This is a genomic window from Flagellimonas amoyensis (assembly GCF_003058265.1).
In the GTDB taxonomy this organism is placed as follows: domain Bacteria; phylum Bacteroidota; class Bacteroidia; order Flavobacteriales; family Flavobacteriaceae; genus Flagellimonas; species Flagellimonas amoyensis.
The window spans coordinates 56,552-171,894 of record NZ_QBUK01000003.1 but is presented as its reverse complement, the minus strand read 5'-3'; the positions used below and the strand labels follow the sequence as shown (position 1 = coordinate 171,894).

The 115,343-nt window shown below is 45.9% G+C and carries 97 protein-coding genes and 2 tRNA genes (2 of these 99 running past the window's edge); 55 read left to right on the top strand and 44 right to left on the bottom strand.

Annotation, left to right across the window (positions count from 1 at the left end; genetic code table 11):
* Positions 1 to 3,217 carry the 5' portion of a methylmalonyl-CoA mutase family protein gene (locus tag DB398_RS05395; RefSeq protein WP_108423583.1) on the bottom strand. It extends 236 nt beyond the left edge of the window, so 3,217 of the gene's 3,453 nt are visible here — the first part of the coding sequence; it begins with the start codon at positions 3,215 to 3,217; its stop codon lies beyond the left edge, outside the window.
* 142 nt (positions 3,218 to 3,359) lie between these two features.
* Between DB398_RS05395 and purU the strand changes: the two genes are divergently transcribed.
* The 6 genes from purU to DB398_RS05365 all read left to right on the top strand — a co-directional run bounded on the left by purU (position 3,360) and on the right by DB398_RS05365 (position 8,218).
* Positions 3,360 to 4,208: a formyltetrahydrofolate deformylase gene (gene purU / locus DB398_RS05390; protein WP_108423582.1), complete on the top strand. Its 849-nt coding sequence runs from the start codon at positions 3,360 to 3,362 to the stop codon at positions 4,206 to 4,208.
* A 104-nt stretch (positions 4,209 to 4,312) separates the two neighbouring features.
* A complete protein-coding gene (locus DB398_RS05385; RefSeq protein ID WP_108423381.1) occupies positions 4,313 to 5,011 on the top strand; it encodes a response regulator transcription factor in 699 nt (232 codons plus the stop codon).
* Positions 5,008 to 6,381, top strand: coding sequence for a sensor histidine kinase (locus DB398_RS05380; RefSeq protein ID WP_108423380.1), 1,374 nt, complete (start codon positions 5,008 to 5,010; stop codon positions 6,379 to 6,381). The genes DB398_RS05385 and DB398_RS05380 overlap by 4 nt, the downstream gene beginning before the upstream one ends.
* 97 nt (positions 6,382 to 6,478) lie before the next feature.
* Positions 6,479 to 6,979 (top strand): hypothetical protein, encoded by a 501-nt coding sequence (locus DB398_RS05375; protein ID WP_108423379.1) that lies wholly within the window; start codon positions 6,479 to 6,481, stop codon positions 6,977 to 6,979.
* Positions 6,980 to 6,987: 8 nt separating this feature from the next.
* Positions 6,988 to 7,464 (top strand): lipocalin family protein, encoded by a 477-nt coding sequence (locus DB398_RS05370; protein WP_159076327.1) that lies wholly within the window; start codon positions 6,988 to 6,990, stop codon positions 7,462 to 7,464.
* On the top strand, positions 7,448 to 8,218 hold the full coding sequence (locus tag DB398_RS05365; protein WP_108423377.1) for a YoaK family protein: 771 nt from the start codon (positions 7,448 to 7,450) through the stop codon (positions 8,216 to 8,218). Before DB398_RS05370 ends, DB398_RS05365 begins: the two co-directional genes overlap by 17 nt.
* Positions 8,219 to 8,228: 10 nt before the next feature.
* On the opposite strand, the gene DB398_RS05360 is transcribed toward DB398_RS05365, so the two are convergent.
* From DB398_RS05360 to DB398_RS05350, 3 genes are all read right to left on the bottom strand, one after another.
* A complete protein-coding gene (locus DB398_RS05360; protein WP_108423376.1) occupies positions 8,229 to 10,292 on the bottom strand; it encodes a TonB-dependent receptor family protein in 2,064 nt (687 codons plus the stop codon).
* A gap of 309 nt (positions 10,293 to 10,601) precedes the next feature.
* Positions 10,602 to 13,151: an ABC transporter permease gene (locus tag DB398_RS05355; RefSeq protein WP_108423375.1), complete on the bottom strand. Its 2,550-nt coding sequence runs from the start codon at positions 13,149 to 13,151 to the stop codon at positions 10,602 to 10,604.
* Positions 13,148 to 13,828, bottom strand: a complete 681-nt coding sequence (locus DB398_RS05350; RefSeq protein ID WP_108423374.1) for an ABC transporter ATP-binding protein — start codon at positions 13,826 to 13,828, stop codon at positions 13,148 to 13,150. Before DB398_RS05350 ends, DB398_RS05355 begins: the two co-directional genes overlap by 4 nt.
* 42 nt (positions 13,829 to 13,870) lie before the next feature.
* On the opposite strand from DB398_RS05350, the gene DB398_RS05345 reads away from it, so the two are divergent.
* From DB398_RS05345 to DB398_RS05305, 8 genes are all read left to right on the top strand, one after another.
* The gene (locus DB398_RS05345) at positions 13,871 to 14,566 is read left to right on the top strand and encodes an arylesterase (RefSeq protein WP_108423373.1); all 696 of its coding nucleotides are present in this window, start codon (positions 13,871 to 13,873) and stop codon (positions 14,564 to 14,566) included.
* A 300-nt stretch (positions 14,567 to 14,866) separates the two neighbouring features.
* Positions 14,867 to 15,547, top strand: a complete 681-nt coding sequence (locus tag DB398_RS05340) for an Abi family protein (RefSeq protein ID WP_159076326.1) — start codon at positions 14,867 to 14,869, stop codon at positions 15,545 to 15,547.
* A gap of 139 nt (positions 15,548 to 15,686) precedes the next feature.
* Positions 15,687 to 16,424: a DUF6090 family protein gene (locus DB398_RS05335; protein WP_108423371.1), complete on the top strand. Its 738-nt coding sequence runs from the start codon at positions 15,687 to 15,689 to the stop codon at positions 16,422 to 16,424.
* Positions 16,425 to 16,553: 129 nt separating this feature from the next.
* Positions 16,554 to 17,585: a serine hydrolase domain-containing protein gene (locus DB398_RS05330; RefSeq protein ID WP_108423370.1), complete on the top strand. Its 1,032-nt coding sequence runs from the start codon at positions 16,554 to 16,556 to the stop codon at positions 17,583 to 17,585.
* A 133-nt stretch (positions 17,586 to 17,718) separates the two neighbouring features.
* Positions 17,719 to 18,525: a DUF5984 family protein gene (locus DB398_RS05325; protein WP_108423369.1), complete on the top strand. Its 807-nt coding sequence runs from the start codon at positions 17,719 to 17,721 to the stop codon at positions 18,523 to 18,525.
* Between the two features lie 21 nt (positions 18,526 to 18,546).
* Positions 18,547 to 18,846 carry a DUF1905 domain-containing protein gene (locus DB398_RS05320; RefSeq protein ID WP_234416077.1) on the top strand — a complete coding sequence of 100 codons (300 nt, stop codon included), beginning with the start codon at positions 18,547 to 18,549 and terminating at the stop codon, positions 18,844 to 18,846.
* A 116-nt stretch (positions 18,847 to 18,962) separates the two neighbouring features.
* Entirely contained in the window at positions 18,963 to 19,385 is a 423-nt protein-coding gene (locus tag DB398_RS05315; RefSeq protein WP_159076325.1) for a hypothetical protein, read from the top strand.
* 523 nt (positions 19,386 to 19,908) lie between these two features.
* A complete protein-coding gene (locus tag DB398_RS05305) occupies positions 19,909 to 20,367 on the top strand; it encodes an SRPBCC domain-containing protein (protein WP_108423366.1) in 459 nt (152 codons plus the stop codon).
* 28 nt (positions 20,368 to 20,395) lie between these two features.
* On the opposite strand, the gene DB398_RS05300 is transcribed toward DB398_RS05305, so the two are convergent.
* The 4 genes from DB398_RS05300 to DB398_RS05285 all read right to left on the bottom strand — a co-directional run bounded on the left by DB398_RS05300 (position 20,396) and on the right by DB398_RS05285 (position 22,950).
* Complete coding sequence (locus tag DB398_RS05300; protein ID WP_108423365.1) at positions 20,396 to 20,707, bottom strand: hypothetical protein; 312 nt, start codon at positions 20,705 to 20,707, stop codon at positions 20,396 to 20,398.
* Between the two features lie 87 nt (positions 20,708 to 20,794).
* Positions 20,795 to 21,295, bottom strand: a complete 501-nt coding sequence (locus DB398_RS05295) for a DUF4760 domain-containing protein (RefSeq protein WP_108423364.1) — start codon at positions 21,293 to 21,295, stop codon at positions 20,795 to 20,797.
* A 106-nt stretch (positions 21,296 to 21,401) separates the two neighbouring features.
* A complete protein-coding gene (locus DB398_RS05290; protein WP_108423363.1) occupies positions 21,402 to 22,343 on the bottom strand; it encodes a TerC family protein in 942 nt (313 codons plus the stop codon).
* Positions 22,344 to 22,431: 88 nt separating this feature from the next.
* Complete coding sequence (locus tag DB398_RS05285; protein WP_159076324.1) at positions 22,432 to 22,950, bottom strand: RNA polymerase sigma-70 factor; 519 nt, start codon at positions 22,948 to 22,950, stop codon at positions 22,432 to 22,434.
* A gap of 169 nt (positions 22,951 to 23,119) precedes the next feature.
* On the opposite strand from DB398_RS05285, the gene DB398_RS05280 reads away from it, so the two are divergent.
* The 7 genes from DB398_RS05280 (at position 23,120) to DB398_RS05250 (ending at position 35,780) form a co-directional block, all read left to right on the top strand.
* Positions 23,120 to 24,265 carry a FecR family protein gene (locus DB398_RS05280; protein WP_108423361.1) on the top strand — a complete coding sequence of 382 codons (1,146 nt, stop codon included), beginning with the start codon at positions 23,120 to 23,122 and terminating at the stop codon, positions 24,263 to 24,265.
* 147 nt (positions 24,266 to 24,412) lie between these two features.
* The gene (locus DB398_RS05275) at positions 24,413 to 27,973 is read left to right on the top strand and encodes a SusC/RagA family TonB-linked outer membrane protein (protein WP_108423360.1); all 3,561 of its coding nucleotides are present in this window, start codon (positions 24,413 to 24,415) and stop codon (positions 27,971 to 27,973) included.
* 18 nt (positions 27,974 to 27,991) lie between these two features.
* A complete protein-coding gene (locus DB398_RS05270; protein ID WP_108423359.1) occupies positions 27,992 to 29,413 on the top strand; it encodes a SusD/RagB family nutrient-binding outer membrane lipoprotein in 1,422 nt (473 codons plus the stop codon).
* A gap of 255 nt (positions 29,414 to 29,668) precedes the next feature.
* Positions 29,669 to 31,168: a S10 family peptidase gene (locus tag DB398_RS05265; protein ID WP_108423580.1), complete on the top strand. Its 1,500-nt coding sequence runs from the start codon at positions 29,669 to 29,671 to the stop codon at positions 31,166 to 31,168.
* A 7-nt stretch (positions 31,169 to 31,175) separates the two neighbouring features.
* Positions 31,176 to 32,675: a S10 family peptidase gene (locus tag DB398_RS05260; protein ID WP_108423358.1), complete on the top strand. Its 1,500-nt coding sequence runs from the start codon at positions 31,176 to 31,178 to the stop codon at positions 32,673 to 32,675.
* Between the two features lie 90 nt (positions 32,676 to 32,765).
* Complete coding sequence (locus DB398_RS05255) at positions 32,766 to 34,370, top strand: amidohydrolase family protein (RefSeq protein ID WP_108423579.1); 1,605 nt, start codon at positions 32,766 to 32,768, stop codon at positions 34,368 to 34,370.
* Positions 34,371 to 34,595: 225 nt separating this feature from the next.
* On the top strand, positions 34,596 to 35,780 hold the full coding sequence (locus tag DB398_RS05250) for a proline dehydrogenase family protein (protein WP_108423578.1): 1,185 nt from the start codon (positions 34,596 to 34,598) through the stop codon (positions 35,778 to 35,780).
* A 70-nt stretch (positions 35,781 to 35,850) separates the two neighbouring features.
* Here DB398_RS05250 and DB398_RS05245 read toward each other — a convergent pair whose 3' ends face one another.
* From DB398_RS05245 to DB398_RS05220, 6 genes are all read right to left on the bottom strand, one after another.
* Positions 35,851 to 37,176, bottom strand: coding sequence for a fibronectin type III domain-containing protein (locus DB398_RS05245; RefSeq protein WP_108423357.1), 1,326 nt, complete (start codon positions 37,174 to 37,176; stop codon positions 35,851 to 35,853).
* Position 37,177: 1 nt separating this feature from the next.
* Positions 37,178 to 38,728: an N-acyl-D-amino-acid deacylase family protein gene (locus DB398_RS05240; protein WP_108423356.1), complete on the bottom strand. Its 1,551-nt coding sequence runs from the start codon at positions 38,726 to 38,728 to the stop codon at positions 37,178 to 37,180.
* A 61-nt stretch (positions 38,729 to 38,789) separates the two neighbouring features.
* Complete coding sequence (locus DB398_RS05235; protein WP_159076323.1) at positions 38,790 to 39,950, bottom strand: hypothetical protein; 1,161 nt, start codon at positions 39,948 to 39,950, stop codon at positions 38,790 to 38,792.
* Between the two features lie 15 nt (positions 39,951 to 39,965).
* Positions 39,966 to 41,567, bottom strand: coding sequence for a SusD/RagB family nutrient-binding outer membrane lipoprotein (locus DB398_RS05230; protein ID WP_108423354.1), 1,602 nt, complete (start codon positions 41,565 to 41,567; stop codon positions 39,966 to 39,968).
* Between the two features lie 19 nt (positions 41,568 to 41,586).
* Positions 41,587 to 44,652 (bottom strand): SusC/RagA family TonB-linked outer membrane protein, encoded by a 3,066-nt coding sequence (locus tag DB398_RS05225; protein ID WP_159076322.1) that lies wholly within the window; start codon positions 44,650 to 44,652, stop codon positions 41,587 to 41,589.
* A gap of 22 nt (positions 44,653 to 44,674) precedes the next feature.
* Positions 44,675 to 45,928, bottom strand: a complete 1,254-nt coding sequence (locus DB398_RS05220; RefSeq protein WP_108423352.1) for a M14 family metallopeptidase — start codon at positions 45,926 to 45,928, stop codon at positions 44,675 to 44,677.
* Between the two features lie 132 nt (positions 45,929 to 46,060).
* Between DB398_RS05220 and pdxR the strand changes: the two genes are divergently transcribed.
* Complete coding sequence (gene pdxR / locus DB398_RS05215; RefSeq protein WP_159076321.1) at positions 46,061 to 47,503, top strand: MocR-like pyridoxine biosynthesis transcription factor PdxR; 1,443 nt, start codon at positions 46,061 to 46,063, stop codon at positions 47,501 to 47,503.
* Between the two features lie 5 nt (positions 47,504 to 47,508).
* On the opposite strand, the gene DB398_RS05210 is transcribed toward pdxR, so the two are convergent.
* The 6 genes from DB398_RS05210 to DB398_RS05185 all read right to left on the bottom strand — a co-directional run bounded on the left by DB398_RS05210 (position 47,509) and on the right by DB398_RS05185 (position 52,175).
* On the bottom strand, positions 47,509 to 48,105 hold the full coding sequence (locus DB398_RS05210; RefSeq protein ID WP_108423350.1) for a hypothetical protein: 597 nt from the start codon (positions 48,103 to 48,105) through the stop codon (positions 47,509 to 47,511).
* Between the two features lie 201 nt (positions 48,106 to 48,306).
* On the bottom strand, positions 48,307 to 48,582 hold the full coding sequence (locus tag DB398_RS05205; RefSeq protein ID WP_108423349.1) for an ATP-dependent Clp protease adaptor ClpS: 276 nt from the start codon (positions 48,580 to 48,582) through the stop codon (positions 48,307 to 48,309).
* A 22-nt stretch (positions 48,583 to 48,604) separates the two neighbouring features.
* Positions 48,605 to 49,438 (bottom strand): 50S ribosomal protein L11 methyltransferase, encoded by an 834-nt coding sequence (gene prmA / locus DB398_RS05200; RefSeq protein ID WP_108423348.1) that lies wholly within the window; start codon positions 49,436 to 49,438, stop codon positions 48,605 to 48,607.
* A 9-nt stretch (positions 49,439 to 49,447) separates the two neighbouring features.
* The gene (gene tpiA / locus DB398_RS05195; RefSeq protein WP_108423347.1) at positions 49,448 to 50,197 is read right to left on the bottom strand and encodes a triose-phosphate isomerase; all 750 of its coding nucleotides are present in this window, start codon (positions 50,195 to 50,197) and stop codon (positions 49,448 to 49,450) included.
* Positions 50,198 to 50,311: 114 nt separating this feature from the next.
* Complete coding sequence (locus tag DB398_RS05190) at positions 50,312 to 51,406, bottom strand: BT_3928 family protein (protein ID WP_108423346.1); 1,095 nt, start codon at positions 51,404 to 51,406, stop codon at positions 50,312 to 50,314.
* 193 nt (positions 51,407 to 51,599) lie between these two features.
* Positions 51,600 to 52,175 carry a DUF1599 domain-containing protein gene (locus tag DB398_RS05185; protein WP_108423345.1) on the bottom strand — a complete coding sequence of 192 codons (576 nt, stop codon included), beginning with the start codon at positions 52,173 to 52,175 and terminating at the stop codon, positions 51,600 to 51,602.
* Between the two features lie 212 nt (positions 52,176 to 52,387).
* On the opposite strand from DB398_RS05185, the gene folP reads away from it, so the two are divergent.
* From folP to DB398_RS05170, 3 genes are read left to right on the top strand one after another with little or no spacing between them, the layout of a single operon-like run.
* Positions 52,388 to 53,221, top strand: coding sequence for a dihydropteroate synthase (gene folP, locus DB398_RS05180; RefSeq protein ID WP_108423344.1), 834 nt, complete (start codon positions 52,388 to 52,390; stop codon positions 53,219 to 53,221).
* A gap of 44 nt (positions 53,222 to 53,265) precedes the next feature.
* A complete protein-coding gene (gene cdaA / locus DB398_RS05175) occupies positions 53,266 to 54,051 on the top strand; it encodes a diadenylate cyclase CdaA (RefSeq protein ID WP_108423343.1) in 786 nt (261 codons plus the stop codon).
* A 2-nt stretch (positions 54,052 to 54,053) separates the two neighbouring features.
* Positions 54,054 to 54,833, top strand: coding sequence for a DUF3667 domain-containing protein (locus DB398_RS05170; protein ID WP_108423342.1), 780 nt, complete (start codon positions 54,054 to 54,056; stop codon positions 54,831 to 54,833).
* Here DB398_RS05170 and DB398_RS05165 read toward each other — a convergent pair.
* Positions 54,830 to 56,602, bottom strand: coding sequence for an ABC transporter ATP-binding protein (locus DB398_RS05165; RefSeq protein WP_108423341.1), 1,773 nt, complete (start codon positions 56,600 to 56,602; stop codon positions 54,830 to 54,832). The two genes, DB398_RS05170 and DB398_RS05165, sit on opposite strands and share 4 nt — an antisense overlap.
* Positions 56,586 to 57,341, bottom strand: coding sequence for a tRNA pseudouridine(38-40) synthase TruA (gene truA, locus DB398_RS05160; RefSeq protein WP_108423340.1), 756 nt, complete (start codon positions 57,339 to 57,341; stop codon positions 56,586 to 56,588). The genes DB398_RS05165 and truA overlap by 17 nt, the downstream gene beginning before the upstream one ends.
* An 88-nt stretch (positions 57,342 to 57,429) precedes the next feature.
* Between truA and DB398_RS05155 the strand changes: the two genes are divergently transcribed.
* Positions 57,430 to 57,924 carry a metallophosphoesterase family protein gene (locus DB398_RS05155; protein WP_108423339.1) on the top strand — a complete coding sequence of 165 codons (495 nt, stop codon included), beginning with the start codon at positions 57,430 to 57,432 and terminating at the stop codon, positions 57,922 to 57,924.
* A gap of 66 nt (positions 57,925 to 57,990) precedes the next feature.
* Here DB398_RS05155 and DB398_RS05150 read toward each other — a convergent pair whose 3' ends face one another.
* Positions 57,991 to 58,401 (bottom strand): DUF4293 domain-containing protein, encoded by a 411-nt coding sequence (locus DB398_RS05150; RefSeq protein ID WP_108423338.1) that lies wholly within the window; start codon positions 58,399 to 58,401, stop codon positions 57,991 to 57,993.
* 192 nt (positions 58,402 to 58,593) lie between these two features.
* Here DB398_RS05150 and rho point away from each other — a divergent pair, with 192 nt between their 5' ends.
* The 4 genes from rho (at position 58,594) to DB398_RS05130 (ending at position 62,494) form a co-directional block, all read left to right on the top strand.
* Entirely contained in the window at positions 58,594 to 60,195 is a 1,602-nt protein-coding gene (gene rho, locus DB398_RS05145) for a transcription termination factor Rho (protein WP_108423337.1), read from the top strand.
* A gap of 136 nt (positions 60,196 to 60,331) precedes the next feature.
* On the top strand, positions 60,332 to 61,009 hold the full coding sequence (locus DB398_RS05140; RefSeq protein WP_108423336.1) for a hypothetical protein: 678 nt from the start codon (positions 60,332 to 60,334) through the stop codon (positions 61,007 to 61,009).
* A gap of 6 nt (positions 61,010 to 61,015) precedes the next feature.
* Complete coding sequence (locus DB398_RS05135) at positions 61,016 to 61,705, top strand: hypothetical protein (RefSeq protein WP_108423335.1); 690 nt, start codon at positions 61,016 to 61,018, stop codon at positions 61,703 to 61,705.
* 96 nt (positions 61,706 to 61,801) lie between these two features.
* On the top strand, positions 61,802 to 62,494 hold the full coding sequence (locus DB398_RS05130; protein ID WP_108423334.1) for a hypothetical protein: 693 nt from the start codon (positions 61,802 to 61,804) through the stop codon (positions 62,492 to 62,494).
* Positions 62,495 to 62,555: 61 nt separating this feature from the next.
* Here the strand turns inward: DB398_RS05130 and rpsT are convergent, their stop codons facing one another.
* The 4 genes from rpsT to proS form a co-directional block, all read right to left on the bottom strand.
* Entirely contained in the window at positions 62,556 to 62,807 is a 252-nt protein-coding gene (gene rpsT, locus DB398_RS05125) for a 30S ribosomal protein S20 (protein ID WP_108423333.1), read from the bottom strand.
* A 34-nt stretch (positions 62,808 to 62,841) separates the two neighbouring features.
* Positions 62,842 to 62,913: transfer RNA gene (locus DB398_RS05120), tRNA-Glu, on the bottom strand.
* Positions 62,914 to 62,972: 59 nt separating this feature from the next.
* Positions 62,973 to 63,044, bottom strand: a tRNA-Glu gene (locus DB398_RS05115).
* Between the two features lie 81 nt (positions 63,045 to 63,125).
* Positions 63,126 to 64,601: a proline--tRNA ligase gene (proS, locus tag DB398_RS05110; RefSeq protein ID WP_108423332.1), complete on the bottom strand. Its 1,476-nt coding sequence runs from the start codon at positions 64,599 to 64,601 to the stop codon at positions 63,126 to 63,128.
* Positions 64,602 to 64,695: 94 nt separating this feature from the next.
* Here proS and DB398_RS05105 point away from each other — a divergent pair, with 94 nt between their 5' ends.
* Positions 64,696 to 65,955, top strand: a complete 1,260-nt coding sequence (locus DB398_RS05105) for a hypothetical protein (RefSeq protein WP_159076320.1) — start codon at positions 64,696 to 64,698, stop codon at positions 65,953 to 65,955.
* Between the two features lie 37 nt (positions 65,956 to 65,992).
* A complete protein-coding gene (locus tag DB398_RS05100) occupies positions 65,993 to 67,492 on the top strand; it encodes an OmpP1/FadL family transporter (protein ID WP_108423330.1) in 1,500 nt (499 codons plus the stop codon).
* A 51-nt stretch (positions 67,493 to 67,543) separates the two neighbouring features.
* On the opposite strand, the gene DB398_RS05095 is transcribed toward DB398_RS05100, so the two are convergent.
* Complete coding sequence (locus tag DB398_RS05095) at positions 67,544 to 69,004, bottom strand: T9SS type B sorting domain-containing protein (protein WP_108423329.1); 1,461 nt, start codon at positions 69,002 to 69,004, stop codon at positions 67,544 to 67,546.
* A 115-nt stretch (positions 69,005 to 69,119) separates the two neighbouring features.
* Positions 69,120 to 70,922: a T9SS type B sorting domain-containing protein gene (locus DB398_RS05090; protein ID WP_108423328.1), complete on the bottom strand. Its 1,803-nt coding sequence runs from the start codon at positions 70,920 to 70,922 to the stop codon at positions 69,120 to 69,122.
* Between the two features lie 227 nt (positions 70,923 to 71,149).
* Between DB398_RS05090 and folE the strand changes: the two genes are divergently transcribed.
* Both folE and cysS read left to right on the top strand, forming a co-directional pair.
* Positions 71,150 to 71,830 (top strand): GTP cyclohydrolase I FolE, encoded by a 681-nt coding sequence (gene folE, locus DB398_RS05085; protein ID WP_072877101.1) that lies wholly within the window; start codon positions 71,150 to 71,152, stop codon positions 71,828 to 71,830.
* A 15-nt stretch (positions 71,831 to 71,845) separates the two neighbouring features.
* Complete coding sequence (cysS, locus tag DB398_RS05080) at positions 71,846 to 73,327, top strand: cysteine--tRNA ligase (RefSeq protein ID WP_108423327.1); 1,482 nt, start codon at positions 71,846 to 71,848, stop codon at positions 73,325 to 73,327.
* A gap of 2 nt (positions 73,328 to 73,329) precedes the next feature.
* Here the strand turns inward: cysS and DB398_RS05075 are convergent, their stop codons facing one another.
* Entirely contained in the window at positions 73,330 to 74,235 is a 906-nt protein-coding gene (locus tag DB398_RS05075; protein ID WP_108423326.1) for an AraC family transcriptional regulator, read from the bottom strand.
* A gap of 220 nt (positions 74,236 to 74,455) precedes the next feature.
* On the opposite strand from DB398_RS05075, the gene exaC reads away from it, so the two are divergent.
* The 8 genes from exaC (at position 74,456) to DB398_RS05040 (ending at position 80,029) form a co-directional block, all read left to right on the top strand.
* The gene (exaC, locus tag DB398_RS05070; protein WP_108423325.1) at positions 74,456 to 75,979 is read left to right on the top strand and encodes an acetaldehyde dehydrogenase ExaC; all 1,524 of its coding nucleotides are present in this window, start codon (positions 74,456 to 74,458) and stop codon (positions 75,977 to 75,979) included.
* A 1-nt stretch (position 75,980) separates the two neighbouring features.
* Complete coding sequence (locus DB398_RS05065; protein ID WP_108423324.1) at positions 75,981 to 76,370, top strand: DUF779 domain-containing protein; 390 nt, start codon at positions 75,981 to 75,983, stop codon at positions 76,368 to 76,370.
* Between the two features lie 57 nt (positions 76,371 to 76,427).
* Complete coding sequence (gene yidD / locus DB398_RS05060) at positions 76,428 to 76,649, top strand: membrane protein insertion efficiency factor YidD (RefSeq protein ID WP_072877091.1); 222 nt, start codon at positions 76,428 to 76,430, stop codon at positions 76,647 to 76,649.
* Between the two features lie 116 nt (positions 76,650 to 76,765).
* The gene (lgt, locus tag DB398_RS05055; protein ID WP_108423323.1) at positions 76,766 to 77,734 is read left to right on the top strand and encodes a prolipoprotein diacylglyceryl transferase; all 969 of its coding nucleotides are present in this window, start codon (positions 76,766 to 76,768) and stop codon (positions 77,732 to 77,734) included.
* Between the two features lie 46 nt (positions 77,735 to 77,780).
* Positions 77,781 to 78,221, top strand: coding sequence for a DUF192 domain-containing protein (locus DB398_RS05050; protein WP_234416075.1), 441 nt, complete (start codon positions 77,781 to 77,783; stop codon positions 78,219 to 78,221).
* Positions 78,221 to 78,565 carry a GNAT family N-acetyltransferase gene (locus tag DB398_RS05045; protein WP_313777782.1) on the top strand — a complete coding sequence of 115 codons (345 nt, stop codon included), beginning with the start codon at positions 78,221 to 78,223 and terminating at the stop codon, positions 78,563 to 78,565. The genes DB398_RS05050 and DB398_RS05045 overlap by 1 nt, the downstream gene beginning before the upstream one ends.
* Positions 78,501 to 78,746, top strand: a complete 246-nt coding sequence (locus DB398_RS18650; protein ID WP_313777781.1) for a GNAT family N-acetyltransferase — start codon at positions 78,501 to 78,503, stop codon at positions 78,744 to 78,746. The genes DB398_RS05045 and DB398_RS18650 overlap by 65 nt, the downstream gene beginning before the upstream one ends.
* A 92-nt stretch (positions 78,747 to 78,838) precedes the next feature.
* Positions 78,839 to 80,029 (top strand): ATP-binding cassette domain-containing protein, encoded by a 1,191-nt coding sequence (locus DB398_RS05040; RefSeq protein ID WP_234416073.1) that lies wholly within the window; start codon positions 78,839 to 78,841, stop codon positions 80,027 to 80,029.
* Positions 80,030 to 80,101: 72 nt separating this feature from the next.
* Here DB398_RS05040 and secDF read toward each other — a convergent pair whose 3' ends face one another.
* Both secDF and mdh read right to left on the bottom strand, forming a co-directional pair.
* Complete coding sequence (secDF, locus tag DB398_RS05035) at positions 80,102 to 83,068, bottom strand: protein translocase subunit SecDF (RefSeq protein WP_108423320.1); 2,967 nt, start codon at positions 83,066 to 83,068, stop codon at positions 80,102 to 80,104.
* A 222-nt stretch (positions 83,069 to 83,290) separates the two neighbouring features.
* A complete protein-coding gene (gene mdh / locus DB398_RS05030; protein ID WP_108423319.1) occupies positions 83,291 to 84,217 on the bottom strand; it encodes a malate dehydrogenase in 927 nt (308 codons plus the stop codon).
* Positions 84,218 to 84,459: 242 nt separating this feature from the next.
* Here mdh and DB398_RS05025 point away from each other — a divergent pair, with 242 nt between their 5' ends.
* On the top strand, positions 84,460 to 84,831 hold the full coding sequence (locus tag DB398_RS05025) for a hypothetical protein (RefSeq protein WP_108423318.1): 372 nt from the start codon (positions 84,460 to 84,462) through the stop codon (positions 84,829 to 84,831).
* Positions 84,832 to 84,913: 82 nt separating this feature from the next.
* Here DB398_RS05025 and DB398_RS05020 read toward each other — a convergent pair whose 3' ends face one another.
* The 3 genes from DB398_RS05020 to asnB form a co-directional block, all read right to left on the bottom strand.
* A complete protein-coding gene (locus tag DB398_RS05020; RefSeq protein ID WP_108423317.1) occupies positions 84,914 to 85,927 on the bottom strand; it encodes a DUF6588 family protein in 1,014 nt (337 codons plus the stop codon).
* Positions 85,928 to 86,000: 73 nt separating this feature from the next.
* Complete coding sequence (gyrB, locus tag DB398_RS05015) at positions 86,001 to 87,941, bottom strand: DNA topoisomerase (ATP-hydrolyzing) subunit B (RefSeq protein WP_108423316.1); 1,941 nt, start codon at positions 87,939 to 87,941, stop codon at positions 86,001 to 86,003.
* Positions 87,942 to 88,199: 258 nt separating this feature from the next.
* The gene (gene asnB / locus DB398_RS05010) at positions 88,200 to 89,870 is read right to left on the bottom strand and encodes an asparagine synthase B (RefSeq protein ID WP_108423315.1); all 1,671 of its coding nucleotides are present in this window, start codon (positions 89,868 to 89,870) and stop codon (positions 88,200 to 88,202) included.
* A gap of 241 nt (positions 89,871 to 90,111) precedes the next feature.
* On the opposite strand from asnB, the gene DB398_RS05005 reads away from it, so the two are divergent.
* Positions 90,112 to 90,642, top strand: coding sequence for a DUF2911 domain-containing protein (locus DB398_RS05005; protein WP_108423314.1), 531 nt, complete (start codon positions 90,112 to 90,114; stop codon positions 90,640 to 90,642).
* Between the two features lie 45 nt (positions 90,643 to 90,687).
* On the opposite strand, the gene DB398_RS05000 is transcribed toward DB398_RS05005, so the two are convergent.
* From DB398_RS05000 to DB398_RS04975, 5 genes are all read right to left on the bottom strand, one after another.
* A complete protein-coding gene (locus DB398_RS05000) occupies positions 90,688 to 92,307 on the bottom strand; it encodes an amidohydrolase (RefSeq protein WP_108423313.1) in 1,620 nt (539 codons plus the stop codon).
* A complete protein-coding gene (locus tag DB398_RS04995; RefSeq protein ID WP_159076319.1) occupies positions 92,304 to 92,909 on the bottom strand; it encodes a hypothetical protein in 606 nt (201 codons plus the stop codon). The genes DB398_RS05000 and DB398_RS04995 overlap by 4 nt, the downstream gene beginning before the upstream one ends.
* 698 nt (positions 92,910 to 93,607) lie before the next feature.
* Positions 93,608 to 94,717, bottom strand: coding sequence for a T9SS type A sorting domain-containing protein (locus DB398_RS04990; protein WP_159076318.1), 1,110 nt, complete (start codon positions 94,715 to 94,717; stop codon positions 93,608 to 93,610).
* A gap of 1,467 nt (positions 94,718 to 96,184) precedes the next feature.
* The gene (locus DB398_RS04980; protein WP_108423310.1) at positions 96,185 to 97,933 is read right to left on the bottom strand and encodes a TonB-dependent receptor; all 1,749 of its coding nucleotides are present in this window, start codon (positions 97,931 to 97,933) and stop codon (positions 96,185 to 96,187) included.
* Between the two features lie 12 nt (positions 97,934 to 97,945).
* Positions 97,946 to 100,969: a tetratricopeptide repeat protein gene (locus tag DB398_RS04975; RefSeq protein WP_108423309.1), complete on the bottom strand. Its 3,024-nt coding sequence runs from the start codon at positions 100,967 to 100,969 to the stop codon at positions 97,946 to 97,948.
* Between the two features lie 327 nt (positions 100,970 to 101,296).
* Between DB398_RS04975 and DB398_RS04970 the strand changes: the two genes are divergently transcribed.
* The 5 genes from DB398_RS04970 (at position 101,297) to ppgK (ending at position 105,704) form a co-directional block, all read left to right on the top strand.
* Positions 101,297 to 101,842 (top strand): LemA family protein, encoded by a 546-nt coding sequence (locus tag DB398_RS04970; protein WP_108423308.1) that lies wholly within the window; start codon positions 101,297 to 101,299, stop codon positions 101,840 to 101,842.
* Positions 101,843 to 101,868: 26 nt separating this feature from the next.
* Entirely contained in the window at positions 101,869 to 102,960 is a 1,092-nt protein-coding gene (locus tag DB398_RS04965; RefSeq protein WP_108423307.1) for a DUF3137 domain-containing protein, read from the top strand.
* A gap of 13 nt (positions 102,961 to 102,973) precedes the next feature.
* Positions 102,974 to 104,071 carry a DUF3137 domain-containing protein gene (locus DB398_RS04960; protein WP_159076317.1) on the top strand — a complete coding sequence of 366 codons (1,098 nt, stop codon included), beginning with the start codon at positions 102,974 to 102,976 and terminating at the stop codon, positions 104,069 to 104,071.
* A 98-nt stretch (positions 104,072 to 104,169) separates the two neighbouring features.
* Positions 104,170 to 104,853, top strand: a complete 684-nt coding sequence (locus DB398_RS04955) for a cell division ATP-binding protein FtsE (protein WP_108423305.1) — start codon at positions 104,170 to 104,172, stop codon at positions 104,851 to 104,853.
* A gap of 86 nt (positions 104,854 to 104,939) precedes the next feature.
* Positions 104,940 to 105,704 (top strand): polyphosphate--glucose phosphotransferase, encoded by a 765-nt coding sequence (gene ppgK, locus DB398_RS04950; RefSeq protein WP_108423304.1) that lies wholly within the window; start codon positions 104,940 to 104,942, stop codon positions 105,702 to 105,704.
* On the opposite strand, the gene typA is transcribed toward ppgK, so the two are convergent.
* From typA to DB398_RS04935, 3 genes are all read right to left on the bottom strand, one after another.
* A complete protein-coding gene (gene typA / locus DB398_RS04945) occupies positions 105,701 to 107,500 on the bottom strand; it encodes a translational GTPase TypA (RefSeq protein ID WP_108423303.1) in 1,800 nt (599 codons plus the stop codon). The genes ppgK and typA overlap by 4 nt on opposite strands.
* A gap of 96 nt (positions 107,501 to 107,596) precedes the next feature.
* On the bottom strand, positions 107,597 to 108,160 hold the full coding sequence (locus DB398_RS04940; RefSeq protein ID WP_159076316.1) for a hypothetical protein: 564 nt from the start codon (positions 108,158 to 108,160) through the stop codon (positions 107,597 to 107,599).
* 83 nt (positions 108,161 to 108,243) lie between these two features.
* A complete protein-coding gene (locus DB398_RS04935) occupies positions 108,244 to 108,828 on the bottom strand; it encodes a hypothetical protein (protein WP_108423301.1) in 585 nt (194 codons plus the stop codon).
* Positions 108,829 to 108,903: 75 nt separating this feature from the next.
* Here DB398_RS04935 and kdsA point away from each other — a divergent pair, with 75 nt between their 5' ends.
* The 6 genes from kdsA to DB398_RS04905 all read left to right on the top strand — a co-directional run bounded on the left by kdsA (position 108,904) and on the right by DB398_RS04905 (position 115,208).
* A complete protein-coding gene (gene kdsA / locus DB398_RS04930; RefSeq protein WP_108423300.1) occupies positions 108,904 to 109,722 on the top strand; it encodes a 3-deoxy-8-phosphooctulonate synthase in 819 nt (272 codons plus the stop codon).
* Positions 109,723 to 109,876: 154 nt separating this feature from the next.
* Positions 109,877 to 112,213 carry a TonB-dependent receptor gene (locus DB398_RS04925; RefSeq protein ID WP_108423299.1) on the top strand — a complete coding sequence of 779 codons (2,337 nt, stop codon included), beginning with the start codon at positions 109,877 to 109,879 and terminating at the stop codon, positions 112,211 to 112,213.
* A gap of 56 nt (positions 112,214 to 112,269) precedes the next feature.
* On the top strand, positions 112,270 to 112,986 hold the full coding sequence (locus DB398_RS04920) for a DUF4198 domain-containing protein (protein WP_108423298.1): 717 nt from the start codon (positions 112,270 to 112,272) through the stop codon (positions 112,984 to 112,986).
* A gap of 13 nt (positions 112,987 to 112,999) precedes the next feature.
* Positions 113,000 to 113,332 carry a hypothetical protein gene (locus tag DB398_RS04915; protein ID WP_108423297.1) on the top strand — a complete coding sequence of 111 codons (333 nt, stop codon included), beginning with the start codon at positions 113,000 to 113,002 and terminating at the stop codon, positions 113,330 to 113,332.
* A gap of 3 nt (positions 113,333 to 113,335) precedes the next feature.
* Complete coding sequence (locus DB398_RS04910; protein WP_108423296.1) at positions 113,336 to 113,635, top strand: hypothetical protein; 300 nt, start codon at positions 113,336 to 113,338, stop codon at positions 113,633 to 113,635.
* Between the two features lie 4 nt (positions 113,636 to 113,639).
* Entirely contained in the window at positions 113,640 to 115,208 is a 1,569-nt protein-coding gene (locus DB398_RS04905) for a PepSY-associated TM helix domain-containing protein (RefSeq protein WP_108423295.1), read from the top strand.
* Here DB398_RS04905 and DB398_RS04900 read toward each other — a convergent pair.
* On the bottom strand, positions 115,205 to 115,343 hold the end of the coding sequence (locus DB398_RS04900) for a DUF1801 domain-containing protein (protein ID WP_108423294.1). 230 nt of this gene lie beyond the right edge of the window; only the last 139 of its 369 coding nucleotides appear in the window; its start codon lies off the right edge, out of view; its stop codon occupies positions 115,205 to 115,207. The genes DB398_RS04905 and DB398_RS04900 overlap by 4 nt on opposite strands.

The window sequence follows — 115,343 nt, the reverse complement described above, 5'->3', positions numbered from 1 at the left end:
GTAAAATGGTCGGCGACCCCTTGGAACTCAAAAAGGTATTCACCCCAATGATCGGATAGTCCCCCGAATGCTTCAAGGTTTCGTAATGGAGGCTCTCTTCTTGGATCTTGGAACGTTGGTACATCGTTTCCATGGCTCCCAGTACGCCACCTCGTTCCGTGATGCGGTCAAACTCCATCAAAACAGCCTCTTCCACCAAATCCGTCAACTCTTCGATAATGAAGGATCCTTGGATCGGGTTTTCATTTTTGGCCAGCCCCAGTTCTTTGTTGATGATCAATTGAATGGCCATGGCCCTACGGACAGATTCCTCGGTGGGCGTGGTGATGGCCTCATCGTATGCATTGGTATGCAATGAGTTACAATTGTCATAAATGGCATACAAGGCCTGAAGTGTGGTGCGAATATCGTTAAAATCGATTTCCTGTGCATGCAGGCTTCTTCCCGAAGTCTGGATGTGGTATTTGAGCATCTGTGCCCTTGGGTCGGCCCCATATTTCTCCCTCAACGCCTTTGACCAGATTCTTCGGGCCACGCGTCCGATCACGGCATATTCGGGATCTACCCCATTGGAAAAGAAGAACGAAAGGTTGGGCCCAAATTTATTGATGTCCATCCCTCGGCTCAAATAATACTCCACATAGGTAAAGCCATTAGACAAAGTAAACGCCAATTGGGAAATCGGGTTGGCCCCTGCCTCGGCTATATGGTAGCCCGAAATGGAAACCGAATAAAAATTGCGGACCTGCTGTTCAATAAAATACTGTTGCACATCACCCATCAACCTGAGAGCGAACTCCGTGGAAAAAATACAGGTGTTCTGCGCTTGGTCTTCTTTCAAGATATCGGCCTGCACCGTGCCCCGGACTTGGCTCAAGGTCTTTGCCTTGATTTCCTCGTAAGTCTCTTTTGGAAGCACTTGGTCGCCCGTCACCCCTAAGAGTAGGAGTCCCAAACCATTGTTCCCTTTGGGAAGTTCCCCATAATATTCGGGCTGCTGTGTGCCCTTTTCCTTGAAAATGGCCTTGATTTGGTCTTGGACCTCCTTCTCCAAGCCATTCTCTTTGATATATTTCTCACAGTTTTGGTCGATGGCCGCATTCATGAAAAAGGCCAACAGCATGGGAGCGGGACCATTGATGGTCATGCTCACCGAAGTCATGGGACTGCTCAGGTCAAATCCGGAATATAATTTCTTGGCATCGTCCAAACAGCAGATGGATACGCCAGCATTCCCTATTTTTCCATAAATATCAGGTCGATGGTCAGGGTCGTTCCCGTACAACGTGACCGAATCAAAGGCTGTGGACAATCGCTTGGCGGGCATGTCCATACTCACATAATGAAAGCGACGGTTGGTACGCTCCGGTCCACCCTCTCCGGCGAACATACGCGTGGGGTCCTCCCCTTCCCTTTTGAACGGGTAGAGCCCTGCGGTGTATGGAAATTCCCCGGGCACGTTTTCCTGCAGGAGCCATTGCAATATATCGCCCCACGCTTTGTATTTGGGCAGGGCAACTTTGGGAATCTGGCTGTGCGAAAGGGATTCCGTGTGGGTCTTTATCTTGATTTCCTTGTCCCTGACCTTGAAGGAATAGAATTCAGATCGGTACCGTTCCACTTTTTCCCTCCATTTTAGAATCGCTTCCCAATGGTGGGGGTTCAGGTGCATTTTCACCCTATCAAACTCCTTCACCAACAGGTCCACCAAGGCCCTGGAAACCTCATTGTTGATATGGGACTTGATTTTCGCTTCGTTCAAGCCCGATTTGTCCAAAAACAGTTCCTCCGCTTTTTCCTGTTCCATTTCCAAAGTAGCGGCCAACGTCAGGAAAATGCCATAGAGCTTTTGTGCCACCTTGGCCTCTTCTTTGGCCTTGGCATCATAGTTTCTATTGTTTTCGGCAATTTCTGATAGGTATCGGGTGCGCGATGGTGGAATCACGTAGATCTTTTCCGCCATTTCTCGGGTCACTTCCAAATTTGAAACCAGCGTGGAACTTGCTTTTTCCACCAAAGTGTCCATCACCTTTTTGTAGAGATTGTTCATCCCTGGGTCATTGAACTGGGAGGCAATGGTCCCAAAAACAGGGAGCTTGTCTTCTTTGGCATGCCACAATCCATGGTTGCGGGCATATTGCTTCTTCACATCCCGAAGGGCATCGAGAGCGCCCCTTTTATCAAACTTGTTGATGGCCACCATATCCGCAAAATCCAACATATCAATCTTTTCCAATTGCGTGGCCGCCCCAAATTCAGGCGTCATCACATAGAGCGACACATCGCTGTGTTCCAAAATTTCGGTATCGGATTGGCCTATACCCGAGGTTTCGAGGATGATCAGGTCATAGTTGGCGGCCCTTAGCACCTGAACTGCCTCCGAAACGTGTTTGGACAAAGCCAGATTGGATTGGCGCGTGGCCAGGGAACGCATATAGACCCTATCGCTGTTGATTGCGTTCATGCGGATCCGATCGCCCAAAAGGGCACCTCCCGTTTTTCGTTTCGATGGGTCCACGGAAATGATCCCAATGTGTTTTTCGGGAAAATCCATCAAAAATCGGCGGACCAATTCATCCACCAAACTGGATTTTCCGGCCCCGCCTGTCCCTGTAATTCCCAAAACGGGCACATTGCCCTGTTGCTTTTCCACAATGGGCTGGAACTTTTCAAATTCCTCATGCCGATTTTCGGCCAAGGAAATCAACCTTGCAATCGTATTGATGTCTTTTCTCGTGAGACGTTCCGAAACATCCTCCCCTTTGGGGAGTGTCGGGGTGGGACCATCGCAACGCTCCACCAAATCGTTGATCATGCCTTGAAGCCCCATTTCCCTGCCATCATCGGGGGAATAGATGCGCTCAATCCCATAATCCATCAGCGCTTTGATCTCTTCCGGAAGGATCACTCCACCACCACCTCCAAAAATCTTGATATGGCCCGCACCTCTTTCCTGCAACAGATCAAACATATACCTGAAATATTCATTGTGGCCCCCTTGGTATGAGGTCATGGCAATGGCATTTGCATCCTCCTGGATAGCGCAGTCCACTACTTCGGCCACGCTCCTGTCGTGCCCCAAATGAATCACCTCAACCCCAGTGGCTTGGATGATACGCCTCATGATATTGATGGCCGCATCGTGGCCATCAAAAAGGGAAGCTGCGGTCACGATCCTGATTTTGTTCTTGGGGCTATAGGGCTTGTTTTGTTCCATCTGCAATAAGAGGTCTGATTTTGCCTTGCAATTTACAGAAAATGCAAGTAAAAATTGATTTCGATTGGAATTTTACAAAAAAGACAAAGGGTTTGGGCATCCTTTTTTGAATGCCATAATTTTGAGCCTTCAAAAGCGACACATGAAGCTCACCATATTGATACACTGTCCCGATCAATCGGGGATCATTCGTTCCGTTACTACCTTCGTTCATCAGCAAGGAGGAAACGTTGTCTATCTGGATCAACATGTGGACAAACAGGCCGGGGTGTTTTTTATGCGGTTGCAGAGCGAGTTTGAACGGGAAATGGCACTGGATAGCTTCAAGTCAACATTTGAGGCCGAACTGGCCGATGCCTTTCAGATGGAATGGGACATCTATACCGATGACTATAAGCCCAAGATGGCCATTTTTGTCTCCAAGTACAACCACTGCCTCTATGATTTGCTGAGCCGATACAATTCCGGTGAGCTGAAGGTGGATATTCCTTTTATCTTGAGCAACCACAAGGACCTGGAATATGTGGCCGGGCAGTTCCAGATTCCATTTTTCCATATCCCTGTGGGCAAGGACAACAAGGAAGAGGCCGAAGAAAGGCAATTGGCCCTATTGCGGGAGCATGGGGTAGATTTTATTGTTTTGGCGCGTTACATGCAGATCGTATCACCAAAGGTAATCGATGTGTACCCGCAAAAAATCATCAACATCCACCACTCTTTCTTACCGGCTTTTGTGGGGGCCAAACCTTACCATGCTGCTTTTGAGCGCGGGGTCAAGATCATTGGTGCCACAAGCCATTATGTGACGGCCGATCTGGATGCAGGACCCATCATCGAGCAGGATGTCACCGCGGTCTCCCACTCGCATTCCATACAGGATTTCATTGCCAAGGGAAGGGATTTGGAACGCATTGTACTTTCCCGTGCCGTGCAGCTCCATGTGGGTAGGAAGACGATGGTATACAACAACAAGACCGTTATTTTTTCCTAAGGGATCTTGGGCCTTGCCACATACCGTCCCACCCTCGATTTTAATACCATTTTAACCTCTTTCACTTGGGAGGGCACTATCTTTGTCGGCTTATAGATTGACCCATGAGCACTATTTTATTGATTGAAGATGAACAAAGTGTGGCCGATATCATCAAAAAGGGCTTGGAAGAAGATGGATACACCTTGATCCACAAAAAAGATGGGGACAGTGGTATCGCAACCTTGGAAAAAACACCGATCAGTCTGGTCATTTTGGATATTCTTTTGCCGGGCATAAACGGATTGGTCGTCTGTAAAAAAATCAGGGAGTTGGGGTATGACGAACTTCCCATTCTGATGCTGACCGCACTGGGCAGTGTGGAAAATGTGGTTTTGGGTCTGGACAATGGTGCGGACGATTACCTCACAAAACCCTTCAAACTGATAGAGCTCAAGGCCCGCTTGCGCACCTTGCTCCGTAGGGCCGATGTAATGGACAGTTCCCGGTACAAAAACGGAAACCACTACTCCTTCGGGGACATCCATTTGGACGATTATACAAAAATGGTGACGCGCAATGGCGAGGTCATCAATTTTACCTCAACCGAATACCGTCTGCTGTTGATGTTCATGAAAAATCCCCAGAAGGTACTTTCCAGGACAGACCTGTTGGACGAAGTATGGGGCATCAATTTTGACATCGGGACCAACGTGGTGGATGTCTACGTCAACTACATCCGTAAGAAACTCGAAAAGGACGGGCAAGAACGTGTCATCCAAACCGTGGTGGGAATGGGGTATGCCCTAAAGGAAAACAAATGAAGATACACTACCGCATCATATACCTGCTCATATCAGTATTCTTTCTATATACCCTGCTCTTCTGCGGTTTCATCTATTACTCCATTTCCAATTTTTCCTTTGCCGATTTCTACAAACGACTGGAAATCAGGGCAGCCACTACAGCCAAAATCCAACTGGACAATCCGAACAGTGCCATGATCATCAAGGAAATGAGGCAGGAATATTTGGAGAAACTTCCCAACCAGACAGAATACATCTTCCCGATACAAGGAAAGGAAATTGTGGTGGAAGAGGGCCAAAAAAGATTGCCGGACTCTTTTGTGCAGACCCTTTTGACCGAAGGGACCGGAAGCTATCGTGAAAGGAACATTTTTTATTCGGGGATACGCTATATGACCCGAAAAGGAGGCGAATACATCGTCGTGGTGTCGGCAGACAACTATTTCTATTCGCACCACATGGTCTACCTCCGGAATTTATTGGTGACCTCACTGCTTTATGCTTTGTTATTGATCGTGCTGGTCTCCATGTTGATCACCAGGACCCTGATCCGCCCCGTGCAACAGATCATCAAGGAGGTAGACAAGATCAGTTCGGAAAATCTGCACCTACGCTTGGCCATTCCCAGGACAAAGGATTCCATCCGAAAATTGGCCCTGACTTTCAACGATATGCTGAACCGACTGGAAACCACTTTTGAGACCCAGAAGAATTTTGTCAGCAATGCTTCACACGAACTCAACACCCCTTTGACCAATATTATCGGGGAAGCCGACTATGCCCTTTCCAAGGACAGGGACCATGAACAATACAAAAAATCCCTTGCCGACATTCTTGCCGAAGCGGAAAAATTGGAACTCAAGACCAAAGCGCTCCTCTTGCTGGCGCAGACAGGCTTTGATGGCAAGTCCCAGAAACTGGTGAGGCTGCGCACCGATCAATTGATCCTGGATGTCAAGGAAACCGTGCAAAAACTGAATTCCAAGTTCAAAATAAGTCTGGATTTTAGTCTGCTGCCCGAAGACCATGAAAAACTCAAAGTGAAGGGCAATTTTTACCTGCTCCATTTGGCACTGACCAATATTGTGGTCAACGGATGCAAGTACTCCAACGGGGAAACCGTCTTTATCGCCCTCGGGGCATCGGACACCCATGTGGTCATCATCATACGGGATTCCGGCATCGGCATTCCCCAAAAGGAAATGCCCTATATCTACGACCCTTATTTCAGGGCCTCCAACACTTCCAATTATGCAGGGTATGGCATTGGATTGCCCCTTAGCAAAAACATCATCAAGATGCACAACGGGGACATCTATGTATCTTCCGTGGAGGGCAAAGGAACTTCCGTGAAGATCAATATTCCCATTTGGAGCGGCCCACTCTAATCTCATTTTAATATCTCCCAAGAATTCTAAGGTTTTTCTAATCTGGTTCTAAAATGGGTCTAATGGCCCTGCCGGTACCTTTGGAAAAACTTTAATCATGGAGACAAAAAAGATTCTCATCCCTACCGATTTTTCGGTAAAATCATTGGAACTGGTACGCAAAGCCATTGTTGAAACAGCCGACCAACCCTTGGAAGTGGTACTCCTACATGGCACCATACTTTCCAATTCCATTACTGACCTGCTGTTCTTTTCCAAATCCAAATTGGTGAAGGAGCTACAATCCGAGGAGTTTGTAGAAGCCTGTACCGTTCTGAAGAACAAGTATCCCTCAAAGATCCATTCATTATATGTAGAGGTCATCACCTCCAACAGTCCGGCATACTTCAGAAACTTTGTGGATGCCACACAGATCACTGAAATCTTTGTGCCAGAGGAAGGTGTGCTCAACTTTAAAAATGCCAAAGGCTTCAATACCCTGTCCTTGTTTTCCAAAAGTGGGACCCCCTGCTTTTATTTCAATCAAGAAGAACAAGAACAGACCGAAGCCGTGGGCAAGAAACAATTTGCCAATATATTCCTTTCAGGATTAAAATAACAACACGTATGAGATTAGGTCCCATATATCTTTTTTTCGCCCTTTTGATCGTCGCGAGCGGCTGGCTTCTGTTGGATCAGGAAAGCCCTGAATCCTTGATATTGGGCGAATGGGAAGAAGTCGCCTGGAAATATGAAAAACTGGACCATGGTGATATGATGGGTTTTGATATCGATAAGCTACAAAAGCAGGAGATATGCAAGAACATCATCATCCATGAGGCAGAAACATGGCGTTTCAACCCTGATGGGACCCTCTCCTTTTTGGACGAGAACGAAATCAAGGAAAACCTGAAATGGAACATCAAGGGGCGCGGCCACATTTTGGAACTGCACCATAAGAACAATATCGTCGAGGACTATCAAGTAGTGGAGGTCACTGAGGATGAGCTGGTGGTCCAGTTCAATTCCGATCTACAGGTCCGTGGCATTGTAAAAATGACCTTCAAAAGAATACCAAAAAAACAATATGCTCAGAAAATATAGCAATTATAGAAGTTTTTCAGATAACCTAAAGCTTGGTGCCCTGACCGCATTTTCGGCAGGTATGGTTAACGTCATCTCCGTGATCGTTTTCTTTGCCTTTACCAGTAATGTAACGGGACACTATGCCATATTGGCCCAAGAAATTGCCAAAGGCAACTGGTACCAAGGTGCCATTGTACTCATTTGGATATTCCTCTTCTTTGCGGGCAACTTTACCTCCAACTGTCTCATCATCCACAACAACACGCCCACAGGACGCTACATGGCCCATGCCATTCCCGTGTTCCTCGAAATGGCCTGTTTGATGTTCGTTGGGATCTACCTGCAATATTTCTATACCGAGAGCCTCAAGGAGACCGAGTTTTTGGTGGCTGCCCTATTGTTTGCCATGGGCCTTCAAAATGGGTTGACCGCCAGCATATCCAACTCCAAGGTGAAGACAACCCACCTTACCGGACTGACCACCGACCTTGGGGTGGTGTTCTCCATGTTCACCAAAAAAGAATTCAGGAACGACAAAAAACTGATCCAAAAAACACAACTACTCTTGGGCATCATGTTTTCCTACATGGGCGGGGGAATCGTTTCCGGATTGCTCTACTACAGGGTCGGAAACGCCACTTTTATCGTCATAGGCCTGGTTCTGGGAGTCGTCTTGCTGTATGATTATTCCAAATTGCAGGTCACAAGGTTCGTGCAAAGGAGAAGGTCATCTTTCCAGCGAAGGTATTCCCTATATGACAAAAAGGCCTAGGCATCTTCTTTCAGAACAAATAGGTAAGTCCAAGCCCTCCATAGTAATTTCTTCCATTGGCCGGATAGAAATAACGGGGTTGATTGCCACCAAAGCCCACGGCATTGATCAATACCGATCCCGCATAGTTGGTGTCAAAAACATTATTGATCCCTACATTCAACCTGAGTTTGAAATGGTCGGTCACCTGAATGGCATATTTGGCCGACATATGGATCACCGAATAGGCATCACTGCTCTGGGTGTTGGCATCCGTCAGCGGGATATCGTCCACATATTGATGGGAAATCCCCAACACCACATCCTTGCCATAGGCAATATTCAAGCCTGAACTTATTCGCTGCTTGGGCACACCGGTCAATGGATTGCCACTGTAATCGTTGTCCCCATCCACAAAATCCACAAAACTATGGTCGTTCAAGGTGTAGGCCATAAATGGCGATAGGGTGAACATGGCAGAAAGCGGCACGGAATATTTGGCTTCGAGTTCCAACCCTCTATGTCTCGTTTTTCCTGCATTCCGACCAATATATTGGTCCTCTCCCACCCGTTGGGCCACCAATAGGTCCTTGATATGCATCAAATAGACCGTGGCATTCACCTGCAAGGACTGGTCCAACAACCAAAATTCCCCTCCCAGTTCGTAGCTTACCCCCTTCTCTTGGGAAATATCAGGATTGACGACCCCTTCAGGCGTCAAAGTCTCCTCCAAACCAGGATTGGAAAACCCACGGGCCACACTGGCAAACAGTTGTCCTTCCTGCAATTGGTAGCGAAGCTTCAGGCTCGGGGAAAGTATGGGACTGAAACTGCGCCTTGCCGACCTGTTCCCTTCCCCTGCATTGAACACGTCCCTGAAATCATAAGTGGTCTTATTGAGGTTCATCCCCACTTGGGCGGAAAATTCCTCGGTCAAATCCAGTTCAAAAGTGCCAAAAAGATTGAATTGGCTCCTAAACTCCTTGTTATCGCTCAATCTATTGCCCAAAAGGCTTCCATTCCCATCATTTTCTTCGTACAAATTTTCAAAAGTGCCCCAACTATACTCGTCCTTGTACAGTTCCCCACCCAAGGTGAAGTTTCCTCCAAGGAGAGTTCCCCTGAACACGGAGCGCAGCCCAAATCCGTTCGTGATCTCATCCAGAATGTTGAAGGGGCGTGGTTCGTAGTGGTCCAGATAGGTATGGAATACGCTTGTGCTGTTCCGCAACGAACCTTTGAATCGGTGCGAATATGTAATCCCGGCCAATGTATAGGTGTTGGCCTCATATCCCTTTGCCGCCAACCAATTGGCATCTGCCATGGTAGGGTTTTGCTCAAAATTGGTCTGGTTCAGGGAACTGGGAATCCCTGCCGTATAATCGATCATATTGAACAACAGATCCAGTTTGCCCCTATCTCCCATTTTAAGGGAAGAAGTGAGCAGGAGACCATCCCTTTCAAAAGCATTGTTCTGTCGATAGCCTTCGGTCTCGAGATGGTTGTACACCAAACTGATGTTGAAATCGTTCTCCGAATGCCTAAAGGCCAAATTGTTCTTGAACATTTCATAGGAACCGATGGAGGCAGAATTCGCCAAAAAGGTACTGCCCGCTTCGGGGGCTTTGGTATTCAGGATGATGGCCCCGCCAAGATTGGTCCCCAGAGCGGTCTCTTTCGGGCCTTTGACCACTTCAATGGCCCCCATGTTCTCCAGGTCGTAGGCCTCGATCACCGAAAACCCTGCCCCATTGGTCACGGGAATATTGTTAAAGTACAGGCGCAACTTATCCGTACCATAAGGCGTTCGGGCACCGACCCCACGAATGGTGATGCGATTGGTGTTCAATGCACCGGACAGTAGATACACCCCGGATATTTGGTTGATGGTGGCCGCAATGTCCAATGGCCCGTTGCGTTCCATCTGAGCCGTTACCAAAGTACTGGATGGGGTAATACCCGTGGTTCTCTTCTCGATACCATTCTCAATCAGGACCACTTCGGACAAAGAGGTAATCGAGTCCTTTTTTTGGTCTTGGGCGAAAAAAAACCATGGAACCGCAAGAAAAAAGCACAAAAAGGGGGATATTTTCATGTAGTTGGTTATTGATTTTCAAAAACAAATTCTGCTTTTAAATTCATTGGAGATTTCAGTGGTAAGATGATGTCAGTTCGAGTTTTTTCCAAAGGAAAAAGTATCGAGAACCAGATCTTATCAATGAAATTTGATTCTCGATACACTTTTTTTCGTTACCACTCAAAAAATCACTCGAATTGACAAATTTCAGTCAAATTGCTCTGCAAGTTTTCTCATATCTAGTGATTATTCCTCTACAAAGTTACACGACAATGGCCCAACAACCTATCACAATACCTGTTCCATCCGTTACAAATACATTATCCATTATCCATTATCGCCCTTGCGCAAAACTTCGAGCGGGGTACTACGGATCACCCCAAAACTATTGCTCACGCCCAACACCAATACCAAGAGTACAATGCTTGGAAAAATCACCACAAAGGGCACCCAAGACGGCACAAAAGTGGTGTTGAACAAAAGCCAGGACAGTGCAAGGCTGCCCAACAGGGACAAAAGTACCCCGGAAGCCGCTCCCAAAATCCCCAAAAAGGCATATTCGAAGGCAAACATCCGCAAGATCTGCGCACTTTTTGCTCCCAAGGTCTTCAACAGCGCACTCTGCCGAACGCGTAAGTGCTTGCTGTTATAAATGGCTCCCAAAAGCACGATGACCCCCACAAAAATGCTGAAGAACGACATGAAATTGATGACCCATCCCATTTTGTTCAAGATGTCCTCAATAAGGGTAAGGATGCGTTTGAGGTCCAATATGGATACATTCGGAAATTCTTGCACCAATTGCTGTTGCAAAGTGGCCGAGACCATTTCATTGGGGACCCTGGTGGTAATGACACCGAACTGTGGTGCATTTTCCAATATGCCCTTTGGGAAAACGATGGAAAAATTGGGCTGCAAACGCGTCCAATCCACCTCTCGGATACTCTTCACCTGGGTGTCCATTATCCTTCCCTGCACGTTGAAGGTGACCCCATCACCAATACCCACTCCGGCCCGTTCCGAAAAATCGGCGCTCACGGAAATGGGTACGGCCCCGGTTTCGGGAACGGTGGAAAACCATTCGCCTTCCAACAGGTTTTCAGAACCGATGATGGAGTCGCGATAGGTGACCCTGAACTCATGGCTCAGTATCCACCCGCTCACTTGGGAGGTGGAGTCCTTTCTGATTTCGTCCACGCTGACCCCTTTCAGGGATTCTACCCGCATGGTGACGATGGGAATCCGGTCGATCACGGGCAACTCCTGTTTCTGAATGGTGCCCGATACGGCATCCATCTGTTCGCGTTGCACATCCATCAGGATCATGTTCGCACTATTGGCCTTGTCCTCAATGGACGCTTTTGCCAAGAGCATATCTTTTGTAAAATAGAGGGTGCTCATCAAAAATGTGCCTATACCAATGGTCAATACCAAAGTGAGGGTCTGATTTTGTGGCCCCAACAGATTGCGCAGGCTCTGACGGGCCATAAATCCCCATCCCACCGGAAAAAACCTTCGGATAAGCTTCATCATCCCATAGGTCATTCCCGTGAGGACCAAGAAAACGAGGGCCAATCCACCCACAAATGAAAGGGAATGGAAAATGTCCCCCAGCAGCCACCAGGAAAAACAGAACACAAAAAGAACAATGCCCAAACCGACGCCCCATGATGCTTTTCTGGACCTTGCCCCGCTTTCGTCCACCACACGAAGGGTCTGCAAGGGGGAAACGTAGAGGGTGCGCATCAACGGGTAGAGCGCAAAGAGAATGGACATGGTAAGCCCCAAGGAAAGTCCCAAAAGCACACTTTGGGGCGACATGCCCACTTCAATGTCCAAAGGCAGCATGCCATCGGCCACGATGGGGAAAAGTTGCTGTATGAAATAGGCCAACACTGTTCCGATGGCCCCTCCGATCAATCCCATGGTCCCTACCTGGATAAAAAAGATGAAAAAAGTCTGCCGTTTGGTGGCCCCAAGGCATTTCAAAATGGCAATGGATTTTAGCTTTTCCTTAATATAGATGTTCATGCCGCTTGCAATGCCGACACAGCCCAGCAACAGGGCGATGAACCCTACCAGGTTCAAAAATTTCCCAAAATTGTCGTACCGTCGGCCCATCCGTCGACCCTCCGAGGCATGGGTGTCCAAGTCGGCTTCCTCGGACTCCAAAACGGGTTCCAGGGTCTCTTCGAGCAGGAACATATCCTGGTCCTGTGCGGCCTCGAAGTAGTATTTGTAGTCTATCCTGCTCCCGGTTTGGACAAGCCCGGTCGCATCAATGTATTCCAAAGGAATAATCACGGGCGGTGCTATGGCCCCAAAGACGGAGGTGTTGCCCGGAACCGAGTTCAAGATCCCACCGATGGGCAGGGTCACCTCTCCCAATTTTATACTGTCCCCTTCTTTGAGGTCCAGTTGCAGCATGGTGGTGGCATCCACAAGTGCCTGCCCACTCTTGTATTTTTTTGCAGCGGATGCAGGTTCGGTCTCCAATTCGCCATAGAACGGAAAATCGCCCTCCAGTCCCCTGACTTCCACCAATTTTGTCCCCGTATTTCCCGGAAAGGCGGCCATGGACAGAAAACTGATTTCCCTGGCCCCGGCACCGCCCAACGAATCGATGATGCCCTGCACTTTTTCATTTACCGGCTTATCACTTTCGATAACATAATCTGCTCCGACCAAGGATTTGGATTGTTGGGCAATGCTGTCCCGAAGGGTCTCGCTAAAAGCGTAGATGCTCACCACGGCGGTCACACCCAAAGCAATCGAAAAAATGAAGAGGATCAATTTGCCATAACTCGATTTCCCATCGCGCCAAGCCATCCGCATGAGCCATGACAGGTCTGCTTTTTTCATTTCCATCTTGCTCATAGGGCCATCTGCTCCATACTGCCCGACCTTAGGCGTAAACTTCGGTTGGTCTTTTGGGCCAGTTCCAAATCGTGGGTCACGATCACCAACGCCGTGCCCAACTCTTGGTTGAGCTCGAACAACAACTGTTCTATCTTGGCCCCGGTCTCCCCGTCAAGATTGCCCGTGGGCTCGTCGGCAAAAAGGATGGACGGTCTGTTGGAAAAGGCGCGGGCCAAGGCCACACGCTGTTGCTCCCCTCCCGATAATTGCGAAGGATAGTGGTGGAGCCTATCGCCCAGTCCCACTTTTTCCAGAAGTTCCTTTCCGCGTTCCAACGCCGCCCTGCCGGCCCCTTGCAGTTCCAACGGCACCACCACGTTTTCCAATGCGGTGAGCGTGGGCAACAATTGAAAATCCTGGAACACAAAACCTACGTGCCTGTTTCGGAGCAGGGCGCGCTCGTCCTCGTTCATGGAGGTGAGGTTCTGGCCACACAGCCAAATGTTCCCTGCCTGCGACACATCCAGACCCGCACATAGCCCCAACAAAGTGGTCTTCCCGCTTCCCGAAGGGCCCACAATGGCAAAGGTCTCCCCTTCGGCAATTTCAAAGGAAACCTCCTTCAGCACGGTAAGGTCTTGGTTTCCGCTCCGGTAGGTCTTATTTAGGTTTTCAACTTTTAATATCTTTGACATAACCTGCTTTTGGTTAAAACCTTCAAAATACGAAAATTGCCCATGCCCGTACAAAGCCGACACTCCGCCACGCCGTTAATCTTTTGTTATTTTTTGTGCCTATTGCTCATGGGCTGTGGGGGCAAAACGAAGGAAAAGGAACAGGATGCCGAAGCTGTTGAAACCGAGGAGACCTCTGCGGAATCCAGCGGAAAGAAAATCCTCTTTTTTGGAGATAGCCTCACTGCCGGGTATGGCTTGGAGGTGGCCGATGCCTTTCCGGCCCTCATCCAGAAAAAGGTGGATTCGCTGGGGATGGACTACCACGTAGTGAACGCCGGACTGAGCGGCGAAACGACCGCAAGCGGCAAAAACCGAATGGCATGGGTGCTGGAGGATGGTGTTTCCGTGGTGGTCCTTGAACTGGGGGCCAACGATGGGCTTCGCGGCATTCCTTTGGAAGAGACCCGAAAAAATCTTCAGGCGATGGTGGACATGATACAGGAGAAACTGCCCCAAGCGACCATTGTGCTGGCCGGCATGCAGATTCCTCCCAATATGGGCCCTGAATACACTTCGGGGTTTAGGGATATTTTCCCTGAACTGGCCGAAAAAGAGGACCTTGCCTTGATCCCCTTCCTGCTCGAAGGAGTTGCGGGCATCCCCGAACTGAACCAAGGGGACGGCATCCACCCCACCCAAAAAGGGCAACAACTGGTAGCGGAAAACGTGTGGGAGGTCTTGGCCAAACTGCTCTGAGCCTTTATCTTTTTTGTTGATTTTAAACGGTTGTACGCGATTGCACCCGTTTCCATTGCTTTAATTCCTTGTGTCGTTGGTATTTGGGATTTTTTTCTGATTTTACTGGAGGTGTTTATATAAACATGTTGGGAATAATTTAAACGGAACTTATAAAAATGAAAAAACCCCTCGAAAATTGAGAGGCTTTGTATATCTTTCACTTAATTACGTTTCTAAAAAGAAAGAGGCTTGATTAAGCATTACAGTACAAAATAAGTGAATTATTTTGTACTAGACAAATAAAAGCAAAAAAGAATATTGGAGTATCAAAAATTAGAATACTACTTATCTCAGCAAAGATTAGACCGATTTTTAATCGCTACAGAGAACTCAAAATCGAAAGCTCAAAAATTATATAGAATAAACTTGAGAGTCGCACAATCCTTTTACCCTGTTTTAAATCTATTCGAGATATTTTTTAGAAATATAGTCAACTACCAAGTTTCATCTCATTTTACCAATCCGAACTGGATAATTGCGGAAAAGAATGGATTTATGAACCATCCCTCATTAACTGGTTCAAGATTCTTTTTAAGGAATTCTGTAAATAAAGCCGAAAGAACAATTAAACGAAAAGGTGGAATTGTAACATCTGGTAAAGTCATTGCAGAACAATCTTTTGGTTTTTGGACGAGTTTGTTCGACACTCATCACTACAGGTTAATTGGAGGTGTTGTAATCCATTGCTTTCCTAACAAGCCAACTCACGTGAACAGAAGTATTTTAAACCAAAAACTAAATAGCATTAGAGAATTTAGAAATCGAGTTTATCATAACGAACCTATTTGCTTTAATGGAAACGCAATTGATTTTACAGAAGCAATTAATATCAAGAATGAGATTTATGAATTATTGGAATGGATAGACACTGACTTGACTAATTATGTGGACTATTTCAATGGAATTGATACGAAAATAAATATGATTAATAATCTATAAAAACTATTCCCAACAATAGCTAAAAGTAATTAGCTTGTTCTCGACTACCCTTCGGCTCCGCTCAGGGCAGGCTTCTAAAAATCCTATTCATTATGCATAAGCAAGACCATTGTGCTTCATTCTAACCAACCCATAACCCATGATAAAATTCTTTAGAAGAATAAGACATAAAGCCCTCACTGAGAATAAATTCGGAAAATATCTGACTTATGCCATCGGAGAGATTATTCTCGTGGTCATTGGGATTTTAATCGCTCTTCAAGTAAATAACTGGAATGAGAGCAGAAAAAATTCATTGGTTAAAAGTAGTTATACACATTCCTTAATAAATGACTTTAAAAAAGACAGTGTCGCTCTAGGTTCTTTACTAAGTCGATTGGAAAAAGACAGTATTGCATTTCGTAATTTTCAAAATCGCATTAAATTAAGTGAATCAAAGTTTGACACACTGGTCAAGATTTACCGTTCCGAATTTCCATTTTTCTATATGGGCAATTACGGCTTTAATAACACTACACTTATTAATCTTGTGGGGAACAATGAAATAAGTTATCCAAGTGACATAAGGGATGCTTTAGCATCATTAATTAAGAATCAAAAGGACTTCGAAAATATCAACTCTATTTTTGGTGAAAAATATTTCGATATACTAAATGAAAATACATATTACCTAGCGGATGATTACTTTTTTGATAGCGGAAAAGAAGTTAGGGATATAACCTGGGACAATGTGGATAAGACCCAATTTTTAAGAGACTTTGAACGTTTGGCCGATTGGAAAATGGCTTACACAGAAGTGATTTTAAATTTTGGAAGGCAAATACTTGTTAATAGTAATGAGCTGAAAGTTCAACTTGAAAAATCAGAAAACAAATAACGAAAGCACAACACTACATAACGCAATTAGTGGATTCGGCTGCGTTCTGGGCAGGCTTCTGGACATCCTCGCAACTACATATTGTCGGGCCATTGTGGTCAATTTTAAAAACCTTTTTACCAAGATCATATGACAAAAAAGAAAACAAAACGAATCATTAGGATCGCATTGTTGGTTGGAACAATCGTATCGCTGTTTTTTGTGCCATGGCTTTTGGTAAAAACGTGGATACTACCGCTACCAGACACGGTTCAGGAACAGTTGGATGAAGCAATAGGTCATGGATTTGACGGGATGATCGTCTATATAGACCAAACCGGAAAACCGCCCCAGTATTATGCTTCCGGCTGGCACAATCGGGAATCCAAAGTGCCGGCCCAACCTCAAGCCTTGTTCAAAATTGCCAGTATCAGCAAGCTATATGATGCCGTGGCTGTCACCAAATTGGTAAGTGCCGGACGCCTTTCTTTGGATAAAACCATCGCAGATTATTTACCTGAACTTGTAGGAAGAATTGAAAATGCCGATAAAATCACCTTACGATTGCTGATACAGCATAGAAGCGGACTTCCCAATTTTACGGATTCCCCGAATTTTTGGGCAGCTCCCACCCAATCCTATGAAGAAAGTCTTGCATTGATCTTGGACAAACCAGCCAACTTTGAACCTGGAAAAGACTACGAATATTGCAACACAAATTACCTGTTGATCAATAAGATAATGGATGACGCGCTAGGCTATGACAACTTTCAGTTCATCCGGGAAGAAATTCTAACACCGCTACATCTTGACCATACCTTCGGTTCACTCAATGAAGTGAACATAGATGACGTGATGAGTGGCTATCATGTAGGACACCCCCATGATCTTAAGACAGATGAACAGGGTATGCTGGCCACAGCAGAAGACGTAGGTACATTTTTGAGGGCACTGAACGATGGAACCGTATTTGAACCGGGAGAACAGGAAATATACACCTCTGTTTATGAATATGAACATGCAGGTTGGGTCCCTGGATACCAGAGTTTTGCAAAATATCATAAGGATCTTGATGCTGTCGTTGTTGCGTTCTACAGCACAACCGACCCTAAACTGTACAATTGGAATTTATCTGAAATCATCAATACCAGAATTGTCAAAATAATTAAAAGAAATAACTGACCAGAACAAAACACACATGCAAACATCTTAATATCTTAGAGTTACCCCATTCAAATAGGTAATCCACCGCAGTTTGTCATGGCAACAATGCCTTTGCGCCATTACCTCTTCCCAACCACCCTTTTTTAGAAAAATGATCCATTTCAAACTAAGACATATCGATGAGGCCCAACCGGCCGGAACGGAAGGCGACCTGCATATGAGCTGGTTTTGGTTGACCGATGGGGAACTCTGGATGGAACTATCCGGTTCCACCCTATTCGAATACTCCCCCGAAGCCTTGGCCCATTTTGGGGAGGCAAAATCCACCTATAACGATTATCCCGTCGTGCGGTTTGCGGAAGATTTTACCGCTTTGTTCAGTCGGATCAGCGAATCCCTTCCCGATGATATCTATGCCCTGACCGAAGATGTACAGGCCTTTCTGGACCATGCCCAAAAGTGGTTGGACGTGCAGGATGAGGATGTGCACAGCGATTTCTATTTTGAAGCCTATGACCCCTTGATCTCATGGAGCTACCAGAGGGCCTTGGACTCGGGACACCTCATTGGCGGGCCCCATTTCTGGTTTTTCAGGAACCTGGACAAGATCAGGATCGCTTGGGACACGGAGTTTCAGCTGGACAATGGCATCGATTTGTGGACTGCCAAAAATGGGAGCACCGAAATTCCCTACACCAGCTTTTTGGCCATGGTCAAGGATTTTGGGGAGCGGTTCTTCGCACAAATGGAAGGGCAAGTGCAATCGGCAATCCTAAAGGATTGGGGAGAAATCAACCTAGATAAAGTAAGACTGGTGGAGGAACAGCGCGAAAGGGCATCCGCTTTTTGGGAACAGTTTACACATTTGGAAAGCGACCCGCCTTCAGAAACGGATTGGCAACGGGTTCGGGAACTGAAATCCCAAATGGAAAAGGACTTCAAGACGAAAAAACCATAGCGCATAACAAATTGACTGCCGATGGATGGTAAAATCAAATACGAATGCGCGGTCCAGATGTGGAAACACGGTTCCACAGGAGGTTGGCATTTCGTCTCCCTGCCCAAAGCGGTTTCGAAGGAAATCAGGGAACACCTGAAATGGCAGGAAGAGGGCTGGGGAAGAATGAAGGCCATTGCCCAGATCGGGGAACTGAAATGGGAAACCGCCATTTGGTTCGACACCAAAAAGGACACCTATATCCTTCCCATCAAGGCCGAGATTCGGAAAAAAGGAAAGCTGCACGTGGAGGAAGACATGACTTTGCTTCTTTGGGTTTAGTCCCGGAGATCCTCGTTCCCTGCACTTTAATTCCCTGTTAGGCTGGTGTTTGGATTTTTTTTCTGATTTTTACTAAGCCCCTATATACAATTAAGTTGCCTAAATATTTAACCAAAATGAAACTTACAAATAGATTTAAGAATCTTTCTTGGAAAGAAAAATCAGTTTCATTATATACAATTTCATTAGTTACCCCAATGTTTTTTGGCCATTGGACTCTAATTGGACTATTTGGCATTTTAATTGGTTGGATTGGAATAATCGAATTTCATCCTTTTATTGGATTGCCTTGGATAGCCAACATATTGTATTTTGTTATTCTAATCTCAAAAAAATTGAATTTGAAAATAAAATTAATACTAGCAATCTTTATGTTGGTATCTGGGCTTTTTGCAATCGGAATAACAGAAGTCCCAAGAGACGAAGGTGGCGGGAGTTATGATGTGACTGTTGGGATTGGGTTCGGATTATGGATCTTAAGCTTTATATTCTTGATGTTGGAACAAATAAAATTAATGAAAAGTAAAAACGGTGGGTAACACTGACTATAATTATGTCTACCGAAGAATATAAGATGAATCAATTATTTCAAATTAGATCGATTTCTTTGCAGAACTATCCTAACGAATTATCCAAAGGCAAGATCGTAACCAAACTGTTAGTGACAATAGGAATTATTAACTAAAAATGGAAAGTACAGACGACCTTTTTAATTATCTAAAGCCAAAATTAAAAGACTCTATAAATCAAAGAGATTTGAATAATCTTTGTTTTGCGCTATTTTGTTCTACAGATATTTTACCTCAAAATCTGAAGTCCTTGAGAATAACAAAGGACGTTATATCCCAAACTTTTATGAAATTGGCTATTGCCAAAAGAGTCGACGGAAAATATACAGAAAATGATTGGGTCGACTTAATTGACAAGTCCATAAGATTAGGGAAATTACCTGATTTTGAAAAGGCTCGAACAATATTGGAAATGGAATAAAAACTGTCTGTAAAATTATACAACTACTATTCCTGAGTAACAGAAACATCATTTTAAACCCACCCACAACCCATGAAAAAAATACATTTTCAAATAGACATCAACGCATCTGCCGAGAAAGTTTACAACACCATGCTCGGTTTGGACCACATCGAAACCTACGAGCAATGGACGGCCGAATTCAATCCGACCTCCACCTATGAAGGAAGCTGGGAAAAGGGATCAAAGATCTACTTTGTGGGAACTGATGAACATGGAAAAAAGGGCGGCATGGTATCTGAAATCACAGACAATGTCCCATTCCAGTTTGTTTCCATTCGCCATTACGGAATTTTGGACGGTGAAAATGAAATTACCGAGGGTCCCGAAGTGGAAAAATGGGCTGGCTGGCTGGAAAATTATTCCTTCCATGAGCACGATGGGGTGACCACGGTGACCACAGAAAGTGACACAACCGAGGAATACCTTGATTATTTCAACACCACTTGGCCCAAGGCCCTGGACAAATTAAAGGAGCTTTCGGAAAAATAGAACGGGAACGGGTTAGGACAACAATTGACTAGGCCGAAAGAGCTTCCGTAGGCCGGAAGAAATCTTCAAGTGCTGCGTTTTTGATCGTAGCATGGTCCTTCACCAAAGAATGGGAGGGGTCAAAATTTCTTTGCAGCATGGAATATAAAGGTTCTGGCGTCTCCGTGCCAATGGTCACGGTCCCTTTGTCCGCACATACCTCAACAATGACCAAAGAAAGATAGTCCATCAAATGCTCGGCCTCTTTGATGAGGGCCATCCTCACCTGCAACTGAACGGCATATTCCAGATGTATCCGCTGTACGGGGTTCTTGCCAAAAGATTTCCAGTGAATTTCCAAGCTTGCTTTTTAAGCAAAAATAGTGCTATTGTGGAAATAAATTTACAATTCCCTTACATTAAATTAACGTATTGTAAATCAACCAGATCACTGTCCATCCTTCTCTTTCATGTAGGCATACCTTTTAAAAAGGTTAGACTTGTTCTTGCCCTCCATCTTTCGGACCTCATGGGCCAGATACTCAAAATAGTAGCCAATGGCGTTGCCCTTGCCCCTCTTGTGGTTGATATAGAACAATAGGTCCCGCCAGTAGTTGGGCACCATGGGATAGAAAAGTTCACGGGTCAGTTTTCTTCGGATGATGCGTTGCTTGTATGAAATCCCGATCTCCGTAAAAATATTGATCCACATCATCAACTTGGCAGAAAGTTGCTTGTCCCTCTCGGCAATTTCACATTTTTCCGCATCGGTTTTGTCAGAGGACATCCAATGGTCTATTTCGGCCCTGATCTGTGCCATTTCACCAGTGTTCATCCGTTCAATGTAAGAAATGGTCTTTGAGGTCATAAAATGCCGAACGGTGAGGTAGATGGTGATCGCTGCGATCAAAAAGCCACCTATGCCTGTAAGAAAGTCCATCAACTCCATACCTATATAGTATTTGATCCAACAAAAAAGCGTTGGTTGGTCGCTGAAAGTTAGGCAAAAGGAACATACGAACGGAGCTTTTCCTGTCATTGGCGCTCCACTTGGCTCACTCTTTGGAGGAATCCCTGCTCAAAGAGACCACCACTCCCAATAACAAGGCCACAGCAATGAACCCAAGGGAAAGCCATTCCGGGAAGGTGTAATGGTGTGCCAAGATGAGCTTGATACCAACAAAAATAAGGATGGCCACCAAACTGTACTTGAGGTAGCTGAACCTGTTGATCATATGGGCCAAGAAGAAATACATGGAACGGAGCCCCAAGATGGCAAAGATGTTGGAACTGAACACCAAAAAAGGATCGGAGGTAATGGCCAATATGGCCGGTACGCTGTCCAGTGCAAATAGGATATCTGTAAACTCTATCACCACCAACGCCATGAACAAGGGGGTTGCCGCAGTGATATGCTTTAGTTTCACAAAGAATTTTTGCCCCTGCATATGGGAGGTTATCGGCATCACTTTTCTGAGGTTCCTATAGATAAAGGACTTTTTGGGGTTGAATGCTTCTTCCTTGGAAAAAAGCATCCGAAAGGCGGTGATCAATAAAAAGGCCCCGAAGAGATAGGTGGCAAAACTGAACTTCTTGATGATGGCGATACCAAAAAAGATCATCAACGCCCTGAATATGATGGCCCCAAGGATGCCCCAGAACAATACCCTGTGCTGATAACGCTGCGGAATGTTGAACGAAGTAAAGATGATGGCAATGACAAAAATGTTGTCTATGCTCAAGGACAGTTCTATAAGGTAGCCCGTGATGAACTTCATGCTGGCCCCTGTGGGAGTGAGTTGGTCGGCATTTTCGATACTACCGCTGGAATACAACCAGTAGACCACCCCGGAAAAAATGAAGGACATGGTAATCCATATGGCCGTCCACATGGAAGCCTCCTTCACGCTTATGATATGTGCGTTTCTATTAAAGACACCAAGGTCCAAAGCCAAAAAAACCAATATCGCAGCAATGAAAAGCGCCCAAACCAGCATACATTCTATTTTGGGGCAAAACTAATCAATCCCCATATAACAAAGAGAGGGTCGGCAGCAAAATAAGAATCCTTTAACAGACGGAAAATCAAAAAAACGAACTGGAGATCAGGATCACGGATACAAAATCCTGTTTCTTGTGGGTCCTCAGAAAAGCATAGGCCCTTTTCATTTGGGTCTTCACCGTATTGATGGAAACCCCGTTGGATTCTGCAATCTCGGAGTAACTCTTACCCTGTACCACAAAAGAGATGAAGATTTCCTTTCTTTTGTCAGGCATTTGGTTCAGCAGATCGTAGAGCTTGCTGTTTTTCTTGGGCTTGTCCAATAGCGGCTGGGTATCTTCCCGTACCATATCGAGTTCATGCCCGATCTTTTTTACCTTTTTCTCCTTTTCAAGATACAGCAGGCTCAAGTTTTTAACAGATCGTCTAGCATAGGCCTCAAAGGATGTGGTAATGTTAAGGGTATCCCTCTTGTTCCAAATAGAAACAAAGAAATCCTGTACAATATCCTTTGCAGCATCCCTATCCTTCACTATGGAGAAAGAGACCAGACATAATAAAGCATAGTTATCTTTAAATAACTCCTCTACCTTATTGGTCATATGCTTCTGGGTTTGGGGGTTATTAGGTGACTTAAAGTTAAGGAAATATAAATTTAATGTTTGCCAAATAATGGTCGGATCATCAAAAATTAACGTTTTCAAAAAAAAAGTTTCTTCTGTCACCCTGTTCATTAAAAAAGACAACTAATAAATAAAGAAAACCATTTTCATGTCCAAAAAGGAGCAACTGCAGAAGTACTTACAAACACTGAAAACGTCAGAAAATACGGGCAATGTCCCCGATATGGGCCTTTCTGAAGCCGATAAAGAGGTGTTGGATAAAATTTTGGAAGAGGGTCTGGTCGATGAAGCCCTCGAGTTTATGGAAACATTGGATGTGGAGCAAGAGTGGGCCAATGTACAGAAACGACTACCCGGCAAAAAAGTAAGAAAACTGTCCATGCCTACCCTCCTTAAATATGCAGCTATATTTATAGGAGTGGTTTCCTTGGGAATCGCCCTTAAATTGACCTTATATCCCAATGAACAAGCTGTTTTAGAGAATACCATCACCCTCAATACCGGAGATGCCGTAAAAACCATAATGGAGGGCAAAAAGCAGTCCATTGTACTGGCCTCGGGCGAAGTAGTGGCCGTTCAGGAAGGGAACACCCTCACTTATGAAGCCGGCAAGGCAGACAGTCCCGTGTTCAACGAACTCCATGTGCCCTATGGCAAAGTGTTCACCCTTGTACTGTCCGATGGCACGGAAATACAATTGAATTCCGGCACACATATCAAATATCCCGTAAAGTTCCCTAGTAAGGGCAACAGGGAAGTGACCATGAACGGTGAGGCCTATTTTAAGGTATCCAAGGACAAAAATCATCCCTTCATCGTCAATTCCGAAGAAGTGGCCGTCCAAGTATTGGGAACAGAGTTCAATGTGACCGCCTACGAAGAGCAGAGCACCATCAACACTGTTCTGGTGGAAGGTTCCGTGAGCCTCTCCCATGCTTCCGACCCAGAAAACAAGGTATTGCTACAGCCCGGCAATAAGGGGTCTTGGAGCAAAACACAGGCAAGCATGAGCGTGGAAGAGGTGGATACCCTGCTCTATACCAGTTGGCTCAACGGGGAAATCGTGTTCCGGGACACGCCTTTTTCAGAGCTCTTGACTAAATTGGAAAGGGTCTATAATGTGAGCATCAACAACAATAACAACGGATTGGAAGGAAGGGCATTCAATGCACGCTACAACAGAAAGGTGGAAAACATCGAGGAGGTATTGGAGGCACTGAACATCATTGCCCCATTTAAATATGAGATCAAAAACAACAATGCCAACCAAATCAAAGAGATCGTAATCAACTGAACCTAAATAAATATGAACACTGAAAAAACCTCTTGCCTATGACATAGTATTTTAAAAAAATACACAAAAAAAGGGAATGTTGGCCCATTCCCTCTCTCAAACTGTGTAATAAATAACGATTCAAACTAATTTAAATCACTCAAAATTATGAAAAAAAAACCATCTAGATTTCTTTTTCTGAAGGGATTCTTGAAGAATGGTTTACCAACCAAACTGACCATTTTTCTGATTATCGCTTCAATTTTCCAGCTTCAAGCAGGACCTGGTTCCCAAGGGGACAAGCTATCCCTTGAGCTGGAAGGAGTTACCCTTGAAAGGGCCCTGGGAGAAATTGAATCCATCTCGGAGTATCGTTTCATGTACGAATACAACCAAATCCCCCTACAAAAGAAAGTCACATTACGGACGAGCAACCAAAATCTTGACGAGGTCCTTACCCTTTTGTTCAAGAGCATGCCCGTCGTATATAAAGTTCGGGGACGTCAGATCATTTTGATGAAATCCCCCAATTACCGCCCTGATCAGGGAGCTGCGGTGGAACCTGCCCCAACCCCTGTTTTGCAGAGCACGGTGACGGGAAGTGTAGTGGACAATGCAGGCATGCCTCTTTTGGGCGCGAACATTATGGTAAAGGGAACCACAGAAGGAACACAAACAGATTTTGACGGAAATTTTACCGTTGAGGCCGAAGTTGGTGCCATTCTCGTTGTTTCCTACATCGGTTTTAAAACGGCCGAAGTCCAAGTAACCGGTACTTCACCAATGACCATAACACTGGAAGAAAACTCCTCCCAATTGGATGAAGTAGTGGTCACCGCCCTAGGTATTTCCAGGGAGAAAAAATCCCTTGGATATGCCACCCAGGAACTTGATGGCGAAGAGGTGAACAGAACCCCGACCGATAACGTGGTCAACTCACTTTCCGGTAAAATTGCCGGGGTGCAGATCAAAAGGAACACCAACATGGGTGGTTCCACCAACGTGGTCATCAGGGGTAGTACATCCTTGACCGGGAACAACCAAGCGCTTTTTGTGGTCGATGGTGTACCCGTGAGCAATTCCAACTTCAATACATCATCCCAACAAAGCGGTTCCGGAGGTTTTGACTATGGCAACATGGCTTCTGACATCAACCCTAACGACATTAAATCCATCAACGTACTGAAAGGCGCTGCCGCAACAGCACTTTATGGATCTAGGGCAACAAATGGAGCCGTGATCATCACTACAAAATCTGGTGCCGGGGCAAAACAAAAGCCCACAATCACCATCAACTCCAGTATTACTTCGGGTTGGATAGACAAATCTACTTGGCCTGATTTCCAATACGAATACGGTACAGGTTACGGGGCCATTTATGGCAGTGGTGGAGATAGCTATTTTGTGGATAGAGATGCCAACGGCGATGGCGAGCTTGATTTGGTAACTCCCGCAACTGCCTATGGATCGTACGGAGCCCCTTTCGATTCAAATTTGTTGGTCTACCAATGGGATTCCTTTTATGAAGGTTCTCCCTATTATTTACAGCCCACTCCTTGGGAAGCCCCCAATAGCAAGCTGATCGATTTCTTTGAGACCCCAATAACAACGACCAATAGCATTGCCGTTGCCGGAGGTGGGGAAAAGGCCACCTACAGGATTGCCTATACCCGTTTCAGCCAAGAGGGCATCATGCCCAACAGTAATTTGAACAGGGACAACATTTCCATCAACACCTCTTTTGATGTTACCGACAAACTATCTGTAAGCGGTAGCGCCAATTACGTCTTGACGGATGCATTGGGAAGGAACCGTACCGGTAACGAGACAGGTGCCAATGCACAGAACGTGATCTCATCCATGAGAAAATATTGGGCCATGAACGTAGGGATCGACGAATTGAAGGATGCCTATTTCAACACAGGTTTGAACGTAGATCCTTTTATGGGAGGTACCATTGACAACCCTTATTGGGTCGTGTATGAAAACTACCAGAACGATTCCCGTAGCAGGGTTTTTGGAAATGTCTCCGTAAAATACAAGTTCACCGATTGGTTGAACATCGAAGGAAGGGTCTCCTTGGACACCTACTCCTTCATCCAAGAAGAAAGGAACAACAAAGGCACGGCCGGAGCTGTTGGACGATATTCCCGAAGAAACGTCAACTTTAGCGAGGAAAACTATGACCTGATGTTGAACTTCAACAAATATGTGACCGATAAATTGAATATCAGCGGAGTGCTGGGTACCAACATCAGGAGAACAGATTTAAGCTCCATCTATGCCGAGACCAACGGTGGATTGGTATTGGCCGGGCTTTATTCCCTTTCCAATTCATTGAACCTTCCTCCCGCCCCTGTGGAAAGTGTTGAAAAAGTGGGTGTGGACGGTTTTTATGGTCTGGCTTCTTTCGGATATGACAACTTGATCTATGTGGATCTCACCGGAAGGTTCGACCACTCCTCAACATTGCCTTCAGAGAACAGTACCTATTTCTACCCATCCATTTCTTCAAGTTTTGTTTTTTCCAACTTGATCGAAAAAAGCTGGTTGAGCTTTGGTAAACTTCGCCTAAACTATGCAGAAGTGGGAAGTTCCGCTCCTGCGAACAGTTTGGTGGATGTACTCAACAAACCCACTCCTTTTGGCGCAGTGCCTTTGTACGGTACCAATGCCACCAAGAACAATTCAGCATTGTTGCCCGAAACCACGGTCAGTGTGGAAGCCGGTCTGGAAATGAGATTCCTGAACAGTCGTATAGGAATGGATCTTTCGTTGTACAAGACCAATTCCAAAGATCAGATCATCCCTGTTGCCATTTCCACGGCCACGGGATATTCCTCAAAATTCGTCAATGCGGGTGAAGTGGAGAACAAAGGAATCGAAATTGCATTGGACGGGGCTATCATCCCCACCGGTGACTTTCAATGGAGGGCCAACGTGAACTGGGCCAAAAACCAAAGTGAGGTACTTTCCCTTTTCCAAGGCGGGACCAACCTACAATTGGGAAGCGTAAGTGGGGTATCCATCAACGCAACAGTGGGACAACCCTACGGGACCATAATGGGTACGGATTATATCTATCTTGATGGAAAACCCGTAATCAACCAGACCACAGGTGCCTATGAGCGTACCTCTACCTCTAACAACGTCATCGGTAATATTACCCCAGACTGGACTGCAGGTATCACCAACTCGTTCAAGTATAAAGGCTTTGACCTGAGCTTTTTGATCGATATCCAAAAAGGAGGTGACGTATTCTCAAATGACATATCCACTGGAAACAGGTCTGGTCTATATGCATGGTCCGTTGGACTCAACGATTTGGGCAATCCCATAAGAAACTCGTTGGCAGATGGTGGAGGTATCATTCTCCCAGGGGTGGCCCCGGATGGTTCCACGAACACGGTAAGGACCGCAATGGACCACTACCAGAACGCAACCGGTAGCACAAGGGCTCCGCAGGCTTATTTCATCTATGATGCCTCTTACGTGAAGCTAAGGGAAGTTGCACTCAACTACAGTTTCCCCAAAATGGCATTCATGGAAAAGCTCAGCATCCAATCGCTTAAATTGGGATTGGTAGGTTCCAACCTGTGGATCATCCACAAGAACCTTCCCTATGCCGATCCAGAAGCTGGCTTGAGCTCAGGAAACCTTCAAGGTTCACAGAATGGTGTGCTTCCGACGGTCAAAAATCTCGGTTTTAACCTTCAAGTTCAATTCTAAACCAGAAAAAAATAAATTATGAAAAACTATATTGTCATATTTCTAATAGCCCTGTTTTTTTCGTGCTCTGGAGATTTGGAGGATATGAACGTGGATGTAAAGAACGCCACCGAAGCTCCTGCGGAAAACTTCTTCAACAATGCCGTAAAAAACATGTCGGACCTATTGAGCGGCATTACCTATGGTGCAAACGGCAACCCGTTCAACACCACAAGGTTGCTGGTTCAACAGATATCATCGGTCACCTATAACGAAGGGACCACCTACTATTCCAATTTTACATGGGACAATGTTTACTTGGGTGTCTTGATCAACTTGGACCAAAGTGCCCAGGTCATCGAGGCCACTCCCCCAACCAATGCCACAGTGGCGGCCAACCAGTTGGCCATCATTGAGATCATGACGGTTTTCACCTATGCCAAACTTGTTGAATCCTTTGGCGACATCCCCTATTCCCAAGCATTGGACTATGATAACATCTCCCCTGCTTACGATGCGGACGAAGTGATCTATGAAGATCTTATTTCACGCTTGACGGCTGCTATCAACGCTTTGGATGAAGGTCAGGGTTCATGGAGCCAGGACATTCTGTACAATGGTGATGTAACCGGCTGGAAGAAGTTCGGAAGCTCGCTTTTGTTCCAAATGGGAATGAGGGTCATTGATGCCGATGCCACATTGGGAACCCAAGCCATTACAGCTGCCCTTCCCAATGTCTTCTCTTCCAATGCCGATGTGGCAGAAGTGGAGCATTTGGAATCCCAGCCCAACACGGCAGAACTATGGACCGACCTTGCTGTTGGAAACCGTAGGGACTTTGTAGGATGTGCACCTTTTGTGGATTATATGAACGCTCTGGAAGATCCTAGAAGGGCCGTATTCTTTCAAGAAGTGGATGGAACCGATGGGGTATATTTGGGATCTCCTTCAGGCCTTGCCGTAACCTATTTTGATTATTCCCGTTTCGGCACCTTGTTCTATCAGCCCACAACACCGGTAATATTCATGGATTATTCCACCGTGGAATTCCTATTGGCTGAAGCGGCAGAACGAAGCATAGGTGGGGTCACCGATGCAGCCGGTCACTACACTGAAGCCATTCGTGCCTCTTTTGACTATTATGGTCTTGCCGATAGTGCCGATGCCTACTTGGCCCACCCCGATGTGGACTATGCAACGGCCCCTGGGACCTGGGAGGAGAAAATAGGCATGCAAAAATGGGTGGCCTTGTTCAACCAAGGATTGGAGGCCTGGACAGAGTACAGAAGATTGGACTACCCCGTTCTTGAGGCTCCACCACTATCCTTTATCCCAACAGTGCCCGTAAGGTTGACCTATCCAATTTCTGAACAGACCTTGAATCAGGCCAACTACGATAGTGCTGCATCTTCCGTAGGCGGTGACCTTATGACCACAAAATTGTTTTGGGACGTCAACTGATAATGGCCATTTTACAATAACTGAAGAAACCGGGACCCGATCGGGTCCCGGTCATCAAAGATCTTGTTCGTTAGTTTGATTGATTAGCTAGGAAAAGGGCAGGGGAGCTCTCTCAATATATCTTTAATCGTTCATAATCAACTCCTGCCCTTTCTTACTATGATTCAAAAATCAAATAATTGATTTTCAATTATTTAAAATCATCACATTTATACAATTCACCATCAACCTGCACTAAAATAAACATAGATGAACATGAAAAATTACATGACCCTATTGGCTTTCCTCTTGTTTGTGCTCACTTCTACCGCCCAACAGTTGAACACGGCGATGGATTCGACTGTGACAACATACCGGGAAATCACCATTAAGGGAAAACCCGTAAAATACAAGGCCACCGCCGGAAAACAACCGGTCTGGGACGAAAAAGGAAAAATCATAGCCGGTCTTTACTTTACCTACTATGAAAGAACGGATGTGAAGGACAAATCGAAAAGGCCCTTGTTCATTTCGTTCAATGGTGGTCCTGGGGCAGCTTCCGTCTGGATGCACCTCGGATACACAGGCCCCTACAGGGTCATCGTGGATGATGAAGGTTATCCCGTGCAACCCTATGGTGTACAGGAAAATCCCCACTCCATCTTGGATGTGGCCGACATTGTGTATGTAGAACCTGTAAATACCGGTTTCTCAAGGCCCATAAGTACCATGGAGGACAGTGAAGTTGCCAAAAGGTTCTTCGGCGTCAATCAAGATATCGAATACCTGGCCGCTTGGATCAATAACTTCGTGACCCGTCAAAACCGTTGGGCCTCCCCAAAATATCTCATCGGAGAGAGTTACGGCACTCCCCGTGTATCAGGTCTCGCCCTAGAACTCCAAAACTCCCATTGGATGTACCTCAACGGGGTAATTTTGGTATCACCTACAGATTTAGGAATCGAGAGAGGAACTGTTGTGGGAGCAGCCAACCAACTCCCCTACTACGCTGCTGCTGCTTGGTTCCATAAAAAACTACCTTCCGACCTACAATCCAAAGACCTCGACGATGTTTTACCAGAGGTTGAGGCATATACCGTGAACCAACTCACCCCTATCATGTCCAAAGGAGGTTCCATCACGGATGCGGAGCGAAAAGAAGCGGCCAAGCAGATTGCCCGATATTCCGGACTGTCCGAAAAAGTGATCTTGGAGCATAACTTGAGGATTCCCGAGCAATTTTTCTGGAAAGAACTGCTCCGCGATGAAGGGTTCACCATCGGCAGACTCGATTCCAGATACTTGGGCATCGACAAAAACGATTCCGGCGAGCGCCCCGATTATGCGGCCGAAATCCGTTCCTGGCAGCACTCGTTCACCCCGGCGATAAACTATTACTTCAAAAATTTCCTCAACTATAATACCGACCTGGATTATTACATCGGTGGGCATACCCGTCCTTGGGACAGGACCAACAATACTACCGGCGATGATCTTCGCCAGGCCATGTCACAGAACCCTTACCTACACGTAATGGTACAGTCTGGCTACTATGATGGTGCTACGGATTACTTCAACTCCAAATACAACCTTTGGCAAATGGACCTTAGCGGAAAGTTGAAGGACAGGATGAGTTGGAAAGGCTACCGCAGTGGACACATGATGTACCTTCGCACCGAGGATCTGGAGTCTTCCAACGAGCATATCCGGGAATTCATCAAGCTATCCACACCAAAGGATGGACAACCTGCTCAGTATCTAAGAAAAACCAAATAATAATCGAATGAAAGTGTACAGATTTTTTGCAATCGCCATCGTATGGATCGCTTTTAGCTATCCGATGCAGGCACAACAATTGAACACCGATATGGATTCCACGGTCACCACTTCAGGGCAGGTGACCATCAAAGGGGTCCCGGTAAAATATACCGCAACCACAGGAAAATTGCCTGTTTGGGACGAAAAAGGAAAAATCATAGCCGGACTCTTTTTCACGTACTATGAAAGGACCGGGATTACAGACAGATCCAAAAGACCATTGGTCATTTCCTTCAATGGTGGGCCCGGTTCTGCATCGGTCTGGATGCACATTGCCTACACAGGCCCCAAGATATTGGCAATTGACGACGAAGGCTATCCCGTACAGCCCTATGGCATCAAGGACAACCCTAACTCCATCTTGGATGTGGCCGACATTGTCTATGTGAACCCAGTGAACACAGGATATTCCAGGGCCATTGACGAGATGGACGACAAGACCAAGGCGAAAAACTTTTTTGGGGTAAAACAGGACATTGAGTATTTGGCCACCTGGATCAATACTTTTGTTACCCGCTACGACCGTTGGACCTCACCCAAGTTCCTCATCGGGGAAAGTTACGGCACACCAAGGGTTTCCGGGCTTTCATTGGAACTTCAAAATTCCCACTGGATGTACCTCAACGGGGTCATTTTGGTGTCCCCAACAACTTTGGGCATTGAAAGGGGCACTGCGCCGGAAGCAGCGAACTTCTTGCCCTACTATACCGCTGCCGCTTGGTTCCACAAAAAATTGCCCTCCGACCTGCAATCCAAAGATTTGGTAGACGTGCTTCCTGAAGTGGAGAAATATACCATAGACGAACTCACCCCGGCCATATCCAAGGGAGGATTTCTTCCTGAAGCCGAAAAGAAACAAGTTGCCGCTAAAATTGCGAGGTACACTGGACTATCGGAGAAAGTGATCTTGGAGCACAACCTACGCATTCCCAAAACTTTCTTCTGGAAAGAGTTGCTACGTGATGAAGGCTTCAACATCGGCAGACTGGATTCCAGGTATTTGGGCATCGACAAAGAAGCTACCGGAAGCCGACCTGATTACGCTGCAGAACTCACCAGTTGGTTGCATTCCTTTACCCCTGCAATGAATTTCTATGCCAAAAACCATTTGAAATACGAAACCGACCTCAAATACAACATGTTCGGCCCGGTTCGTCCTTGGGACAGTAGCAACAACACCACTGGCTATGACCTAAGACAGGCCATGGCACAGAACCCCTATCTGAATGTTTTGGTACAGGCCGGATATTACGATGGTGGAACGGACTATTTCAACTCCAAGTATAACCTATGGCAAATGGACCCCAGTGGAAAATTGCGCGACCGTATGGACTGGAAAGGTTACAGAAGCGGACATATGATGTACCTCAGGAAAGAAGACCTCAAAACCGCCAATGACGATTTGAGGGAATTTATCAGCAAATCCCTTCCTGCCGAAGGTGTTCCTGCGCAATACAAAAGATAAAACCAACCAACCTTGACCAGCAGACTTCCCCCAACTCAATGGTCCGCTGGTTTCTTTAAAATAGATTTCAAACAATTAAGAATGATCAAAATGAAGATTTCAAAATTCAGTCTCTTGTTCGCATTTTGCCTACTGGTCCAAAATGGGTTCTCCCAAATAGAAAAGGCACCGGCCAGAAGCGAAGGCGAAGGTCCCTGGAACCAGCTCATTATCAGGGGCGCCACCCTGATCAATGGTACGTTGGCCCCGCCACAGGGCCCAGTGGACATTGTGGTGGAGAACAACAAAATTACGGAAGTGAGGGTCGTTGGTTATCCGGGTGTACCCATCAACCCCAATAGACGTCCAGCACTCAAACCTGGCGGCAAGGAACTGAATGCAGAAGGAATGTACATCATGCCCGGGTTTGTGGACACTCACGCCCACATTGGTGGTACATCACAGGGAACATCTGCCGAATATGTATTCAAACTCTGGATGGGACACGGCATCACCACCATTGCAGATCCTGCCTCGGGCAATGGGATAGCGTGGACCTTGGAACACAAACAGAAAAGTAATAAGAATGAAATAACGGCCCCAAGAATATTGGCCTACACCGCTTTTGGCAGCAAGCTGGAAGGTGGCTCGGGAAGGGCAGACATTTCCACTCCGGAAGAAGCAGTGGAATGGGTGCGTTTAAACGCAAAAAAAGGCGCGGACGGCATCAAATTCTTTGGTGCCGAGCCAGAAGTGATGGCCGCAGCCCTCAAAGAAAACAAAAACTTGGGCCTACGGTCCAAAATGCACCATGCCCAGGTCTATGTGGGCAGATGGAACGTACTCCACAGTGCCAGGGCTGGTCTTACCGCCATGGAGCACTGGTATGGCCTACCTGAGGCATTGTTCGAAGACAGAACGGTACAGAACTACTCTTTGGACTATAACTATCAAAACGAGCAGGATCGTTTTGGGGAAGCTGGTATACTTTGGGAACAAGCCGCCAAACCCCATTCTGAAAAGTGGAACGCCGTAATGAACGAACTCCTTGATCTGGACTTCACACTTTCGCCCACTATGGTCATTTATGAAGCCAACAGGGACCTGTCTCGGGCCATGCGTGCTGAATGGCATGAGGAATACACGTTACCAAGCCTTTGGGAGTTCTATTCACCCAGCAGACAATCGCATGGTTCATACTGGCACTACTGGGGCACTGAGCTCGAAATTGATTGGAAAAAGAACTACGAGCTTTGGATGGCTTTCATCAATGAGTATAAAAACAGGGGTGGTAGGGTTACCGTCGGCACTGATGCCGGATTCATCTATGAACTCTACGGTTTTTCATATGCCCGCGAAATGGAACTTTTGAGGGAAGCTGGATTCCATCCTTTGGAAATCATCAAGGCTGCCACGTTGAACGGTGCCGAATCCTTGGGCATGGATGATAAAATTGGAACGGTCGCCGTTGGCAAATTGGCCGATTTTGTGATCACGGAAGAAAATCCATTGGTCAACCTCAAGACGCTTTATGGAACGGGAGCCATCAAACTGATGGATGACAATTCGATCCAAAGGGTGGGCGGTGTAAAATACACCATCAAGGACGGGATCATTTATGATGCCAAACAACTTTTGGAAGATGTAAAGGAAATGGTGAAAAAAGAAAAGGAAAAGACCAATTACAAAATCTTGCAACCAGGAATAAAGGGCTAAAATAGATTGTTGAAACATGAGTTGTTTTATAGTAAATTAGGTTAGTGTGCCCTTTTATGTATCGTGGCGAACCATACCATCGCCACGATACTTTCTTCATTCATAACTGCCTGTACCAAGGCAAATCAACTTAAAAATTAGATCTGTACCACCTATTTTGGGTTTTGGCCCGTTTTCGTATTTGATAGGGCAAAATCTGTGGGTGTCAACAAACGCGAAATCATCATGGCGGACACTATAAATTTCAATAACACCCAAATCGCTTTCGGCTCCAAGACCAAAAAAGAACTCCTGAAGGCCAAATTTCTTTTTGGAATGCTGGAATATGGGTGGCTCACCCGTATGGCAAAACCCTTGCTCAACATTGCCTTTAAAAGCAGGCTCCCTATTGACCCCATCATCAAAAAAACCATTTTTTCCCAATTCTGTGGGGGAGAAAGTCTTGTGGAATGCAAAACAAAGATAGATGGACTGTATGATGACGGGGGCATCATGTCCATTTTAGACTATTCGGTGGAAGGTGCCGAAAATGAAGAGAGTTTTGACCAAACTTTGGAAACCTTGCTAAAAATCTGCCAGTTTTCAGAGTTTCAGAAACAGGTTCCCTTCTTGGTGTTCAAACCCTCTGGTTTAGGAAATCTTGAACTCTTCCAAAAAGTATCAGACGGTGACCCTTTGGATGCAACAGAAATGGAAAAATGGGACAAGGTGAGGAACCGTTTTGAAAAGATATGTCAATCTGTGGCCAAAACAGATAACTTGAAGATCATGGTCGATGCCGAGGAATCTTGGTGCCATGCCGCCATTGACGGGCTTGCCGAAGAGATGATGGTAAAATACAATACCCAACGAACGGTCATATTCACCACCGTACAACTCTATTTGAGCAAAAAATACGACTATTTGAAGTGGCTAAAACGTCTCGCCGAACAACACCATATCAAGATTGGGGTAAAATTGGTTCGGGGCGCCTATATGGAAAAAGAACGGGACAGAGCCCTTGAGCATGGGTATGAAAGTCCGGTCTGTGAAGACAAGTCCAGTACCGACCAAAATTTTAACAACGGAGGCAATTTTGTCCTGGAAAATCTTGATGTATTTGACCTTTTTCTAGGAACCCACAACGAATTGAGCTGTCTCCAATTGGTTAAAAAACTTGAGGAACGAAACATTTCCAATTCCGATAGACGCATTTGGTTCGGACAACTCTATGGCATGAGTGACAATATCAGCTACAATCTGGCCGAGCAGGGTTATAACGTGGCGAAGTATGTCCCTTTTGGCCCGGTTCGGGACGTGATGCCTTATCTGATTAGGCGTGCCGAGGAAAACTCCTCTGTCGGCTCCCAATCCTCGAGGGAAATGGAACTCATCAAAAAAGAACTGCTCAGAAGAAAGAATCTGGAATAACCAACACAACAACCATCCAAAAAGGCCCTGAATCAGGGCCTTTTGTATTCATCTTAAATTGTGGAATCCATCAAAATACTTTTTCAAGAGCATTGCTCACCTTGGCCCACCCTGTTTCGTTGGCGCGCAGTTTGGACCTTTCCTGCTCAATGTGCACAAACCTTCCGGTGGTGTTGGTAGCCTCAACGCTACAAGGATTGGGCGAACCATTGATATATCGTCCTTGGGTATTGTCAAATGCCGCATAGCGGGTCCAATTCAAATTGATATGCGGTATTTTGAAGGTCAAACTATTATCTTCCTGTAATAATGCATCCCTTAGCATGGCCACATAATCCGTTTGCGGGGTCTTGTTTGTCCCATTGCTGATGATTAAAGAAGGATCGGACGGCTCCTTATCAAAGCCGTGCAATTGCACAAAGACGCTGTTGGGCAGGGCATCGTACATCATTTCCGTAGTTTTCTGGAACATGGAGTTCACATTATGGGGCACGTCCGACACCCGATATGCCTGATAGTTGGTACTGCAGGCACTTGTGGTTCCAGAGCAGGGCGCTGGTTCTTCCCTATTGCATCGGTGCGCTCCACTGATGAAAAGTGCTTTGGGCACATTTTGTCTAAAAATATAAGCCGCTTGGTAACCTGTGTTCTGATCATGGAGCACATGTGGGGCCGCCAGTACGAGGTTTTCTCTTTTTGGGGTCTTGCTGAATACGAAAGTGCCCCAATAATTGCTCCTTATGGAAAATTCCTTAAGAACATAAAAAACTTGGTTGGGACTGGAAAACGTATCCGTGAACTCCACTACCTGATAGTTGAGATAGACCGCCTGCTCCACGGCTTCGGGGATGTTGTCATCCAAAAGGGCATCGATGATCAGCTCCCATTGTTTCATGTCGTTCTCGGTCGGTACTTTGTAATTATTGCCCGAAAAGCCTGGTACATTATCCACAAAACCTCTCAAATAAGTCTCAATGTTCCCAGAATCGTGGCGGAGTTCTGCCTCCAGTTTGTCCACTGTGGATATGTTCAGGGGCTCGCTGAGCTCCGAAGAGTTACCGGCCGCATCATTGGCCTGTACCTGAAACGAGTACATTTTTCCAGGCTCCAGACCAGATATTGCATAGGAAGCTTTGCCCGAACCCACCAAAAACTTGTTGTCCAGGTAGAGGGAATAGTTCTTCACCTTTACATTGTCCGTAGCCGGCTCCCAATAGAGGTAGAGGGAATTCTGGGTAATCTCCTCGGCAATCAACCCTGTGGGCTTGGACGGTGCTTGCGCATCGGGGGCCGGGGTTTCTTCTCCTTCGCTCCCTGACGAACAGGCTATAGCGGCGACCAACACGAGAAAGGCCACTGCTCTTTGTAGGTAGATGTGGTAAGATTTGGTTTTCATATTATTCTTTTTTTAATGTTCTTCCATTCAATTCTCCGTTATATGTTCCTTTTTCCACCGATAGTTTTCCATTGATGAGGCTATACTGCAACCCAATGGAAAGTTGAAAAGGATCCTGATAATCAGCTTTGTCGCCAAAAGTGTTTTGGTCAAAAATGATGATATCGGCATAGTATCCTTCCTGGATTTTACCTCTTTTGGGGATTCCAAGAAGGTCTGCGGTGCGTGAGGTGCTACCGTTGATGAAATCAGCCAACTTGATTACCCCGTTTTTCACATACTCCTTGTACTTCCTTGGAAATGTGCCATATTTTCTGGGGTGTCCCGTGTTGCCATCCGAACTAGTCACCACCCAATGTTGCTGCATAAAGTTTTTGATGTCATATGGTGACATACTGAAGGAAGCCACCCTCGCATACCCTTTGTCAAGGATTTCAAAAACAGCTTCATTGGCATCCAATCCCATCTCCTGTGCTATCTCTTGGAGCGTTTTCCCCTCAAATTCCTTGTGGTCCGCGTTAACGATCAAGAGATTTTCAGGACCACCCCGTTGGTCAATATTCATATTTACCTCTTCCAATATTTGGGGCTTCAATCGAGCATCCCCATACCGCATGAACAAGGAGTCCCTTCCCCCACTTTCCGCCCAGCGTGGCACAACGGCCGCTTTAAGGCCGGTGGCCGATGCCTCATAAGGATATTGATTGGCCGTTACCCTCACTCCTCTTTTCCGGGCTTCTTCAATGATCGTGATCAAGGAATCGCTCTGTTTCCAAACTTGTTTTCCCAAACATTTGATGTGCGATATGTGCACAGGCAAATCTGCTGCTTCACCAATGGCGATCGCTTCTTTGACTGCAGCCACCAAGCCAATGGAATAGGCTCCCTCGTCCCGCAAGTGCGTGTCATAAATGCCATGGTTTTGCCTCACAACTTTTGCCAGCTCAATCACTTCTTCGGTACTGGCATAACTTCCCGGCGCATAGAACAATCCCGTGGACATGCCCAAGGCTCCGGCATCCATTTCTTGTTGCACCAGTTCCATCATTTTCAGGACCTCCACATCGGTGGCTTCCCTATCACTTTGGCCCATCACTTTTTCCCTGATGGTTCCCTGTCCCACCAAAAAAGCCACATTGGTACCGATACCATTCTTTTTGTACAACTCTTCATATTTCGCCAAAGGGTAATCACTACTACCATCGTTACCCACGACCACTGTGGTGACCCCCTGGAACAAAAAGGGGTTATTGTGGGATTCTTCAGGATTTTTCAAATCCCTGTCGGCATGGGTATGGGGATCTATAAATCCCGGTGATACGACCATCCCTTTTGCATCAATGACCCTATTCGCCAAAAAATCAAAGTGTTTTCCATTACCAACATAGGCAATCTTGTCCCCAACCACCCCTATGGTCAGCATATTGGGAATGGAATCGACTCCATTGTACACCGTTCCGTTCTTGATGAGAATATCCACTTCAATCCTACCCTTTTTGCAGGAAGCCAGACCTAGGAACAGGGTCAAAAGAATGACAATCTTGTACTTCATGGTTTATGTAAATTTTTGATACTCATTAATCTACTCCATTTTAGGGACCGCTCTTGGGCTTTTAGTCCTCTTCGGGTTCGTAAACGATGATGTTGTCCAGGTCAAAGAATTCCGGAGTGGCCCCAGACTGTATCTGGATGACCAATTGGTAGGACCGTATGCCCTTGAGAAACCCACTATTGACCTCTTGCCACCTTCCTGCCAAGGTTTCCACATCATTATTGTAGATACTGATCAATTCCAAGACATCATTGCCCTCATCGGTGGTTATATTGGCATAGGCATGGATTCCATCCAGTTCTTCCCAACTGGTATCCCCCAAGAAGACCTGGAACGAAATGCCTGAATTGTTCTGCCCCTCCGGAACCTCAACGGTATCAAAAGTGATCCTGATGGCCCCGTCCGCATCTTCAGAATGAAAGCCTTGGACACCATCCGGATAGGATTCAAAGCTTTCCAACAAAGCAGTGACCCCTATTCGCTCTTCAGAAAATCCCAGGCTGCTCTCACTGATGTTGGTAATGGCGATGTACTCGGAATCGAATCCAAGTTCATCATCCGCACCTGTGCCCTTCGCCACATAATCCACATATGGCGGGTTATCTCCATTGATGAGGTCCAACGTTTCGTCAGCGGCCCCATTCCTGACATACACGGCATCATCCGGGCCCACGGGCACTTCCTCAAAAGAGGTTCCCCTTATTTTTCTGCCCGGAGGTTGGTAAAAACTCATGGAAAACTCCATCGCATTATGTTGTCCGGGATATTTCAATCGGTCCGTGGTATCCCCTCCCTGATTGATGTTGTTGAAATCAAAATCGGGGGAGCGGCCATCAAAAACACCATCCGGGGTGGTGACCTTGGCCACAAAACTGATCCTATCCGAAAGACTGATATCATCTGCCGTCAAGTTGAAGGATTCCAGAATCTCAGCAATAGTGAACTGTAAAGTAGCTGGAAAGCTGCTCGTCTGGAACACATTTTCCAACACAACATCGCCATGCATCATGGTCAGGGTATAGCCGGTGGCATTCCCATTGGGATCGGACAAGGTGGCACTGAATACCTCGGTGTCCAGTTTCAAAATATTGAAACTCAGGTCCGGTTCTTCCGTAAAAACAATGTAACCTCCTCGGTCGGTGATATCCTGAAACGTATTGAATTCGTTGGCACAGCCAAAGATCAACAGCAAAATGGTCAAAAATTTTATGCTTCTCCTCATGACAGTCTTTTTATGTTATTTGATGAACCCTGCGGGGTTGGTGTCCCAAAAGACCCGTTCGGAATTCTGTTTCTGTTTGATGGATCTATTGATTTCCACAGCATTGGCGGAATATGGAAAACTTCGGGGAAAGCTTATGTCCCCATTGATGGGTTCCTGTATATTGGATGGGTATCCTGTCCTTCGATAGGCGTTATAGGCTTCCACAGAATTTCCGAATGCGGCCAAATAGTATTCGGTAATAATGATATCCAACTTTTCCTCATCAGTGGCTGCATTGCCATAATTGGCCATGACCTCGGCCACATAGTCATCCACATCGGTATCCTTGGCCTCATAATCAGAGTTGACGTTGCCAAATCCAAGCACCTTTTCCATGGAATCCCTAATGGCTTCTTCCAACAGAAGTGCTGGGTCCCCGTTGGCTCCAAGGGTAAGGGCTGCCTCGGCCATCAGAAACTTTACGTAGGATGATGTGAGCAGAGGTAAAATACCCGCTCCCTCCAAATGGGCAGAGGTAGTGGATGCTCTCAGGAACTGGTCCTCATCAAACGTTCCACCTCCTGGATAGATTCCATAAACGGCTCTTTTGGCGTTATCGCCATAACCTGTTCGGCTCTCACCATGGTCCAACCCTCTGTAATATTCCCCCACATAGCAATAATCCACATTCGATTCGTTTGCGCAGGTGGCGTATGGTGGAATACTAAAAGGATCTTCGTCGGCCTGTCGGTACAGGTAATAGCGAAGCCGGGGATCCCTTATGGTCTTGGAATCCTTGAGCATGTACATAAAATAATTGCCCATATACTGACCAATATCACTGACATAGGCCCTTTGAAAATAGCGGTGTCTGCTTTCTGGTTGGATCACAGTGGAATAGGTATATTGAAAATCTTCCGCTTGGGTATCTATCAAATCCTCCTCCAAGAGCTTATTGATCTCTGTTGCCACATTGCCAATGCCCAATTTTGAGCTGGTCAACTTCGTCTGCACCAATATTCGCAACTTTAGGGTGTTTGCAAACGCTTTCCATTTGTCCTTGTCGCTATTGTAAAAAAGATCTGTTGAAAAATTGAAGTTGGAAGCTTCAATATCCAATAGGGCCTGATCAATATCCGCCAATACACTTCGATAGATGTCGTCCCCATCATCCAACCTTGGGTTGGGATATTCGGATGGGTTGACGGCTTCCGTATAGGGCATGTTGCCCACATAGTCCACCATGGTGATGGTCAAATAGCCCATGAGCAACTTGTTTATGGCGTTGTGAAACAGTAAACTTTCATCTTCCGCAGCCAATGCCTCAATGGTCCTAGAGTTGTTGAGGGCCTCATAATAGCTTTCCCATTCCGCATCAAGAACATCCACGGAGACCACATCCCTGTAATTGTCGGTCATGGCCTCATAGCGCATTACATCATCCGTATTCAGGATCATCAAACCCATAAAGTACTGGAACTGGTACTGGATCTCATTCAACAGGTATTCGGGATCGGCACTATCCGGGGTAAGGAAATTGGGGTTTTCCTGCAGGTCAAAATTTGATATTTCACAGCCAAAAAAAAGCATAGAGGCCGATAGCATCACACCAAATCGTTTTATTGTTCTTTGCATTTTGATACTTTTTGATTCGTTAAAATGTTACCGATACTCCAAAAGCGAACCTCTTTGTGGAAGGGACCGTGCTGTCCCCTTCCAATCCATCACTCTCTGGGTCGTAGTTCACATACTTCGGGAAATTGGGGGCACGGTACCAGAGGTTCCTGCCCGAAAGGGTAAAATCGATCCGCTGAAATGGGAGCCGTTCCCCTTTTTTAGGGCTAAGGGTATATCCGAGGGCAACTTCCCTCAAACGGAATATGGAGGTGTCCCACATGGCCAGATCATTGGCGTTGTAATAATTGGAAAAGCCGACCCTTCCGCTATTGAGCTGAATGGTGTTGGGTATCTGGTCGCCATTCGCATCCAACAAAATCTCGCCCGTACCATCATCGGCCAAATAACCAGGAATGATAAAGGAGCCATCCCGATCTTCAGTCTCCTTGGCCACACCACGTTGCAACATATTTGCCACACTACTGGAATAGATTTCTCCGCCATGGGTGTACTCCATTTGTGCTGATATCGAAAACTTCTTGATTCCTATAGCGTTGATGGTCGTCAACCGCCAATCTGGATTAGGGTCTCCGATCACCTTGGTCACCAAACCAATATCACTGCTCGTGATCACTTCCCCAACACGGGTTGACGAACCATTGCCACTGATCAGCAGGTTGCCATTTTCGTCCCGAAGGGCATAGTCTCCCTTAATGACCCCAAAGGGTTGGCCTTCAACCGCGAACCGATCTTCAGTGATATTGATATCTGCCCGTGTGGGCGTGGTCTCCACCACAAGCGATTCATCTGCCGTAAAAATATTCCGAAGGTTCCAGCGGAAATTGTCCCCTCTGAAAATATCGACCCCCAAATCCACTTCCACGCCTTCGTTGTCTATCCGCCCCAGATTGATGTACTGGTCGTCATAACCTGTGGAGGGCGCCAATGGGGACTCCACAATCTGGTCCTTGGAGACTCGCATATAGGCAGAAGCTTCCAGAGTGACCCTGTTATGGAACAGCTTGGCTTCCATACCTACTTCCACTTCCTTATGAAGCTCTGGTTTGAGGTTCAAATTGGCATATCGGGTACTGTATCTATTGGTGACAGGGTATGTACCATCGGCCACTGCAAACCTCAACGGGTCTATGATCAAGGTACTCCTGGTCCTGTAGGGTGCCGGAAAACCCGATGATGTGGCATAGGCGTATCTGAATTTCAAATAATTGATCGTACTTCCTCCAAAATTGAGGGCGGAAGTAGGAATGAATGAAAAGGATGCACCGGGATAGAACAAGGACCGATTGTCCAATTCCACAGTACTGCCCCAATCGTTCCTACCCGAAAATGTGGCATACAGGTAATTTTTGTAAGCAAATTGAAGTTGGGCAAAAGCACCTGCCAAATTCTCTTCTGTGTGGGTGTAGCTGGCTTCGGTCGTGGTAAAGTTGCTCGGTCTGAGGAATCCGTACACAATCTGTCCGTCCGAACTGGTGGAGTTCCCGGTATAGCGCGTCAACTGGGAATTCATACCCAATTGGGCCTCCAAATTGAAGTTCTTGAAGAGGTCCTTATTATATCCAAGTAAAGCTGTTTGGTTGATGATGACCTCCTTGCTGTCCCCAAGATTCAAATAGCCATACCTAAAGCTATCGTCACTATATCCCCCCTTGTTGGAGTAATCAAAGCCCATATAGGTCTCGCTGTCAAAACCCACACGGTAGGTCAGGTTGAGCCCGTCCGTGATCTGATAGTCGGCGGCAACATTGCCGAAGACCCTTACCTTATCATCATAATTCCCCGAGTTATGCAGTATCCAAAGGGGATTGGTATCATTCCTGTAATAGACCGATTCGCCCGTCAACGGGTTCTGGTAGGGCAGTTCCGTAAGGTCGATCCATCGGGGAAGGTGATAGACCACACTAAAAATGCTTTCATCATTGACGAGATTCACCTTTCGGGTGGAATAGCCTATATTTGCCGACACATTGAGTTTCTCAGTGAGTTGGGCCTTTCCCCCTACACTCAGGTTGAAACGTTTGAGGTCATTGTGTTCTATGATCCCTTGTTCATCGGCATAGCCTGCCGATAGGTTGAAACCTACTTTTTCCTTCGATGCTGCAAAAGTGAAGGAATGGGTGGTTCCGATGCCCATCCTAAAAATATTCCGCACATTGTCCGGCTTTGCCGCTATTTGAATTGTGGCATCTTGAAATTCCGGAAAGATGTTTCCCAAAGATGCATACGGATGGGCCACTTCCCCCAAAGTGGAGAAGGCAGGGCCAAAGTTAGAAACGATTGTGGGATCGAACTGCACCCCTTCCAATCCATTGGAATAGGTATTCTGGAATTCGGGGAGTTGGGATACCGTATTGGAGTAAACCGTTGTGGAGTAAGATGCGGTTGTCCTGACCTCTCCCGTGCGGGCCGACCCACTCTTGGTCTGAATCAGGATGACCCCGTTCCGTCCCTCGCTCCCATAGAGTACCGAGGCATTGAAACCTTTTAAGATACTGATGCTTTCGATATCATTGGGGTCGATATCGCGCAGCAGCCCGTTGAAGGGCACATTGTTTACCACAATGAGCGGAGCGTTGGACCCTGTCAAAGAGACATTTCCCCGTATCCTGATTTCCGAAGAGGAACCCGTTTGCCCATCCGCCGGAGTGATGCTCACCCCCGCTACCTTTCCTTGCAGGGCTCTGGCCATATCTGCTTCGGGCCGTTTTTCGACCTCATCAGGCCGTACATTGGCAATGGCATATCCCAGGGCTTTTTTCGACTTCTTTATCCCCTGTGCGGTGACCACCACCTCTTGAAGTACTTCGGCATTTTCTTCCAATGTGATGTTCACGACGGTCTGTGTCCCCACTTGAATTTCTTTGGTGAGATAGCCCACATAGCTGAACTGTAGCACATCCTGTCCATCCCGTAGTGTTATGGTATAGTTGCCATCAAAGTCCGTGGTAGTGCCCACCGTGGTTCCTTTCAGGATCACACTGGCCCCCGGGAGTGGCCCACTGGCATCTGTGACGGTACCGGTTATCTGCTTTTGCGCGTGTACCATTCCTCCAAAAAACAGCAGGATGCATAAACATATCATCTGGGTTTTGGCCATAATCAAGCTAGTTTAAATTAGTATTAGAGCATAAAATTTTCATCATTTCCTGTGCAGAGACCCTGCCTATGGTCCTTATCCGGTCCCTTGGAGTGTTGTCCCCTATTTCATAAGTGATCCCAACGGCCCCGTGCCGCTTTAAAAACCAGCCTTTCGAAACTGGCTTTGTGCTGTTTCCCGAAGATTCATTGACCTTGTAATGGGGTATGTTTTCCTCCAAGGCGGAGAACCAATTCTTTTCAAAATGCGGAAGTATGCTACCTTCTTGGGAGGTGTTGGTGTAAAAAACATCTTTATAGGTGGAATGGAAATCCAGCCCCAAAAGCAGTCTTGCCCCATCCTTTTTCAATTGCTCTTCTATAAATTTCACAGCTTGACGGATTTCAGGCTGACGATACTTGGACCAATCCCTGTTGGTATCCACCCCACCTGCATTGTGACGCCAATGGCCAAGATCCACCCCATCCGGGTTCAACATGGGAAAAGCCAGCACCCGATGGGTATTCAAGAATGCTTTGGACAATGCTGAATCGTCCAGTACAGTTTCCAAAAAGGCCTTGAATGCAAAAAATCCGGTGACTTCCGGGGGGTGTTGGCGCGTTAGAAGTACAATGATGGGTTTGTTCGCCTTCCCGCCGTGATACATGTCCAAAACAGGAAGTTCCCTACCCATTTTAGAGGTTCCGTAAATGTATGTCCTCACATATCCCTTATCCGAAGACAAGCCATGATACCATTCTTTTACCTGTTCCGAAGTTTGCAGTTCTTGTGCCGCAATGAGAGTCGGTTCTTCATCCAATAAAAGTTCGAGCGTGACCAATGAATCCATTATAAAAATCTTTGCAGGATCCAAGGCTTCCCATTTTCCAACTGGTTTCTTCACTTTTGGGACGTATCGGTGTGGATGATCCTTGGGGTATTCCAAGGAGACATATATTTTTTGGGGATGATGGGATGCTATTTTAAAAGCGTAGTAAGGGCTGCTGTTGATGGGTTCGTTTTCCGGCCTGATAATGGCCTTGATGGTACTGTCGTTCAATTTTTCAATCCCGTTCAGACGGGCACCATCAAACGTATTGTCCACAACAAGACCGAGGTCTTCCTGTAAATAAACTTGCCTTTCCTGAAATGTGATCTGCTTGTCGGAGGTATCGACCGGGGTTTCAAAATCAACTGTACGGAGACCTGAACAACTGATCAGAAATCCTGCACTACAAAAGAAAATCGGCAAAGTTCTAATGATAGGATTTGGGACTTTCATTGTGAACTTTCTGTTAAAAACCAGAAAATTAAAGGATAAACTTCTACCTTCCACCTACCAATTCTTATCGGAAAGGGCATACCAATTATGCATTTCAATATTAAAGGCATTTTAATACGAAATGGCTTAAGCTTGAATGTCAACCTCCAACCTCAAATTTATATAAGTCTATACGACGCGCTCAAGAAAGCCATCCTCACGAGGTCCTTGGAACCAGGTTCCAAGCTTCCTCCCTCTCGGATTTTGGCAAAAGATCTTGCCATATCACGCAGCACGGTCCTGAAGGCCATGGATCTATTGCTTGTGGAACGCTACATCGATTCCGTCAAAGGGTCCGGGTACTATGTGCTGTCTCCCAAGGACAAAAAGTTGAGGCTCAATTTTACCCTAGAAGACAAAAAGGGCAACTACCCGTCACTTTCCGGTAAGGGAAAAGCCTTCTCGCAAAACATAGATTGGTATGGCGAAAGTGCCGAAAAAGGGATTGCCTTCCGGCCCGGCCTCCCCCCTTTGGATATATTCCCTGTACAGTTATGGAAAAAGTTGATAGGGGATTATTGGAGATATGTCACCCCATCCGAGCTTTCCTATTCCAGTACCATTGGCCTGCAATGCCTACGGGAAAACCTGGCCAAATATCTGAGGGTGTACCGTGACATCGACTGTGACCCCGACCAGATCATCGTTACCTCTGGATCACTGCACTCCCTTTACCTTGTGTCCAACGTGTTGCTGGAAACCGATGATGAGGTAGTGGTGGAAAACCCGACCTATCCCATGGCCCATGCCCTTTTTAAAAGTCTGGGGGCCAAAATATGTGCTACCGATGTGGACGACCAAGGCCTACGTATCCAGCACACCTACTGCCAATCCCCAAAATTTGTCTATACCACTCCCTCCAGCCAGTATCCCACTGGCATAAAGATGAGCATGGAACGGCGAAAGGAACTTTTGAAATGGGCTTCGGAAAAAGAGACCTTCATTGTGGAGGATGACTATAACCACGAGTTCAGCAATTGGGAAAGACCGATCGGTTCCTTGTTCGGGATGGACCAACAGGAACGGGTCATCTACCTTGGCACGTTCAATAAACTCATACATCCTTCCATGCGGCTTGGATACATGATCGTCCCGCATTATCTGTTTGATGCAGTGGTGGCCCTTTACCAGCAATCGAGTCGATTTGTATCCAGACAGAACCAAAAGGCGATGAGCACCTTTATTGAAAAAGACCATCTGAACAAACACCTAAGGAACGTGATAGACATTTCCAATGAAAGAAAAGAGGTGTTTGCACATCATTTCAGAAAGGTCTTGGGGCGCTACTTTTATCTGGACACCACAAATCCGGGACTACACCTCATAGCGCATATCACCAAGGAGGGGCTTAGCGATGTACAGTTGGAAAAAGTTCTTTTGGAACATAACATCCTAGTGCATGCCCTCAGCAAATATTATGTGCACCGCAATGGGGAAAACGGATTGGTGATGGGTTTTTGCTGCGTCAATCCAAAACAGATCAGGGAAAGTATCAACAAAATGGAACGGATCATCTCCAATTATATAGGCTTATGACCCCCCTACCTGTTCAAGGAATCCAATACAAAAAGGGCCTGTTCCAGTTCGGTTTGAAGGCGTTTCTTTTCTTCGAAATATTGTTCTTGCAGGAGTTCCATTTTTCGCTCAAACTCATCCACTGGCACATATTCGGGCTCCAAGAAGGCTTCCTTAAAAATACTGATCACCGTGAAGAGGAAACTCATGGCTATGGCAGATAAAAGCACCAAGAGCAAGGTTTTCTCCTTTTTCAAGCCTGGCGACTTGAACAGTTTCTTTTGCTGGTTGGAAGGCTTTCGAGTGCTGGATAACTGATCTAGGAACACATCCCACTTTTCCTCCTCTTTCACATACATGTCCATGAACCCACCATCTTCCAAAAAATCCTCGGTGGATGAAGTGGAGGCCAGCATAAAAATGTCCATGCCGTTGCCACTCATTACATCTAAAAGATTGGGGTCATATGCCAATATTTCCCCCACCAACCTTTCCACGTATTGCAGACTATAGTTGGGGCGGAGAAACTCATCGTAGAGGGTCTGGATCTCGAAATAATCGCTGCGTTCCAAGGCATACCCCAAAAAACGGTCTTTCAGTTCTGCCTTAAAAAATTCGCTCATGTTTCAGGAAGGAGGATTAACGGTTCTTACTTTTTTGGTTGTTGGTAAATTTACACTATTCAAGCGCTTCTCCTTTTTGATTTTTGTGAAGAATCCATGTTTTTATGACATTTCATGTTCAGCCATCAAAAGGGTCGCCCGCAACCATCATGTGACAAAAAAAGGTAAGTTCAAAAAGGGATTTGGGGAAGTTGGGAAGGACTACACGATCTCTGCGCTCAGCCCTGCCTCCAGAAGTTGGGTGCATTTGGGCTTCAGAAAGGAATACTCCCCGGTCTTTACCGTGCATTTTCCATTGTAGTGCACGATCAGGGAGCATTGCTCGGCTTGTTCGGGCGTATGCTCGCACACATTGATCAAGGTCTCAATGACGTGGTCAAATGTGTTGACATTGTCATTGAAAAGTACAATCTCGTTCTGGTTTACCGTCTCTTCCTCTAGAAGGACATCCTCAAGCTGTTTTTCCCTTGTGCCCATGTTCTGTGGAGTTTATGCCTTTCTAATTTACATATTTTGCTGAAATCCAGTTGTCCTTCTCCAGTTTTTTTTCAAATTCCAAACCATGCGCCATACATTTTGAGGAAATGGCATCCAAATCCTGCAAATAGAAGCCACTTAGAAAAAGGGCACCTCCTTTTTGAAGGCATTGTGCATAGATTGGGATATCTTCCAGCAGAATGTTCCTGTTGATGTTGGCCAGGATAACATCATATTTTCGTCCTTCCAGAAGGGCACTGTCGCCTTGAAAAACGGCAATATCGACACAATCGTTCCTCTCCACATTCTCCTTGCTGTTCAAAAAGCACCACTCATCAATATCGATGGCATCCACAGGGCCTGCGCCGCGCTTTTTGGCGAGAATGGCCAACACCCCTGTGCCACAGCCCATGTCCAGAGCAGATTTTCCTTCAAAATCGTCATCCAGGATATGCTGCAACATCATATAGGTGGTCTGATGGTGCCCGGTGCCAAAGCTCATTTTGGGTTCGATGACAATATCGTACTCCACTGCCTCGGCCTTATGAAAAGGGGCTCGGACCATGCACCTATCCCCCACTTTGATGGGATGGAAATTCTTTTCCCACTCGGCGTTCCAGTTTTTCTGTTCAATTTCCGTGCTGGTCCATGAAATCTCGAAATCGGGATGCTGCAATATGAAAAAGTCGTCCAAAAGACCTTCTTTCCATTCCGATTTGAGGATATAGGCCAACAATCCCGTCTCGTTTTCCACAAAACTTTCAAAACCCACTTCACCCAACTCGGCAATCAGGATATCGGTTGCCGGTTGAGCTGGGTTTACCTTAAAATCGTATTCAATATAGATCAATGCCATGCAGAAGAATTAGATGGCCTCGATGATGGCCACAAAATCCGATGCCACCAATGATGCCCCTCCGATCAGTCCACCATCCACATCGGGCTTGGAGAAAATCTCAGCGGCGTTCCCCGGTTTCACACTGCCTCCATAAAGGATGGAGACCCCATCGGCCACGGCCGAACCAAAGGCATCCGAAATGGTCTTTCTGATAAAGGCATGCATTTCCTGAGCCTGTTCCGGGCTAGCCGTTTCCCCTGTTCCTATGGCCCAAACTGGTTCATAGGCCAGGATGATATTCTTCCATGCGCTGGCATCCAAATTGAACAGGGCATTTTTCAATTGGCTTTCCACCAAGGCAAAATGCTTGTCCGCTTTTCTGTCCTCCAATTCTTCACCAAAGCAGAAAATGACCTTCAATCCTTTGTCCACGGCGGTCTTCACTTTCTTGGCCAAAAGGGCATCGTCTTCACCAAAATAGGCTCGCCTTTCCGAATGGCCCAAAATAACGATATCCACATCGATGCCAAGGAGCATATCCGCAGAAATTTCGCCAGTGTACGCACCGCTCTCCGCAAAATGCATGTTCTGCGCAGCCACTTTTATGGTAGATGATTGAAGTGCAGCATTTGCCGCCGCTAGGTTCACAAATGTTGGGGCCACGATCACTTCAGCTTTGGTATCCGGCAATTTGGCCGAAAGCTCGGTAAGCAAAGCTTCGGTCTCTTTGAGGTTATTGTTCATTTTCCAGTTGCCTGCCACAATTTTTGTTCTCATGTGTTGTGTTATTATGTTACTCTGTTATTATGTTCAATGTTTATGGTTTCAAGTTTTTGGTGCTTGATGTTCGGTATTTCCCTGATACGAATTGCCCCTCGATTTCAATAAATCCTAAAACTCAAGTTGATCAATATCGTTGTAATGTACTTTTTGTTGGATAGTTCCTCTCTTGAGCACCAATAGGGCCGGGTTGGAACGCACAATGGTCTTCAAGGTCGTTTCATCGGTAAAGTAAAAATCGAATTCCATACCGTATTGGCTCTTTATCCTGTTCGCCAAATCTGCACTGGAGGCCGACATCCCAATTACCCTGTATCCGCTTTCCTTGGCCTTTTTTGTCGCTTTTGCCACTTCCGCAAAAGCATCATAGTTGCTTTTGGCCAAGTCATAAGCTATCACCATGACCAGTTTTTCCTCATTCAAAAGTTCGGCCGCAAAATCCTCCCCATCCTTTTCAATGGTGAAATCATGCACGGGCGGTTCATAGCCTTTTTGGATCATGGTCGTTTCCACATCTACAAATTCCCCATCCACCGAAGGGTAATCCCCGTTGGTCACCACGATTTTATCCGCCCCTCCCACCTTGAAACGCCATGCATATTCATAAATGGGCTCCGGGGCTCCTTCGGGAACCGTCATCCCTTCTTCAATGTTCGCCCCTATCTTGTAGGGCCGAAAATCCACGGAAGGCAAGTGATTGAGCACATGGTTGGCAAAGAGGATGCAGGCCACTAGGGAAACTCCGCCCACGATCCAATTGGTCTTTGTGTTGAACAGTGGTGTGATGTATTTTCTTCCGAAGAACAACACCAAGATCAACACCAGCAAGATCACATCTTTGGTGAAGGATTCCCAAGGGGTCAACTTTACTGCATCTCCAAAACATCCGCAATCAGTCACCTTGTTGAAATAGGCAGAGTAAAAGGTGAGGAACGTGAAGAAAACGATCATCAACAAAAGGCTCCAAACGGTAAACTTGGGTTTAAAACCAATCAGCAACAACACGCCCAAGATTACTTCCACGATGACCACAAAAATGGAAATGCCCAATGCCATCGGCATCAGGAAAGGCAAGTTCAATACGCCGGTGCTGAAGTATTCCTCCAATTTGAACGAAAATCCCATAGGATCGTTCAGTTTGATCAAACCACTGATAATAAAGAGTATCCCAACGATGACCCTTGAAATCCAAACTATATATTTCATATTTTAAATTAAAAAATCCAAATCCCAAATTTCCAAAGCTCTATGTTGGTCTGACACGCCTGTCTGCCACAGGCAGGAATTCCACTAATTTTCACCAATACATCTCAGCCATGGAAAAGTATTCGATTGGCAATAAACCCATTTTACTTTGTCCTTGCTCTTGTATCTTTTCTCTTAAATCCAAATACCTGTATCATGCTTTGTGATTTGGAATTTGTGATTTGGAATTTGTGTCCCCACTAAGATGAATCAATGCAAACACAGCGTAGTTGACCATATCCTGATAATTGGCATCCACTCCCTCGCTCACCAAAGTGTTGCCTTTGTTGTTCTCAATTTGCTTCACCCGGAGCACTTTCTGTAAAATTAGATCTGTCAGTGAACTTACGCGCATGTCCCGCCATGCCTCTCCATAGTCGTGGTTTTTGTCCTCCATCAGTTTCTTGGTGGTGGCCACCTCCCCATCATACAGTTCAATGGCCTCGGTTGCTGAAAGATCGGGTTGCTCCACCACTCCCTTTTTGATCTGGATAAGTGCCATAAGGGAATAATTGATGATCCCGATAAATTCGGACCGTTCATCTTCATCCACCTTCCTCACGGCGTTCTGCTGCAGGCTTCGGATGCGCTGTGCCTTTATAAAGATCTGATCGGTAAGGGATGGGAGCCGCAAAATCCGCCAAGCGGTACCATAATCTTGGGCCTTTTTCAGGAACAATTCTCTACAGGTATGTATCACTGCATCGTATTGTTGGGATGTCTGCTGCATGTATTGTTGCTAATTTGCGTAAATTTCGTCCAATTGTAATGCGGATGCCCAAAAAGTCGGTTTTCGTCAACCTGAACTTGATTCAGGTTCCCACAATATATTGTTTATCAATAGGATGGGATTCTGAAATAAATTCAGAATGACGACTTCCAATATTTTTTGGACAACCTCCTTGCCAAAGATAATGAAACCCAACAAAGCAGGTATTTTTTATGACCATAAACTGCAAAGGTGAATTGATGGACCTGACCGTGCCCAAGGCAATGGGCATCCTGAACCTTACCCCGGATTCCTTTTTTGATGGCGGGAAATACAAAGATGGGCCTTCCATCCTGAAACGAGTGGAGGAAATGCTTCATGAGGGTGCCGATTTTATCGATATAGGGGCCTATAGTTCCAGACCGGGTGCCGAACATGTCCCAGAGGACGAGGAACTGAAACGAATCATCCCGATTGTTGACCTCATCTTGGAACATTTCCCCAAAACGTTGATCTCCATTGATACGTTCAGGAGCAAGGTGGCCTCGGAAAGTATCGATCACGGTGCTGCCATGATCAACGACATTGCTGCGGGGAACCTAGATGCAGAAATGCTTTCTACGGTGGCCAAACACCAGGTGCCCTATATCATGATGCACATGAAGGGAACGCCGCAGTCCATGCAAAAGGAGGCCACTTATGACGATCTCATCAAAGACCTACGATGGTATTTCTCCGAGAAAGTGCAACAGGCCACATCGCTAAAAATCAACGACATCATCATAGATCCCGGTTTTGGTTTTGCCAAGACCACGGGACAGAACTACTCCCTTTTGAACCATCTGAATCAGTTACAGACCTTTAGGCTGCCCATACTGATCGGCCTTAGCCGAAAATCCATGATCTACAAGGTTTTGGAAAGCACACCCCAAGAGGCACTGAACGGCACCACGGCCCTGCATACGATTGCCTTGTTGAAAGGGGCCAATATTATCAGGGCACACGATGTAAAAGAAGCGGTGGAATGTATTAAACTTGTGGAAGCCTTAAAAGCGAACGCCCTCTGATTTGTGGTTCTTCTATTTTTGCTAATTTTACAAAAACACTGCGGTTGGATTTTCTAAATTTTCTCGATTTCAAGATCACGGATATTATCGACATTGTCCTCGTGGCCGCATTGCTCTATTACATCTATAAGCTGGTCAAGGGCACCGTGGCCATCAATATTTTTATCGGTATTGTGATTGTTTGGGCCTTGTGGAAACTGACCGAGTTGCTCCAGATGAAAATGATCAGTAGTATGGTGGGCGGTTTCATGAACATTGGATTGATCGCGCTCATCATCGTTTTCCAACAAGAGATTCGTAAATTTTTGTTGATGGTGGGCTCCACCAATTTTGCGACCAAACGGAATTTTCTCAGATATTTCAAATTCCTCAAGCAGGAAACGATATCCACCAACACCAACGTGGAAGCCATCATTGGTGCCTGTGAGCGTATGGGCAGCAGCAAAACGGGCGCTCTTATCGTCATTGAACGGAACAACTCCCTTGACTTTGTCAAATCATCCGGGGATGCCATGAACATAATGGTCACCCAGCCCATTTTGGAGAGTATTTTCTTCAAGAACAGTCCTTTGCACGATGGGGCCATTGTGCTGCAGGACAATTTTATAACGGCCACAAGGGTGATCCTTCCCGTTTCCAACGACCGTAACATTCCGCTCCGCTTTGGACTGAGACACCGGGCCGCTGTGGGAATCACGGAGAAGACGGATGCCGTCTGTCTCGTGGTCAGTGAGGAAACGGGATCTATTTCCTATATCAAAAATGGTGAATTTGTTCCCTTCAAAGGAGCGGAAGAGCTCATCAAGCTCATCAAAAAGGACCTAGACTAAGCATGAAATGTAAAAACTGTGACGACACGCTGAGGACCGACTACCTCTACTGTCCCAATTGTGGTGGAAAAGTGATCCGCAACAGGATCACCATCAAAAACCTTTGGGTGGACATCATGGATCGGTATTTCAATTTGGACAACACCTTCATCAAAACCTTTGTACACCTTTTCACCAAGCCTGAAAACGTCATCGAGGGCTACATCCAAGGCCAACGCAGAAAATACCTGAACCCTATCAGTTATTTGGGGATTGCGATTACCCTTTCCGGGTTCATTGTTTATCTGATGGCCCGATCTTTGGGAAACATGGATTTTGATTTTCTTGATATAGGGGCACAGACGGTCTATCAAGAAAAAATGATGGGTTTTATTTTGGATTTCCAAGCATTGATCTTTATCCTCTTCATTCCTTTGATGGCAGTTGCTGGCTGGCTGTGCTTTGATGAGAAAAAATACAATTTCGCTGAGAGGACCACTATCTTTATGTACACATTGGCCCATTTCAGCCTGTTCAGCTTCATCCCTTCGCTCTTGGTCTTGGCTTTTGTGCCACAATTTTATCTTTCATTTTCCTTGATTGGCTCATTGTCCATGTTGGCCTATGCCGGATATGTAGTCATGCGGATTTCCTCATCAAAAGGCATGGCATTAGTGGCCCGAATCCTATTGTTCTTTTTTTTGACAGGGATACTTTATTTTATGTTGTCCGCCTTGTTTCCAATAATCATGTTGCTCACTGGGGAGTTGACTTTGAAAGATTTCCAACCCATAAAAAGCTAAGCCACCTCTTCGGCCAAAAACTGGGCGGTATATAGGTCGTTGTAATACCCTCCATTCTTAAGGAGCTCTTGGTGCGTTCCCACTTCAACGATCTTTCCTTCGTCCATCACGATGATCTTGTCCGCCTTTTTGATGGTCGCCAAACGGTGCGCAATGATTATGGAGGTCCTGCCTTCGGTAATCTTATCGGTAGCTTGTTGGATCAATAGTTCCGAATAAGTGTCCACCGAAGATGTGGCCTCATCCAAGATCAAGATACTGGGATTGCTCACATAGGCCCTCAGGAAAGCGATTAATTGTCGCTGTCCACTGGAAAGCATGGTACCCCGCTCTTTCACATTGTACTGGTATCCGCCGGGAAGGCTCGATATAAACTCGTGCACCCCAATTTGCTTGGCAGCGGCCTCAATATCGGCAGTGGTAACGTTCCCGTCACGAAGTGAAATGTTATTGGCAATAGTGTCCGCAAAAAGGAAAACGTCCTGCAACACAATGGCTATGTGCGACCTCAGGGACCGCAGTGTATAATCCCTTACATTGACTCCGTCCACCAATATCTGTCCCGAATCGATCTCATAAAAACGGTTGAGCAAGTTGATGATGGTGGATTTTCCCGCTCCCGTGGCACCAACAATGGCAACCGTCTCGCCGGCCTTCACCTGGAATGAGATTCCGTGGAGCACCTCTTCGTCCTTGACATAGCTGAAGCGGACATCCTTGAACTCAATGTCCCCCAAGACCTGTTCCCTTTCCTGAGTGCCCTCGTCCGCAATGTGGCTATTGGTATCCAAAACATTGAACACCCTGTTCGCGGCCACCATACCCATCTGAAGGGTATTGAACTTGTCCGCAATCTGACGCAATGGCCGGAAAAGAAGGTCCATCAAGAAAAAGAAGGCAATGATGGCTCCTTTATTGTCCAACCCAACATTCTGAATGTTCTGGATCAGTCCAAAATAGACCACCAAACCAATGCCGATGGAGTTTGCAATTTCCGCGATGGGAAAAAATATGGAGTTGTACCAAACTGTCTTCAACCAAGCATTTTGGTGTTTTTCGTTGATGACCCTGAATTTTTCCTTTTCGATTTCTTCCCGATTGAACAGTTGGACAATCTTCATTCCCGCGATGCGTTCCTGCACAAAGGAATTGAGGTTGGCCACCTGCGCCCGCACTTCCACGAAAGCCACCTTCATGGCCTGTTGGAACAGTCGTGTGGCGATAAGGATAATCGGCATAATCGCAAATACGATCAAGGCCAATTTCCAATTGATGACCACCATGATGATGGCCGCGGACAACATTTTCAAGGCATCGGCCACGATCATAAAAAATCCTTGGCTGAAAATCTCACCGATACGTTGCATATCTGCAACGGCCCTGGTGACCAAAACGCCAATGGACGAATTGTCAAAAAAGGTCATCTTAAAACTGGTCATCTTTTCAAAAAGATTGATACGGATGTCCCGGATCACCGATTCGCCCAACAAATTCGCATAATAGTTGAACAACAACTGGGTGGTGACCTGTCCGAGCAAAAAGACCAACATCAACACCACATTGTAGAGTAATTGGCCCGCATCCTTGTTTTCCAGGGATTGGTTGATGATATTTTTAACCAGCAACGGTGTTACAATGGCAAATGCAGCGGAAAGAATGGCCACAATGGCCACCAACCAAAAGATGCCCCTGTAGGGCCTAGTCCGTGAAAAAATGCGCTTGAACAGTCGAAAATCAAACGCTTTTCCTACATCATCCTTTTTGCTCATCAAATAGTTCTTTTGGATATAAAACCTTGGTCAAATATAAACCTTTTGCAGGGACGGAGACACCTGCCTCCCCCCTATCCTTGCTTGCCAATATGGCATCGATGTCCTCTGGGGCCATTTTTCCTAGACCCACATCCAATAGGGTACCTACTATGGCCCGTACCATATTTCTCAAAAATCGGTCGGCCGTGATGGTAAAGACCCACCTGTCCTCCCGTACCTCCCAAACTGCATGGCGGACATCGCAATGGAACGTTTTCACATCAGTGTTGGATTTGGAAAAACATTCAAAATCCGTATGTTCCAGCAACTTTAGGGCAGCTTGGTTCATGGCGTCCATATCCAAAGGATATGTTACCGCGTGGGCATGGTCAACATAGAAAGGGTTCTTTTCCCGCACCAACCAATACTCATAAGAGCGCTCAACGGCATCGAACCGGGCATGGGCCCCGGGGACCATCCGGTGGATATCCTGGACCGCGATGTCCTCTGGAAGGAAGGCATTCAAACGGTACACCAATTGTGACGTATCTTCAATAGGATCAAAATCGAAATGGGCGAACATTTCCTTGGCGTGCACTCCGGTATCGGTCCTTCCTGCTCCCACGACCTCCACTTTTTGGCGCAGAAGGGTGGACAGGGCTTTTTCCAATACCTCTTGCACGGTTATGGCATTGGGTTGGTTCTGCCATCCGTGGTATGCTTTCCCGAAATAGGAAAATTGGATAAAATATCTCAATGGAATCCCTTACTTTTAAGTCGTTAAAGATAGTCCAAACCTTTCCAACACAAATCCCGCCTTCTTTTTTTAGCATATTTTTAGCGTTATGACCAAGATTTTATTGCTTTCCGACACCCATGGCCACATGGACAAGTCCATCTTAAAATATGCTGCCCAGGCCGATGAAATCTGGCATGCCGGCGACATTGGCAACCTTGGGGTGATGGATGCCCTGATGGCCGTAAAGCCACTACGGGGTGTACATGGAAACATCGATGACCACATCATCCAAAAGGAATATCCGGAGAACAACAGGTTCATGTGTGAAGGGGTCGATGTTTGGATCACGCACATTGGCGGTTATCCCGGCAGTTACAATGTTCGGGTAAGGGACGAGATCAGACAGCATCCGCCAAAGCTTTTTGTTTGTGGGCATTCCCATATCCTGAAGGTGATGTATGACAAGAAACTGGGGCTGCTCCACATGAACCCGGGCGCCTGTGGAAAACATGGGTTCCATCAAGTACGGACCATGCTTCGGTTCGTGATCGATGGGGACAAGATTTCGGACTTGGAAGTGATAGAACTGGGAAAACGCTAGCCAAAAACATAAAAACCCCGGCCGAAGCCAGGGTTTTCTCGCACTAATACTACTAAGATGTTAGGTTCAACGTAAGCGATCAACAGATTTTACAAGATCTTCATCCTTTTTGATAGCCCTGTTGGCCAGGACCAGAAAAACGATAGAAAATACAGGAATCAGCATCCCAATACCCTTCTCAGAAACCACAGCTTCTCCGGATAAGCTTAGCGATCGATAAACGAAAAATCCTAGTAAAAAAAGATTCAATATGATGTTCAATCTGTTCACCACAAATTGATTTTGTCTTTTCTTGTACAACAAAATGGCAATGACGGCCAAAACGGCTGAAGCATAGAAGGCCGCACTCACCAAAACTTCATTCTGGGCGTACACCTCTACACCGTCCACTTCGACCCAAAGGTTCAGAAAGAAGGGGAGAATGCCTGCCATCAGGGCCACTATCACCATAAAAAACGTCTGAATCCGTTGAATCATTGCACAAATTGATTTCAAAACGCAAAAATAACTGTCTTTTTGATAAATGAAGGCTTATTCTTGAAAAATTATTTGTATTATTGTGTCGTTATTAGCGAAGTACTTACCTAGGAAATCTTTCCTCCAGTAGCACCCAAATAACTTTTACTTCAATTTATTCAGATTAGACACGTTTAACTTATTCTTTACTTAATGTTCGAGATTTCAGATCTAAAAGCTAAAAAGCTTCCTGAACTGCAAGAAATTGCAAAGGATCTTAATGTTCCTAAATTCAAAACCCTAAAAAAGCTGGATCTTGTATATCAGATACTTGATGTCCAGGCATCCAACCCTAAAGCAGTGGCAGAGAACGCTGCCGCCCCCCAAGAAAGGCCCGCACCCAAACCCAAACGTGAAAGGACCCCCAGGCCCAAAATGGCCGAGCCTAAAGAAGTCAAGGTAGAAACCGCTGAAAAAGCTCCCGAAACCGAAGCCAAGGAGGTAAAAGAAGACTCCAAGGGACAACCGCAAAGAAAGGAGAACAAGCACAACAATGCCCCGAAAACCCAGGGCAATGCCAAAAGAACAAACCAACACCAGCAGCCTCACCAGAAGAACACCCACCACGAAAAACACGACAAAAAGAACAACAATTTTGACAAGGATCTCAAGAACAGGTACAAAGAGCCTGAATTTGAATTCGATAGCATTATTGAAAGTGAGGGCGTGTTGGACATTATGCAGGACGGATATGGATTTTTGAGGTCTTCCGACTACAACTATCTCTCCTCCCCTGACGATATTTATGTATCCCAATCGCAGATCCGATTGTTCGGACTAAAATCCGGAGATACTGTTTTGGGGAACATCCGACCCCCAAAAGAGGGTGAAAAATATTTCCCTCTGATCAAGGTGAACAAAATCAACGGACTTGACCCTCAAGTGGTAAGGGACAGGGTTTCCTTTGAACACTTGACCCCATTGTTCCCCAAGGAAAAATTTAAATTGGCAGAAAAACAGAGCACCATTTCCACTAGGATCATGGACCTGTTCTCGCCTATTGGAAAAGGACAAAGGGGAATGATCGTGTCCCAGCCCAAAACAGGTAAGACCATGTTGCTGAAGGACATCGCCAATGCCATCGCGGCCAACCACCCGGAAGTTTATCAGATAATCCTTTTGATCGATGAAAGACCTGAAGAGGTTACCGATATGCAGCGCAACGTTCGCGGGGAAGTGGTTGCTTCCACTTTCGATAAGGAAGCTTCCGAACACGTAAAGGTGGCCAACATTGTCTTGGACAAGGCCAAAAGATTGGTGGAATGTGGCCATGACGTGGTGATCCTTTTGGATTCCATCACCCGTTTGGCGCGTGCCTACAACACCGTACAACCCGCTTCCGGTAAAGTATTGAGTGGTGGTGTGGACGCCAATGCCCTTCACAAACCCAAACGCTTCTTCGGAGCTGCAAGGAACATTGAAAATGGTGGGTCACTTTCCATCATTGCAACGGCCCTTACCGAAACAGGTTCTAAGATGGACGAGGTGATCTTTGAGGAATTCAAGGGTACCGGTAACATGGAACTTCAATTGGATCGTAGGATCTCCAACCGAAGGATTTTCCCTGCCATCGACCTTATTTCTTCCTCTACACGTAGGGACGACCTGCTGTTGGACGAAAACACCATCCAACGTATGTGGATCATGCGCAAGTATCTGGCGGACATGAACCCTGTGGAGGCCATGGAGTTTATGGAGCAACGCATCAAGCAGACCCGGAACAATGAGGAATTTTTACTCACAATGAACGAATAGAATTCTGTAAATGATTCAATTTCAATAAAATAAAAACCCTTCAAAATTTCTTGGAGGGTTTTTTATTGACTCAATTTGAAGAAAAGGCATATCTTTAAATTGGTTTCCTCAAAACTGAACTTTAAACACTTATTCAATGAAAAACAACAGAAAAACCGCTATTGCTTTTTTGGGTTCCATCCTGCTCTTGGCCAGCTCTTGCCAACAAGGACCAAAGAAAGACGACACGACCGATCCGAAAAACCCAGAAGAACCCCAAGAAGAGGTGGTCTCCGCACCAAGTGGGATCATTACGCTGGAAGAATCCAAATCCCTGTATGACAATTACACCAAAAATCGGGTGGACATGATCCAACAGTTTGAAATGGAACGAAAACCGGACGAAAAATTTGTTCCTGCCCGTTTCAGTGATTTTGATTATGCCACTATCAAACAGTACATCGCCTTTATTCAACAGGAGGCCAAAGAGGCCAAAGTGGACATCTCCACACTTCGGATCTATTTTGCAAACTATCCGGACAAAGATCGTTTTCCTGATGGGGACAAGGTGGTCCATCCGAGACAAAACTCCATCTTCATTGTGCCCACCATGAGAGTGGACAGCATGGATTATGGCTTCTATATTGGTGCCGATGGAAAGGCCAAATTGATCAAAAATGCTGTTGGAGAGACCGGTATCGGCTACAGATCCAACCAAGTGGAAAGGTCTGAGGCCGGTTTTGTCCCCAGCCTTTCATCAGCATCCATTGACCAGAGCCTGAACTTGAACCACGGCAGCTCAGGACCTCCACCCTATCCTGATGATTTTGATTAAACCACTATGCTCAACGAGCTTTTCAAATATTTGATAGCCCATTTCTATATCCCCCTCTATCTGCTAACATGGATAATTGCGGTGTATAGGTACAGAAGGTATTTCGACACTCCATTGAAATACCTTCCCATGGTTATCATCTATACTTTTTTTACGGAGCTGTTGGGTTATTTCATCAAATATTCGAACGAGTTTCAATTTTTTTCGGATGACCGTTTTGCATGGCACAACGTCATCATCTATAACATCTACCAACTGGTGTTCTTCCTTTTCTTCTTTGAGGTATATCGGAAGACCACCAAAAAACCGTTGGTAAAAAAGTGGATTTTCTACGGAAGTGTTTCATGCGTGCTCATCTATCTCATAAATACTCTTTTTTGCAATCCGCTACACGACCAATTGACCTATGCCCACATCGCTGTTTCCCTCCTACTGATTGCTGTTCTTGTGCTCTATTTTAAGGAGAAGCGCACAGAAGAGAACCAGCAACCACTGAGGTACAACCTATTGTTCTGGGTAAGTATGGGGTTATTCGCTTTCTACACCCTGTTCCCCATCATTTTGACCATGTACAAGCTCAATTTGGGGATTACGGTCAATGTCTACCTCAGGCCAATTTTATTGGGATCCATAGTACTACAATATAGTTGTTTCATCATTGGCCTGTTGATTGGAAAGCGGAAAGCATTCAGATAAGACACAACGAAGCAAGAACATGCACGCCCTCGATCACTGGGGGCGTTTTTTATTTTTTAAATTTATCCCTCAATAAAAAAGGGTACAGAACAACAAATGGCAGAGGAGCTTTATAAATTCATCACAAACCAATATTATATTCCTCTTTACTTCCTTGTTTGGTTAGTGGCGGTTTTCCGATACAGATCCTATTTTGACACGCCCCTAAAATATTTCCCCATTTATTTGATGTACACTTTCTTGACCGAATTGTTGGGTTATTTTATCAGGTACCATGATGCCTTCCAGTTTTTCTCCGATGAGCGATATAAATGGCACAATGTGATCATCTACAACATCTATTCGGTCATTGTATTCTTGTTTTTTTATTACATCTATTGGAGGGTACTGAAGATGGAAAAACATAAAAACTGGGTACGATATGGTGCCGGGATAAGCATATTGGCCTATGCGATCAGTCTTTTCTTTCAAGACCCACTGCACATGAACCTGTACTATGCAGATTTGATTGCATCCATGGCACTTTTGGCCAGCATAGCCTTGTATTTTAAAGAGAAAATGGATGAGGGGCCCCATCTGCATTCCTTGAAGTATAATCTCATGTTCTGGATCAGCTTGGGACTGGTCACATTCCACTCCATTTCCCCCTTCTTGTTTTTGGTGGCCTATGAAGCGCCAACCATATGGATAGACTACCAACTGCGCCAAGTATTGAAAGTACTGATCCTGTTCATGTATGGGACCTTCATGCTGGGCTTCATCATCTCACGCCGCAAAGCGTTCCGATAAGGACCAAAAAAAAGCGCTCCTGTTTGGAACGCTTTTTACTATATGTTGATCTGAATCGAGATTACATACCAGCAACCTTGCTCATCAATTTGCTTTTCAGGTTGGAAGCCTTGTTGTTATGGATAATGTTGCGCTTGGCCAACTTATCGATCATACCAACCACAGTGGGCAACAAAGCCTCTGCAGCTTTCTTGTCCTCTTCATTGCGCAATTTCTTGATTGCGTTACGCACAGTTTTGTGCTGGTACCTGTTACGCAAGCGTACTGCTTCGTTTCTTCTGATCCTCTTTAATGCTGACTTATGGTTTGCCATTATCTTATTATTCTACTTTCTAAATTTCTTTTTGTAGCCCGTAGGGGAATCGAACCCCTGTTACCAGGATGAAAACCTGGCGTCCTAACCCCTAGACGAACGGGCCGTTTAAATGAAACCAAAGGCTTAAAAAACCCTTGATTTTCACTATTTCATTGAACTTCGTAGCCCGTAGGGGAATCGAACCCCTGTTACCAGGATGAAAACCTGGCGTCCTAACCCCTAGACGAACGGGCCATTATGGTTGCACAATTGCGGATGCAAAAATACAACTATTTTTAAGTCTTGCAACAGTAAATTTTATTTTTTGCAGCCTGTTTAATAAGCCTTTGCAAACAACACCCGTTGCACGGAAGGTTTCCTAGTCACCATGCACTTCCCTTCTTCCTTTTGGACACCCAAAGGAATACAGCGTATGGTGGCCTTGGTCTCCTCCTTTATCTTGTCCTCTGTCTCTGCGGTACCGTCCCAGTGGGCCGATACGAAACCTCCTTTTTCCTCGATCACTTTTTTGAAATCATCATACGCATCCACTTCGGTGATGTGCTCCTTTCTGAAATCCAACGCCTTGTTGTAGATATTTTCTTGGATGTCCTCCAACAGCGAGGTTACCTTTTCCACAATTCCTTCGGCCTTCACGGATTCTTTGGTCAGCGTATCCCTTCGGGCCACTTCATAGGTACCGTTCTCCAAATCGCGCTGCCCAACAGCCAAACGCACGGGAACACCCTTGAGTTCATATTCATTGAACTTAAAGCCCGGCTTGTGGGTATCCCTCTTATCATACTTCACGGAAATTCCTTTGGAACGCAGTTCCTTGACCAAGGGTTCCACTTTTTCCGAAATGGCATCCAACTGGTCCAATCCTTTATAAATAGGCACGATCACCACTTGGATGGGCGCCAATTTTGGAGGCAGCACCAACCCGTTGTCATCACTGTGCGTCATCACCAAAGCTCCCATCAATCGGGTGGAAACGCCCCAAGAAGTGGCCCAAACATAGTCTTGGCTTCCTTCTTTAGTGGCAAATTTCACATCAAATGCCTTGGCAAAGTTCTGTCCCAAAAAGTGCGAGGTTCCCGCCTGAAGTGCCTTCCCGTCCTGCATCAATGCCTCAATGCAATAGGTTTCCTCGGCCCCGGCAAAACGCTCGCTCTCGGTCTTGGTCCCTTTGATCACCGGCACTCCCATATAGCTTTCGGCAAACTCGGCGTACACGTTCATCATCTGTTCCGCTTCTTCCAAGGCTTCTTCTTTCGTGGCGTGGGCCGTATGCCCTTCTTGCCATAAAAATTCAGCAGTTCGCAAAAACAAACGCGTACGCATTTCCCAACGGACCACATTGGCCCACTGGTTCACCAAAATAGGGAGATCCCTGTAGGACTGTATCCATTTCCTATAGGTATCCCAGATGATGGTTTCCGAAGTTGGACGGACGATGAGTTCTTCTTCCAATTTGGCATCCTCATCCACAACAATACCGCTGCCATCCTCTGCATTTTTTAACCTGTAATGTGTCACAACGGCACATTCCTTGGCAAAACCTTCCACATGACTGGCTTCTTTGCTTAAATAAGATTTAGGGATGAACAAGGGAAAATAGGCATTCTCATGGCCTGTTTCCTTGAACATCTTGTCCAATTGCGCCTGCATCTTCTCCCATACCGCATAGCCATAGGGTTTTATCACCATGCAGCCCCTAACTCCTGAATTCTCAGCCAAATCCGACTTTACAACAAGTTCATTATACCATTTGGAATAATCCTCGGCCCGGCTTGTCAAATTTTTACTCATCTATTATAGTTTGGCACAAAACTTGTGATTTTATTAATAAAATAATTCGGTAAAACTAATTATTTTTAGTATGTTCAACAATAAAAATTGCGCCATGTTAAAGTCTTTACCCCACAACAAAATCCATATTTTCGCCATACCCATAGTGGGCGCCCTCTTGGTGGCCTCCTGTGGCTCTTACCAACAAGCATCTTATTACGATGATGGCATTTATTCCAGCGGTGACCGTGTGGTCCGTGTGGAAAAGAAAAACGCAGATGCCGTTCGGATGGAACAGCAGGAAAGCAATATTTACGGAGATTATTTTGGACAAAAAGCGAGCGAGTACGAAGAAATCTTGGACAGCGAGATTTTTACCGATATCGATGGCTACTCCAGTCAAATGGCAAATGACAGCATTCCTTATGGAGAGCAAACCGATTACTTTGCCTATAACAATACCTATAACGGAAATCCAGGTTGGGGAGACAATGCATCCAACGTTACCATAAACGTATATGACAACAGCTGGGGCTGGGGAGGCATGTACAGCGGATGGGGTTGGGGATGGAACGATCCTTTCTGGGGCTATGGCTGGAACTCCCCTTACTACGGTTGGGGATGGGGATGGAACAGACCCTGGAGGTATAACAATTGGGGCTGGGCCGGTTATTATGGCTGGGGCTACCCGTACAATGGCTGGGGATATGCCGGCTATTATGGTTGGGGAGGCTATTATGGCCATTGGAACAGACCTTATTACTACAACAACTATAGTAGGGACTATGCCTACATGTCCGGTAGAAGAGGTTATAGCAATAGTTATATCCCCGGCACCACCCTTCGAGGTAGGTCCAACCTTGCCTCAAGGACCAGCGGAACCAGAACGTATAGCGGTCGCTCCAATGCGGATAGGACCTCAAGGAGTTATAACAGCAATGGTACCACGGCCAGAAGAACTGTGAGTGCAGATGCAGTCAATCGAAACAGGGATTACAGGACCAGCAGGAGCACACGTTCCAATCCAACCTACAGCGGAACTTCCAGAACCTACCGCTCGTATGGGACTTCTCCATCCACCAGGAGCAACAGCACCTACAGTCGAAGCAATTCGGCCACCAGGAGTTCTTCTCCAAGCTACAACAGAAGTTCTGGCAGCAGCAGAAGCTATCAGTCGACGCCAAGCAGCAACTACAACAGGTCGTCTTCAGGAACTTCCAGAAGTTCGGGCAGTTACAGGAGCAGCAGTAGTAGCAGTTCAAGGAGTTCGGGAAGCTATAGAAGTTCTGGGGGCAGCTCTTCATCAAGAAGTTCTGGTGGCGCTAGCAGGTCCTCAGGATCGTCCCGTTCCGGTGGCAGAGGTGGAAGATCATAAATTCCAAAACAGTATCATTTAAACTAAATCAAGGGAAATGAAAAGAATCTCAACTTTCATCATGGTATTGGCATGCACTTTTGCAAGCGCGCAGACCATAGACGATGTAGTTCGTTATAGCACCGAAAACATACAGGGAACCGCGCGGTTCCAAGCCATGGGCGGGGCCTTTGGTGCCTTGGGCGGGGATTTGTCCTCCCTTAACGTGAACCCTTCGGGATCGGCAGTCTTCAATTATAGCGAAGTAGGGATCACAGGGTCCAACTATCACACCAACAATGATGTATATTACGGAAACAGCCTCAGGAACACCAAGGACAATTCTTTGGACCTGAACCAAGTCGGTGGTGTTTTTGTGTTCAAATCCACGGACAGTCCATGGAAAAAAGTGGCGTTGGCCTTCAATTATGACATGGTGCAAAATTTTGACAATGAATTTTTTGCTGCCGGAAGCTCCACATCGGGCATCGACAACTATTTTCTGAACTTTGCCCAAGGACAACCTTTGGGTCCGTTACGGGTTCAGCAGGGCGAATACATCGAGGATGCCTATCTCGATATCGGTGCGAACCTTGGCTATGCCGCACAACAGGCTTTCCTCGGGTTTCAAGCAGGACTCATCGAACCCAATGTGGATGATGATGCAAATACCGGTTACTTTCCCAATGCAGAATACAGCAGCTTGAACCAAAGCTATTTAAGGACCACTTCGGGCTACAACAGCAAGTTCACATTGAACTTTGCCACACAATACGAAGAAAACCTCTATCTGGGGGCCACGGTGAACTTCCACAACGTGCTTTATGACAGGGTCACCTATTTTGATGAAACTGGATATAACCAAGCCTCCCCTGTCCAGTCCACCTCTTTTGACAACTTCCTCCACACCGAAGGCTATGGTTTTTCATTTAGCTTGGGTGCCATTGCCAAGTTGAACGAAAGTGTACGCGTGGGCGGTAGCTATCAATCCCCAACGTGGTACAGACTTACTGATGATACATCCCAACGCATCAATTCCACATTGGCCGTGTCGGACATCAATTTCATCAATTTTGGCATCGTAAACCTGTACGATGAATACAAAATCAGGACCCCTGAAAAATATACAGGTAGTGTGGCCATAGTGTTTGGGCAAGATGGACTCATCAGTTTTGATTATGGCTATCAGGATATGTCCAAAGCAGAGCTCGGACCCACCTCGGACCCCAACTTTGCCGCAGAGAACGATTTTATTTCCACCGAATTGGGAGCCGTGAATTCCTTCAAACTGGGTGGTGAATACCGAATTGAACGCGTGAGCTTAAGGGCCGGTTACCGATTTGAGGAGAGCCCCTATGAGAACACTGACTTTGTGGGCGACCTCAACGGATTCTCGGCCGGTATTGGGTACGATTTTGGAGGAAGCAGGTTGGATCTGGCCTATAGCCGTTCCGAACAGGATGTGAACACCTATCTTTTTGACAGCGGTATCGACAATGCAGCCCTGGTCAACAGGATCAACACCAATATTTCATTGGGCTATACCATGAAATTCTAAAGAAATAGATTGAAGAAACGGATAAAAGGTCGGACACAATCCGGCCTTTTTTTATCGCACCAAGGAAAAGTGCCTACGTACAGAACGTGCCACCAACACCCCTTCATCGTCACGGTCATAATCCAATCGGAACCAATAATCCGAAGAAGGCAACTCCCTCCCATTGAAGGTACCGTCCCACCCCGTATTGAGGTCCATTTGTTTCAAAAGTTTGCCGTATCGGTCAAAGATATAGACCACAGGGTTGTTCAGTTGCTCAATACCATACACGTTCCAGTTGTCATGCACACTATCGCCATTGGGCGTGAAAAACTTGGGGTAGCCCACCACCAGAAACTGATAGGGATCTGAAGTGCCACAGCCATTTTTATCATTGATGACCACTTCGTTCACCCCAGGAGGGACATCATAAAAAACAGGATCGTCCTGATATTCACCCCCATTCAAGGAATACTCATAATTACCATCACCCAAGGGCACAATTTCCACATTGTAGGGGTCGGTCTGGTCGCTATGGACCAGGTCGTCAATGATCACCACTTCATCCAACTCTGGGGCACCATAAAAGGTGATCAGGATCCCTCCTTGGTCTACCACAGTAGGTGGAGTCCCCGAAGCTGTAGTAATTTCTGCAAAATATCTTCCAGAATTGGGGCTAGTGACAATCAATTCAGCACCGTAAGCACCAGTCCCTACCAACGTATCATCTATGGTGCCATCGTCATCATAATCTACTGTCCACTCCACTGAAGCTATGTCTGCTCCAGCGGGAGAATTCAGTGCACTCAGTACAATATCCGGGTCGCCCTCGCAGGCCACGATGTCCAATCCTAAAAACTCATCCCGAAGGGTACAGTCCAAAGCGGAATCCTGATCTGCATCCACGGAACTGCCCGTAAAGGTCAAAATGAATGATTCCGGGTCTTCGTCAAAGTTGGTGTTGTAGTTGTTGATGTAGAGGTAATAGATTTCCCCAGCGGTCACATTCAGCCATTCATCATAGGTGTTCTGGCTCTGTTTCACAAAAGGCGCACCTACCCTTCCATCCACAGGGTTCACCCCTATCCCGGTAAAGCCGGTATCGTTGTATTCGTAATTGCAGCGTATGGGTTGGGCGGAACCATTTCCCACAATGGTACAGTAATTCTCTCCTGAAGTTTCATCAAACGGACCATAGAGGGCAAAATCCCATTCTGCCGTGATCGGGCTTCCTGGGTTCACCGGAAGGGCCTCAATATCAAACCCTATTTGCCCATCGGTACCGGCCCTGAACACATACCAACCTGTATTGTTTTCAATATTGGCCGAGCTGACACTGCCCTTTTCCAGACATCCTGTTTGCGTAATGACCTCAGGGTCAAAATCATCAATATCCCCACTACCATCCGTGGTGCCCATGATCGGGGCATCCGCACAGACAGGTATGGCCGTTCTGCAATCAGGTGAATTCTGCGCACTGGCTGCCAAAGAGAAAAGGAATACACAGCATGCAGCGCTAAATAGGGCTCTCATAGAATTGTGGGGCTATTTGGTTATTCTATTTCCACCACTATAACTCCACAAAACGCGTTTTTAGTATATGATCGTCGAAAAAATCTGCCGTTAATCGATGAAATTGACCAAGCGGTTATCTTCGTAAGGAAAAATGGCTCTGGAGATACTTGGCATAGGTACGGTTCCCTGCATTATCCACGTAGGACAGTTTGAACCAATAATCCGTGGAAGGCATGGGTTTTCCATTGAAACTACCATCCCATCCTGGGTCAAACTCGTTCATCTGCTTGATGAGCTTTCCGTATCGGTCATAAATGGTGACAATGGGCGAATTCAACGTGGAAAGTCCTTCTATCTGCCAGGTTTCATTGAGCACATCGCCGTTGGGCGAAAATATGGACAAAAAGCCGACCACCACAATTTCTTCCTGCACCTCTCCACAACCATAGGGGTCTCGCATGGTCACTATATGAACACCTGGAGCGACTCCTTGGAAGACATTGCTGGACTGAAATTCACCGTTGTCCATGCTGAATTCATATTCCCCTTGGTTTTCTGTATGGATGGTCACCGTATTGTTGGTGCTCATATCCTCTTTTTCCACACTGGAGATGACAGGCATTGTGGATATGGAAACCACCACACTCCGGCTTGCTTCGCAGGAAGTACCGTTGGAAACATTGGTGACTGTCAACGTGTATTCCCCAGCTTGGGAGATCATAATGCTGGGCGTCTGTTGCCCCGTACTCCATAGATAGGTATAATTTGGATTGGCCGTAGTCTCTCCGATTTCCACGCTCCCAACAGCCTCACAGATGACCATTTCCTCTGGAAAAGTGAGCTCTGGGGTCTCCACAGCCTCCAATACAAAACTTTCTGAAGCATCATAGCAGTTCGGATTGGCCAAGGAAGTGGTGCGGACATAGATGGTTTCCTGTCCCAGACCTTTTTCATATGGTTTTTGCAATGGATTGGTCCCAGCATCGGCATCGAGTTGCGAACTATGGTAACTGACCATAAAATCGTTGGAAGCCGCCGAACCAAGAGCCTCGGTATCCTTATTCGAAAGATCGTACACCATTCCCATGGACCAACAAAAAATCTCATCGGCCAAAGGCTGCGTCACCGGAACTTCATTGAAACCTACCTGAACATCGCTCACAATACTGCCACTGGACGTGGTGACCACAACGCGGTACTGCCCGGAATCCAGCACTTGATAGGTGGACATTGCCGCACCCGAAATAAGTTGGTACCCACTTCCAATATCGACATACCATTCATAACCCATGGCACCAGTAGTTGTGGCATCCAACACCACAGTATCGTTCTCACAGGCCGCTATGGGCGGTCCCAAAAGATTATTGATAATGGAACAGTCCAGAGCGTCGTTGGGATGGCTGTCCCATATGGTCCCCGTGAACTGTATGGAAAAACCAGAGTTTACATTGCTGAAATTATTGATGAAAAGATAATAGTCTTCGCCGGCCTCCACTTGGAGCCATTCCTCATAATGCACAGAATCCGAAATACCCGTTGGATCTTCCCCCACCCCTATGAAACTGGCAGCCTCGCTGTTATCAAAAAAATTGCAACGCACCGGCTCTCCCAAATTGGAGCAATCCGATGACCGATAGAGTGCAAAATCCCAATCTTCGCCATTGTCATGTCCTATATTGAAGCCCAATTGTCCTGAAGCGGCCGTCCGGAATCGGTACCATGCCGAATTGGATTCTATGGACCCTGTTGTGGTACGTTCCAAACACCCACTGGTAGCCGCACCGTTGAAATCATCAGAGCCATAGCCATTCGTACCACCATTGATTGGCGTATTGTTACAAATAGGGATTGCACTGACACATTCTTGGGAAACCTGGGAATGCACCAATGGGCAAAAAAAGAGGACAATAAAGGTTCTTATGATGGATTTGACCATAAAAGACTGTAGGTTTGGATATTATAAAAGTAGTATGGCAGTTGCCTTAACAATAATTTATGTTGTCAAACCATCGGTACCAGATGTTAAATCATTCATTAATGTTATCTTTGCTGTCTTGAAGAAACAGCAAGGAAACAAGCCGCAGCCACTAGGCTGGCACAGACCATCCGAAATTTCCTACGGCCACTGCAATCTGACCTGTTTGTTCTGTTAAAGATGATCAGATGAAACTAGAGCAGGCTTTGGAAGAACAATATGAAGAAAGGGGGAACGATCACGTTGGATCATCCTCGGATACCCCTATGCGAAAGGATGCCTTTGTGCTGAGCGATGAGGAAAAAATAGAACGTATCCAGAAAAATGTCAGGGAAATCATGTTGACCCTTGGTCTGGATCTGGATGATGACAGCCTAAAGGGCACCCCAAAAAGAGTGGCCAAGATGTATGTGAAGGAAATCTTTGGTGGGCTCCACCCAGACAGAAGACCTACATCTTCCACCTTTGACAATAAATATAAATATGGTGAAATGTTGGTGGAGAAGAACATTGTGGTCTATTCCACCTGCGAGCACCACTTGCTGCCCATTGTGGGCCGCGCGCACATTGCCTATATCTCCAACGGCACCGTGGTCGGTCTTTCCAAAATGAACCGTATCGTGGATTATTATGCCAAGAGACCACAGGTCCAGGAACGATTGAACATCCAGATCGTAAAGGAAATGCAGAAAGTTTTGGGCACTGAGGATGTGGCCTGCGTCATCGATGCCAAACACCTTTGTGTAAACTCAAGGGGTATTCGCGATATCGAAAGCAGCACGGTCACTGCAGAATATGGCGGCAAGTTCAAGGATGAGGCCGTGAGAAGGGAGTTTTTGGATTACATCAACCTAGATACCGAGTTTTAACCCTACGTTTTTTCCATGCAGCTTTACAAGGACCAAAACCTTAGAGTACACAATTCACTTTCAGGAAAAAAAGAGCTTTTTCAACCCATAAATGAAGGCCATATAGGCATGTATGTCTGCGGCCCCACGGTCTATAGCAATGTACATCTTGGAAACTGCCGCACCTTCATGTCCTTCGATATGATCTTTAGGTATTTCAAGCATTTGGGCTTTAAAGTGCGCTATGTCCGTAACATCACCGATGCCGGGCATTTGGAAAACGATGCGGACGAAGGCGAGGACAAAATTGCCAAAAAGGCAAAATTGGAACAGATAGAACCCATGGAAGTGGTGCAACGCTATACCGTGGATTTCCATAATACCCTGCAAAAATTCAACCTGTTGCCACCCAGTATTGAACCTACGGCAACGGGGCACATCATTGAACAGATCGAGATCATCAAGGATATCCTGAAGAAAGGATTGGCCTATGAAGTGAACGGTTCCGTTTATTTTGATGTGGTCAAGTTCAACGAGGCCCACGAATATGGCAAGCTCAGCGGGAGGAAACTTGAGGACATGATCGCCAATACCCGCGAACTGACCGCTCAGGACGAGAAAAAAAATCCGCAGGATTTTGCCCTATGGAAAAAGGCAGAACCCCAACACATCATGCGTTGGCCCTCACCTTGGGGAGATGGTTTCCCTGGCTGGCACCTGGAGTGTACGGCCATGAGCACCAAGTATTTAGGAGAGATCTTTGACATCCACGGAGGCGGAATGGACCTGAAATTCCCCCATCACGAGTGCGAAATTGCACAAGCGGAGGCCAGTACCGGAAAATCACCGGTAAAATATTGGATGCATGCCAATATGCTGACCCTCAATGGGAAGAAAATGTCCAAATCCACCGGGAACAACATCTACCCCTCGGAAATTTTCAGTGGGGACAACAACATTTTGAGCAAGGTATATTCCCCTGCCGTTGTACGCTTTTTTATGATGCAGGCCCACTATACCAGCATTCTGGACCTTAGTGACGACGCCCTTTTGGCATCCGAAAAAGGCTATCATCGCCTAATGGAAGCCATGACAGGCCTTAAAGACCTTAAAACTGGCACAACATCGGATTTTGATGTGGCTACGTGGAAGCAAAAGTGCTACGATGCCATGAACGACGACTTCAATACCCCTATCCTGATTGCACACCTGTTCGATGCCGTCAAGCACATCAATCTAATCAAGGATGACCAAGAAACTATCAGCGGCGAGGACAAGGAACTTCTGGAAATGACCCTGAACGCTTTTGTGTATGATGTTTTGGGTATAGAAAACCAAGCTTTGGCCAAAGATGATTCCAATGCACTGAACGGGGTGATGGAATTATTGATCCAAATCAGGAACGACGCCAGGGCCAACAAGGATTTTGCCACTTCGGACAAGATACGGGACGAGCTCACCGCTCTGGGCATTCAACTCAAGGATGGCAAGGATGGCACTTCGTTCAGCATCAACTAAGCCTAATCCACAAACTTGGACTGATACTCCCCAGGCGATGTATTGATCTTCCGTTTGAAGAGCCGATTAAAGTAGGATCGGTTCTCAAAACCACATTCCAGATAAATCTCTTTGATTTTTCTATGGGGATCCTGTAGCAGGCGAACGGCCAGTTTTATACGTTCGTTGTTGATGTAGTCTATGGGCGTCACCCCCAATTCATCCTTAAAGGTCTTATGGAAATGGGATTCGCTCATGCATGCCTTTTTGCTCAAATCGCCCACAGAAATGGGTTCATGCAGATGTGCGGCAATATACTCCAATGCATAGGCCAAGCGATTGTTCGTGCTTAATCTGGAAGCATTCTCCGTGTAGGTTTCCCTGGCATTGCCCTGCAAAATACGTATGATGAGCTCTTGCAGCATATTGTCCACAAAAAAGTCCTTGGACGGATGGTTCTCGGTAAACAGGTATAGCAGCCGTTGGATGATACCATAGATGCTGGCATCGTTCGTAAAGTGATAGTTATAGTCCATCAAGGCCCATTCCGAGCCATCGTTCTTGGGCATCCCCTCGTTCATCAATGTGATGACCTTATTGATCTTTTCTTCGGAAATGGCCATGGCCAAGCAACGGGTAGGGTTCTCGTGGTCAGCTTCAGGAAAATCGATGCACATGACTTCATTGGAAGGCAAGATCAAAGATTCACCCGGCAGAAAATCAAAGGCTTTTTTATCCCGCAAGTGCATCACCTTTTTTCCAATGAGCATGGATGCGAGCACAGGTTGATCGAACTGCAACATCACCCGCTCCGCTTGAAGATGCGTCTCGAACACATGCATGGCGGCATTGTTCAAGGTGTAGGAAGTCTGGTTCTCCACCAAATGCTCCAACTTACGCTCTTTATAAAATCTATCAGAAAGCTGCATACCAATAATCAGTCCTTAAAATATTATATAAAAACTTATTAAATATAAAAAATATACTACTGAATATTGTTAAATATATAAAAACAAAGAGGATTGGTCACAACAATAATAGAATACGTCAGATGCTTGGGTCGCAAAATCAATACTTTTAAAATCAGACACTTGGACAGACCATCGTCCAGCACATAAAATTAAACGTTAACAACTAAAAGTTTCGATCATGAGCAATGTACAAACAACAGAGCGCAACGTTCTGGAAAAACCCAAGTTCAAGGACCAGTATGAAAATTACATCGGTGGGAAATGGACACCCCCAACCAATGGCGATTATTTCGACAACATCTCCCCCGTGGATGGAAATGCATTCACAAAAATTGCCCGATCATCGGCAGAGGACATTGAAAAAGCCTTGGATGCCGCATGGGCAGCCGCACCACAATGGAACAATTCATCGGCCACCTACCGAAGCAACCTCTTGTTGAAGATTGCCGACCGAATGGAACAAAACCTAGAGGTACTGGCCCGTGCCGAAACCTGGGACAACGGAAAACCATTGAGGGAAACCCGTGCGGCCGACCTGCCCTTGGCCTTGGACCATTTTAGGTATTTCGCCGGGGTGATCAGGGCCGAGGAAGGTTCGGTGAGCGAATTGGATTCCAACACGGTGTCCATGAACATTCTGGAACCGCTTGGCGTGGTGGGCCAGATCATTCCATGGAACTTCCCCCTATTGATGGCCGCTTGGAAAATAGCCCCTGCACTTGCAGCCGGGAACTGTGTGGTCTTGAAACCGGCCGAGCAGACCCCTGTGGGCATTTTGGTGTTGATGGAGCTTATCGAGGATATTCTTCCCGCTGGAGTACTGAACATTGTGAACGGGTTTGGAATAGAAGCAGGAAAGCCTTTGGCGTCAAATCCCAGGATCAACAAAATCGCCTTTACCGGAGAGACCACCACAGGCCAATTGATCATGCAATATGCCTCCAAGAACATCATTCCAGTGACCTTGGAATTGGGCGGAAAATCCCCCAATATTTTCTTTGAGAGCATCATGGATGCCGATGATGAATTCTTCGACAAATGCTTGGAAGGTGCCGTTATGTTCGCCTTGAACCAAGGAGAAGTCTGCACCTGCCCCTCCAGGATCCTGGTACAGGAAAACATTTTTGACAAGTTCATGGAACGGGTGGTGGAACGCACCAAGGCCATTAAATTGGGCCACCCCCTGGACCCGAACACCATGATGGGCGCACAGGCTTCCAACGACCAGTACGAGAAAATCCTGAATTACATCCAAATAGGGAAAGAAGAAGGCTGCGAAGTACTGACCGGAGGCGAGGCCGCCTACAATGAAGGACTGGAAGGTGGATACTACATCCAACCCACCATTTTGAAGGGAAACAACAAAATGAGGGTTTTCCAAGAAGAGATTTTTGGTCCGGTAGTTTGCGTGACCACTTTTAAGGATGAAGCCGAAGCCCTGGAAATCGCCAACGATACCCTATATGGATTGGGTGCCGGGGTCTGGACACGCGACATGCACCAGGCCTATAAGATTTCGAGGCAGGTACAGGCCGGAAGGGTCTGGGTGAACTGTTACCATGCCTATCCTGCACACGCCCCTTTCGGAGGTTACAAAAAGTCGGGTATCGGTAGGGAAACGCACAAGATGATGTTGAACCACTATCGCCAGACCAAGAACATGCTCATCTCCTACGACAAGAGCAAATTGGGCTTTTTCTAAAATGGCCAGGGCAATAAAACGGGTCCTTGTTACCGATCGTGCCGAAAAAATCATCGATCAACTCAGGGAACGCCACGGCGAATTGATGTTCCACCAAAGCGGAGGGTGCTGCGATGGCTCCTCGCCCATGTGTTTTCCAAAGGGTGAGCTGATGCTCAACGAAACCGATATTTGGTTGGGCAACATCCATGGATGCGATTTTTTCATCAGCAAAGATCAGTTTGAATACTGGAAACACACCCAGTTGACCGTGGACATTACGACCGGGAGAGGCTCCAGCTTCAGTTTGGAAATCCCTTTGGGACTGCGTTTTGTGATAAAATCCCGATTGTACACGGATGAGGAAGCGGAATATTTGGTGCCCGTACATCCGGCATCCGAGGAAGTTTGATGAACGCCCCGACTTTGTCGGGGCTTTTTTTTACCTTGCAGTTCCTCAATACAACGAATGAAACACATCCTGATCGCACCCTTCATTCTATTGGTGAAATTTTACCAGAATTTCATTTCTCCCATGTTCCCGGCCACATGCCGGTACTCCCCCACCTGTTCGCAATACACTTTGGAGGCCTTGAAAAAGCACGGTCTGTTCAAAGGCGGGTGGCTCTCCATGAAACGTATAGCAAGCTGTAATCCATGGGGCGGGAGCGGATACGATCCGGTTCCCTGACATGGAACCCAAAGAAGGTATCCAAATCGTTCCAAAAAGGTTATCTGTAGCCAAAAATTACTTAAACATGGGCATCAACCACCCAAAGTGGTTATATTAGTCCAAAATTTAACTAGATGTATTTCCTCGGAATCAATTGGAACCCGGAAGGCACCCTTTTCAAACTGGGCTTCGTTCAAATAAAATACTACAACCTGCTTTGGATCGCAGCCTTTGTGGTGGGCTGGTTCATCATGAAGAAAATATTCCAGAACGAAAAAAAGTCCATGGAAAAACTGGATTCCCTGTTCATCTACACGGTGGTTTCCATTATGTTGGGCGCACGCTTGGGGCACGTCTTTTTTTATGACTGGGACTACTATAAAGACCATTTGGTGGAAATTCTTTTGCCCATCAGGGAAAGTGCGAACAGCTCGCTGTTCGGCATCATAAACGGCTATGAGTTTACCGGGTTTACCGGGCTGGCCAGCCACGGGGCCACCATCGCCGCTATCATCGGGGTGTGGCTCTTTTGCAGAAAATGGGATGATATCCGAATGCTCTGGATGCTGGACCGTTTGGTGATCCCTTCGGCCATTGGTGCCTGTTTTGTGCGTCTGGGTAATTTTTTCAACTCGGAAATCAATGGAAAAGTGGTCCACAAATCCTATTTCTTGGCCACACGTTTTATCAGGGATTCTGATGACATGCCAGCTTACAAAGCGATGGCAATCACCAAAGAGGCCACAGAAAATGCCGCGTACAAGGCCATAGAGCACAATCCTGAATTTGCGGGCATCCTACAGACCATACCTTATCGCCATCCTGCACAGTTGTACGAGGCCATTTGCTACTTTTTTGTCTTTCTCTTTCTGCAGATGATCTATTGGAAAACGGATAAAAAAGAGAAGCAAGGTTACATATTTGGATTGTTCATGGTGCTCTTGTTCACCGTCCGATTTTTTGTGGAGTTCTTTAAAAAGAGCCAAGGAGGTTTTGAGAGTTCCCTGGGACTTCTCTCCACAGGACAATGGTTGAGCCTCCCCATGATTGCCATTGGGTTCTATTTTATGTACAGACCATCACCAATCTTCTACAGGGATTAAGGACATGAAACATATCGGCTTAATTTTATCTGTTTTAATCCTTTTCATGGCCTCCTGCAAGTCAGAGACCAAGCAGGCCCTGAAAACCGAGACGGTATCGTTCACCAAGGAAGGTGAATTGTCCATTCTTGCCACCGAAACGGATTCCCTTAAAACAAGCTTTGACATCGAGATCGCCGAATCTGAGTACGAAACTCAGACCGGGCTCATGTACCGTCAATCCATGGAAGAGAGCCAAGGCATGTTGTTCATCTTCCCCAATGTCTCCGCCCGTTCTTTTTACATGAAGAACACCGAGTTTCCCTTGGACATCATCTATATAGATGAAGGACTGAAAATCGTTAGCTTTCAAAAAAATGCCAAACCCTACGATGAGAGCAGCCTGCCCTCCAACGTACCCGCCAAATATGTCCTTGAGATAAATGCGGGACTGTCCGATAAATTGGGACTACAAGTAGGGGACAGTATTGCCTTCACAAGAAAGTAATGTCCAAATATCTTTTAGAAAACGAGGCATCGGAGCGATTGCTGTTCAGGAGTTTACAACCCTCAGACTTTGAGGCATGGTTGCCGTTCTACCACGACCCCAGATCCACACAATATTGGGAAGGATTGCCCTCCCTTCCCGAGGAAGCCTGCAAAGCGCAATTTGACCGGGTATTTGAGCGCTATGCAAATGATCTGGGCGGCATGAATGCCCTTACCTTAAAGAATTCAGGGCAATTGGTGGGCATCTGCGGACTTTTGATCCAAATAAGTGGACGGTGTGGAGGAACTCGAAATCGGATATTCCATACTGCCCAAGTTCTGGCTACAGGGCTACGCCTTTGAGGCGGCACAAAAATGCAAGCATTATGCCTTTCAAGAGGGGTTTTCGGACTCTTTGATCTCCATCATCCATGTGGACAATGTACCTTCCCAAAAAGTAGCTTTGAAAAATGGGATGCTCTTGGACAAAACCACCTCCTATAAGGACAATCCCGTCCATATTTTTAGGGTAAACCAAGGATAATCGTAATTTTGGGATTTTTATTCCCAGATTACATGCATCAACCCAAAAGCTACGCGATACTTACCAATAACACGTCACAAACGCACAGCATCGTGGACCGATTATTGGCCAATATATCGATTCCAGGACTACAGCAACTGCAAGATTTGAAGGGACTTCTTTTTTCACGGTCAGAGATCGATCGTTATATGGACGAAGAAGAGCGTCACGATATCAAGATCTTGACCCGGGAAACCCAACAATTTCTGAAGACCATGAGCAGTGGGGAACAGAAAAAGGCTTTGTTGCGCTATTTGCTCCAGCAGGAACCTGATTTTTTGGTCTTGGTGAACCCTTTTGACAATCTGGACGTGGCCACCCAGGCGCAACTTAAAGAACAACTCTGTACCATTGCCTCCACCAAAACCGTGGTGCAATTGGTCAGCCGACTGGAGGATATTTTGCCCGTGACCACGGATTTTTTCAAACTTGATGGAGAACAATTGCATCCTTACGAAACAGCAGAGGCATTTTGGGAGGAAAACCAAGGACAATCCATCGCTTTCAGCGGTAACATACCACCTCCACTCCTGCCTTTGGAAGCAACTGGTACAGAATTGGTCAAATTTGAAAAGGTTTCGGTCAGTTTTGACGGGCGACAGGTATTGGACCAAATCGATTGGACCATAAACCGAGGGGAATTCTGGCAATTGATTGGTCCCAATGGAAGTGGGAAAAGCACCTTGCTCTCCATGATCACCGGGGACAGCCATAAAGCCTACGGGCAGGACCTGACGCTATTCGGACAGAAGAAAGGAAGCGGGGAAAGTGTTTGGGACCTAAAGAAGAAAATAGGCTACTTCACTCCTGCGGTCACGGACAAGTTCAGGGGCTACCATAGTCTGGAACATATGATCATCTCCGGTCTGCACGACTCCATAGGTCTTTATGTCATCCCAACGGATACCGAAAAGCGTTTGGCCCATGAGTGGTTGAAGCTTTTGGGACTAAACCACAAAAGAGAGGAACATTTTCGTGACCTGTCCACTGGCGAGAAAAGGTTGGTGATGGTGGCCAGGGCCATGATCAAACACCCGCCCCTACTTATTTTGGACGAACCCACGGCCGGCCTGGACGATTCTGGCGCAGCCTTGTTCGTTGACTTGGTGAACAAAATTGCATCAGAAAGCGATACAGCCATTGTTTTTGTATCCCACAGAAAAGAGCCCGGCCTGTATCCCCAATTCAATTACATCCTGAATGTTAGGGAAACGGGATCCATAGGCAGTGTTGGGACTCCATAGAAAAACAATACAAGCACAAAAAAGGGCCGCTCTAAAGAGCGGCCCTTTTTGCTATTCATCTAAAAACTTAAACTATGCAGCTGTGGCGGCTGCAATTTTTTTCTTGAGGGTATCGAACATGATCGGCGTTGCGATGAATACCGAAGAATAGGTACCCACTACCACACCAATGATCATGGCGAACATAAACCCTCGCAAGCTTTCCCCACCAAAGATGAAGATGGCCAACAATACGATCAAGGTGGTCAATGAGGTGTTCAAGGTACGGCTCAATGTGCTGTTCAAGGCATCGTTGATGTTCTCTCCGCCTCTGAAACCTTTGATTCCTGTTATTTCACGGATACGGTCGAACACGACCACGGTATCGTTCAAGGAATATCCAATCACCGTCAAGATGGCCGCTATAAAGGCTTGATCGATCTCCATATTGAAAGGCATTATCTTACCAGTAAGGGAGAATATGCCCAATACAATCATCACGTCATGGAAAACCGCAACAACGGCACCCAAGGAGAATTGCCATTTCCTGAATCTCAATAGGATGTAAAGGAACACGACCGCCAAGGATCCCAAAATGGCCAAGAAGGCATTCTTTTTAATATCATCGGCAATGGTAGGCCCTACTTTAACTGATTGTAGGATACCTATCGATTTTTCCGAAGCCCCTATGGTAAAGTCTTCGAAAGAAGTACCATCTGGAAGGTATTTTTGTAATGTAGTGTAGAGTTTGGTCTGGATTTCGGTATCCACTTCCACACCTTCCTCATCTACTTTGTAAGGAGTGGTCACCTTTATCTGATTGGCATCCCCAAACGTTTTTACGTTGGTTCCGCTACCAAATACTGTATTGAGTTCAGAAGCGATTTCCGAAGGGTTCACTGCTTTTTCAAAACGAATCTGATAAGAACGGCCTCCGATAAAGTCAACTCCTTGCTGAAGACCAGAGGTCAATAGCGAGAACACGGAGACAACCACCAAGATACCAGATAGGATATAAGCGAACTTGCGCTTAGCCAAGAAATCGATGTTCATATTGGTGAACAGGTTCTTCGTGATTCCTGTGGTGAAATCCAAGCGTCTGCCTTTTTTCGCAGAATATGCATCGATCATCAATCGGGTCACGAATATGGCCGTGAACAATGACGTAACGATACCTATCAGCAAGGTAGTGGCAAATCCTTTGATCGGTCCTGAACCGAAAATGAAAAGAATGATCGCCGTAAGTCCTGTAGTGATGTTGGCATCCAAGATAGAGGACAGTGCGTTTCCGAAACCGTCCGCAATCGCTTGTGCCTTGCCCTTGCCTTTTGCCAATTCTTCCTTGATCCTTTCAAAGATAAGTACGTTGGCATCCACCGACATACCGATGGTCAACACGATACCCGCAATACCTGGAAGGGTCAAAACAGCACCCAAGCTGGTCAACACCCCAAAAATGAGCAAGATGTTGAATATAAGGGCGATATCAGCAAAAACTCCTGCCTTGCCATAGTAAAAGATCATCCATAGCAATACAAAGGCCATGGCAATCATAAAGGAGATGAATCCACTGTCGATGGCTTCCTGACCCAAAGATGGACCTACCACCTCAGATTGGATGATGTCCGCAGAAGCTGGCAATTTACCTGCACGCAATACGTTGGCAATATCCTTGGTCTCGTTTACGGTGAAAGTTCCGGTAATCTCGGAACGTCCGCCTGAAATAGGTCCTGAAGACACACCAGGGGCAGTATATACTTTATTGTCCAAAACAATGGCTATACCGGTCTGGTTGTTGTAAGCATCTCCGGTAAGTGCTTCCCATTCCTTGGCACCACGGGTGTTCATGGTCATGCTCACCGCAGGCTTGTTGAACTGGTCAAAGGTATCCTGTGCATCGGAAACCACGTCACCGCTGATCCTGGGCACACCGTCCCTGTTAGATTTAAGTGCGTATAGATCCACCACTTCCACATCTTGGGCAGGTCTTTCCCAAAGGAATTTGGTGAATTGGATATCGTTGGGCAGCAATCTCTTGATCTCTGGCATTCTCAGGTACTTCCCGATCTCGGCCGTGTCCGAAACCATGGCTCTTGCTATGGCATGGCTACCTGGGTTGGCAGGTATCAATTTACCCAAAATTGGGTTGGCCTGAGGGGCGGTTTCCAAAGAATCTTGGGAAACATCCGAAAGCAAGGAATCAATCTCAGATTCTGGCTTGGACACCTCCTCTTTGGTCTGCTCAGGTTTTAGGATTTCTTTCAATCGCTCGTTGGCGCTCACCAAGAAGGTTCCCAAACTTGGATTGCTTTGGGGATAGGTTTCCCAAAACTCCAACTGTGCGGTACTGGAAAGCAATTCCTGTGCACGGGCAATATCCCTAGCACCTGGCAGCTCCACCAAGATACGTCCGGAGTTCCCTTCCCTTTGGATGTTGGGCTGGGTCACACCGAAACCATCGATACGCTCACGGAGTACTTCAAATGCAGAAACGATGGACTCGTCTATCTTCCTTCGGATGATGGGCTTTACCTCTTCATCGCTCATTTGGAAATTGACATCATCGCTAAGCCCTTTGTTGGCAAAGATATCTGGGGAAGCCAATTTGGTTTCGCCCTTGATCTTGTCAAATGCATCAAAAAATAGTTCCAAATAGGTTTGGTCACTATTGGTTGATGCCACATCGGCATCGGCCAGCGCCTTGTTGAAAACGGGGTTCTTGGTATTGTTCGCCAAACCTTTCAAAATGTCCTTTACGGAAATCTGTAGGGTAACGTTGATACCTCCCTTAAGGTCAAGACCTTTGTTCAACTCCTTTTTCTTGGCATCCTCATAGCTGGTAAAACCTAAAACAGAGTTGTCACTGATAGAGTCCAGATACGATGCCTCTAAAGCTTCGCGCTTTGCCACATAATCTTCCTCAGCTTCCGAAATTTGGCTAACTGCATGAGCTTCAGCGTCCTTCTCCAACTTACTTGTGATGAAGGTAAAGGATAGCTGATAGATGCTCACCAAGCCAAAAAGGATCGCGAAAAGCCTTACAAGTCCTTTATTTTGCATTGATTATTAAATTTTTAGATGTTTTCTTAAACAGCGTGCAAATATATCATTTCCGATAAGATTTGACAATAGAAATTGATTGAATTGCAAATACGCCTCAGCATTGGTTGGTCAAAACAAAATTGTCATTCCGAATCCGATACGGTCCTCCCCAAAACATTCGTTTGGGATTTACCGGCGTTCAAACCCGAAATGACAATCTTTTGGTCAAGTTTTTATGGATTATACTTGAAGTAATCCGTTGGTCTTTTTAACTCCTTCGGCACTTTCCTGCATTTTGGCCTTTTCGGCATCGGAAAGTTCGATCTCAACAATCTGCTCGATACCATCTTTGCCCAAGATCACAGGCACACCGATACAGATGTCTGAAAGACCATATTCCCCATCCAGCATAGTGGAACATGGGAACATTTTCTTTTGGTCGCAGGCAATGGCCTGTACCATTGACGAAACTGCTGCTCCGGGTGCATACCATGCACTGGTGCCCAAAAGCTTGGTCAAGGTGGCACCACCTACCTTGGTCTCTTCCACTACCCATTCCATTGTTTCTTCGGAAAGGAACTCGGAGACTTTCACACTGTTCCTGGTTGCATGGCCAATAAGGGGAACCATGCCCACATCGCTGTGGCCACCGATCACCATACCGTCAACATCGGAGATAGGGGCACCAAGGGCCTCTGCCAATCTGTATTTGAAACGGGCACTGTCCAAAGCACCTCCCATACCAATGATCTTGTTCTTTGGCAGGCCAGTGGCCTTGTGTACTAAATAGGTCATGGTGTCCATAGGGTTGCTCACCACGATGATAGTGGTATTGGGCGAATGCTCCAAAAGGTTTGTGGCCACGGTCTTTACAATACCTGCATTGATGCCGATAAGTTCCTCACGGGTCATTCCTGGCTTGCGGGGAATCCCAGAGGTGATCACTGCCACGTCACTATTGGCCGTTTTACTATAATCGTTGGTGCTTCCGGTGATTTTGGTATCAAAGCCCATTAGGGAGGCGGTCTGCATCAAATCCATCGCCTTTCCTTCAGCATATCCTTCCTTGATATCCAACACGACCACTTCCGAGGCAAAATTTTTCATTGCTATGTATTCTGCACAGCTAGCTCCTACTGCGCCTGCTCCAACTACGGTAACTTTCATTTGTATAAGTTTAAATTTTAACGCTCAAAAATAAGGCATTTCACTTAGAAAAAAGCTGACTTACACTAGTTTTAATGTATCGATTTTGCAAATGTCCCCAAATAATCGACCCCATAAATGTTAAGGAAACGAACCATTCATCGAAGAAATCCTTTTTTCTTCTTTTTTTGAAGTAAGAGGCGCAATAGTTTCCTACAAAAGAGCGTTCTCTAAGTCCCAAACTTAATTTAACCTACTGACCTATGAAAAAGCTCTTTTCATTGTTGTCCATCATAGGCATAATTGCCGTAAGCAACTGTAGCCGCATTCCAGAGAACAACGACCCCATTCTAGGCGTCTGGGCAAAAATTGAATCTTCCACCATAGAAAACAAGGGTACCGAAACGACCCGTGAAGAATGGATCTTCAACGATGTTTATCTGGGCAGATACCAGAGCTACTCCAATTCAAAACTAGTTTTTTATACCGATTTTAAATGGTCCGTTGAAAACGGGACCTACACCATTATATATGGCGATCCGCAGGTGACCGATGTCACGGTCAGCTTGATGAAAGCCCAAGATCCTGAAATTTTGACCCTAGGGAACGGCGCGGTCTTCGCCACTAGGGAGTGAACCTGAAGACCAACATATATGAAAATAGTGGGCCTCGACAAATGTCGGGGCCCACTTTATTTTGGTTGGTCGGTTGGTGGCACTATCTGAATCCAAAGTTCAGACCGAAGGTAAAGGTGCTGAACTCGGCAATGTTATATTCCGCATTGATCCTAAAGAATCCCAGTTTCAGTTTGGTGCCCAGATTGGCATTGACCCCACTGGCCTTTTGGGAAACGGAAAAAGGGTCCACCACGGTCTCGGAAAAGAACGGGCCGTTGGCCTGATAGGTGCCCAAAACATCGATATCCGATTTCCCCGTGATATAGCCCAGACCTCCATAAAAGTTGATCACGGGAATATTTCGGGTGGAAACCACGGCACTGAAGTTCCAGGTCTTGAACGATGCATCGATACGCTGGTCGCTGCCCGCAATGATGTCAGAATCCGTGAAATCATACTCGCCATTGAGATTGGTATACCCTATGACCGCCGAAATGGCCACAGGCAATAGTTTATCGGCCGGAAGCAACTTGGTGAAATCGTATTGGACACCGGCACCGAACAATCCCAATTTGACATTATCGTCGTCAAATTTCATCTTGGGCAAGAAACGGGCCTTCACTTCCAATCCCTTGATAAGCCCCACACTTCCCTGAAGATACCCCGATGGGACAAAATTGATGTTTTCAGAAGCCAATCCCGAAGGGAGTTCAAAGGTGCTGCTAAAGAGGGTAGTTTCATCCTCAACAAAGACTTCGACCCCCTCAATGTCGCCAAGAGCCGTGGAAACCAAACGCGCTTCCCCTGGGTTTTGCACAAAATCCAGGTTTTCATATTCCGAAGGATCAAGCAGAAAGGCTTTTTTGTCATCCTTGTTCTTGAACCCCGTCATGTTTCCCACGATGGATATCTCAAAACCACCCAAGGGTTTGGAATCCGCACTGTTGTACCATCCTGTGGAGATCGTGTAGATGGCCGCTTCGGAAACAGGTGCCAAATAAGCGTTGGCAAAACGTTCCGCATCGTTGACCCCGGAAACGAAAATGTCGTTCAAATCTTGGGCCTTGCCGAAGGTTGCCCCCAACAGGGCTGCGAGCAGTATGATTTTTCTCATTTTTGTAAAATTTTTCCTAAAACTAAAAAACTCGCCTTTTTGAGGCGAGTTTTTGTTGTGAAACAACCGTTATCTATGCATCTATGTTGGCATAGACGGCATTTTTTTCGATGAATTCCCTCCTTGGTGGCACCTCATCCCCCATCAACATGGAGAAGATGCGGTCCGACTCGGTGGCGTTGTCTATACTGACCTGCCTAAGGGTCCTGAACTCCGGGTTCATGGTGGTGTCCCACAATTGTTCCGCGTTCATTTCCCCAAGACCTTTGTACCGTTGGATACCAGCTCCACCGTTCATGGAGGCCACTATCTCATCACGTTCCTTATCGTTCCAGGCATAGCGTTTCTTGGATCCTTTCTTCACCAAATATAATGGTGGCGTGGCAATGTAAACGTGCCCTGCCTCTATCAATTCCCGCATGTACCGGAAGAAGAAGGTAAGGATCAAGGTTTCAATGTGGCTACCATCCACGTCGGCATCACACATGATGACCACTTTGTGGTAACGCAGCTTATCCAAGTTCAGTGCTTTGCTGTCCTCTTCTGTACCGATGGTAACTCCCAATGCGGTATAGATGTTCTTGATCTCTTCGTTTTCGAATACCTTGTGCTGCATGGCCTTTTCCACATTCAGGATTTTACCCCTAAGCGGCAGAATGGCCTGAAAATTTCGGTCCCGTCCTTGCTTGGCGGTACCACCTGCCGAATCTCCCTCAACGAGGAACACTTCGCATTTGGTAGGGTCCTGCTCGGAACAATCGGAAAGTTTACCAGGTAGGCCACCAACACTCATTGGGTTTTTACGCTGAACCATTTCACGGGCCTTGGCAGCAGCATGTCTGGCCTGTGCGGCCAATTTTACTTTTTCCACGATCTGTTTGGCATCCTCGGGATGTTCTTCCAAATAGTCCGTCAGCATTTCGGAAACGGCCTGGCTCACGGCACTGGTCACCTCTCGGTTACCCAATTTTGTTTTGGTCTGACCTTCAAACTGGGGTTCTGCAACCTTAACGGAAACAATGGCGGTAAGCCCCTCACGGAAATCGTCCCCTGAAATTTCAAACTTTAGTTTGTCCAACATACCGGAATTGTCGGCATATTTTTTCAAGGTGGTGGTCAACCCCCTCCTAAATCCTGAAAGGTGCGTACCTCCTTCGTGTGTATTGATATTGTTCACATAGGAATGGAGGTTTTCCGTATAGCCTGTATTGTAGACCATGGCCACTTCCACTGGTATGCCGTTCTTCTCCCCTTCCATGGAGATGACGCTTTGGGTAAGTGCTTCCCGGTTTCCATCCAAGAACTTGATGAATTCCTTCAATCCTTCCTTGGAATGAAAGGTTTCATGGATATACTCCCCTTTTTCGTCTTTATTTCTTTTATCGGTAAGCGTAATGGTGATGCCCTTGTTCAAATAGGACAACTCCCGCATACGGTTGGCAAGGGTATCATAGCTATATTCCGTGGTCTGGGTAAAAATGGTATCATCTGGAATAAAGGTCACCACGGTACCCGTTTCATTACTGTCACCAATACTTTTGACGGGATACAGGGCCTTTCCTTTTTCGTATTCCTGCTCCCAAACTTTTCCTTCCCTATAGACGGTAGCCCTTAAATGGTTGGACAGTGCGTTCACACAAGAAACCCCCACACCGTGAAGACCTCCGGAAACCTTGTACGAGTCCTTATCGAATTTACCACCGGCACCGATCTTGGTCATGACCACTTCCAAGGCAGAAACCCCTTCCTTTTTGTGAAGTCCCACAGGTATACCCCTACCGTTGTCCTTAACGGTAATGGAGTTGTCCTCATTGATGATCACATCTATTGAATCGCAATATCCGGCCATGGCCTCATCGATGGAGTTATCCACGACTTCATATACCAAATGGTGCAACCCCCTGACCCCTACATCACCAATATACATGGAAGGTCTCATACGCACGTGCTCCATGCCCTCGAGGGCCTGGATACTATCCTCTGAGTATTGTTTCTTGTTCGCTTCTTCGCTCATATATTCTTAGTATTTGCCTTGAAATTTTCAAATCTTACAAATATAAGGAATAGCCACTGGAATTGGGCCATAGGGCGACAACGAACCCCCTAAGTTATCAACAAAATCTGTGGAAAACGGAGGCCTCTGGAAATGTCCAGGGTCATACACCAACCACCAACGAAAAGCCCCTCGTCGAAGGGGCTTTTCTGACTAATTGAAAATGAAACAAAACTACATTTCCTGCTCCATATCGTTGGTTGGTTATTACCGGTCGGTTTATTTTACGTAAGCATCGGCATGCACTTTGGCAACGGCCCTTCCTGATGGGTCGTTCATGTTTTTGAAGGCTTCGTCCCACTCCAGGGCTATCCGGGTGCTACAGGCCACAGAAGGTTCTTGCGGAACGCTCAGCGCAGCTGCATCCGAAGGGAAATGCCCTTCAAAGATGGAACGGTAATAATACTCCTCCTTGGTTGTAGGTGTCTGTATCGGGAACTTGAAGTGGGCGTTCTGCAATTGCTCATCGGTCACCTCTTCCTGCACCATCGATTTTAGGGTGTCTATCCAGCTATACCCCACTCCATCGGAAAACTGCTCCTTTTGCCTCCAAGCCACACTTTCGGGAAGGTAGGATTCAAAAGCTTTTCGGACCACCCATTTTTCCATGCGCTCCCCGTTGATCATCTTGTCCTTTGGGTTGATGCGCATCGCCACATCCATAAACTCCTTGTCCAAAAATGGGACCCTGCCCTCTATTCCCCATGCCGCCAATGATTTGTTGGCCCTGAGACAATCGTACATGTGGAGTTTGTCCAACTTGCGCACGGTTTCTTCATGAAAGTCCTTTGGACTTGGTGCTTTGTGGAAATACAGGTAGCCTCCGAACAACTCATCGGCACCCTCTCCGGACAACACCATTTTGATCCCCATGGACTTGATGACCCTTGCCATCAAATACATGGGCGTGCTCGCCCTGATGGTGGTAATATCATAGGTCTCCAGGTTATAGATGACATCTTTTATGGCATCCAACCCTTCCTGGATGGTGAACTTTATCTCGTGATGGATGGTCCCAATATGTGCAGCCACTTTTTGGGCAGCGGCCAAATCTGGCGAACCTTCCAATCCCACTGAAAAGGAATGCAATTGGGGCCACCACGCATCGGCGGTATCACCGGATTCTATCCTTTTTTGGGAATATCTTTTGGCAATGGCCGAGGTCACGGAAGAGTCCAAACCTCCGGAGAGCAATACCCCATAAGGCACATCGGACATCAACTGACGGTGCACAGCGGCCTCCAAGGCCACTTTGATCTCTTCTATACTGGTCTCGTTCTCCTTGACGGTATCGTATTCCATCCAATCCCGTTGGTACCATCTTTTGAACTCCCCATCCGAACTGTGCAAATAGTGTCCGGGAGGAAAAAGCTGGATCTTGGAACAGGTACCTTCCAAGGCCTTCAATTCGGAAGCCACGTAAAAGGTGCCGTTCTTGTCCCAACCGATGTACAATGGAATGATCCCCATATGGTCACGGGCGATGAAATACTCATCTTTTTCGCTATCGTATATGGCAAAACCAAAGATTCCGTTCATTTCATCAATAAAATCCACACCCTTTTCTCGGTAAAGGGCCAATATGACCTCACAATCGGATTGGGTCTTGAACTCGTATTTCCCTTCAAACTGTTTTCTCAGTTCTTGATGGTTATAGATTTCGCCATTGGCAGCCAGCACAAGTTTTCCATCGGCACTCAACAAAGGCTGCTTCCCAGAGGCCGGATCCACGATCGCCAACCTTTCATGGGCCAAAATGGCCTTGTCATCCGAATAGATCCCACTCCAATCCGGCCCTCTATGTCTCACTTTTTTGGACATTTCCAATAATTGGGGCCTCAACACTTCCGTGCTTTCCTTCACATCAAATGCGCAAACAATTCCACACATATAAATATAGTTTATAACAATTTTGATACAAAAATGAACATTCAAGTTTTGAAATAAAACAATAAAACAATATTCAATTACATTTTATTTGTTTAAAATGTAAAAACATATACTATTGATACTTTTTTAGTAAAAGAATACATCAATCTGAGGCATTCTGTAAGGTTCTTCAATTTTAACGTCTTTTTTATAGAAACACATTGAATTAATTCTAGTTTTGAAAACAACTAAAATCACAATCATGAAAAATCTATTTTTATTGACATTCTTTGCCTTTGCCCTAGTATTTTCCACTGAGGCCACGGCCCAAAAGTTCAGCGGTCTGGATAAAAGTCCTTTGGACATTGCATCTTTTCCTGCCAGTTACAAGGAGGCCGATAAATCTGTTCGCGTCATTTACAGCCGCCCACAGTTGAAAGGCCGCAGCTTGGAAGACCTAGCTCCTGAGGGTAAAGTTTGGAGGACCGGTGCCAATGAGGCCACTGAAGTGACTTTCTACAAAGATGCCACTGTAGGCGGAAAAGCCATCAAGGCCGGCACCTATGCCCTGTTCACCATTCCCGGGGACAATGAATGGACCGTGATCCTGAACAGTAACCTGAACCAATGGGGCGCCTACTCCTATGACAGTGAAGGTGACGTAGCCAGGATTCCTGCCACGGCCAGCACTGATGAAGAGGAGCTTGAGGCTTTTTCCATTGCTTTTGAAGATGATGGAAAAATGGTCATGGGATGGAGCACTACACGGGTTTCACTTCCGATCAGCTTCTAATCCAACACTGATTATGATATCAAAAGCGGGGAAATCCCCGCTTTTTTATTTTACCCGAACACCTCCCAAGAAAACCTGCTCCGCGCTTATATTGGGAATACTTTCGACCGGAACGGTCATGATATCGTCGCTCAGGATCACAAAATCCGCAAACTTACCCGGCTCAATGCTCCCTTTTTCATTTTCCTCAAAGTTGGAATAGGCTGCCCAGAGGGTCATTCCCCTCAAGGTCTCTTCCCGCGTAAGGGCATCCTTCATCTGAAACCCTCCTTCGGGATACTGTTCTTGGTCTTGCCGGGCCACAGCCGCATAAAATGTGAGGAATGGGCTTACCTGCTCCACGGGAAAATCAGTTCCCAAAGCCACAATCCCAGCTTTCTCCAATAACGTTTTGTAGGCATAGGCTCCCTTGATCCGCTCAGGACCCAACCTGTCCCCCGCCCAATACATATCGCTGATGGCATGCGTCGGCTGCACGGAAGGAATGATCCCGTCTTCAAAATAATCGAAATCCTGTAGCGATACCACCTGGGCATGCTCCACCTTCCAACGTCGGTCCTCCTTGTCCTGCAACACCTTTTGATAGGCCCTGAGCACGACCACATTGGCAGAATCCCCTATGGCGTGGGTGTTCATTTGGTAATCGGAGGCTGCTATGCGTTCGGCAAGGGCACCGATTTCCGCTACTGGGGTGACCATGGCCCCGAAGTGTCCTGGCTGATCGGAATAAGGAGCTTTTAGGGCCGCTCCCCTAGATCCCAGGGCTCCATCCCCGTAAACTTTTATGGATCGGACATTCAATTGGTCCGTTTTGATGATTCCTTTTTCCAAAAAATGATCTAGGTTGTCCGGAGTATTGGAAACCATTGCATAGATTCTTATGGACAGCTCCCCAGCTTGCTGTAGGCTGTCAATCAGCTCAATGGTCCATCTTCCCAAACCTGCGTCATTGACCGTAGTGAGGCCATAACCCAAACTTATCCGTTCGGCATCTTTCAGGGCCTGGATCTGTTGTTCTTTGATGGGTTGTGGCACAACGGCATCCACCAGTCCCATGGGATTGTCCACCAGAACCCCTGTGATCGCACCATCTTTCTTTACAATTTCGCCACCGTCCACTTGGGTCTCATCAGTTATTCCCGCCAGGTTCAGTGCTTTTTGGTTCACCAGATAGGCATGGCCATCAATCCGCTCCAAAACAACTGGAATATCCGGGAACAGTTCATCCAGTTTGTCTTTGGTCGGAAATTCCTTTTCGTCCCAATCATTTTGGTCCCAACCCCTTCCGCGTATAAAACTTGAGGGGCGTTCTTTTTGGAAAGCAGCCACCTTGTCCACGATTTCATCAAAGCTTGAAGTGCCCACCAAATCCACTACTTGCTGGTTCAATCCAAGTCCATAAAAATGGCAATGGGCATCAATAAGTCCGGGAACCATTGTCTTTCCTTTGGCATCCAACAATTCCTTGGCCTTGTATTTTTTCTGAAGGTCTTCGTCTTCTCCCACTTCCAAAAATTTCCCATCCTTGATGGCCACGGCACTTGCTTTGGAAAATTCCTCGTCCACCGTGTAGATGTTGGCATTGTGAACGATCATGTCCACTTCTTGCTTGGAGTTACAGGCAAAGAGAAGTGGGATAAGAAGTAGGAGTGTGTATTTTTTCATTGTTCCGGGATTAATTTTTCACCATCCCATAAAAATACTTCTTCTTTTTCAAATGATATAACTTCATATGCCTGTGTAAGGTTTAAATAGCCGAGTACAATCTTATTTTGGAGACCATATAGCTCGTTGGGAAACCTATACTGCCAAAAATTAAATTCTTCCCCACAATTTTCGACCTTTAATTCAGGCAAGTGAACAAAACGACCCTCGGTGGTTTCAATTATGTAATTCAACCTTATTGACAGGCAGCAAAAAGTATAGTAATCTTCGACCAATATGACTCTTTTGAGTCCTGGAATATTTGGCGAATCGTTTACCCAAACTTCTAGACTGGAATCTTGCACATCAATCGCATACTGATTCAAAACTGGAATAAGCGTATCATTTTCCTTCAATAAGTAAATTGGAGATGTGGCATGATAATCCAAAAGCATTAATGAATCTTCATCCATATCAGCCCATATAGATTTGGTCAGTGCATAAACCTCTGTAGGATAAAACCTGCTCCCAAATTTTGGATGTTCCACATACTGTGCAAACAGACCAACAGTTCCCAAAGCATATACGGCAATAAAACCGAGTGTAACATGCGTATTTTTCATCAGAGCCATTCGATAAAAATACATTTAACACCAATACCATTTGTCATGAATTGATGGATGCTGCTTTTGAATTGACCTATATTACTTTTCAATTGACCAATGAACCTTTGGTATCGTTATTCCCCATCAATTTCTGATGCTCTCTTCACATTGGAAAAGCCTACTGTGAAACCATGATTGAAATATGTTGATACTTTTTTAGGGGTTTAAATACGTAATAATCATTACTTTTCGAGACATATTCTATAGCTAATTCAAATATGTCCATTTTTCATGGAAAAAGAGTTCAGCTCAGTAAAATCAAGGAATTTTTCACTAAAAACGGATAAACCAGATAAATTATTAATCCATCTATCTATTCAAAAAATCAGTTTGACAATTTTTTTGGGTTAATGGAAAAACTGTCCTAAAAATCGGGTATTTACAAGGAATATTCGGATTGCTAATGTTAGTCTACCTACTCTTATGGTTGGTGTTGTGAAGGATTAGGCGCTATGAGGATTACGGGTAACTGTAAAGCACAATAGAGTGATTCCTTTGTGGTTTTAACGAGTTCCAACCGTTTTATGATGAAGGGAAAGTAAAGCTCCTTGATTTAAAAGAAAAACGACCCGAGGATTTGAACCAAAGGCCGTTTACAATCTTTAAAATGTTGTTAGGCAGAAGTTGGATTCTATCTGTTGCCTATTTCACATCATTTAATTTATGATAATATGTTTAATGGTTTCCCGGTTATCGCTTCCCTTTGCTTTAAGCACATACCTTCCTTTTTTAAGTTTGGAAACATCCAGTGTTGTTTTATCATTAAATGAACCTTCCTTGACCAAGCTACCATTGAAATCATAAAGACTGTAGGTGGTAACCGACAAACTATCAGCTTTTCCTTTTTTGCCTTTACTATATTGGTTTGCGGATTTTTCAATGGTAAGTGTTTCAGATGAAGGGTTTGGATATACAAACCATGGCTCTTCACCGCCGTCACAATCCATGTTGGTGAAATTTCCAGTTGTCCAAGGACCCCAACCGCAGGCGCTGCGTGCACGGTATTTAATTTGGAAAGTTGCACCAACTAGGGAAGTTGAGGCAATCGAAAGTATTGGGGAACTGGAATTATAGGTTCCACTATAATTTCCCGTCACTGTCCATTGGTGCTCAAGGACATCGGCCCTATATGGTTTTGGTGTAATGGATAAATATTCTATGGGACAAATGATGAATCCGGTGCCATAATTTCCATTAGGGGTGTAATGGGTGTTTTGACTAATAACGTCAAACCCTGTTGCCACAGGGGCCCCAGTACCTATGGAAATACCCGATTTTGAAATGGTGGTGGTCTGTCCACAGGGATTTTGTAAGGTTGCCGTAATGTTGATTACTCCATTGCCAGTTGCGGTCAATGTGGCTGAATTGCTACTTCCTGAAATGCTGGCAATACTGGAATTGGATACATTCCAACCGATTACCTGTAAATTGGTCCCAGAGGTGTTTACGGAATAACTGGCCGAATTACACATATTGTTTGGTCCCGAAATGGTTAATGTGGAGGAGAAGGTGGCGCGGGACACCGTAGAGGAACGCGAGGATTGGGCAACACCATTTATATAAGGGGTTACTGTTACAGTAGAGGGCAATACGGTCCCAGAACTCGGCTGTAAGGTCTTTGAATTGGTTGTGGAGCTGACCTGCGTCCATCCGGTATGGCTCCAGTTATAGGTGACCGTTGAACCACTTGGGACATTGGAGGAAGTCACGGTAAAGGTCCTTGAACTTGTATTGCCGCAAGGCAGACTAACACTATTGGGGGACAAGGTGAAAGTTGGAATAATAGTTTTGATAATGGGACTATTACAGCTCTTGGTTTCAATGTCTCCAGAAGTTACAAACTCGATATAAATATAACTTCCCGATGTTCCAACTTCACTCGCTGATAGATTGCTGGAAATTGTTGATTGAAAGGTTTGATTGGACCAATTTGTGTCCGATATGCCCATGGAGTTTAGATTTTGTGGAGTAGAACTAGAGTTGTTCATGAACATAAGGTTGACCGTGCCTGTCCCACTTGGTAATGTTGATGGCCGGGATAGTTTGTATGTAATGACCAAACTGTTATTCTGATTAGTCCCAAAGTCCAAGGTGTTACAGTTATTTACGGTCGTTTGATTGTTCAACAAAACACTTTCGATTGATGGGGTAATTTGAGCACTTAAGTTAATGAAGGTTAAAAAGGATATTGTTAAAAGTAATATTTGTTTCATAGGGGTTATTTTTAATGTTTTATAGATGTATGCAAAGACTGATCCCTATACTATTTATGTTGTTTTGCAGTACAATTAGATTGTTATAGCCAAGAATCGTCTCCAAGGCAACTCTATTGCTTAAAAACAGTGTCAGATCAGTTTTGAGATCAAATGATGAACTATTGTTCACCGAACTGTTGCTTCCAAAATAGGTACAGCCAATTTGACTCAAGACATTTACCTATTTTTATAGTTATGTAGTGTCTTTTTTATAAAGTGCTTTATTTAGCCATAAGTATTGATATTTAATGGTTTTTTTAAATTTTTTTTGATATTTTAAGATAGTATTGAGTTTTTCTTTTGTCTATATTTAACATGTCATAAGGCCATAAAAATCCCCTCATTCTTTCTTTGTATAAATACTAGACAAAACTTTTTTTTAATCAACTTAACAATATGGGGGATTAAATTAAAAGTAGGAAAAATATAATTACGTTGTAAGAAAAGGTAAAAATTTTCCAGATAAAACATGATGAACTATTCCCTTTTAGCCAATCCAATTGTTAACGTTTTCTAATTAAGTTCAAAGCCTATAAAAGGGGTTGTGATAGAAATGGACCGAAATGAGAACACGACCTGTACACTCTGGGAACCGCATACGATGGTCCTTACGGTGTACCTGCTGTCCCTTATGCTGATTTCAAGTTTATTTGGCCAATACCCCAAGTAGAGGTGAATGCCAACCCAACTTTGGCAGAACAACAGAACCCAGGTTGGTAATCCCAACCGCCTAAAATATAAAACCCCGTGGGAAAGCCCACGGGGTTTTTTTTGTCAGTAAAATTCGCCTTTGCTGTTCTTGTCTAAAAATTTGTCGGTCCTAGTAAGTTTATATCGAAAACCAGAATTAGAAGCCTAATTTAAATCAGCTAACTTGACCCCTTAACTCATAACACGAAAATCCTCTGGATTGCAATCGGATTGACGTTGCCAAAAGAATTCTTTAGGCACAAGACGCTACATAAACAATCTATTTACTTAAAAATCAAACTTATAGGATACCCCTGCCAAGGCCTGAAAGCCCTGCACCCTGAAATTGGCCCAGTTTTGATAGTTGTTGTTGGCGATATTGGAAGCCTTCACAAAAATGGAAAGTTGTTCGTTGAACCGATATCCCACATGTGCATTGACATCAAAAAAGCCATCCAAGGTCACCTGTTGGAATTGCAACTCCGAATCAAGAGGGTCTATCACCTGGGACAACAGATCATCCCTCTCCCCTACATAGAACAGGTTGGCTCCCATGTACCATTGATCGCTGATTTGATAGTCCATGAACACAGAACCCTTTATGGAAGGTAGGTTCCAAGCCGGATTGTCCGTTTCGGTATCATAGTCATAAAATTCTCCATTGATCCCCAATGAAAAATTCCGGTTGATGTCCACATTGATTTCACCAAAAACACCCAAGGTCTTCACATCATCATAAAATACCTGAAAAGAATTGCCGTAGTAATAGCTTTTCTCATCATCCCTAAACGTATTGATGGGATTATGATAGAACAATGGCTTTCTGTTCTCGGCCATGTATGAACCTTTGATGTTATACCCCACATTGGAGGTCAACTGACCTTTCAGCCCCAAATAGCCTTCATACTGCTGATCGGTGGGCAGAATATCCAAGGTCGGCGACACATAAGGGTTTTCATCCACAAAATCGTGATAGGAATTTTGTTTCAACTGTCCCTCAATACCTCCATAGGCAATCACGTTCTCATCCAACACCCGATAAGAAGCGGTCACGGCCGGATAGATGTAAAAATTACTGTCGCTGTTTTCGGTGTCCAGACCATATACGATGTTCGCTCCCAAGTTCACGGTAAGGTCGTCTCGCAAAATGAGAAGGCTTGGGGTCACCCCCGCCTGTAAATGGCTGTAATTGATCTCCCCGGTATTGGTCGCATTGTTCAGCGATGCATTTTTGAAATTTCCGCCCACATAATCCAACTTGGCAGAAATGGTGATCAACTCCTCGGTAATGGGCAGTTCCAAGGTCGGGTTTATTACCACACGGTTTTCGGCGGATTCCGTGGCATCCCAAAAACGCCTCAAGAGCAGGTTCCCTTGTTTGAAAAAGGAATCCTCCATACTCAAATGGGCCTTTGCCTCTGCATTGAAATAATTTTGCTGTTCGTCCATGGAGGCAACAAGATCATCGCTATACACGTCGTTCTCTATCCCGTACCAGTTGTACAGTTGGTGTTGGAGCCCCACACTGGCACCCCAATCCATATATCTGTCCCTTTTGGCATAGGACGCATCAAACTTTGTGTTGTAGAAATCCGTTTCCAAGGGCGTGGAATCCAGATCGCCCCTTGATGAATTGTGGGTCAGGCCAAAATCCAATAGGTCCTCTCCCCTGTTGAACTCCCTGCTGGTATAAAAATCCACCAAGGCATTGTTATAGTTGCCCAATCCTACCGAAGCATACGAATTGTACAGCGTGGGAGGCGGGGTCTTCTTCACTCCCGATGCCTTTCCCTTCGCAGGGGTAAATGTGGACGCCACCGGCACGGAAAAAATACTGTAATCTATCTTCTTTTTTTGCAGCACGATGGAATCGTTCAGGTTGGGTGCCGATTTGATCTTGAAGGCATCTGAAACGGTCGGGGAATACGGTTTCACCACCGTTACCGTCTCCGTGCCAATATCATCGGTCTCCTGACCGAAAAGGGTTCCAAAAAGGCTCAAAAAAAGTAATGGAAATATATAGGTTCTCTTTTGCATGTTGTGTCTCGTTTAATTTTCGTTGGGATCTACGGATGAATTGCTCTCTGCTTCCTTCGTCTTGATCATGGCCAGTTCGCTCTTGGCCTCAGTGACAATCTCATCATAGTCCGAAAAATTGGAAATCACGCTTTCCAAAATGTACGTGGCCTGGAAGGCATCTCCCAAATTGTAGAAATTTTTGGCCATGATCACCAATCCCTTACCGGCCCATGTCTTGTAGGCCGAGTAATCCTTCGCCAATTTCTGTACCGATGTGTTGGAGGCCTCAAAATCGCCTTCCTTGTTTTTAAAGTAGGCATCGTAGTACCAAGATTCAGCAGCCAATTCTCCCGTTGCAATTTTCTTCACATCCTGATAGGCGGTCTTGGCCAAGGATTCATTTTCTGTGGCGATGGCCGAGCGTGCGATCATGATCTGCGCATCACTCTTGATCCTATCGTCAATTTTGGGGGCCTTCAACACCTTTTCGGCATAGGCTATGGTCTGCCCGTAGTCTTTTTGACCGTAATACCCTTTCATCAGATTGGATTGGGCAAAGGTCCTGTTCTCGGAAATATCGGCCGTCGTCTCCAATCGTTTCAGATAGGGAATGGCACTTTGATAATCTTGTTTTTCCACATAGATCTCACAGACACGGGTCAATGCCTGCTCGGTATATTCACCGTTCCCTCCATCGGCCACGGCTTTGTACCTTGGCAGGGCCTTGTCTTTTTGCCCCTTGGCAAAATAAAGCTGGGCCAAGGCAAAATTGGCGCTTCCGGAATGAAGGCCGTTCGGGAACTGTTTCAAATAGTCCTCATAGCCTTTGATGGCCACATCGGTCTTACCCTCTATCTGCTTCTTTTCGGCCGATTCAAAACTGGCATTGTCCAGTTCGGAGTCGGTCACTTCCACAAAATCCAAGTTTCTGGCCCATGCGGCATACTCGCTCACCCTACCTTCGTCCACATAGACCAATTTGGCCGTGGCTACCGCCTGCTTGGCCTCCTGGGTGTTCGGATATTTCTGCACCACTTCCTTCAACTTGTCCAAAGCCTGCTGGTTCCTACTGGCATTGTAGTGCACAAGGCCCTGACGCAACATGCCTTGGGGGGCAAACTTGCTTTTTGCATATTCGTCCACAAGACGGTCATAGGTGCGTAGACCCAAATTCTCCTGGTTGTTTTTGATATAGGAATTGCCGAGTTCAAAAAGGGCATCATCCCGCAGCGAAGAGTTGGGGTAACGTTCCAAAAACTCGATCAGCCCATCGATCTTGGCCGAGTTGTTGCCCAAAAACCCACTGCACAATGTTTTCTGAAACGCAGCATAGTCCCTTTCCGGTCCGTTCAACTTGGAAGATGCATCATAGGCGTTCATGGCAAACTGATATTTGCTGGTCACGAAGTAGCTGTCCCCCAAACGGAGATAGCCATCGTTCTTTCGGTCCTCATCAAGAGCGTTGGAATTGACCACGTTCTTGAAATAGGCAATTGCATTGTTGTAATCCTTCAGCTTGAAGTAACAATAGCCTAGATTATAATCCAATTCTTGGTATTCCGGCAATGTCTTGGATGCAGGAAGTTGCTGGAATTTCACAAAATCGACCAAGGCTTCTTGAAAACGGTTCAATCGATAGGCAGATTCCGCTTTCCAATATAAGGTCCTGGCCTCAAAAGTTGCATTGTCGGCACTTTTCAAAGATTTGGAAAAACGGTCCAAGGCCGCTTCATAATCGCCATCGATAAAAAGCTCCACCCCACGATAATAGGCCACTTTTTGATAGGTTTCCTTGCTCGCATAGTTCTTGTTCTTCTCCAAAAGCTGCATGGCCCCTTCAAAATTACGGGAAGTGATGTACGAGTCCACCAGAAGTTCCTGGATCTCCATTTGGTTCCCATCCTTTGGATATTTTTCCAAATAAGCGGTCAAAACCTGAGGAACAGGCTCGTAAGCATTGCCTATTTCGTAGCTCAATCTGGCGTAGTTGAGCATGGCATCTTTTTGAATCTCGGGACTGAAATCCATCTGCGAAGCATTTCGGAAGGCATTGAGCGCCTCAGGTTTCTTGTCCAACTTCAAATAGCATTCCGCCAAATGATAGTAGGCGTTCTGCGACACATTGTTGGACCCTCCAATGATCTTATTGAATTGCTGTATGGCATTCTGGTAGTCCCCTTGTTTGTAATGGCTGTACCCCAGCAAATAGTAATCGGTGTTGTTGAACTTGCCCCGTTTGCCCTTATAGCCTTCCAAATAAGGAATGGCCTTTCCATATTGTTCCAGATTGAAATAGCTCTCACCAATGATCTTGTTGAGCTCGGAAACTTCCTGCCGGTCCGATTTGGGCAATTGCTTTTCTGCCATGGCGATGGCCTCTTCGAACTTGCCCAGTTTAAAATTCAGATCGGCCTGGTAATAGGACAGCTTCTCATTGAGCAACTCTGGATCCGTTATCTGGTCAAAACGGGCACTGGCCTGGTTGTAGTCGTCCTGCTCGTAGGCAATGTATCCCAGGTAATACTTGGCCTGCGAACCATATTTTTGCGAGGTGGTGACCTTCGTCAGATAGCGTTCCGCCTCACCGGGTCTATTGGAAGCATAAAGGGCATAACCGTTATTGAAGTTGAACCGCTCTTTGTCCGCGTAGGACATGGAAGACTCGTCCACTTTTTTGTACCATTTAAGGGCAAATGGGTATTTTCCCGTCTCAAAATAATAATCGGCCACATCCAAAAAAGCGGAATTCCGCTTGGTGGAAGTGGGATATCGTTCCACAAAGTCCTCCATCATTTTGTCCGCTCCACGCTGGTTCAGGCGTATGGCGGCATTGGCGGCATAGTAGGCACTGTTGGCCTCCGTCTCGCCATCCTTGGTACTGGACTTAACCGTTTGGAAAATGGTCTGCGCGGCCTGGTACTGCTGGTTGTTGTACAGCGCCAAGGCATCTTGATAGGCTTTGTTTTCGTGGGTATAAATTTCGGTTTCCTGTGCACTGAGCACAAAAAAAGTTCCCAAAAAAATGGGAATCACAAAGAGGTTTTTTCGATTCATAGTGTTCTACGCTGTTCTCGACTGACTTTACACAATAACGTCAAAAGTAAGGCCAAAGTATGTTGGGTGTACAATATGTTCAATTTTCAATAGGTAAGATCTGTGGTATTGCCAATTATGATTACTTTTATTCCGAAAGGCTCAATGACCTCTAGAGCTTTTGGTTATCAAAAATAACAATGTTGTTGACATGAAACCTCTTCGGAGGCAACCATTGTTTTTGAAGACAATTCCATAACCCCACAGTACTGGTTTTAGACAACAACCTCTTCAGTCTTAGACCCATATATTTTCACATTTGAATCTTAATCCTAAAACAAGGAACGAATGACCTACGCCATCATCATTTTTGGAGCCCTGTTGCTCTTTACCATTTTTCTGTTCAACAATCTTATCGCAAAAAAGAACAAGGTTCATGAAGCTTATAGCAGTATTGATGTAATGCTCAAAAAAAGAACGGACCTGATTCCCCGTCTTGTAAACACCGTTAAAGGATACATGGAGCACGAACGTGCAACCCTGACAGAAATCACACAACTACGGGAAAAAGTCATGGCTGAAAATGTACAGCCCACTGCCCGATTCAATCTGGAAAGCCAGTTAGGGACGTTGTTGGAAAAAGTACAACTAAGGTCAGAAGCCTATCCAGATCTCAAATCAAATGAAAACTTTCTTATGCTCCAGGCTAGCCTGAACGAGGTGGAGGAGCAACTTTCAGCTGCCCGTAGGGCTTACAATGCAGCTGTAAACACCTTCAACAACACCTTGGAAATGTTTCCTTCCAATATCATGGGGAAAATGATGGGCTATTCCCAAAAAGAACTGTTCACTATCGAAACTGAAGACAAGGAAGCACCCCACATCAATTTCTAGGCAGAAGTCGTGACAAAATTGAGTTTATGGAAAAATCACTACTGCTCCTTCTTCAGAAAGCTGAGGTAAAAAGGAAGTACTATCGCTTTTTTAAGTTGTTTTATTTTTTTCAAATCCAAATCATCCTGTTGATTTTCGTGACAATCGCCTTTGCTCCACTATTACTGGATGGGTCAAGATTGGGGGAAACCTTTCAGGTCCATAATTTAGAAAGGTACCTTGTGCCCCACAAACTGTATTGGATCATTTTTTTTGTAAGCATGTTTGCGAGCATGTATTTCAAAGTCAGATATACACAACTTGAAAAGGAAGTAGTGCAAACCATTGTGCGTAAAATTGACAAAAGGTTGAAATTTGAGAACGACAATTCCATAAGTCTTCAAGAAATCGCCGATAGTGAAATCATTCTGCCCCCGGGTAAGGGCAAAAAACATTCAAATCACATAGAGAATCCGCCCCAAAGCATTTTAATGGGCCGCATTGGGCATACCACCATTCGCATAGGCAGCATAGACCTCTTCCACCAAAGGTCCAGAACAACTCTTTTATTGGTCCTGCCCATCATCAATATCATAGCAATTTTGGTGATATACCTCAGACCATGGTTTACTTCCAAGACTGTTGACCATGTTGGCAAAAACTTTACAGGAATGCTTGCAGTGGCCAACTTCAACAAAAAAATACATGGGGTAATAGTGGTTTTGCCTGATAAATTAGAGAAAAGAATTGGCTATTTGGCCAAGAGCATCCAATCGCTCAACCTCAAAAACAGACTGCTTATCCATCTTGAAAACACTGAGTTTGAAAAGGAGTTTGTTGTGTACGGAACCGATCAAATCGAAGCGCGCTACATTCTTTCAACTGCCATTATGGATCGGATCGTTGCTTTAAAGAAAAAAATGGGCAGACCCATCATGTTGTCCTTCAAAAATGACAAGCTGTACATCGCCATCGAACATCCGTATGGCTTTTTTAACCTACCCGAAAACAAAAATCTGGTCCACTCCAATGCACTGGAACTGTTCCATGAAAATATCGCCTGTGCCATTGGCATTGTAAAAGACCTTGACCTGAATACCAGAATCTGGAGAAAATCCAATGAAACAATCTTTCCATAATTATTCTGATCAAATGGACAATCATCCACATATCAAAGTACAACTTATGCCCTTGCTCCATCAAGCAGAAAAATTGAGAAAAAAGTATCGTTTTTACAACACGGGTAGCAATCTGATCATACTCATATTCGTACTGGGCATATTTTTCCTGCCACTATTCACCTATCTCAACAATGAGTGGATCACCGAAATGACCAGAGACGGCTTTGGGGCAACCTTCCAATTTTTTTTTATTCTGTACTGGGCATTCTATTTCATTTTCATGATAAGAGCGAACCGTCTTGGCATCAAATTCAAGAAAATCGAAAGTGAAGTTTTACCATCGGTATTGGACAAATTGATTTCAAATCTCAAATTCAATCCACAGAAACAGATTACCTCAGATGCCATCACCAAAAGTCAGTTGATGCCCACCTATTCCCAAGTGCCCGGCACTAAGGACAAGCACCAAAAAGCATATAATATGAGTGCTGGCCTTGTATCTGGCAAGATTGGGAACACATCAGTTGCCATGGGTGATGTGAAGATCATCAACCAAAGCATTTTTGGTTCCTATTTCATGTATATCCCACTATTCACCCATCTCTATTTTGTTTACAGCTATCTTAGACCCTGGTTTTCCAAGAATCACTCCGTTGACCAGATAGGACACAGTTTTATGGGCATGTTTGCCATCATCGATTTCAATAAAAAATTCAATGGCCATACGGTAGTCTTACCGGACAGACTCGAAAAAAGGATAGGGTACCTTGCCAAGACCATCCAGTCCCTCAAACTCAATCGGAGCCAATTGGTCAATCTTGAACATACTGGGTTTGAAGAAGAGTTTGTGGTCTATAGCACCGACCAAATAGAGGCACGCTATATTCTTTCGATTGCTTTGATGGAACGGATCGTAACCCTAAAACGAAAAGTGAACCGCCCCATTATGCTATCATTCATTGATGATAAATTGTACATGGCCATCCAACATCCTGATGGCTTTTTCAGTCTTCCACAGAACAAAAACCTGATCACTTCCAATGCGTTTGAACTGTTCCTTGAAAACATCTCCAATGCTATCGGGATTGTGGAATACCTAGATCTGAACACCAAAATCTGGAAAACGTGATTTATGTCCCATTTCTTGAAAAAAATGGGCTTTAACCATAAATTTTGATTTCAATCGCTTAATTTCAGATACTTTTGTACTGATTTTGAATTCAAATTATGCCCGAGACCATTGTAAAATTAGAGGACGTTGCCGTATTCCAAGAGGAGAACCTAGTACTGAACCATATCGACCTGGAAGTAAAGAAAGGGGAGTTTGTGTATGTGATAGGAAAAACGGGGAGTGGCAAAAGCAGTTTTATGAAGACCCTCTATGCCGATCTTCCCCTCAGGCAAGGGACAGGGCAAGTGGTGGATTTTGATTTGAAAACGCTCAAAGAAAAGGACATTCCCTTTCTGCGCAGGAAATTGGGCATTGTTTTTCAAGATTTCAAGTTGTTGCCCGATCGCAATGTGAACAATAACCTTCGCTTTGTCCTGAAGGCGACCGGATGGACGGAAGCCACCAAAATGGACGAAAAAATCGAGGCGGTACTGGACAAGGTCGGCATGAAGACCAAGGGATTCAAGTTTCCACATGAACTTTCGGGCGGGGAACAACAGCGCATTGCCATTGCCCGTGCCCTGCTGAACGACCCAGAGCTCATCCTTGCCGATGAGCCTACAGGGAACTTGGACCCCCAGACCAGCGTTGAGGTCATGAAGGTGCTCCAGGACATCAACCAAAATGGGCGGACCATCATCATGGCCACCCACGATTATGCCCTTATCCTCAAATATCCGCACAAAACCTTAAAATGTGACGGGAGCAAGGTTTTTGAGGTGGTACAAAAGGCTGTTTGACCCCTATTTCGGGATTAGATAACGGCTAAATCTTCAGACCCGAAAAGTTTTTTGTTTCTTTGTCTAAACAAAACACCCTTCCGTTTATGGAAATTCTTGGTATCGATATTGGAGGAAGTGGCATCAAAGGTGCCCTAGTGAATGCCGAAACCGGTGAAATGCTGACCGAACGTTTCCGTATCCCCACTCCAAAATCCAAAAAGCCCCAGGCCATGGCCAAAGTGGTGGCCCAAATTGTGGAGCATTTCAATTATACTGGTCCCGTGGGCTGTGGTTTTCCTTCCATAGTGAAAAATGGCGTGTGCTTGTCCAAGGGCAACCTTCACAAAAGCTGGGTGGGTGTGAACATCGATGAGCTCTTCACCGAAACTACCGGACAAGAATTTACGGTACTGAACGATGCCGATGCAGCCGGATATGCCTCCATGAACTACGGTGTGGGAAAAGGAAAAAACGGGTTGGTGATCATGATCACCATTGGCACCGGACTCGGCAGTGGTGCCTTTTTCAACGGGGTGCTCATCCCGAATTTTGAACTGGGACAGATTCCCTATAAAAAGCACAAGAAAATTGAAATTTGGGCCGCAGCTTCCGCCAAGGACAGGGAAGACCTGGACTATAACAAATGGGGCAAACGATTCAACAAGTTCTTGAAATTGGTGGAACTGATCGTAAGTCCCGACCTCATCATCGTTGGTGGGGGAACCTCAAAAGACTGGGACGAGTTCAGTCATATCATTGACATTGATACTCCAGTGATCAAAGCGGAACTGATGAACCACGCCGGAATCATAGGTGCGGCCGTGGCCTGCCTAAGGGAGCAGCACCACGGACATCTGACCAAAGGTTAAACTACCTTGTTTCGCTTTCTATCTACCTCTTTCAGGTAAATTTTCCGGATCCTAAGGTGTTTTGGGGTCACTTCGACGTATTCGTCCTTCTGGATATATTCGAGTGCCTCTTCCAAAGAAAACTTGATGGCAGGTACAATCTTTGCCTTTTCATCCGCTCCTGAAGATCGGACGTTGGACAGTTTTTTGGTCTTGGTCACGTTCACCGTCATATCATCACCACGTGAATTTTCCCCAATCACCTGACCTTCGTAGATATCCTCTCCCGGATCAATAAAGAATTTGCCTCTTTCCTGTAGTTTATCGATGGAATATGGAATGGCGGTACCATTTTCCATGGATACCAACGAACCGTTCAATCGCTGGGGGATGTCCCCTTTCAAAGGTTGGTATTCCAAAAAGCGGTGTGCCATAATGGCCTCTCCTGCCGTTGCGGTCAACAATTGGTTACGCAGACCAATGATTCCTCGGGACGGAATAAGGAATTCACACAGCATTCGGGAACCTTTGGCTTCCATACTGGTCATCTCCCCTTTACGCATGGATACCATTTCCACGGCCCTACCTGAAACTTCTTCGGGCAGGTCAATGGTCAAGTGCTCCACAGGTTCACATTTTACACCGTCTATTTCCTTGATGATTACCTGAGGCTGGCCTATCTGGACCTCGTAACCTTCCCTTCTCATGGTCTCTATCAATACCGAAAGGTGCAATACCCCACGGCCAAAAACCATAAACTTATCGGCACTGTTGGTTTCCTGTACCCTTAGGGCCAGGTTCTTTTCCAACTCCCTTTCCAAACGTTCCTTGATGTGCCTTGAGGTCACAAACTTTCCATCCTTTCCAAAAAATGGACTGTCGTTGATGGTAAAGAGCATGCTCATGGTAGGCTCATCAATGGCGATGGTCTTCAATTGCTCTGGGTTTTCAAAATCGGCAACGGTGTCACCAATCTCAAAACCTTCCATCCCCACAATGGCACAGATATCTCCTGCTACCACCTCCTGTACTTTTTGGCGTCCCAGACCTTCAAAGGTAAAGAGCTCCTTCACTTTGGTCTTGATGATTTTTCCATCCCTTTTTACCAAGGAAATGTTCTGTCCTTCCTTCAGCGTCCCTCTTTGCAACCTTCCAATGGCGATACGCCCCGTAAAAGAGGAGAAATCCAAAGAAGTGATCAACATTTGGGTGGTTCCTTGTTCTGGCTTGAACTCGGGCACATGCTCAATGACCATGTCCAAAAGCGGCTCGATGTTCTGGGTCGGCTTCTGCCAATCCGTGCTCATCCAATTGTTCTTGGCAGAACCATATACGGTTGGGAAATCCAACTGCCACTCCTCTGCCCCAAGTTCGAACATGAGATCGAATACTTTTTCGTGGACCTCTTCAGGCGTACAGTTTTCCTTGTCCACCTTGTTGATCACCACACAGGGCTTCAGACCAAGGTCGATGGCTTTTTGTAGTACGAAACGGGTCTGTGGCATGGGACCTTCGAAGGCATCCACCAACAACAGCACCCCATCGGCCATATTCAGCACTCGCTCCACTTCACCACCGAAATCGGCGTGCCCAGGAGTATCTATAATGTTTATTTTGGTATCCTTGTACACCACGGAAACGTTCTTGGAGACAATGGTGATCCCACGTTCCCGCTCCAGGTCATTGTTGTCCAATATCAGATCGCCCTTGTTCTCGTTGTCTCGGAACAATTGGCAATGGTACATGATTTTATCCACCAAAGTGGTCTTACCGTGGTCAACGTGGGCAATGATTGCAATATTCTTGATTTTGGACATAACCTGATTTTAAGGGCGCAAAGATACTGCTATTTTCCACTTGTCCATACATCCAAATGTTATTTTTATCTTATTGATTTAGTGGTAGTTTGAGAACTACAGACCCACGCACCAGCGTTTTTCGCTGATGATGAAACCAATACTGAGGTTTACAACGGGATAAATACCGCCTTTGAAGGGCCCTGCATAATAGCCAGCCCCTGCATCAATGGAAAAGCTAAGCCCTGAATTATAGCTGCGTTGTATACCATAGACCAAGCCTCCATACCCATGCACACCATCGACCAACTGCCCCTCCACCGTCCGTTCCCCCGGTGAAAAAAGGGCCACGGTGGGAGCGATATAGTTCCCTGAGTTTCCGTAAATGGACCTTCTGCGGTGGTAGCGTCCATCAAAATTGTGGTAATAGCGGTACTGAGCCGTAATAGCCGGGAAGAAATCCAGATTTTCAAGGTCAAGAGGTTCTGTATGGGAAGGTTCCAAGGCCACTTGCCATGCCACCCTAAAGTCCAAGGTGCTGTTCACCCCCACGCCCATTTCATATTCAAGTCCAGGATTGAAGATGTTGAGTTTGATCTGTCGTATCTCACAGTTTTTGCCATATTGGGCATGGCCCATCATTCCGCAGAACAACATCACCAACAAAAAGGAACGGCACATAGTAGGTCAATTTGGTCATCTTATAACAACGTCTTTTTCAAAATAGTATCTGAACCGGAAGATATCTTTGACAGCAGCAACTCCTAATCAAATTCAGGTTCCCTTGATTTTCGTTTGGTGGCGACCCATCCGAAGGTAAAATGGATCAATGGGCCATAGCCGTCGGGAACGCCATCGCCTTTGTAAAGTCCTGCTCCCAGTTCCGCATTAAAATTGAACCCATTCTTATACGTCCGTTGGATGCCATAGACCATCCCATAAAAACCAAGGTTGAAATCCTTTGGCCCCTCAATGTTGGTGGACACCCGCAGTTGCGAAAAGAAAATGGCCTGCGCCGCGGCAATATAATTGCCCGAATTTCCGGAAACATTCTTATCCATGCCTATCCGTCTCTGGAAATTGTGGTAATAGCGATACCTGTTATTCGATGTCAATCCAAAAGCGTAACCCTCCTCATACGTGGCCGTGGCCAGACCCAATCCGGTAGAGATACTTTGGTTTCGGAAGAGTCCCAATTCATAACTGAATCCCGGGCTCAATAGGTCGAACCTGACCTGATGACGTTCCAGATTGACCAGGTCAAAGGTTTTCCCGCGCTCTTGAAACTGGGCAAAAACCCCAAAACAACTTAAGATCAATACGGAAAAAACGAGTAGTTTTTGGATCATGATAGATGGTTTTGATGCCAATAAATCTAAAAAGGTTACCAAGCTTATGTAGTATATTTGTGCAAACTTTAAGATATGGACATCACCAAAATACCCCAGATAAAACATACGGACAGCAACAACTTTTTCCTCTTGGCAGGACCTTGCGCCATTGAAGGGGAGGACATGGCCATGCGGATTGCAGAAACCGTGGTCTCCATAACCGACAAGTTGCAGATTCCCTATGTGTTCAAAGGAAGTTTTAAAAAGGCCAACCGTAGCCGCATTGATTCGTTTACTGGCATTGGTGATGAAAAGGCGTTGAAAATCCTCAAAAAAGTTTCCGATACTTTCGGGGTACCCACCGTTACCGACATCCATGAAATTTCGGATGCCGCCATGGCCGCCGAATATGTGGATGTACTCCAAATTCCTGCTTTTTTGGTACGCCAAACCGATTTGGTGGTCGCCGCAGCTGAAACCGGCAAGGTCGTCAACCTGAAAAAAGGACAGTTCATGAGCCCGGAAAGCATGAAACATGCCGTGACCAAGGTCACCGAAACCGGGAACGAACAAGCTATCATTACCGATCGTGGAACCATGTTTGGGTATCAGGACATGATCGTGGATTTTCGGGGTATTCCAACCATGAAGAAATATGCCCCCGTGGTGCTGGATGTGACCCATTCTTTGCAACAGCCCAACCAATCTTCTGGTGTAACGGGCGGAAGACCCGCCTTGATAGGCACCATGTCCAGGGCAGGAATCGCTGCTGGGGTGGACGGACTCTTCATGGAAACCCACTTTGATCCAGCCAATGCCAAAAGTGATGGCGCCAATATGCTGGATCTAAGTTTATTGGAAAAACTACTGACCGATCTCACTGCAATCAGAACCACCATCAACTCGCTTTAGTACCCAAATTCCAAAATTTAATTCATTGAATTACAGGTAGATAAAAAATTTTTTAATCTTTATTTATAATTAGTCTAAATTTTCTTTGGCCAAACAAGTGTTGGGATTTACATTTGCATTCGAAAATTTATTTAGACCTATTATAAATAATAAAATGAAGAATATACTACTCATCCTTAGCTTTGTCACATTTTACAGTTCGCTGGCACAAACCGGCGGTATTTCTGGCAAAGTGACCGACCAAAGAAACAATCCATTGGCCAATGTGAACATTGCCATTTCCAGCACCAGTCTTGGAACAACCTCCGACAATTCGGGAAATTATCTTATCGAAGATCTGGCGCCCGGATCGTACACCCTTACCTTTTCCATGATCGGGTACACTACCCAGACCGCTTCAGTTACGGTCAGGGCCAATAGCACCACAAATGCTCCCTTGATCGTGCTGGCCGAAAGACAGGAACAACTGAACGAAGTGATTGTGGAAGGCCATCAAAATAAATATGTGGAGAACAAACCCTCCACTTCCCTTCGCCTGAAAACAGAATTGGTGAAACTTCCGCAAAACGTTCAAGTGATCAGCAGCGAGCTCCTCCAAGACCAACAGGTCACAACCATCATGGACGGACTTACACGTAACGTCAGTGGGGTCACCATGTTGGAACACTGGGGTCAATTTGCCCGAATCAACATGCGTGGTTTCCGCCTACCGGCATTCCGAAACGGTGTGAACGTGCAGGACAGTTGGGGACCTTTGGCAGAAGACATGAACACTGTGGAGCGCATAGAGTTCGTGAAAGGTCCTGCCGGTTTCATGATGTCTGCTGGAGAACCTGGTGGTTTCTATAATGTGGTCACCAAAAAACCAACAGAACAATTTATCGCGAACGCCTCTTTTTCTGCAGGAAGTTTTGACTTTTACCGCGGCACCGTGGACGTGGGTGGAAAAGCATCCAGCGACGGAAAGCTACTATATCGCTTCAATGCCATGTACCAAACCAGCGACAGCCACCGTGGCAATGAACAGGCAGACCGATTTGGATTTGCCCCTGCCCTAACCTATAAAATCAGTGACAAGACCTCCATCACTGCCGAGATGAACCTTCAGGATGCAGAGTCCTTCCTTGGAGCAGCATACATTTTTGCCCCGGTAACAGATGGTTATGGCAGCTTGCCACGCGATTTCAATTTTGTGGACACCAATTATCCCAAGACCGATATCCAAGAGGTTACCTTTTTCTTGAACGCCAAACATGAGTTTTCGGACAACTGGAGCGTAGAGGGACAATTGGCCTATCTGCGATATGATCAAGTTGGAAACTCTGCATGGATTGCAGGACTGGATAGCGACACGGGAGATGTGGTCAGATCTATTTCCCAATGGGATGCCCTATCAGTGGGCAAATATGCCCAATTGTATATCAATGGGGCCTTCCAGACAGGAACTATATCACACAAGATCCTAGGTGGTTTGGATTTCAGTGAAAAGGCATATTGGGCAGATTTCTCGGTTACCCTTCCTGTGGATACCACTACCCCTTTCAACATCTACAATCCTCAATATGGAGTAGTATTCCCAGAATTTGACCGCTCGGTGAACGTGCAATATCGCAATGGTGGACGCCCATATAGTGCCAATACCGTCCGAGGCTACTACCTTCAAGATGAGATCGGTTTCTTGGAAGACAAGATCCGCCTGACATTGGCCGGACGATACACCAATCTTTACACCCAAGGCAAAACCGAGCACGACAATGTGGTCACACCCCGTGTAGGACTTAGTGTGGATATCTTGCCCGACTTTGCCATTTATGGTCTTTACGACCAATCGTTCTTGCCACAGGCCGGTATCAGTGCCGATTTGGAGCCATTGAACGATCCTGTGGATGCCAATGACATTGAGGGAGGTATCAAAAAGACATTTTTCAACGGTAGGTTGAGGACTTCTTTGGGCGCTTTCCAGATTACCAAAGAGAACATTTTGACCGGAGATCCCGAGAATCCGAACTATTCCATCTATTTGGGCGAGGTCCAATCAAAAGGTATCGAATTTGACCTTCAAGGACAGGTAACTCCTGAATTCAATGTGGTCTTGAACTATGCTAACACCAAAGTTGAGGTGACAAAGGACACCAATCCTGACAGGGTGGGTACACGGGTGGCCGGACACGCCAAGCATGTGACCAACGGATGGTTGAACTATAATTTTGCACAAACCTCTGCTTTGAAAGGATTTGGGGCCTCATTGGGGTATCAATATCAAGTAGACCGTTCCACTTGGGCCTGGGCAGCCGACAACCAATCCGATCTTCCTGATTATTTCAGGTTGGATGGTGCACTATCATGGAGGAACAGCAACTTCAGGGTACAATTCAACATCAACAACATTTTGGACGAATATCTGTACTCCGGGGCCAATTATGGATCTTACCTATACTGGCAGTCGGAACCAGGGATCAACGGAAGAATCACCGTAGCCTATTCCTTTTAACCTAGACAATTTCACAAAGGCCCATGCGATAGTGTGGGCCTTAAAACATCAACATCATGAAAAACAAGATTTTATTCCTTTTTATCGGCCTTTTTGGTGCCATGACCGCACAAGCACACTACCTCTGGTTGGAGACCAAAGGCAGCGGCAAGCTGGGCGAAAAGCATGAAATCCGTGTCCATTACGGAGAATACACCTATGGTGTGATCGAACAAGTACAAGGAGAGGCATTTCCTTTGGTGTCCAAATTCAAGCTATGGCTCATTGCCCCAGATGGATCCAAAACAGAACTCAGCACCGAAGCCAAAGAGGACCATTATGTGGCCTATTTTACGCCTTCCCAAGATGGTGTTTATACGGCAGCCCTCAATAACAATGAGATCAACGTCATCGATTACACCCAATACGATTTTGGCATCTTCAAAACGCACTATCACTCAACAGCCAAGGTACAGGTCGGAAACACAAATGCCGATACCCAGACAGCCAATCCAAATGGTATTGTGGTAAAACAATTGGCCCACGACGGAAAAGAAATCAAACTTCAAGTGCTCTACAAAGGACAACCTTTGGCCAAAAATGAGCTCCAGGTCTATGTTGCCGACCTTTGGTCAAAGACCCTCTATACCGATGACAATGGCGAAGTTACTTTTGGTTTGCCTTGGGAGACCAAATACATTGTGGAGACCACCATCAAGGAAGAGGTTCCCGGAACCTACAATGGCGAAGACTACCAGTTCATTTGGCACTGCGCCACCTATTGCATAAAATAAACGGATACCCGACATGGCCACTGGAATCACATTGCTCATTTTTATAGGTTTTTACCTTTTGTACAGCACATCCCAAAAGATGGCCATGGCAGGTAATCTCGGTCTTGAAAAATGGATCGGTGGACATGCGAAGATTTCCAAATATTCCGGCTCGGCCCTTTTGGTCGTTTCATTAGGGCTAAGCTGTATGTATTGGGGTGCTGCTTCTGGAACGTTCACTTATTTAGTCATCCTGATGACCATTGCAAGTCTGGTCATCCTATTGGCACCTTTGCGAATACTGAACCCTTGGTTTTTGACTTTGACCCTGATTTTATCCATCATCTGCGAAATTGCCCTGTTCTAACCTATGCCTGCCAATAAAAAATACCTGACCCCATCGCCTTGGCAACGGTTTGCCAAGATCACGGCCGCCATTTTAGGCGGTCTTATGGTCGCCGTACTGTTTCACATGGCCCTGGCCAGTTGGTTCAACCATGTGACCGTGATCATCACCAGCACCTTTTCCGCATTCATATTGTGGATCATTTTGATGGTTGTCGGCTTTTTGGGCAAAAACGGCTGGAAAACTTGGGGCATTTATTTGCTGGCCTCGATGTTGTTCTGGGCCATTTTTTACTTTGGCAACCAAACCAATCCAATCATCTGATCTTATGGGAAACCGAATCTATAACATCCTGTTCCATACACACACCGTTAGCGGTATCGTAATCAGTGTGGGCCTATACGTGATTTTCTTTGCAGGATCGTTTTCCTTTTTCAGGGACGAGATCACCAATTGGCAACGTGGGCACAATGTGTCCTTGTCAGATGAGATCCCCGGCAGTGTTGATGGGTATTTGGAAGACCTTTCCAAAGACCACAACCTTTATGGCAGGGATGTGGAGTTTTATCATTATTTCAACGAACGGAACATATCCGTCAGCCTGACCGCCTCCAAGGATTCCTTGGCCAAAGAGGAGGACAAGGCACGTGTGTTCTTCTACGTGGACACGGAAGATAAGAGTACCGGGGATTACCGGGGTTCGTACCACTTGGGCGAATTTCTGTATCGCCTCCACTTTCTGGACCAAATCCCCTACCCTTATGGTAGATACTTGTCCGGTTTTGTGGCGCTCTTTTTCCTTTTTGCCATTATTACAGGAATTTTGGTGCATTGGGACAAGATCATTTCCAATTTTTACACCTTTAGGCCATGGGCCAAAATCAAGACGATTTGGACAGATGCCCATACGGCACTTGGTGTGATAGGCTTTCCTTTTCAATTTGTATATGCCGTAACAGGTGCTTTTTTCCTATTAAAAGGACTTTTGATCCTCCCTGTGGTGATGGGATTCTATGATGGCGATCAGAACAAACTTTTTGAAGACCTGGAATACAACCATCCCGAGTATGCTTTTTACAATGAAAAGCTAGAAGGCCCCATCAGCATAGATCCCCTCATTGCAGATGTTAAAGAGGAATGGCCTGATTTTAGGGTCACAGAGGCCCACATCTTCAATTATGGAGATCAAAACATGCACGCTTCCATCAGTGGGTATCTGGGCCGTGGCACCAAATTGAACGGTCTGGGACATCGGATATACAAAGTTGCCGATGGTTCCGTAGTGGACGAAAAGGTGCCCCAGACCAACAACTCTTATCTTGATGGGGTAAAGAACATGATGTTCCGTTTGCACTTTGGCGATTATGGGGGCTATGGCCTACGGGTCATTTCCTTTGTGCTTGGATTGGTTTCCTGCTTTGTGATCCTCTCCGGGATCATGATCTGGTTGGTGGCACGGGACAAAAAGAACATTCCCGAAAAGCGACGCAAGTTCAACCATCAAGTGGCCAACATCTATATGGCCATCTGCCTTTCCATGTACCCCGTGACCGCCTTGGAATTCATCATTGTGAAGTTTGCCAATCATGTGGACATGGCCTTTATGTATCGGACCTACTTCCCTATCTGGTTGGTGGCCTCCCTCTTTTTTATCTTCAAAAAGAACATTGCTTTCACCAACAAATGGACCTTGGTCTCTGGTGGCCTGCTGGGGCTTTTGATACCCATTGCCAACGGTGTGGCTTCCGGGAATTGGATATGGTCCTCCATTGCCAACGATCAGTACCATATTCTTTTGGTAGATCTGCTCTGGTTGTTCCTTGGAGTGGTGACACTTTGGATCGCTTTTTTCAAACTGGAAAACAAAAAGAGTGGACTTGTGGCCGGCAAAGCTTAGTTTTTGTAGAACCCCTTATGGTTGACGGATTTGGCCTCTTCCAACAATTCTACCACAACCTCTCCATCAATTTCATCCATGTGGGAATACCGTAGGGACTTCATCACCTTTCTGCCATCGGTGACCAATTTATCC

Excerpts from the sequence above, each read along its gene's own strand:
- purU (WP_108423582.1), top strand. The coding sequence starts at position 3,360 with ATGAAGCTCACCATATTGATACACTGTCCCGATCAATCGGGGATCATT.
- DB398_RS05385 (WP_108423381.1), top strand. The coding sequence starts at position 4,313 with ATGAGCACTATTTTATTGATTGAAGATGAACAAAGTGTGGCCGATATC.
- DB398_RS05380 (WP_108423380.1), top strand. The coding sequence starts at position 5,008 with ATGAAGATACACTACCGCATCATATACCTGCTCATATCAGTATTCTTT.
- DB398_RS05375 (WP_108423379.1), top strand. The coding sequence starts at position 6,479 with ATGGAGACAAAAAAGATTCTCATCCCTACCGATTTTTCGGTAAAATCA.
- DB398_RS05370 (WP_159076327.1), top strand. The coding sequence starts at position 6,988 with ATGAGATTAGGTCCCATATATCTTTTTTTCGCCCTTTTGATCGTCGCG.
- DB398_RS05365 (WP_108423377.1), top strand. The coding sequence starts at position 7,448 with ATGCTCAGAAAATATAGCAATTATAGAAGTTTTTCAGATAACCTAAAG.
- DB398_RS05360 (WP_108423376.1), bottom strand. The coding sequence starts at position 10,292 with ATGAAAATATCCCCCTTTTTGTGCTTTTTTCTTGCGGTTCCATGGTTT.
- DB398_RS05355 (WP_108423375.1), bottom strand. The coding sequence starts at position 13,151 with ATGAGCAAGATGGAAATGAAAAAAGCAGACCTGTCATGGCTCATGCGG.
- DB398_RS05350 (WP_108423374.1), bottom strand. The coding sequence starts at position 13,828 with ATGTCAAAGATATTAAAAGTTGAAAACCTAAATAAGACCTACCGGAGC.
- DB398_RS05345 (WP_108423373.1), top strand. The coding sequence starts at position 13,871 with ATGCCCGTACAAAGCCGACACTCCGCCACGCCGTTAATCTTTTGTTAT.
- DB398_RS05335 (WP_108423371.1), top strand. The coding sequence starts at position 15,687 with ATGATAAAATTCTTTAGAAGAATAAGACATAAAGCCCTCACTGAGAAT.
- DB398_RS05330 (WP_108423370.1), top strand. The coding sequence starts at position 16,554 with ATGACAAAAAAGAAAACAAAACGAATCATTAGGATCGCATTGTTGGTT.
- DB398_RS05325 (WP_108423369.1), top strand. The coding sequence starts at position 17,719 with ATGATCCATTTCAAACTAAGACATATCGATGAGGCCCAACCGGCCGGA.
- DB398_RS05320 (WP_234416077.1), top strand. The coding sequence starts at position 18,547 with ATGGATGGTAAAATCAAATACGAATGCGCGGTCCAGATGTGGAAACAC.
- DB398_RS05315 (WP_159076325.1), top strand. The coding sequence starts at position 18,963 with ATGAAACTTACAAATAGATTTAAGAATCTTTCTTGGAAAGAAAAATCA.
- DB398_RS05305 (WP_108423366.1), top strand. The coding sequence starts at position 19,909 with ATGAAAAAAATACATTTTCAAATAGACATCAACGCATCTGCCGAGAAA.
- DB398_RS05295 (WP_108423364.1), bottom strand. The coding sequence starts at position 21,295 with ATGGAGTTGATGGACTTTCTTACAGGCATAGGTGGCTTTTTGATCGCA.
- DB398_RS05290 (WP_108423363.1), bottom strand. The coding sequence starts at position 22,343 with ATGCTGGTTTGGGCGCTTTTCATTGCTGCGATATTGGTTTTTTTGGCT.
- DB398_RS05285 (WP_159076324.1), bottom strand. The coding sequence starts at position 22,950 with ATGACCAATAAGGTAGAGGAGTTATTTAAAGATAACTATGCTTTATTA.
- DB398_RS05280 (WP_108423361.1), top strand. The coding sequence starts at position 23,120 with ATGTCCAAAAAGGAGCAACTGCAGAAGTACTTACAAACACTGAAAACG.
- DB398_RS05275 (WP_108423360.1), top strand. The coding sequence starts at position 24,413 with ATGAAAAAAAAACCATCTAGATTTCTTTTTCTGAAGGGATTCTTGAAG.
- DB398_RS05270 (WP_108423359.1), top strand. The coding sequence starts at position 27,992 with ATGAAAAACTATATTGTCATATTTCTAATAGCCCTGTTTTTTTCGTGC.
- DB398_RS05265 (WP_108423580.1), top strand. The coding sequence starts at position 29,669 with ATGAAAAATTACATGACCCTATTGGCTTTCCTCTTGTTTGTGCTCACT.
- DB398_RS05260 (WP_108423358.1), top strand. The coding sequence starts at position 31,176 with ATGAAAGTGTACAGATTTTTTGCAATCGCCATCGTATGGATCGCTTTT.
- DB398_RS05255 (WP_108423579.1), top strand. The coding sequence starts at position 32,766 with ATGAAGATTTCAAAATTCAGTCTCTTGTTCGCATTTTGCCTACTGGTC.
- DB398_RS05250 (WP_108423578.1), top strand. The coding sequence starts at position 34,596 with ATGGCGGACACTATAAATTTCAATAACACCCAAATCGCTTTCGGCTCC.
- DB398_RS05245 (WP_108423357.1), bottom strand. The coding sequence starts at position 37,176 with ATGAAAACCAAATCTTACCACATCTACCTACAAAGAGCAGTGGCCTTT.
- DB398_RS05240 (WP_108423356.1), bottom strand. The coding sequence starts at position 38,728 with ATGAAGTACAAGATTGTCATTCTTTTGACCCTGTTCCTAGGTCTGGCT.
- DB398_RS05235 (WP_159076323.1), bottom strand. The coding sequence starts at position 39,950 with ATGAGGAGAAGCATAAAATTTTTGACCATTTTGCTGTTGATCTTTGGC.
- DB398_RS05230 (WP_108423354.1), bottom strand. The coding sequence starts at position 41,567 with ATGCAAAGAACAATAAAACGATTTGGTGTGATGCTATCGGCCTCTATG.
- DB398_RS05225 (WP_159076322.1), bottom strand. The coding sequence starts at position 44,652 with ATGATATGTTTATGCATCCTGCTGTTTTTTGGAGGAATGGTACACGCG.
- DB398_RS05220 (WP_108423352.1), bottom strand. The coding sequence starts at position 45,928 with ATGAAAGTCCCAAATCCTATCATTAGAACTTTGCCGATTTTCTTTTGT.
- DB398_RS05210 (WP_108423350.1), bottom strand. The coding sequence starts at position 48,105 with ATGAGCGAATTTTTTAAGGCAGAACTGAAAGACCGTTTTTTGGGGTAT.
- DB398_RS05205 (WP_108423349.1), bottom strand. The coding sequence starts at position 48,582 with ATGGGCACAAGGGAAAAACAGCTTGAGGATGTCCTTCTAGAGGAAGAG.
- prmA (WP_108423348.1), bottom strand. The coding sequence starts at position 49,438 with ATGGCATTGATCTATATTGAATACGATTTTAAGGTAAACCCAGCTCAA.
- tpiA (WP_108423347.1), bottom strand. The coding sequence starts at position 50,197 with ATGAGAACAAAAATTGTGGCAGGCAACTGGAAAATGAACAATAACCTC.
- DB398_RS05190 (WP_108423346.1), bottom strand. The coding sequence starts at position 51,406 with ATGAAATATATAGTTTGGATTTCAAGGGTCATCGTTGGGATACTCTTT.
- DB398_RS05185 (WP_108423345.1), bottom strand. The coding sequence starts at position 52,175 with ATGCAGCAGACATCCCAACAATACGATGCAGTGATACATACCTGTAGA.
- folP (WP_108423344.1), top strand. The coding sequence starts at position 52,388 with ATGACCATAAACTGCAAAGGTGAATTGATGGACCTGACCGTGCCCAAG.
- DB398_RS05170 (WP_108423342.1), top strand. The coding sequence starts at position 54,054 with ATGAAATGTAAAAACTGTGACGACACGCTGAGGACCGACTACCTCTAC.
- DB398_RS05165 (WP_108423341.1), bottom strand. The coding sequence starts at position 56,602 with ATGAGCAAAAAGGATGATGTAGGAAAAGCGTTTGATTTTCGACTGTTC.
- DB398_RS05155 (WP_108423339.1), top strand. The coding sequence starts at position 57,430 with ATGACCAAGATTTTATTGCTTTCCGACACCCATGGCCACATGGACAAG.
- DB398_RS05150 (WP_108423338.1), bottom strand. The coding sequence starts at position 58,401 with ATGATTCAACGGATTCAGACGTTTTTTATGGTGATAGTGGCCCTGATG.
- rho (WP_108423337.1), top strand. The coding sequence starts at position 58,594 with ATGTTCGAGATTTCAGATCTAAAAGCTAAAAAGCTTCCTGAACTGCAA.
- DB398_RS05140 (WP_108423336.1), top strand. The coding sequence starts at position 60,332 with ATGAAAAACAACAGAAAAACCGCTATTGCTTTTTTGGGTTCCATCCTG.
- DB398_RS05135 (WP_108423335.1), top strand. The coding sequence starts at position 61,016 with ATGCTCAACGAGCTTTTCAAATATTTGATAGCCCATTTCTATATCCCC.
- DB398_RS05130 (WP_108423334.1), top strand. The coding sequence starts at position 61,802 with ATGGCAGAGGAGCTTTATAAATTCATCACAAACCAATATTATATTCCT.
- rpsT (WP_108423333.1), bottom strand. The coding sequence starts at position 62,807 with ATGGCAAACCATAAGTCAGCATTAAAGAGGATCAGAAGAAACGAAGCA.
- proS (WP_108423332.1), bottom strand. The coding sequence starts at position 64,601 with ATGAGTAAAAATTTGACAAGCCGGGCCGAGGATTATTCCAAATGGTAT.
- DB398_RS05105 (WP_159076320.1), top strand. The coding sequence starts at position 64,696 with ATGTTAAAGTCTTTACCCCACAACAAAATCCATATTTTCGCCATACCC.
- DB398_RS05100 (WP_108423330.1), top strand. The coding sequence starts at position 65,993 with ATGAAAAGAATCTCAACTTTCATCATGGTATTGGCATGCACTTTTGCA.
- DB398_RS05095 (WP_108423329.1), bottom strand. The coding sequence starts at position 69,004 with ATGAGAGCCCTATTTAGCGCTGCATGCTGTGTATTCCTTTTCTCTTTG.
- DB398_RS05090 (WP_108423328.1), bottom strand. The coding sequence starts at position 70,922 with ATGGTCAAATCCATCATAAGAACCTTTATTGTCCTCTTTTTTTGCCCA.
- folE (WP_072877101.1), top strand. The coding sequence starts at position 71,150 with ATGAAACTAGAGCAGGCTTTGGAAGAACAATATGAAGAAAGGGGGAAC.
- cysS (WP_108423327.1), top strand. The coding sequence starts at position 71,846 with ATGCAGCTTTACAAGGACCAAAACCTTAGAGTACACAATTCACTTTCA.
- DB398_RS05075 (WP_108423326.1), bottom strand. The coding sequence starts at position 74,235 with ATGCAGCTTTCTGATAGATTTTATAAAGAGCGTAAGTTGGAGCATTTG.
- exaC (WP_108423325.1), top strand. The coding sequence starts at position 74,456 with ATGAGCAATGTACAAACAACAGAGCGCAACGTTCTGGAAAAACCCAAG.
- DB398_RS05065 (WP_108423324.1), top strand. The coding sequence starts at position 75,981 with ATGGCCAGGGCAATAAAACGGGTCCTTGTTACCGATCGTGCCGAAAAA.
- yidD (WP_072877091.1), top strand. The coding sequence starts at position 76,428 with ATGAAACACATCCTGATCGCACCCTTCATTCTATTGGTGAAATTTTAC.
- lgt (WP_108423323.1), top strand. The coding sequence starts at position 76,766 with ATGTATTTCCTCGGAATCAATTGGAACCCGGAAGGCACCCTTTTCAAA.
- DB398_RS05050 (WP_234416075.1), top strand. The coding sequence starts at position 77,781 with ATGGCCTCCTGCAAGTCAGAGACCAAGCAGGCCCTGAAAACCGAGACG.
- DB398_RS05045 (WP_313777782.1), top strand. The coding sequence starts at position 78,221 with ATGTCCAAATATCTTTTAGAAAACGAGGCATCGGAGCGATTGCTGTTC.
- secDF (WP_108423320.1), bottom strand. The coding sequence starts at position 83,068 with ATGCAAAATAAAGGACTTGTAAGGCTTTTCGCGATCCTTTTTGGCTTG.
- mdh (WP_108423319.1), bottom strand. The coding sequence starts at position 84,217 with ATGAAAGTTACCGTAGTTGGAGCAGGCGCAGTAGGAGCTAGCTGTGCA.
- DB398_RS05025 (WP_108423318.1), top strand. The coding sequence starts at position 84,460 with ATGAAAAAGCTCTTTTCATTGTTGTCCATCATAGGCATAATTGCCGTA.
- DB398_RS05020 (WP_108423317.1), bottom strand. The coding sequence starts at position 85,927 with ATGAGAAAAATCATACTGCTCGCAGCCCTGTTGGGGGCAACCTTCGGC.
- gyrB (WP_108423316.1), bottom strand. The coding sequence starts at position 87,941 with ATGAGCGAAGAAGCGAACAAGAAACAATACTCAGAGGATAGTATCCAG.
- asnB (WP_108423315.1), bottom strand. The coding sequence starts at position 89,870 with ATGTGTGGAATTGTTTGCGCATTTGATGTGAAGGAAAGCACGGAAGTG.
- DB398_RS05005 (WP_108423314.1), top strand. The coding sequence starts at position 90,112 with ATGAAAAATCTATTTTTATTGACATTCTTTGCCTTTGCCCTAGTATTT.
- DB398_RS05000 (WP_108423313.1), bottom strand. The coding sequence starts at position 92,307 with ATGAAAAAATACACACTCCTACTTCTTATCCCACTTCTCTTTGCCTGT.
- DB398_RS04995 (WP_159076319.1), bottom strand. The coding sequence starts at position 92,909 with ATGAAAAATACGCATGTTACACTCGGTTTTATTGCCGTATATGCTTTG.
- DB398_RS04980 (WP_108423310.1), bottom strand. The coding sequence starts at position 97,933 with ATGCAAAAGAGAACCTATATATTTCCATTACTTTTTTTGAGCCTTTTT.
- DB398_RS04975 (WP_108423309.1), bottom strand. The coding sequence starts at position 100,969 with ATGAATCGAAAAAACCTCTTTGTGATTCCCATTTTTTTGGGAACTTTT.
- DB398_RS04970 (WP_108423308.1), top strand. The coding sequence starts at position 101,297 with ATGACCTACGCCATCATCATTTTTGGAGCCCTGTTGCTCTTTACCATT.
- DB398_RS04965 (WP_108423307.1), top strand. The coding sequence starts at position 101,869 with ATGGAAAAATCACTACTGCTCCTTCTTCAGAAAGCTGAGGTAAAAAGG.
- DB398_RS04960 (WP_159076317.1), top strand. The coding sequence starts at position 102,974 with ATGGACAATCATCCACATATCAAAGTACAACTTATGCCCTTGCTCCAT.
- DB398_RS04955 (WP_108423305.1), top strand. The coding sequence starts at position 104,170 with ATGCCCGAGACCATTGTAAAATTAGAGGACGTTGCCGTATTCCAAGAG.
- ppgK (WP_108423304.1), top strand. The coding sequence starts at position 104,940 with ATGGAAATTCTTGGTATCGATATTGGAGGAAGTGGCATCAAAGGTGCC.
- typA (WP_108423303.1), bottom strand. The coding sequence starts at position 107,500 with ATGTCCAAAATCAAGAATATTGCAATCATTGCCCACGTTGACCACGGT.
- DB398_RS04940 (WP_159076316.1), bottom strand. The coding sequence starts at position 108,160 with ATGTGCCGTTCCTTTTTGTTGGTGATGTTGTTCTGCGGAATGATGGGC.
- DB398_RS04935 (WP_108423301.1), bottom strand. The coding sequence starts at position 108,828 with ATGATCCAAAAACTACTCGTTTTTTCCGTATTGATCTTAAGTTGTTTT.
- kdsA (WP_108423300.1), top strand. The coding sequence starts at position 108,904 with ATGGACATCACCAAAATACCCCAGATAAAACATACGGACAGCAACAAC.
- DB398_RS04925 (WP_108423299.1), top strand. The coding sequence starts at position 109,877 with ATGAAGAATATACTACTCATCCTTAGCTTTGTCACATTTTACAGTTCG.
- DB398_RS04920 (WP_108423298.1), top strand. The coding sequence starts at position 112,270 with ATGAAAAACAAGATTTTATTCCTTTTTATCGGCCTTTTTGGTGCCATG.
- DB398_RS04915 (WP_108423297.1), top strand. The coding sequence starts at position 113,000 with ATGGCCACTGGAATCACATTGCTCATTTTTATAGGTTTTTACCTTTTG.
- DB398_RS04910 (WP_108423296.1), top strand. The coding sequence starts at position 113,336 with ATGCCTGCCAATAAAAAATACCTGACCCCATCGCCTTGGCAACGGTTT.
- DB398_RS04905 (WP_108423295.1), top strand. The coding sequence starts at position 113,640 with ATGGGAAACCGAATCTATAACATCCTGTTCCATACACACACCGTTAGC.